The sequence below is a fragment of the Caulobacter sp. GW821-FHT12A07 genome (assembly GCF_058807655.1).
Window position 1 is genome coordinate 109972 of the sequence record NZ_JBXAQX010000004.1, and the last position, 112660, is coordinate 222631.

Annotated in this window: 97 protein-coding genes, 2 tRNA genes and 2 pseudogenes (2 of these 101 running past the window's edge); 49 read left to right on the forward strand and 52 right to left on the reverse strand. The window is 68.6% G+C overall.

The window, feature by feature from the left end; translation table 11 throughout:
* A protein-coding gene (gene ygiD, locus AC1RRS_RS09995; protein ID WP_492855033.1) for a 4,5-DOPA-extradiol-dioxygenase crosses the window boundary here: on the forward strand, window positions 1-442 show its 3' portion. It extends 329 nt beyond the left edge of the window; the window shows 442 of its 771 coding nt (coding positions 330-771); its start codon lies beyond the left edge, outside the window; its stop codon occupies window positions 440-442.
* A 178-nt stretch (window positions 443-620) separates the two neighbouring features.
* Here the strand turns inward: ygiD and AC1RRS_RS10000 are convergent, their stop codons facing one another.
* On the reverse strand, window positions 621-1322 hold the full coding sequence (locus AC1RRS_RS10000; RefSeq protein ID WP_492855034.1) for a DJ-1/PfpI family protein: 702 nt from the start codon (window positions 1320-1322) through the stop codon (window positions 621-623).
* Between the two features lie 98 nt (window positions 1323-1420).
* Here AC1RRS_RS10000 and AC1RRS_RS10005 point away from each other — a divergent pair, with 98 nt between their 5' ends.
* Window positions 1421-2362: a GlxA family transcriptional regulator gene (locus AC1RRS_RS10005; RefSeq protein WP_492855035.1), complete on the forward strand. Its 942-nt coding sequence runs from the start codon at window positions 1421-1423 to the stop codon at window positions 2360-2362.
* A gap of 118 nt (window positions 2363-2480) precedes the next feature.
* Here the strand turns inward: AC1RRS_RS10005 and AC1RRS_RS10010 are convergent, their stop codons facing one another.
* On the reverse strand, window positions 2481-3032 hold the full coding sequence (locus AC1RRS_RS10010; RefSeq protein WP_492855036.1) for a DUF1003 domain-containing protein: 552 nt from the start codon (window positions 3030-3032) through the stop codon (window positions 2481-2483).
* A 145-nt stretch (window positions 3033-3177) separates the two neighbouring features.
* Between AC1RRS_RS10010 and AC1RRS_RS10015 the strand changes: the two genes are divergently transcribed.
* A complete protein-coding gene (locus AC1RRS_RS10015) occupies window positions 3178-3360 on the forward strand; it encodes a YegP family protein (protein ID WP_110120140.1) in 183 nt (60 codons plus the stop codon).
* An 85-nt stretch (window positions 3361-3445) separates the two neighbouring features.
* The gene (locus AC1RRS_RS10020) at window positions 3446-4243 is read left to right on the forward strand and encodes an SDR family oxidoreductase (protein WP_492855037.1); all 798 of its coding nucleotides are present in this window, start codon (window positions 3446-3448) and stop codon (window positions 4241-4243) included.
* Here the strand turns inward: AC1RRS_RS10020 and AC1RRS_RS10025 are convergent.
* A complete protein-coding gene (locus tag AC1RRS_RS10025) occupies window positions 4206-5198 on the reverse strand; it encodes a cell wall hydrolase (RefSeq protein ID WP_492855038.1) in 993 nt (330 codons plus the stop codon). The genes AC1RRS_RS10020 and AC1RRS_RS10025 overlap by 38 nt on opposite strands.
* Before the next feature lie 477 nt (window positions 5199-5675).
* Between AC1RRS_RS10025 and AC1RRS_RS10030 the strand changes: the two genes are divergently transcribed.
* A complete protein-coding gene (locus AC1RRS_RS10030) occupies window positions 5676-5888 on the forward strand; it encodes a hypothetical protein (protein WP_487287665.1) in 213 nt (70 codons plus the stop codon).
* 169 nt (window positions 5889-6057) lie between these two features.
* Here AC1RRS_RS10030 and AC1RRS_RS10035 read toward each other — a convergent pair whose 3' ends face one another.
* Complete coding sequence (locus tag AC1RRS_RS10035) at window positions 6058-6438, reverse strand: YybH family protein (RefSeq protein ID WP_492855039.1); 381 nt, start codon at window positions 6436-6438, stop codon at window positions 6058-6060.
* Window positions 6439-6510: 72 nt separating this feature from the next.
* Here AC1RRS_RS10035 and AC1RRS_RS10040 point away from each other — a divergent pair, with 72 nt between their 5' ends.
* Complete coding sequence (locus AC1RRS_RS10040) at window positions 6511-7062, forward strand: GNAT family N-acetyltransferase (protein ID WP_492855041.1); 552 nt, start codon at window positions 6511-6513, stop codon at window positions 7060-7062.
* A gap of 16 nt (window positions 7063-7078) precedes the next feature.
* On the opposite strand, the gene AC1RRS_RS10045 is transcribed toward AC1RRS_RS10040, so the two are convergent.
* From AC1RRS_RS10045 to AC1RRS_RS10085, 9 genes are all read right to left on the reverse strand, one after another.
* Window positions 7079-7354, reverse strand: coding sequence for a type II toxin-antitoxin system RelE/ParE family toxin (locus AC1RRS_RS10045; protein ID WP_492855042.1), 276 nt, complete (start codon window positions 7352-7354; stop codon window positions 7079-7081).
* Window positions 7351-7605 (reverse strand): hypothetical protein, encoded by a 255-nt coding sequence (locus AC1RRS_RS10050; protein ID WP_492855043.1) that lies wholly within the window; start codon window positions 7603-7605, stop codon window positions 7351-7353. The genes AC1RRS_RS10045 and AC1RRS_RS10050 overlap by 4 nt, the downstream gene beginning before the upstream one ends.
* A gap of 33 nt (window positions 7606-7638) precedes the next feature.
* Window positions 7639-9702 carry a cell cycle histidine kinase CckA gene (gene cckA / locus AC1RRS_RS10055; RefSeq protein ID WP_492855044.1) on the reverse strand — a complete coding sequence of 688 codons (2064 nt, stop codon included), beginning with the start codon at window positions 9700-9702 and terminating at the stop codon, window positions 7639-7641.
* 172 nt (window positions 9703-9874) lie between these two features.
* Window positions 9875-10957 (reverse strand): flagellar biosynthesis protein FlhB, encoded by a 1083-nt coding sequence (flhB, locus tag AC1RRS_RS10060; RefSeq protein ID WP_110120871.1) that lies wholly within the window; start codon window positions 10955-10957, stop codon window positions 9875-9877.
* A 9-nt stretch (window positions 10958-10966) separates the two neighbouring features.
* Entirely contained in the window at window positions 10967-11722 is a 756-nt protein-coding gene (fliR, locus tag AC1RRS_RS10065; protein WP_110120872.1) for a flagellar biosynthetic protein FliR, read from the reverse strand.
* A gap of 13 nt (window positions 11723-11735) precedes the next feature.
* Window positions 11736-11999 (reverse strand): flagellar biosynthesis protein FliQ, encoded by a 264-nt coding sequence (gene fliQ / locus AC1RRS_RS10070; RefSeq protein ID WP_110120873.1) that lies wholly within the window; start codon window positions 11997-11999, stop codon window positions 11736-11738.
* Between the two features lie 632 nt (window positions 12000-12631).
* Window positions 12632-14305, reverse strand: coding sequence for an alkaline phosphatase family protein (locus AC1RRS_RS10075; RefSeq protein ID WP_492855045.1), 1674 nt, complete (start codon window positions 14303-14305; stop codon window positions 12632-12634).
* A gap of 58 nt (window positions 14306-14363) precedes the next feature.
* Window positions 14364-15908 (reverse strand): glycine betaine ABC transporter substrate-binding protein, encoded by a 1545-nt coding sequence (locus tag AC1RRS_RS10080; protein ID WP_492855046.1) that lies wholly within the window; start codon window positions 15906-15908, stop codon window positions 14364-14366.
* Window positions 15901-16665, reverse strand: a complete 765-nt coding sequence (locus tag AC1RRS_RS10085) for an ATP-binding cassette domain-containing protein (RefSeq protein WP_492855047.1) — start codon at window positions 16663-16665, stop codon at window positions 15901-15903. The genes AC1RRS_RS10080 and AC1RRS_RS10085 overlap by 8 nt, the downstream gene beginning before the upstream one ends.
* 110 nt (window positions 16666-16775) lie before the next feature.
* On the opposite strand from AC1RRS_RS10085, the gene AC1RRS_RS10090 reads away from it, so the two are divergent.
* Window positions 16776-16964 carry a hypothetical protein gene (locus AC1RRS_RS10090; protein ID WP_492855048.1) on the forward strand — a complete coding sequence of 63 codons (189 nt, stop codon included), beginning with the start codon at window positions 16776-16778 and terminating at the stop codon, window positions 16962-16964.
* 273 nt (window positions 16965-17237) lie between these two features.
* Here AC1RRS_RS10090 and fliE read toward each other — a convergent pair whose 3' ends face one another.
* Genes fliE through flgB form a run of 3 tightly spaced genes read right to left on the reverse strand, consistent with a single transcriptional unit; the run spans window position 17238 to window position 18429 of the window.
* On the reverse strand, window positions 17238-17543 hold the full coding sequence (gene fliE / locus AC1RRS_RS10095; RefSeq protein ID WP_110120875.1) for a flagellar hook-basal body complex protein FliE: 306 nt from the start codon (window positions 17541-17543) through the stop codon (window positions 17238-17240).
* Between the two features lie 11 nt (window positions 17544-17554).
* On the reverse strand, window positions 17555-17974 hold the full coding sequence (flgC, locus tag AC1RRS_RS10100; protein ID WP_110120876.1) for a flagellar basal body rod protein FlgC: 420 nt from the start codon (window positions 17972-17974) through the stop codon (window positions 17555-17557).
* An 11-nt stretch (window positions 17975-17985) separates the two neighbouring features.
* Complete coding sequence (gene flgB / locus AC1RRS_RS10105; protein WP_492855305.1) at window positions 17986-18429, reverse strand: flagellar basal body rod protein FlgB; 444 nt, start codon at window positions 18427-18429, stop codon at window positions 17986-17988.
* 111 nt (window positions 18430-18540) lie between these two features.
* On the opposite strand from flgB, the gene AC1RRS_RS10110 reads away from it, so the two are divergent.
* From AC1RRS_RS10110 to AC1RRS_RS10125, 4 genes are read left to right on the forward strand one after another with little or no spacing between them, the layout of a single operon-like run.
* Window positions 18541-18876: a flagellar biosynthetic protein FliO gene (locus AC1RRS_RS10110; protein ID WP_487287679.1), complete on the forward strand. Its 336-nt coding sequence runs from the start codon at window positions 18541-18543 to the stop codon at window positions 18874-18876.
* Window positions 18876-19673 carry a flagellar type III secretion system pore protein FliP gene (gene fliP, locus AC1RRS_RS10115; RefSeq protein WP_492855049.1) on the forward strand — a complete coding sequence of 266 codons (798 nt, stop codon included), beginning with the start codon at window positions 18876-18878 and terminating at the stop codon, window positions 19671-19673. Before AC1RRS_RS10110 ends, fliP begins: the two co-directional genes overlap by 1 nt.
* A gap of 42 nt (window positions 19674-19715) precedes the next feature.
* Window positions 19716-20627, forward strand: coding sequence for a ribokinase (locus AC1RRS_RS10120; RefSeq protein WP_487287681.1), 912 nt, complete (start codon window positions 19716-19718; stop codon window positions 20625-20627).
* Window positions 20628-20656: 29 nt separating this feature from the next.
* A complete protein-coding gene (locus AC1RRS_RS10125) occupies window positions 20657-20878 on the forward strand; it encodes a hypothetical protein (RefSeq protein WP_492855050.1) in 222 nt (73 codons plus the stop codon).
* A 17-nt stretch (window positions 20879-20895) separates the two neighbouring features.
* Here AC1RRS_RS10125 and AC1RRS_RS10130 read toward each other — a convergent pair whose 3' ends face one another.
* Window positions 20896-21672 carry an alpha/beta fold hydrolase gene (locus AC1RRS_RS10130; protein ID WP_492855051.1) on the reverse strand — a complete coding sequence of 259 codons (777 nt, stop codon included), beginning with the start codon at window positions 21670-21672 and terminating at the stop codon, window positions 20896-20898.
* A 130-nt stretch (window positions 21673-21802) separates the two neighbouring features.
* Here AC1RRS_RS10130 and AC1RRS_RS10135 point away from each other — a divergent pair, with 130 nt between their 5' ends.
* Window positions 21803-21997 (forward strand): hypothetical protein, encoded by a 195-nt coding sequence (locus tag AC1RRS_RS10135; protein ID WP_492855052.1) that lies wholly within the window; start codon window positions 21803-21805, stop codon window positions 21995-21997.
* On the opposite strand, the gene mopJ is transcribed toward AC1RRS_RS10135, so the two are convergent.
* From mopJ to AC1RRS_RS10160, 5 genes are all read right to left on the reverse strand, one after another.
* Entirely contained in the window at window positions 21994-22491 is a 498-nt protein-coding gene (mopJ, locus tag AC1RRS_RS10140; RefSeq protein ID WP_487287933.1) for a motility/cell cycle regulatory protein MopJ, read from the reverse strand. The two genes, AC1RRS_RS10135 and mopJ, sit on opposite strands and share 4 nt — an antisense overlap.
* 225 nt (window positions 22492-22716) lie before the next feature.
* Window positions 22717-23136, reverse strand: a complete 420-nt coding sequence (locus AC1RRS_RS10145) for a Ros/MucR family transcriptional regulator (RefSeq protein WP_110120882.1) — start codon at window positions 23134-23136, stop codon at window positions 22717-22719.
* Window positions 23137-24297: 1161 nt separating this feature from the next.
* Window positions 24298-25509 carry a DUF2336 domain-containing protein gene (locus AC1RRS_RS10150; protein WP_492855053.1) on the reverse strand — a complete coding sequence of 404 codons (1212 nt, stop codon included), beginning with the start codon at window positions 25507-25509 and terminating at the stop codon, window positions 24298-24300.
* Window positions 25510-25638: 129 nt separating this feature from the next.
* Complete coding sequence (locus AC1RRS_RS10155) at window positions 25639-26523, reverse strand: crotonase/enoyl-CoA hydratase family protein (protein ID WP_492855054.1); 885 nt, start codon at window positions 26521-26523, stop codon at window positions 25639-25641.
* A gap of 196 nt (window positions 26524-26719) precedes the next feature.
* Entirely contained in the window at window positions 26720-28054 is a 1335-nt protein-coding gene (locus tag AC1RRS_RS10160) for a cytochrome P450 (RefSeq protein WP_492855055.1), read from the reverse strand.
* Window positions 28055-28256: 202 nt separating this feature from the next.
* On the opposite strand from AC1RRS_RS10160, the gene AC1RRS_RS10165 reads away from it, so the two are divergent.
* Genes AC1RRS_RS10165 through AC1RRS_RS10175 form a run of 3 tightly spaced genes read left to right on the forward strand, consistent with a single transcriptional unit; the run spans window position 28257 to window position 31362 of the window.
* Window positions 28257-29795, forward strand: a complete 1539-nt coding sequence (locus tag AC1RRS_RS10165) for an acyl-CoA synthetase (protein ID WP_492855056.1) — start codon at window positions 28257-28259, stop codon at window positions 29793-29795.
* Window positions 29796-29842: 47 nt separating this feature from the next.
* Window positions 29843-30862 (forward strand): nucleotidyltransferase family protein, encoded by a 1020-nt coding sequence (locus AC1RRS_RS10170; protein ID WP_492855058.1) that lies wholly within the window; start codon window positions 29843-29845, stop codon window positions 30860-30862.
* 50 nt (window positions 30863-30912) lie between these two features.
* On the forward strand, window positions 30913-31362 hold the full coding sequence (locus AC1RRS_RS10175) for a MaoC family dehydratase (RefSeq protein ID WP_492855059.1): 450 nt from the start codon (window positions 30913-30915) through the stop codon (window positions 31360-31362).
* Here the strand turns inward: AC1RRS_RS10175 and AC1RRS_RS10180 are convergent.
* A pseudogene (locus AC1RRS_RS10180) lies at window positions 31359-31600 on the reverse strand (CsbD family protein). The gene AC1RRS_RS10175 and the pseudogene AC1RRS_RS10180 sit on opposite strands and share 4 nt — an antisense overlap.
* Window positions 31601-31679: 79 nt before the next feature.
* Window positions 31680-32661, reverse strand: a pseudogene (locus AC1RRS_RS10185) (trypsin-like serine peptidase).
* An 18-nt stretch (window positions 32662-32679) separates the two neighbouring features.
* Between AC1RRS_RS10185 and AC1RRS_RS10190 the strand changes: the two are divergent.
* From AC1RRS_RS10190 to AC1RRS_RS10205, 4 genes are all read left to right on the forward strand, one after another.
* On the forward strand, window positions 32680-34863 hold the full coding sequence (locus AC1RRS_RS10190) for a S9 family peptidase (RefSeq protein ID WP_492855060.1): 2184 nt from the start codon (window positions 32680-32682) through the stop codon (window positions 34861-34863).
* A gap of 5 nt (window positions 34864-34868) precedes the next feature.
* Window positions 34869-35423: a GNAT family N-acetyltransferase gene (locus AC1RRS_RS10195; RefSeq protein WP_492855061.1), complete on the forward strand. Its 555-nt coding sequence runs from the start codon at window positions 34869-34871 to the stop codon at window positions 35421-35423.
* Between the two features lie 49 nt (window positions 35424-35472).
* Window positions 35473-35841, forward strand: a complete 369-nt coding sequence (locus tag AC1RRS_RS10200) for a hypothetical protein (protein WP_492855062.1) — start codon at window positions 35473-35475, stop codon at window positions 35839-35841.
* Window positions 35842-35919: 78 nt separating this feature from the next.
* Window positions 35920-37314, forward strand: coding sequence for a hypothetical protein (locus tag AC1RRS_RS10205; protein ID WP_492855063.1), 1395 nt, complete (start codon window positions 35920-35922; stop codon window positions 37312-37314).
* 70 nt (window positions 37315-37384) lie between these two features.
* On the opposite strand, the gene AC1RRS_RS10210 is transcribed toward AC1RRS_RS10205, so the two are convergent.
* Together AC1RRS_RS10210 and AC1RRS_RS10215 are read right to left on the reverse strand one after the other, a co-directional pair.
* Window positions 37385-37822, reverse strand: a complete 438-nt coding sequence (locus tag AC1RRS_RS10210) for a Ros/MucR family transcriptional regulator (RefSeq protein ID WP_110120897.1) — start codon at window positions 37820-37822, stop codon at window positions 37385-37387.
* A gap of 393 nt (window positions 37823-38215) precedes the next feature.
* Window positions 38216-38289: transfer RNA gene (locus AC1RRS_RS10215), tRNA-Gln, on the reverse strand.
* 186 nt (window positions 38290-38475) lie between these two features.
* Between AC1RRS_RS10215 and AC1RRS_RS10220 the strand changes: the two genes are divergently transcribed.
* Together AC1RRS_RS10220 and sppA are read left to right on the forward strand one after the other, a co-directional pair.
* Window positions 38476-38552, forward strand: a tRNA-Pro gene (locus tag AC1RRS_RS10220).
* Between the two features lie 166 nt (window positions 38553-38718).
* Window positions 38719-40500: a signal peptide peptidase SppA gene (gene sppA, locus AC1RRS_RS10225; protein ID WP_492855064.1), complete on the forward strand. Its 1782-nt coding sequence runs from the start codon at window positions 38719-38721 to the stop codon at window positions 40498-40500.
* A 1090-nt stretch (window positions 40501-41590) separates the two neighbouring features.
* On the opposite strand, the gene AC1RRS_RS10230 is transcribed toward sppA, so the two are convergent.
* Window positions 41591-44413: a TonB-dependent receptor plug domain-containing protein gene (locus tag AC1RRS_RS10230; RefSeq protein ID WP_492855066.1), complete on the reverse strand. Its 2823-nt coding sequence runs from the start codon at window positions 44411-44413 to the stop codon at window positions 41591-41593.
* A 469-nt stretch (window positions 44414-44882) separates the two neighbouring features.
* Between AC1RRS_RS10230 and AC1RRS_RS10235 the strand changes: the two genes are divergently transcribed.
* Window positions 44883-45410, forward strand: a complete 528-nt coding sequence (locus AC1RRS_RS10235; protein ID WP_492855067.1) for a hypothetical protein — start codon at window positions 44883-44885, stop codon at window positions 45408-45410.
* A gap of 98 nt (window positions 45411-45508) precedes the next feature.
* On the forward strand, window positions 45509-45919 hold the full coding sequence (locus AC1RRS_RS10240; protein WP_492855068.1) for a TIGR01244 family sulfur transferase: 411 nt from the start codon (window positions 45509-45511) through the stop codon (window positions 45917-45919).
* A gap of 8 nt (window positions 45920-45927) precedes the next feature.
* Here the strand turns inward: AC1RRS_RS10240 and AC1RRS_RS10245 are convergent, their stop codons facing one another.
* Window positions 45928-46080, reverse strand: coding sequence for a hypothetical protein (locus AC1RRS_RS10245; protein WP_110121857.1), 153 nt, complete (start codon window positions 46078-46080; stop codon window positions 45928-45930).
* 66 nt (window positions 46081-46146) lie between these two features.
* Here AC1RRS_RS10245 and AC1RRS_RS10250 point away from each other — a divergent pair, with 66 nt between their 5' ends.
* Entirely contained in the window at window positions 46147-47046 is a 900-nt protein-coding gene (locus tag AC1RRS_RS10250) for an MBL fold metallo-hydrolase (RefSeq protein WP_492855069.1), read from the forward strand.
* Between the two features lie 185 nt (window positions 47047-47231).
* Here the strand turns inward: AC1RRS_RS10250 and AC1RRS_RS10255 are convergent, their stop codons facing one another.
* On the reverse strand, window positions 47232-49283 hold the full coding sequence (locus tag AC1RRS_RS10255) for a TonB-dependent siderophore receptor (protein WP_492855070.1): 2052 nt from the start codon (window positions 49281-49283) through the stop codon (window positions 47232-47234).
* A 51-nt stretch (window positions 49284-49334) separates the two neighbouring features.
* Here AC1RRS_RS10255 and AC1RRS_RS10260 point away from each other — a divergent pair, with 51 nt between their 5' ends.
* The 3 genes from AC1RRS_RS10260 (at window position 49335) to AC1RRS_RS10270 (ending at window position 52414) form a co-directional block, all read left to right on the forward strand.
* Window positions 49335-50507, forward strand: coding sequence for an acetyltransferase domain-containing protein (locus tag AC1RRS_RS10260; protein WP_492855071.1), 1173 nt, complete (start codon window positions 49335-49337; stop codon window positions 50505-50507).
* 231 nt (window positions 50508-50738) lie between these two features.
* Window positions 50739-51935 carry a GAF domain-containing sensor histidine kinase gene (locus AC1RRS_RS10265; protein WP_492855072.1) on the forward strand — a complete coding sequence of 399 codons (1197 nt, stop codon included), beginning with the start codon at window positions 50739-50741 and terminating at the stop codon, window positions 51933-51935.
* A 14-nt stretch (window positions 51936-51949) separates the two neighbouring features.
* Window positions 51950-52414: a GNAT family N-acetyltransferase gene (locus AC1RRS_RS10270; RefSeq protein ID WP_492855073.1), complete on the forward strand. Its 465-nt coding sequence runs from the start codon at window positions 51950-51952 to the stop codon at window positions 52412-52414.
* 36 nt (window positions 52415-52450) lie between these two features.
* On the opposite strand, the gene AC1RRS_RS10275 is transcribed toward AC1RRS_RS10270, so the two are convergent.
* Together AC1RRS_RS10275 and AC1RRS_RS10280 are read right to left on the reverse strand one after the other, a co-directional pair.
* Entirely contained in the window at window positions 52451-53941 is a 1491-nt protein-coding gene (locus tag AC1RRS_RS10275) for an FAD-dependent oxidoreductase (protein WP_492855074.1), read from the reverse strand.
* Between the two features lie 183 nt (window positions 53942-54124).
* The gene (locus tag AC1RRS_RS10280) at window positions 54125-56998 is read right to left on the reverse strand and encodes a long-chain-fatty-acid--CoA ligase (protein ID WP_492855075.1); all 2874 of its coding nucleotides are present in this window, start codon (window positions 56996-56998) and stop codon (window positions 54125-54127) included.
* A 281-nt stretch (window positions 56999-57279) separates the two neighbouring features.
* Between AC1RRS_RS10280 and AC1RRS_RS10285 the strand changes: the two genes are divergently transcribed.
* The gene (locus AC1RRS_RS10285; RefSeq protein WP_492855076.1) at window positions 57280-59043 is read left to right on the forward strand and encodes a response regulator; all 1764 of its coding nucleotides are present in this window, start codon (window positions 57280-57282) and stop codon (window positions 59041-59043) included.
* Window positions 59044-59200: 157 nt separating this feature from the next.
* On the opposite strand, the gene AC1RRS_RS10290 is transcribed toward AC1RRS_RS10285, so the two are convergent.
* Entirely contained in the window at window positions 59201-60700 is a 1500-nt protein-coding gene (locus AC1RRS_RS10290; RefSeq protein ID WP_492855306.1) for a bifunctional aminoglycoside phosphotransferase/ATP-binding protein, read from the reverse strand.
* A gap of 147 nt (window positions 60701-60847) precedes the next feature.
* On the opposite strand from AC1RRS_RS10290, the gene AC1RRS_RS10295 reads away from it, so the two are divergent.
* Both AC1RRS_RS10295 and AC1RRS_RS10300 read left to right on the forward strand, forming a co-directional pair.
* A complete protein-coding gene (locus AC1RRS_RS10295; protein ID WP_492855077.1) occupies window positions 60848-61468 on the forward strand; it encodes a TetR/AcrR family transcriptional regulator in 621 nt (206 codons plus the stop codon).
* Between the two features lie 90 nt (window positions 61469-61558).
* Entirely contained in the window at window positions 61559-62671 is a 1113-nt protein-coding gene (locus tag AC1RRS_RS10300) for a lysozyme inhibitor LprI family protein (protein WP_492855078.1), read from the forward strand.
* A gap of 8 nt (window positions 62672-62679) precedes the next feature.
* On the opposite strand, the gene pdxH is transcribed toward AC1RRS_RS10300, so the two are convergent.
* Complete coding sequence (gene pdxH / locus AC1RRS_RS10305; protein WP_492855079.1) at window positions 62680-63348, reverse strand: pyridoxamine 5'-phosphate oxidase; 669 nt, start codon at window positions 63346-63348, stop codon at window positions 62680-62682.
* Between the two features lie 115 nt (window positions 63349-63463).
* Here pdxH and AC1RRS_RS10310 point away from each other — a divergent pair, with 115 nt between their 5' ends.
* Window positions 63464-63760 carry a hypothetical protein gene (locus AC1RRS_RS10310; protein WP_492855080.1) on the forward strand — a complete coding sequence of 99 codons (297 nt, stop codon included), beginning with the start codon at window positions 63464-63466 and terminating at the stop codon, window positions 63758-63760.
* Window positions 63761-63813: 53 nt separating this feature from the next.
* Window positions 63814-64521 carry a DnaJ domain-containing protein gene (locus AC1RRS_RS10315; protein ID WP_492855081.1) on the forward strand — a complete coding sequence of 236 codons (708 nt, stop codon included), beginning with the start codon at window positions 63814-63816 and terminating at the stop codon, window positions 64519-64521.
* A gap of 3 nt (window positions 64522-64524) precedes the next feature.
* Here the strand turns inward: AC1RRS_RS10315 and AC1RRS_RS10320 are convergent, their stop codons facing one another.
* The gene (locus AC1RRS_RS10320) at window positions 64525-65439 is read right to left on the reverse strand and encodes a DUF2268 domain-containing putative Zn-dependent protease (RefSeq protein ID WP_492855083.1); all 915 of its coding nucleotides are present in this window, start codon (window positions 65437-65439) and stop codon (window positions 64525-64527) included.
* A gap of 147 nt (window positions 65440-65586) precedes the next feature.
* Between AC1RRS_RS10320 and AC1RRS_RS10325 the strand changes: the two genes are divergently transcribed.
* The 4 genes from AC1RRS_RS10325 to AC1RRS_RS10340 all read left to right on the forward strand — a co-directional run bounded on the left by AC1RRS_RS10325 (window position 65587) and on the right by AC1RRS_RS10340 (window position 70256).
* Entirely contained in the window at window positions 65587-66003 is a 417-nt protein-coding gene (locus AC1RRS_RS10325; protein WP_492855084.1) for an organic hydroperoxide resistance protein, read from the forward strand.
* A complete protein-coding gene (locus tag AC1RRS_RS10330; protein WP_492855085.1) occupies window positions 66000-66464 on the forward strand; it encodes a MarR family winged helix-turn-helix transcriptional regulator in 465 nt (154 codons plus the stop codon). The genes AC1RRS_RS10325 and AC1RRS_RS10330 overlap by 4 nt, the downstream gene beginning before the upstream one ends.
* A gap of 190 nt (window positions 66465-66654) precedes the next feature.
* Window positions 66655-68295 carry an NAD(P)/FAD-dependent oxidoreductase gene (locus AC1RRS_RS10335; protein ID WP_492855086.1) on the forward strand — a complete coding sequence of 547 codons (1641 nt, stop codon included), beginning with the start codon at window positions 66655-66657 and terminating at the stop codon, window positions 68293-68295.
* A gap of 407 nt (window positions 68296-68702) precedes the next feature.
* Window positions 68703-70256 carry an ATP-binding protein gene (locus tag AC1RRS_RS10340; protein ID WP_492855087.1) on the forward strand — a complete coding sequence of 518 codons (1554 nt, stop codon included), beginning with the start codon at window positions 68703-68705 and terminating at the stop codon, window positions 70254-70256.
* Here AC1RRS_RS10340 and AC1RRS_RS10345 read toward each other — a convergent pair.
* From AC1RRS_RS10345 to AC1RRS_RS10375, 7 genes are all read right to left on the reverse strand, one after another.
* A complete protein-coding gene (locus AC1RRS_RS10345) occupies window positions 70253-70615 on the reverse strand; it encodes a hypothetical protein (protein WP_492855088.1) in 363 nt (120 codons plus the stop codon). The genes AC1RRS_RS10340 and AC1RRS_RS10345 overlap by 4 nt on opposite strands.
* Window positions 70616-70630: 15 nt before the next feature.
* The gene (locus AC1RRS_RS10350) at window positions 70631-70849 is read right to left on the reverse strand and encodes a hypothetical protein (RefSeq protein ID WP_492855089.1); all 219 of its coding nucleotides are present in this window, start codon (window positions 70847-70849) and stop codon (window positions 70631-70633) included.
* Window positions 70850-70984: 135 nt separating this feature from the next.
* Window positions 70985-72565: an alkyl hydroperoxide reductase subunit F gene (ahpF, locus tag AC1RRS_RS10355; RefSeq protein WP_492855090.1), complete on the reverse strand. Its 1581-nt coding sequence runs from the start codon at window positions 72563-72565 to the stop codon at window positions 70985-70987.
* Window positions 72566-72707: 142 nt separating this feature from the next.
* On the reverse strand, window positions 72708-73271 hold the full coding sequence (gene ahpC, locus AC1RRS_RS10360) for an alkyl hydroperoxide reductase subunit C (RefSeq protein WP_110117960.1): 564 nt from the start codon (window positions 73269-73271) through the stop codon (window positions 72708-72710).
* Between the two features lie 101 nt (window positions 73272-73372).
* Complete coding sequence (locus AC1RRS_RS10365) at window positions 73373-73552, reverse strand: hypothetical protein (RefSeq protein ID WP_487287718.1); 180 nt, start codon at window positions 73550-73552, stop codon at window positions 73373-73375.
* Between the two features lie 256 nt (window positions 73553-73808).
* Window positions 73809-75752, reverse strand: a complete 1944-nt coding sequence (locus tag AC1RRS_RS10370; protein WP_492855092.1) for a sialate O-acetylesterase — start codon at window positions 75750-75752, stop codon at window positions 73809-73811.
* Between the two features lie 269 nt (window positions 75753-76021).
* The gene (locus AC1RRS_RS10375; RefSeq protein ID WP_492855093.1) at window positions 76022-78475 is read right to left on the reverse strand and encodes a glycoside hydrolase family 3 protein; all 2454 of its coding nucleotides are present in this window, start codon (window positions 78473-78475) and stop codon (window positions 76022-76024) included.
* Window positions 78476-78612: 137 nt separating this feature from the next.
* On the opposite strand from AC1RRS_RS10375, the gene AC1RRS_RS10380 reads away from it, so the two are divergent.
* From AC1RRS_RS10380 to AC1RRS_RS10390, 3 genes are all read left to right on the forward strand, one after another.
* Window positions 78613-80580: a glycoside hydrolase family 97 protein gene (locus AC1RRS_RS10380; protein ID WP_492855094.1), complete on the forward strand. Its 1968-nt coding sequence runs from the start codon at window positions 78613-78615 to the stop codon at window positions 80578-80580.
* 148 nt (window positions 80581-80728) lie between these two features.
* A complete protein-coding gene (locus AC1RRS_RS10385) occupies window positions 80729-82342 on the forward strand; it encodes an alpha-L-fucosidase (RefSeq protein WP_492855095.1) in 1614 nt (537 codons plus the stop codon).
* 89 nt (window positions 82343-82431) lie between these two features.
* A complete protein-coding gene (locus AC1RRS_RS10390) occupies window positions 82432-83187 on the forward strand; it encodes an SDR family NAD(P)-dependent oxidoreductase (RefSeq protein ID WP_492855096.1) in 756 nt (251 codons plus the stop codon).
* Between the two features lie 228 nt (window positions 83188-83415).
* Here AC1RRS_RS10390 and AC1RRS_RS10395 read toward each other — a convergent pair whose 3' ends face one another.
* The 5 genes from AC1RRS_RS10395 to AC1RRS_RS10415 all read right to left on the reverse strand — a co-directional run bounded on the left by AC1RRS_RS10395 (window position 83416) and on the right by AC1RRS_RS10415 (window position 89852).
* Window positions 83416-85668 carry a TonB-dependent receptor gene (locus AC1RRS_RS10395; RefSeq protein ID WP_492855307.1) on the reverse strand — a complete coding sequence of 751 codons (2253 nt, stop codon included), beginning with the start codon at window positions 85666-85668 and terminating at the stop codon, window positions 83416-83418.
* 187 nt (window positions 85669-85855) lie between these two features.
* The gene (locus AC1RRS_RS10400) at window positions 85856-86890 is read right to left on the reverse strand and encodes a DUF3667 domain-containing protein (RefSeq protein WP_492855097.1); all 1035 of its coding nucleotides are present in this window, start codon (window positions 86888-86890) and stop codon (window positions 85856-85858) included.
* A 161-nt stretch (window positions 86891-87051) separates the two neighbouring features.
* Entirely contained in the window at window positions 87052-87588 is a 537-nt protein-coding gene (locus AC1RRS_RS10405; RefSeq protein WP_492855098.1) for a UTRA domain-containing protein, read from the reverse strand.
* 93 nt (window positions 87589-87681) lie between these two features.
* Entirely contained in the window at window positions 87682-88392 is a 711-nt protein-coding gene (gene hutC, locus AC1RRS_RS10410) for a histidine utilization transcriptional repressor HutC (protein WP_492855099.1), read from the reverse strand.
* The gene (locus tag AC1RRS_RS10415; RefSeq protein WP_492855100.1) at window positions 88389-89852 is read right to left on the reverse strand and encodes a formimidoylglutamate deiminase; all 1464 of its coding nucleotides are present in this window, start codon (window positions 89850-89852) and stop codon (window positions 88389-88391) included. The genes hutC and AC1RRS_RS10415 overlap by 4 nt, the downstream gene beginning before the upstream one ends.
* A gap of 96 nt (window positions 89853-89948) precedes the next feature.
* Here AC1RRS_RS10415 and hutI point away from each other — a divergent pair, with 96 nt between their 5' ends.
* From hutI to AC1RRS_RS10445, 6 genes are all read left to right on the forward strand, one after another.
* The gene (hutI, locus tag AC1RRS_RS10420) at window positions 89949-91157 is read left to right on the forward strand and encodes an imidazolonepropionase (RefSeq protein WP_492855101.1); all 1209 of its coding nucleotides are present in this window, start codon (window positions 89949-89951) and stop codon (window positions 91155-91157) included.
* Window positions 91139-92686 (forward strand): histidine ammonia-lyase, encoded by a 1548-nt coding sequence (hutH, locus tag AC1RRS_RS10425; RefSeq protein ID WP_492855308.1) that lies wholly within the window; start codon window positions 91139-91141, stop codon window positions 92684-92686. The genes hutI and hutH overlap by 19 nt, the downstream gene beginning before the upstream one ends.
* Window positions 92686-93516 (forward strand): N-formylglutamate deformylase, encoded by an 831-nt coding sequence (gene hutG / locus AC1RRS_RS10430; RefSeq protein ID WP_492855102.1) that lies wholly within the window; start codon window positions 92686-92688, stop codon window positions 93514-93516. The genes hutH and hutG overlap by 1 nt, the downstream gene beginning before the upstream one ends.
* A 154-nt stretch (window positions 93517-93670) precedes the next feature.
* Complete coding sequence (gene hutU / locus AC1RRS_RS10435) at window positions 93671-95335, forward strand: urocanate hydratase (RefSeq protein ID WP_492855103.1); 1665 nt, start codon at window positions 93671-93673, stop codon at window positions 95333-95335.
* Entirely contained in the window at window positions 95335-95877 is a 543-nt protein-coding gene (locus AC1RRS_RS10440; protein WP_492855104.1) for a HutD/Ves family protein, read from the forward strand. Before hutU ends, AC1RRS_RS10440 begins: the two co-directional genes overlap by 1 nt.
* 204 nt (window positions 95878-96081) lie before the next feature.
* Window positions 96082-96744, forward strand: a complete 663-nt coding sequence (locus AC1RRS_RS10445; RefSeq protein WP_492855105.1) for a M23 family metallopeptidase — start codon at window positions 96082-96084, stop codon at window positions 96742-96744.
* 132 nt (window positions 96745-96876) lie between these two features.
* Here AC1RRS_RS10445 and AC1RRS_RS10450 read toward each other — a convergent pair whose 3' ends face one another.
* A complete protein-coding gene (locus AC1RRS_RS10450; protein WP_492855106.1) occupies window positions 96877-97863 on the reverse strand; it encodes an isoaspartyl peptidase/L-asparaginase family protein in 987 nt (328 codons plus the stop codon).
* 92 nt (window positions 97864-97955) lie between these two features.
* Here AC1RRS_RS10450 and AC1RRS_RS10455 point away from each other — a divergent pair, with 92 nt between their 5' ends.
* Window positions 97956-98657 (forward strand): hypothetical protein, encoded by a 702-nt coding sequence (locus tag AC1RRS_RS10455; RefSeq protein ID WP_492855107.1) that lies wholly within the window; start codon window positions 97956-97958, stop codon window positions 98655-98657.
* Window positions 98658-98725: 68 nt separating this feature from the next.
* Here the strand turns inward: AC1RRS_RS10455 and AC1RRS_RS10460 are convergent, their stop codons facing one another.
* The 5 genes from AC1RRS_RS10460 to AC1RRS_RS10480 all read right to left on the reverse strand — a co-directional run bounded on the left by AC1RRS_RS10460 (window position 98726) and on the right by AC1RRS_RS10480 (window position 109901).
* Window positions 98726-101572, reverse strand: a complete 2847-nt coding sequence (locus AC1RRS_RS10460) for a TIM-barrel domain-containing protein (RefSeq protein WP_492855108.1) — start codon at window positions 101570-101572, stop codon at window positions 98726-98728.
* Window positions 101573-101722: 150 nt separating this feature from the next.
* Window positions 101723-103360, reverse strand: a complete 1638-nt coding sequence (locus AC1RRS_RS10465; protein ID WP_492855109.1) for a DUF5597 domain-containing protein — start codon at window positions 103358-103360, stop codon at window positions 101723-101725.
* 491 nt (window positions 103361-103851) lie between these two features.
* Window positions 103852-105369, reverse strand: a complete 1518-nt coding sequence (locus AC1RRS_RS10470; RefSeq protein ID WP_492855110.1) for a tryptophan halogenase family protein — start codon at window positions 105367-105369, stop codon at window positions 103852-103854.
* Between the two features lie 31 nt (window positions 105370-105400).
* On the reverse strand, window positions 105401-106915 hold the full coding sequence (locus AC1RRS_RS10475; RefSeq protein ID WP_492855112.1) for a tryptophan halogenase family protein: 1515 nt from the start codon (window positions 106913-106915) through the stop codon (window positions 105401-105403).
* A 121-nt stretch (window positions 106916-107036) separates the two neighbouring features.
* Window positions 107037-109901, reverse strand: a complete 2865-nt coding sequence (locus tag AC1RRS_RS10480; protein ID WP_492855113.1) for a TonB-dependent receptor — start codon at window positions 109899-109901, stop codon at window positions 107037-107039.
* 401 nt (window positions 109902-110302) lie between these two features.
* Here AC1RRS_RS10480 and AC1RRS_RS10485 point away from each other — a divergent pair, with 401 nt between their 5' ends.
* The 3 genes in view from AC1RRS_RS10485 to AC1RRS_RS10495 are tightly spaced (at most 49 nt apart) and all read left to right on the forward strand, a layout consistent with a single transcriptional unit that may run on beyond the window.
* Window positions 110303-111244 carry a 2-dehydro-3-deoxygalactonokinase gene (locus AC1RRS_RS10485; protein ID WP_492855114.1) on the forward strand — a complete coding sequence of 314 codons (942 nt, stop codon included), beginning with the start codon at window positions 110303-110305 and terminating at the stop codon, window positions 111242-111244.
* Entirely contained in the window at window positions 111231-111851 is a 621-nt protein-coding gene (locus AC1RRS_RS10490) for a 2-dehydro-3-deoxy-6-phosphogalactonate aldolase (protein WP_492855115.1), read from the forward strand. Before AC1RRS_RS10485 ends, AC1RRS_RS10490 begins: the two co-directional genes overlap by 14 nt.
* Window positions 111852-111900: 49 nt before the next feature.
* A protein-coding gene (locus tag AC1RRS_RS10495; RefSeq protein ID WP_492855116.1) for a sodium/sugar symporter crosses the window boundary here: on the forward strand, window positions 111901-112660 show its 5' end (the start). 806 nt of this gene lie beyond the right edge of the window; 760 of the gene's 1566 nt are visible here — the first part of the coding sequence; the start codon lies at window positions 111901-111903; its stop codon lies beyond the right edge, outside the window.

A 112660-nucleotide genomic window follows, 5' to 3' on the forward strand; every position in this document is an offset into this window, starting at 1 on the left:
CGGCGCCTGGAGCGTGCTGCGGCCGATGTATCCCGACGCCGACGTGCCGGTGGTGCAGGTCAGCCTGGATCGCGGCCAGAGCGCCGCCTGGCACTACGAAGCCGGCCGCCGCCTGGCCGCCCTACGCGACGAGGGCGTGCTGATCATCGGCAGCGGCGACATCGTCCACAATCTGCGGGCCGTGAACTTCCGCACCGGCGAGACGCCCGACTGGGCGCCGCGCTTCAACGAGACCGCCAAGGCCCTGATCGCCTCGGGCGACCACCAGCCGCTGATCGACTGGGAAGGCCTGGGCGAAGACGCTGCCCTGTCGATCAACAGCGCCGAGCACTACCTGCCCCTGCTCTACGTACTGGGCGCGCAGCAGAAGGACGAGCCGGTGTCGTTCTTCGCCGACGACGTCTTCGCGGCGATCTCGATGACGGGCGTGCAGGTGGGTTAGCGCCTCTCCACCCCTACTTTCTTCCAGTCATTCCCGCCCTTGTGGCGGGAACCTCTCTGTCAGCCGCAGGTGAGAGCGAGGCGGCGTGCTGAGCACGCCGCTTGCACCGCCCGTGCGGACGGAAGCAGGGTTTCCCGCCACAAGGGCGGGAATGACGGGAGTTCAGGGGACGGCTTGCTCAAGCCGGAACCATCTCCCCCTTCAGCTTCGCCGCCGCGGCCACGGCCGCCGCCACCCGCTCGTCCATGCCGTTGTCGTAGATGCGCCGCACCCGGGCCAGCACCTCCGGCGGGGCGAGTTCCGGCCGGCCCGATTGGAACGGCGGATCCGGCGCGTACTCCACCGCCAGCTGGATGGCCTGGGCCACGCCCGGGCCGGCGATCTCGGCGACCAGGGTCAGGGCGAAGTCGACGCCGGCCGTCACTCCGCCGCCAGTGACGAAGCGGCCGTCGCGGGCCACGCGGCTCTCGTCGGGGATCGCGCCGAACAGGGCCAGCTGGTCGCGCCAGGCCCAGTGGCAGGCCGCCCGCTTGCCCTCCAGCAGCCCCGCCGCCGCCAGCACCAGTGAGCCGGTGCAGACGCTGGTGACGTAGCGCGCGCTCCAGGCCAGCCGCTTGACCTGATCCAGGAACGCCGCGTCGCCCATCGCCTGGGTGACGCCGAAGCCGCCGGGAATGCAGAGGATGTCGCACGCCTCGATCTGGTCGAGCCGCGTCAGATGAGCGAAGATCAGGCCGTCGGCCTCGACCTCGCCGCCCTCCAGGCTGGCGACGGTGATCTTGGCGCCCGGCAGGCGCGCCAGGATCTGGTGCGGACCGGTGAAGTCGAGATGGGTCACGCCCGGAAACAGGGCGAAGACGATGCGGATCTGGTCGGTCATGGAGAGCCCTCCTCATTTGACGACCAAGGGTCTCCCAGGTAGCGTTCGGCGGAAATGACGGAGATCCCTCGATTTCCGCCATCATTCGGGGGAATACGATGCCTCGCGCCGTCGGCATGCTGGTCTATCCCGGCTTCCAGCTTCTGGACGCCGCCGGCCCGATCTCGGCCTTCGAGATCGCCGCCCGCTTCGACCCCGGCGCCTACGGCCTGTTCCTGGTCTCCCGCGACGGCGGCTGGACGGCCAGCAGTTCCGGCACGGCCTTCGACACCCTGCCCTTCGACAAGGCCCCGGCCTTCGACACCCTGCTGGTCTCCGGCGGCGACGGGGTGAAGGCCCCAGCGACCTGCGAGACCACCCTGGCCTATGTGCGGCAGACCGCCCGCACCGCCCGGCGCACGGCCAGCGTCTGTTCGGGAACCTACGTCCTGGCCGCCGCCGGCCTGCTGGAAGGCAAGCGCGCCACCACCCACTGGAGCCGCACCAAGGATTTCCAGCGCCGCTTTCCCGGCGTGCGGCTGGAGGCCGACCGCATCTGGGTGCAGGACGGCCCGATCTGGAGCTCGGCCGGCATCACCGCCGGCATCGACCTGGCCCTGGCCATGATCGGCGCGGATCTGGGCGAAGCGATCGCCAAGCGCACGGCCCAGCAGCTCGTCGTCTATCACCGCCGTCCGGGCGGCCAGTCGCAGTTCTCGGCCCTGCTGGAGATGAAGGGCGGCCGCTTCGATCCACTGCTGGCCTGGGCCCGCGAAAACCTCGCCCGCCCCCTCACCGTCGAGGAACTGGCCGAGCGCGCCGCCATGAGCCCGCGCAACTTCGCCCGCCTGTTCACCGCCGAGACCGGCGCCACGCCCGCCAAGGCCATCGAGCGCCTGCGCGTCGAGGCCGCCCGCGCCCTGCTCGACAGCGCGCCCCTGCAGGTCGAGGACATCGCGCTGGAATCCGGCTTCGGCGACTCCGAACGCATGCGCCGCGCCTTCATCCGCGTCTACGGCCAGCCGCCCCAGGCGCTGCGGCGCGCGGCGAAGGCGGGGTGATCTCCCCCGCTCCGCAAAATCCCCGCGAAAGCGGGGACCCAGGTGTTTTATCGTCGAGCACGGCGGGTTGCAGAAAAAGCCTGGGTCCCCGCTTTCGCGGGGATTTTACGGGAGAGGGTTAGCCCCGCAGCGCCCTGACCTCGGCCCGCAGCTCGTCCAGACACAGCGCATTGGCCCGCGCCATCTCCGACAGCTCGGCCACCCGCAGGGCGTCGAGCTTGTCGTGCAGGCGCATGATCTCCAGTTCGGCGCGCAGGTTGACGACATAGTCGTGCTCGGCGGCCTCGCGGTCCTTCGTGGCCTGGCGGTTCTGGCTCATCATGATGATCGGGGCCTGGATCGCCGCCAGGGTCGACAGCACCAGATTCAGGAAGATGAAGGGATAGGGATCGAAGGCCTTGTGGAACGGCATCAGGGCCAGGTTCAGGATCACCCAGGCCGCCAGGATCGCCGAGAAGCTGCCGATGAAGCCCCAGGAGCCGCCGATCGCCGCCACCTTGTCGGCCAGCCGCTCCCAATAGGTGCCCTCCTTCTCGCGCAGGCTCGGCGCGACGGCGGTCGGGGCCTCGGCGGCGATCAGGTCGATGACGCTGCGCTGGACTTCGGTGAGATCGCCATAGGACACGCCCAGCAGGGTGCGCGACAGGTGGTCCAGTTTTTCCGCGCTCATCGAGATCCCGTCCGCTTGATGCAAGCGGCATCATCCGGCGCCCCGAGCGTCACGGCAACGCGGTTGACACCAACGCATCCGGAGCGCGAGGCTCCCATCCGTCGGCTGGCCGACCAACGGCCCGCCATCATCGTGGGAGTTCCAGATGGCCCATAAGTTCGTGATCAAGAAGAACAAGGCCGGCGAGTTCGTCGCCTACTTCGTCTACAACAGCGAGAACATCTTCTGGACCGAGGGTTATTCCTCGAAGGCCGGCGCCAAGAACGCCATCGAGTCGATCAAGAAGAACGGTCCGCCGGCCGAGACCGACGACCAGAGCGACGACTGATCCCCCTAAAACTCCAAGTCATCTTGACCCCTCCCCGTCGGTCGCTGTCTGATCGGCGATAATCAACAACGACGGGGAGACGGCCATGGCGGCGCACAAGGCGATCTTCATCACCGGGGCGGCCAGCGGCATCGGCCTGGCCAGCGCCCGGCGCTTCGCCCGCGAAGGCTGGTTGGTCGGCCTGTCCGACATCGACGAGGCGGGCCTGACCCGCGCCCAGGCCGAGATCGGCGTCGACGACGCCTCGGTCCACCCACTCGACGTGCGCGACCGCGAGGCCTGGACCCCGGCGCTCCAGGCCTTCACTTCTCGCTCGGGCGGACGGCTGGACGTGCTGTTCAACAACGCCGGCGTCGCCCGCTTCGGGGCCTTCGCCGAGATCGATCCCGAAGGCGACGACCTGATGCTGGCGGTCAACATCCGCGGCGTGATCAACGGCGCGCGGGCCGGCCTGCCCTTCCTGAAGGCGACGCCTGGCGGCGGGCGGCTGCTCAACATGGCGTCGTGCGCGGGGATCTACGGCGCGCCGGGCCTGGCGGTCTATTCGGCCACCAAGTTCGCGGTGCGGGGCCTGTCGGAAGCGCTGGACGCCGAGTTCGCGCCCCATGGCGTGGGCGTGGCCTGCGTCATGCCCTGGTTCGTCGAGACGCCGATCCTGCACAACTCCCAGCCGGGCAAGAACATCGACATGGGCGAGGAGCTGCGCAAGAGCGGCATGCCCGTCTACGGCGTCGACGAGGCGGCGCAGACGGTGTGGCAGGCGGCCCACGGCCGCGAGCTCTATTATCTGGTGGGAAAGCGGGCCAGGCAGATGCGGTTCATGGCCCGCCTGGCCCCCGGGTTCCTCAGGAACCGGCTCCGGTCGCAACCGCAACCGGCCTGACGTCGGACTTGTCGGCGCCGGTCTTGGTCGGGTGCATGGCCGGGGCCGAGGCAGGCTCGGGTCCGACCTTCTCCGGACCGCCCATGCCGCCCTCGACCGTCTTGGCGACGGAGAGCGCGCTGGCGACGTAGATCACCGGCTTGCCGTCGGCCGTGGGGGCCTGGGGCAGAGAGGTCAGGACGGGCGCGTCGGGCAGGTCGTCCACCGTCGAGGGACGCGGCTGGCCGGTGAAGGCCCCCGGCGCGCCGGCGCGGCCGCCGAAACGATAGAACACGTGCATGCCGACCTGGGCGACGCGCATCAGGCGCGGACCCCAGTTGGGCGCGACGCCCGTGGTGTGGAAGTGGGTGGCCGAGCCGACCTCGGACATCACCGTGCCGGCCAGGGCGCGCGAGGCGACCTTCTTGGCCCGGTTCCAGGCGCCGCGCTCGTGCGGGCTGCGCATGGAGCCGTCGCAGGCGAAGCTGAACTGGCAGCCGGTGCGGGCGTAGGCGCCCTGGAACACGACGCCGCAGATCGACTTGGGGAACGAAGGGTGGCGTACGCGGTTTAAGACGACTTGAGCCACCGCGGCCTGGCCGCTGGGCGTCTCGCCCCGGGCTTCGTAATAGACCGCCTGGGCCAGGCACTCGAGTTCGCGCGAGCTTTCGAGGGCGCTGGTCAAGTGGAATGGTGCGGCGGCCGGGCTGAACGCGCCGCCGAGGCTGGCGCGCAGCAGAAGCGGTTGGTCGTCGGACTTTTCGCCGCCGCTCTGAAGGCGGGCGGCGAGCAGCGAAGCTTGGCGATCGCGCTGGGCGTCGCCGGCGACGGTGTAGGGGTCATGGCGGCGGGCGATGGCGAGCGCCCCGGCGTCCATGCGAGACGCGGCCTGATGCAGCGCCGCTTCGGAATAACTTCCGGCGGCGCCGTCGGCCAGGCGCGTAACGCGAGCGTGCTGAGAGGCGGTCTGGGCCATGCCCCCCGCCAGATAGACGCCGCCCAAGGCCAGACCCGTGACGGATCCAACCAAAACGGCGCCGATCAGCCCGCGCGCGTCAGCGCACGTCTGCGACTTGATAAACAAAACTTGCGTCCTGCGCGACGAGGGCGCTCCGGCCCCCCGACAAAAACACTTCCAAGACACCCGGAAAAAGCACTATCGGGCCGGTCTGGAAGCGAGGTTCGACCGTTCGCAATAAGGTCGAGATCCTGCTTATGCCTCGCCTTATGACCGAACTATGACCGAGTCGCAAGCGCATGCTGCACTGCGGCATTGATTTTGCCCGGCTTTTTGGCTTCGCGCGCTATTAACACTTTGATTCACAGGAAAAACCTCGACGCGCGAGAAAACGCCGCAGCAGCAGGATTTTCGACGCGTTCGTTCCGCTCTGTCGGAACCCCGACCAAGCCTCACCGTTAACCCGTGCGGTAAATTCGCCGTTCGGAAAGCCCCATGACCCGTCTCACGCCGCACGTCCCGCGCCTGGCCGCGATCCTCGCTCTGGCCGCCCTCGCCTCGGCCTGCGGCCACAACATGGAACAGCGCGCGGCCACCGGCGCCATCGCCGGCGCGGTCGTCGCCGGGCCCGTGGGCGCTGTCGTCGGGGCGGGCGCCGGCGCCGTGGTGGACGCGGCCTCGAAACCCGCGCCGAAGAAGCGGCGCTGACATCCTTCTCCCCTTGCGGGAGAAGGTGGCGGCCGAAGGCCGACGGATGAGGGGTCTCTCAAACACAAGACCCCTCGCCCAGCCTACCCGCGGTACGCGGCTTCGAGGTCTGAGAGACCCCTCACCCGACCTCCTTCGGAGGCCACCCTCTCCCGCAAGGGGAGAGGGATCAGGAGAGCGTCACGAACAGCTCGTTCTCGATGACCCACTGCCCGGCGATCTTGCGCCAGGTGGCCAGATACGTCCCGCTCTGGGTCGCGCCCTCGCCCTTCCAGGTTCCCACCCAGCGCCCACGCTCGGCCGCCCGCGCGCCGTCGGCGTCGAGCTCGATCAGCTCGCTGGTGCGCACATAGGAGACGAAGTCGCGGTCGGCGAACTGGCCGGCGAAGGCCTCGATGATCTGGTCCCGCCCCATCAGCAGCGAGCCGTCGCCGGCGATCAGCTTGGCGTCGGGCAGGAAGAACGGGACCAGCCGGCCCGCGTCCTTGCCCGCGATCAGGCGGTTGGTGAGCTTGCGGCGGGCGGCGACGGCGTCCTGCGGCGAGGTCATGAACTTGCGGGTCCCCTAGTGCTGCAGGGCGATATAGGCTGCGCCGTCGCTCCTCCGCAAACCCGGACCCCGATGCCGCCCCTCGACGATATCGCCCCCCGCGCCTCCGCCCCGCCCGTCCTGGTCACCGCGCGGCTGACCCTGAGCCCGCCGCAGCTGTCCGACTTCGACGACAGCGTCGCCATGTGGGCCGATCCGGAGGTCTATCGCTATGTCGGCGGCCGGGCCTCGACGCGCGAGGAAAGCTGGGCCCGCCTGCTGCGCGCCCGAGGCCTGTGGGCCCTGCTCGGCTACGGCTATTGGGCGGTGCGCGAGACCGCCACCGGCCGCTATGTCGGCGAGGTCGGCTTCGCCGACTTCCACCGCGACATCACCCCCGCCTTCGAAGGCGTGCCGGAGATGGGTTGGGTGCTGGCCAGCCGCATGCACGGCCAGGGCTTCGGAACCGAGGCCGTGAACGCCGGCCTCGCCTGGGGCGAAACCCGCTGGGGCGCGGGTCCCGTCGTCTGCATCATCCACCCCGACAACGCCGCCTCCCTGGCCCTGGCGGCCAAGACCGGCTTCATCGAGCAGACCCGCACCACTTACAAGGAAAGCCCGACGGTGCTGCTGCGGCGGGGGTGATCAGCCTTCGCGGTCTTCAAGCGTGTGGAAGATACGGAGCACGTATGACCCGCTCGGGTTCGACGCGATACTGGATCACGTAGCCATCCCGGCCGAAGTCCACGCTGAGTTCACGCAGCTCGTGGACGACCGGACGCCCTCGCGACGCAAAGGTCTCCAGAGATCGAATGGCCGCCTTGATCGCGGCCGCAGCCCGCTCGGCGACTTGAGGATTCTTGGCGGCCAGAAAATCGGCCAACCGTTCCAGGTCGCGTCGAACGGCAAGGGCCAGGACGACGCGGCGGCGGTTCAAGCGTTGCGCGCCCGCCGTTCGAGCACCAAGGCGTCAAGCTCCGCGAACGCCTCGTCGATCGTCATCGCCTCGCCGGTCCGATCGAAATCGTAGGCCCGCGCCCGCGCTATGACCCAGCCGGACCCGCCATGGCCCTCCTGCTCCAGGAGCGCCCGTACATAGGCCTCGCGCGATACGCCGGCGTCGGCCGCGGCGGCGGACAGTCGCTCAGCGAGATCGGCGTCGACATCGAAGGAAAAGCCATCGGCCATGGCTCACCCTACCTCAAGCCTGGGCCGTTGTCCTCACGCCGCCTGCAGCTGCTGCTTCACCCGCTCCGCCAGGGTCTTGATGTCGATCGGCTTGGGCAGGAAGGTCACGCCCGTCTCGCCTTCCAGCAGGTCGCTGAACTCGGCCTCGGCATAGCCGGAGATGAACATCACCGGCGCGTTGCCCAGATAGCCGCGGGCCTTCTTGAGCAAGGTGGGGCCGTCGATGCCGGGCATGATCACGTCGCTGATCAAGAGGTCGATCTTGCCGGCGTTCTCCTCGGCGATGACCAGGGCCTCCTCGCCGTCGCTGGCCTCCAGCACCTCGTAACCACGGGCGCGGAGCAGGCGGGCGGCGACGCCGCGCACGGCGTCCTCGTCCTCGACGAACAGGATGCGGCCCGCGCCCGACAGGTCGCGGGCGGCCCGCGGCTTGGGCGGCTCGGCGGCCACGACGGCGGCCGCGGCGGCCTGGGCCGGGGTCGGCTCGTGCACGGGCAGGAAGATGCGGAAGGCCGCGCCCTCGCCCGGACGGCTGTGGACGTGGATCCAGCCGTCGCTCTGCTTGACGATGCCGTAGACGGTGGCCAGGCCCAGGCCGGTGCCCTCGCCCACCGGCTTGGTGGTGAAGAACGGGTCGAAGATCTTGCCCATCACCTCGGGCGGGATGCCCGGACCATCGTCGCTGACCTCGATGAACGCCTGGTCACCCTCGGCGCCGGGGAAACCGAGGCTACGCGCCTCGTCCTCGTTGAGGCGCGCGGTGCGGATGCGCACGACGCCGCCGCCCTTGGCCGCCCGCACGGCGTCGCGGGCGTTGACGGCCAGGTTCATGACCGCCGTCTCGAGCTGGCTCTTGTCGGCCCGCACCTGCGGCAGGTCGCGGCCGTAGTCGGTGATCAGCTTGACGTCTTCGCGCAGCAGGCGGCGCAGCAGGACCTCGAACTCCGAGATCAGCTCGCCCAGCTCCAGCACCTCGCGCTGGACGGTCTGCTTGCGCGAGAAGGCCAGCAGCTTGCGCACCAGGTCGGCGGCGCGCACGCCGGTCTGGCGGATCTCGTTGAGGCCTTCGTAGGACGGGTCGCCCACAGGGTGGCGGTGCAGCAGCTCGTCCAAGCGCAGCTGGATGGCGGTCAGCAGGTTGTTGAAGTCGTGGGCGACGCCGCCGGCCAGCTGGCCGATGGCCTGCATCTTCTGGGCCTGGGCCAGCTGCAGCTCGATCTGCTTCTGCTCCGACACGTCGATCAGATAGGCCACCAGCCGCCCTTCGGCGCGGTAGAGATAGAGGTGGGCGATGCGCGAGGGATCGCGGGCCAGGCGCACCTCGAAGGGCCCAGCCTTGCCCTCGGCCAGGCGGGTTTCGGCCTCGGTGCGCGACGGCGGGTCGATCAGCTCGCCCAGGGTCATGCCCGCACGCACCGCGCCGGTCATGGCCGAGAGGGCCGGGTTGGCCTCCAGCACCTGAGAGTTGAACGGATCCAGCCCCTCCAGCAGGGCCGCGCCGAACGGCGAGGCGCCGGAGAAGGCGTCCAGGGCGCGCGGCGGCGGCGCGGCCTGAGGAATGGGAGCGGCGACGGGCGGCAGCGGGGCGGCGACAGGCTCGGCCGCGACGGGCAGGCGCACAAGCAGGCGGCCGCCGGCCACGCGGGCGGCGACGGCCGGGCGCTCCTGGCCGGCCAGCACCACCAGGGCCTCGGCGGTCTCGCCCTTTCGGGCCCGGGTCAGGGCCGAGAACAGGGCGGCGTCCTTGGGCAGGCGGCGGGCCTCGCCCATGGTGTCGCGCCAAGCCTGGTTGGCCACCAGGATGCGGCCGTCGGCGACGGTCAGGGCCGCCGGCTCGCCTAGCGCCTCGATGAAGCTGTCGGCCACGTCCAGGCCGTTGTCGTGCGCGGCCGAGGCGCGGATCGCCACCAGCCCCAGGATCGCCACGCCGGCGACGCCGGCCAGCAGCAGCAGGCCGGCCAGGGTGGCGGGTCCGGCGCTCAGGGCCGGGGCCGTGGCGAAGCCGGCGGCCAGGACGAAGAAGATCGCCGCGCCCCAGATCAGGGGGTCGGCGCGGCGGCGGGCCGCCGTCATGTCTTTCGCGGGCGTCTCGGCCATGCCGACCGAAATCCTTCTGCAACTTGGCGGGGACGAGGCCCCGACGATTCGTCCGGTAAGGATACTCCTTACGCGGCGCAAGAGCGCGTTCAGAAAGCAGGTCTCTGATTCTACGGCGGAAATGTGATGTCCCGATGATCCCGGACAAGCGCCCGGAGGGTCAGGCGGGCCGTCAGTCGGCCCAGGCGCGCCGCTTGGCCTTCTTGTTGCTCATCACGAAGCCGATGACCTTGGCGACGGCCTCGAAGTGCTCGGCCGGGATCTGCTGGTCGATCTCGACGGCGGCGTAGAGGGCGCGAGCCAGGGGCGGATCCTCCAGCACGTGCACGCCGGACTCCTCGGCCAGGGCGCGGATCTTCAGGGCCAGCTCGTCGACGCCCTTGGCCACGCAAATCGGGGCCGGGGTCTCGCCCTGCTCGTACTTCAGCGCCACGGCGTAGTGGGTCGGGTTCATGACGACGACGGTCGCCTTGGGCACGGCCTGCATCATCCGCTGCCGCGAGCGCTGCATCTGGATCTGCCGGCGCTTGGCCTTGATGTGCGGGTCGCCGTCCGACTGCTTGTGCTCTTCCTTCACCTCGTGAAGGGTCATGCGCATGCGCTTGTTGAAGCGCATGCGCTGCCAGAACCAGTCGAAGCCGGCGGTGACCAGCAGGAAGATCAGCACCGACCAGAACAGCTTCTTGCAGAGGTCGATGGCCAGCGGGAGCATGGCCGCCGGGTCCATGCCGACCAGGCCGATCACCTCCTTGGCGTCGGGCTTGAGCACGAACCAGGCGATGATGCCGGTGACGATGAACTTCACGGCCGACTTGGCGAACTGCATCAGGCCGTCCGGCCCGAAGATGCGGCCCAGGCCCTTCAGCGGGTTCAGCTTGGCGAAGTCCGGCTTCATCTTCTCAGCCGAGAACAGGAAGCCCGACTGGGCGATGTTGGCCGCGGCCCCCATGAAGCCCGAGACCAGCATCACCAGGATCAGCGGCGGCAGGGCCGCCATCACCACCTTCTTGGCGATCAGATTGGCCCCGCCCTCGACGTCCATCTGGCCGGCGTGGGCGATGAACGGCACCAGGGCCGAAACCAGGTCGCGCGCCAGCCAGCCGCCGGCGATGACCACGACGCCGAACGCGCCGGCCAGCGAGGCCAGCTGCGAGAAGTCGGGACTTTTGGGAACGTCGCCTTTCTTCCGGGCGTCCGAAAGTTTCTTCTGTGTTGGTTCTTCTGTCTTCGAGGCGTCGTCTGTGTCGTCGGCCACGGCGCCCTCCTAACTGAAGACGTTGAGCAGATCGCGGTAGCGATCGCTCCACACCATGGCGATGCCGCCCAACGAAAGGGCGAGCAACGAGAGACCCAGGATCACGCTGAGCGGCGAGGTGACGAAGAAGATCTGGAACTGCGGCATGACCCGCCCGACCAGGCCGGTCGCCAGGTTGAAGACGATCGAGAACACGATCACCGGGGCGGCCAGCTGCACGCCCAGGGTGAAGCTCTGGGCCACGGTGCGCACGGCCAGGGCGGCGGCGTCGTTGACCGGCACGCTCTTGGTGAACGGGAAGAGGTCGTAGGACCGCGCCATCGCGGCGATGAACAGGTGATGCAGGTCGGTGGCCATGATCAGGGTCAGGCTCAGCATCGACAGGAAGGTGGCCACGGCCGTGCTCGACTGCACGCCCATCGGGTTGGTGGTCTGGGCGAACGACAGCGTGGTCTGCATCGAGATGATCTCGCCCGCCGTGGTCATGGCGCTCATGAACATCTTCAGCACCGCGCCGATCATCAGGCCGATCAGGATCTCGTGGATCAGCTGGCCGGCGAGGCCGCCCACCGTGGTCGGCAGCGGGCCGACGCCCTTGGCGACCGTCGGGGTGATGACCAGGGCGATCAGAAGGGCCAGGGCCAGACGGATGCGCGGCGACACGGCCGTCTCGCCGATGCCCGGCATCAGCATGAGCATGGCCCCGATCCGGGCGAAGACCAGACCGGCGACATAGACCTGAGCGGTCGTCGCGAAGCTGTCCACGCCCCGCCCTTCCCTACATCGCCGCGATGCGGGCGGCGATCTGGCGCATGAAGCCCGACATCAGGGCTCCCATCAGCGGCAGGCACAGCAGCAGCGCGATGAAGATGGCGACGATCTTGGGCGCGTAGACCAGGGTCTGTTCCTGGATCTGGGTCAGGGCCTGGAAAAGACCGATGGCCACCCCGACCACCAGGCCGACGATCAGCACCGGCGCGCAAAGCTGCAAAGTCAGCCAGATCGCGTCGCGACCCACGTCGAGGACTTCGGCTCCGGTCATGAACGGGCTTTCTGCGGGCGCTCTGGACGGTTTTGGTACGGCCCGCACCATGGGGTCGACATGGTTAACAGGGAGTTAGGGACTGTTAACACGACGCCTCGTCCGATCGTAAGCCGGGCGCGGCGCATGGTCGCTGCGAGGTTGCCCCAGAGCGCGCCAGGGTTAGGCGTAGGCGGGTGATCCGCCCGGGCGCGCGCTCAAGTGCTGAAATCCAGGGCCTGCGACATCCCGCCACACGGGTTTACTTAACGGCGCCGCCCGATAGTTGCTGGCGAAACTATCCGATCGCGTACAGAATGCATCCATCAGTTGGGGAACTGTCATGCATTCTGAGATCAAGCTGCGCTGGTGGCAGCGCCACCCGTTCGTCGGCCTGGCCATAGGCTGGGCCATCATCGCCTTCATCGGCGCCGACGTGCTGGGCTTCGCCCTGCTTCGCTGAGGCTCTTGAAACGCCCTTCTCCCCTTGCGGGAGAAGGTGGCGGCCGAAGGCCGTCGGATGAGGGGTCTCTCAGACATGAGACGCCCCACCCGGCTTAGCCGCTGCACGCGGCTTCGATTTCTGAGAGACCCCTCACCCGACCTCCCTCCGGGAGGCCACCCTCTCCCGCAAAGGGAGAGGGCTCGGTTACTTAGCAATCGTGACCCGCGCCCAGCGGACGGCAGCGGCCGTCGATCGGGGTCGGAACCGGCACGCCGGTCACCGCCGCGATGGTCGGGGCGATGTCGACCGTCTCGATCGGCAGGATGCGTTCGCGAGCCTGCGCGCTCTTCCACCAGAACAGGATCGGCACGCGACGGTCATAGTCCCAGGGCGTGCCGTGGGTGGCGACATAGGTCGCCGCCGCCGTGGCCGGCACCAGGTTCGGCTTGAAGGCCACCAGGATGTCGCCCGAACGGCCCGGCCAGGCGCTGCGGCGCAGGCGCTCCTTGACGTTGATCGTGTCCGGCGGCGTGCCCTTGGCGACCGGCGGGGTGGTCAGCAGGTCGTTGATCTCATAGGCCTCGGCCACCTCGGGGCGGCCGCGCACCAGGGCCAGGGCCGCCGAGGCGACGCGAGCGCGTTCCGTGGCCGGCAGCACCTTCTTGTCGGCGCCGACGATCACCAGGGTGTCGATGCCGCCCGGCGCGATCACCGGGTCGTAGTCCAGCGCCAGATCGGTGCGCAGTTGGGCGTTCAGCCCCTTCAGCCAGGCCGAGGTGGCGATGCGGCTGACGTCGTAGCCCTCGTCGTGCAGGCGCTCGGGGAAGTCCGAACCGCCGTGGTCGGCGCTCAGCACCACCAGCACCTCGCCCTTGGCCTTCTCGATGCGCTTGAGGAAGGTGTCCAGGCGCGCGTCCAGGCGGCTGAGGTGATCGCACATCTCCGGACCGCGCGTGCCGTAGCGGTGGCCGATGAAGTCGGTGGCCGACAGGCTGACGGTCAGCACGTCGACCTGCGGGCCGTCGCCCAGGCCGAACTCGTCGCGCAGGGCGGCGGCGGCCTCCAGGGTCACGGCGTCGGTATAGGGGCTGGCGGCCAAGTCGCGCAGGGTCTCGGCCTCGTTGGTCGGCAGCGGCCGGGGCAGCTTGGCGTCCCAGGTGCGGTCGCCCGTGGTCCAGGTCTTTTCGAGCGCGGCGCAGGCCTTGTTCTCGTAGGTCCAGACGAAGGGCTTCTTCTTCTGCTCGGCGGCCAGGCGCGCGTTCAGCGCGGCAACGGGCGCAAGCTTGGTCGCCGCGTCCTCGCCGGGACGCACGAAGGTGTTGAAGCCGTAGCCGGCCTGGTACCAAAACGCGCCGTCGGCCTTGTGGCCGGCCATGGTGATCGCGCCGCGATCCTTGCCCGAGACGCCGTAGACGCGGCTCTTGGGCGACACGGCCTTCAGCCAGTCGCCATAGGTGCCGACCATCAGGTTCTTGTCGCTGACCGGATCCTGGTCGGACGGGGCGGCCAGGGTCACCGAGGTGTCGAGCAGGCAGTACGACTTCTTCCCGGTCTCGGGGTCGTACCAGTTGTTGCCGACGATGCCGGTGCGGTTGGGATAGGCGCCGGTGAGCAGGCTCGAGTGGCCCGGGCAGGTCTCGGTCATGCCGTGCGACTGGTAGCCGTTGGGATAGACCACGCCCTCGCGGCCCAGCTTGCCCAGCCCGCCCTTCCACTGGCCGCGCCACTGCTCGAACAGGTTGGCGCTGAACTGGTCGATGGAGATCACCACCACCAGCTTGGGATTGGGCTTCACCTGGTCCGCGGCCTGTGCCGGCTGGATGGCGAATAGGGCGACGCCGGCCAGCGCCGAAAGCGCCGCCGTGGAGGTAAGCTTGCTCATGGCGCGCAACCTGCCCCATTCACAAAAGCGTCGCAAACGAAGCTTGGGCGGACGACGTTCAGGGAATGTCGTCGCTCAATTCGCGCGCGACATCGGCCGGCGAGCGCTTGTCGCTGTCGCGATCGACGGCGTAGTTGGCCTGCCGCATGGCCTGCACCGACAGGCTGCCCGACAGCTGCGCCGCCAGCGCCTTCAGGCGCGGATCATCCGCCCGCTTCGGCGACACCAGCAGCACCGCGTCATAGGGCGGCAGCGCGCCCTTCGGGTCCTCCAGCACCACCAGGTCGTCGGCGGCGATGCGCCCGTCGCTGGAGAAGGCCGAGATCACGTCGGCCTCGCCCGAGCCCAGGGCGCGGTACATGAAGGTCGGCTGGAACTGCCGCCGGGCCTTGAAGCGCAGGCCATAGGCCGTCTCGACCGCCTTCCACTCCGGTCGCGAGAAGAACTCAAGGTCGCCGCCCATCACCAGGCCCGGCGCCTTGCCCGCAAGATCGGCCAGGCTCTTAACGCCCAGGGTCTCGGCCTGCTGGCGCTTCATGGCGAAGGCGTAGGCGTTCTCGAAGCCCAGGGGCGCGGCCAGCACCACGCCGTCGCGGCGCTTCAGCTCGGTCCGCAGGGCGTCCAGCACCGCCTGCCGGCCGGGATTGTCGGTGCGGTGCAGGACGTTGGCCCACAGGGTGCCGGTATAGTCGACATAGGCGTCGATCTCGCCGGCGGCCAGGGCGCGATAGGCCACGGCCGAGCCCAGGTTGATCCGCCGCTCGACCCGCGCGCCCTGCCCTTCCAGCCGGCTGGCGATCAGCTCGGCCAGCACATATTGCTCGGAGAAGTTCTTGGCCCCGACCACATAGGCCTGCGGGCGCGGCGTCAGGGCCGGCGCGGCGATCGGCGCCAGGGCCGCCAGCAGGCCAAGCCCAAGGGCCGCCAGCGCCCCGCCCCACAGCATGGGCCGGCGCTGCTCGATCCCGCGCCCGACCAGGCCCAGCAGCTGGTCGACGACCAGGGCCAGCGCCGCCGAGGCCGCGCAGCCGACCAGCACCATGTCCCAGGCCTCGGTCTGCAGCCCTGAGAAGATGTAGTCGCCCAGCGAGGTCTGGCCGACGGGCGTGGCCAGGGTCGCCCCGCCGATGGTCCACACCGCCGCCGTCCGCACGCCGGCCAGGATCACCGGCGCAGCCAGCGGCAGCTCGACCCGCAGCAGGCTCTGGCGCGGCGTCATGCCCACGCCCCTGGCAGCCTCGGTCACCGCCGGATCGACGCCCGACAACCCCGCCGCCGTGTTCCGCAGGATCGGCAGCATGGCGTAGAGCGCCAAAGCCAGCCACGCCGGCAGGAAGCCCAGGGCGGGGAACCCAAAGCCCAATGTGGCCTTGGTCAGGTTCGAAAGCAGAAGCAGCAGCGGATAGAACAGCGCCAGCAGGGCCAGGCTCGGCACGGTCTGCACCAGGCTCGCCGCGCCCAGCGTGATCCAGCGCAGCCCCGGCCGCTTGGCCGCGGCGAAGCCCAGCGGCAGGGCGACGGTGAGGCCCAGCAGCAGGGCGGCCGCCGACAGCGCCGCGTGCCAGGCCAGGCGTTGCGGCAGAAGCGCGAGCAGCTCAGCCATCCAGCAGCGCCCTCACCCGCTCGGCCTGGCGGCGCGGGGCGGCCATCAGGACCTCGACGCGCGGATCGGCGTGGCCGGCCATCAGGTCGCGCGGCGCGGCGTCGGCGATGATCCGCCCGTGCTCCAGCACCACCACCCGGTCGGCCAGCAGCAGGGCCTCGGCCACGTCGTGGGTAACCATCACCGTGGTCAGCCCCAGCGCCTCGTGCAGCCGCCGCACGTCGTCGCCCAGGGCGGTGCGGGTGATCGGATCCAGCGCCCCGAACGGCTCGTCCATCAGCAGGATCGAGGGCCGCCCGGCCAGCGCCCGGGCCACGCCCACCCGCTGCCTCTGCCCGCCCGACAGCGCCGACGGCCTGCGCCCGGCCACGGCGCGCGGCAGGTCCACCAGGTCGAGCAGCGCGTCCACCCGCGCGGCGATCTCGGCCTTCGGCCAGCCCAGCAGGTCAGGGACCACGCCGATGTTCTCGGCGACGCTCATGTGCGGAAAGAGCCCGATCTCCTGGAAGACGTAGCCGATCCGCCGCCGCAGGGCCGATCCGTCCAAGGCCCCGACCGCCTGGCCGTCCACCCGCACGACGCCCGTCGTCGGCGTCGCCAGGGCGTTGATGGTCTTGAGCAGGGTGGTCTTGCCCGCCCCCGATCCGCCGACCAGGGCCACGAACTGACCCCTGGCGATCGACAGGTCCACGGCCTCCAGCGCCACGGCGTCGCCGTGCGTCTTGCCGACTTTCTCGAGAACGATGGCGGGGCTCATGCCCCCTCACCTTCCGCGCTAGCGGCCGCTGCGACAAGCCGTCCCGCTTGCACCAAGCCAAATCAGACGCGTTAATACGGGTTAACGGGGGGCTGATCAGGAGCAGAACAATGGCCACGGCCCTATCCATGCCCGGTTTCAAGGCCCGCAAGCGCCGCAAGCTCGTCCAGCGCCGCCTGCGCGTCGCCGTCGCCCTGATGCTGCTGGCCAACCTCGCCGTCTGGGCCGGCGTCGTCGCCGCCCTGCGCGGCATCGACGTGGCGGGATTGCTGCCAGCGGTCCAATTCCCTCTCTCTTAGAGAGAGGGAGGGGCCCGCGCCGCAAGGCGTGGGAGGGTGAGAGGTTTCACCGCTCACCGGAAAATCTCAGATCCTGAAGACGACGGCGCTCGCCGCGCCGAAATTCGAAAGCCGTTCGGCCAAAGTCGCGCCAGATCGCGCGAGAAGCAGGCTCGGCCTGCGCCAGGCTTCCGCGCCCTGACGGCGCCTCATCCGGAAAGAGTGTAACCTCTCACCCTCCCACCGCTGCGCGGCGGGCCCCTCCCTCTCTCTCAGAGAGAGGGAAAAACGTCCCTAAATCGACATCCGCATGATCTCTTGATAGGCCGAGATCACTTGGTCGCGGATCGAGATCACGGTCTCCAGGCTGGCTTCGGCCGACGAGATGGCGGTGACGACGTCGATCATCTCGGCCTTGCCGGCGGCCTGCTGGGCGATCTTGTGCTCGGCCTGGCGCGACGACTGCACCGTGTCGGTCATGGCCGACTTCAGCATGTCGCCGAAGTCCATCTTCTTGGGTTCGCTGGAGCTCTTGCCCAGCGACAGCGGCGTCGAGCCGGTGGCGGCGTAGGCCTTGGAAGCGGCGAGCGCGGTGATCATCCCCTAGCTCCCTACTTCTTCAGGATGTCGAGCGTGCGCGACTGCATGCTGCGCGCGGTCTCGATCACGTTGAGATTGGCCTCGTAGGCGCGCTGCGCCTCCTTCATGTCCAGCGCCTCGACCAGGGTGTCGACGTTGGGCAGCTTGACGTAGCCCTTGGCGTCGGCGGCCGGGTTGCCGGGATCGTACTCGGTCTTGAAGGCGCTCTCGTCGCCGTCGACGCGGATCATGTTGACGCCTTCGGCGCCCTCGACCTTGGTCGGGCGGAACACCGGCACCTGGCGGCGGTAGGGGTCGCCGCCGGCCGTGCGGGCCGTCGAATTGGCGTTGGCGATGTTCTCGGCGATGATGCGCATGCGGCCCTGCTGGGCCTTCAGTGCGCTGGCCGCCACGGCCATCGCCGCCGTCGACTGGGATCGAATTTCAGCCATCTAGCGCGTCCTCAACCGTTGGGCTTGCGCGAGGCGGTGCGGAGCATCGCCAGCGAGCGCTGATAGAAGGAAACCGCAGCGTCATAGTTCATGCGCGCATCGGTCATCTTGAGCATCTGGTCCTCGAGGCTCACTGAATTGCCGTCGAGGGTGGTCTCGCTGTCGGCGCCCGTCGGCGAGCGCCAGGCGCTGGCCGTCGTGGCCGGCGCCATGTGGCCGCTGCTGGTCGCCAGCATCTTCACCGGGCCGACCGGCGCCGCGCCGCCGCCGCGATAGGACGAGCCTGTCGCCTGGGCGTCGAGCGAGGCCTGGAAGGTGTAGGCCTTCAGGTCCCGCGGCTGGTAGCCGGGGGTGTCGGCGTTGGCCACGTTCTGGGCGACGACCTTCTGCCGCTCGTTCAGATAGCCGAGCCGGCTCTTGAGCATCGCGAAGAGGGGAATGTCGTCGGGACCCATGCGGATCATGGTGAAGAAACAGGGTTAATTCGGCATTAATACCCGTAGGGCACACCAGGGATGCGGCGCCTCGCCGCGCCCTTTCTCTTCTTGGAATCCTGTCCGCGCGCCATGGACGTCTTTCTGCTCATCCGCGCCGTCGCCGCGCTGGCCGTCACGCTGGGCCTCATCGGCCTGGCCGCCGTGGCCCTGCGCCGATTCGGCCCCGACACCCTGAACCGCCTGGTTTCCAAGCGCCGCGAGCGCCGCCTGCAGGTGGTCGAGACCCTGGTGCTCGATCCCGCCCGGCGCCTCGTGCTGTGCCGCATGGACGGCGAGGAGCGCCTGGTGCTGCTGGGCGACGGCCGCCTGCTGGACTGGACGCCCGCCGGCGCCCCCGCGCCCTCTCCCGCCCTTTCTTCTACGCCTTCCGCCGAGACCCCCGCCCAGCCGGAGCCCGTGGCCTGATGAGCCTGCTCAAGTCCCTCACCGGCGCCCACCCGCAGGACCTGCGCCGCGCCGCGGCCATCGCCGTGCTGGCCGCCTTCGCCACCACGCTGGGCCCGTCCTTCGCCATGGCCCAGTCGGCGGTCAACGTGAACCTGGGCACGGGCGCTGGCCTCACCGAGCGCGTCGTCCAGCTGGTCGGCCTGCTGACCGTGCTGTCGCTGGCCCCGTCGATCGTCATCATGACGACCTCGTTCGTCCGCATCGTCGTGGTGCTGGGCCTGCTGCGCACGGCGATCGGCGTGCAGCAGAGCCCGCCCAACCCGGTGATCATCAGCCTGGCCTTGTTCCTCACCGCCATCGTCATGGGCCCGACCTTCGAGCAGTCCTACGACGCCGGCGTCAAACCCCTGCTCGACAAGCAGATGGAGCTGCCGCAGGCCTTCGAGGCCGCCGGCGGGCCGGTGAAGACCTTCATGCTGCGCCAGGTCGACGAGGACGATCTGGCCCTGTTCATCCGGCTCTCCAAGATCGAGAAGCCCAAGGTCGCCCAGGACACCCCGCTGAAGGTGGTCACCCCGGCCTTCATGATCTCGGAACTGAAGCGCGCCTTCGAGATCGGCTTCCTGCTGTTCATCCCGTTCCTGGTCATCGACCTGGTGGTCGCCAGCGTGCTGATGAGCATGGGCATGATGATGCTGCCGCCCGCCACGGTCAGCCTGCCGTTCAAGCTGATCTTCTTCGTGCTAGTGGATGGCTGGCGACTCGTCTGCGGCAGCCTGGTGGAAAGCTTCCAGCGCGGCGCCGGCGGCGGCTGACGCGCGATATTCTTTGACGACAAGAACAGAAGACCAAGACCGATGGGCGTTTTCGTACTGGGCTCGATCAATCTGGACGCCGTGGCGCGGGTCGACGACCTGCCGCGGCCGGGCGAGACGGTGGCCGGCCTGTCGCTGGAGCTGTTCCTCGGCGGCAAGGGCGCCAACCAGGCCGTCGCCGCCGCTCGCATGGGCGCCCCCACCCGCCTGATGGGCGCGGTCGGCAAGGACGACAGCGGCTCCAGCCTGAAGGCCAAGCTCGCCGGCTACGGCGTGCAGGTGGCCGACGTCGTCGAGCTGTCGGGCGCCCCCACCGGCCAGGCCCACGTCTGGGTGTCCAACAGCGGCGAGAACATGATCGTCGTCACCGGCGGCGCCAACATGATGATCACGCCCCAGCAGGTGGCCGCCACCCCGCTGGAGGGCCAGCGCGTGCTCCTGGCCCAGCTGGAGACCCCGGCCGCCGCCATCGAGGCCCTGTTCAAGGCCGGCGCGGCCAAGGGCGGCCTGCGGGTGCTGAACGCCGCCCCCGCCCTGCCCCAGGGCGCGGCCCTGTTCCCGCTGACCGACATTCTCATCCTGAACCAGACCGAGCTGGCCACCTACGCCCGCCTCGACCATGAACCGGCCAAGCTGGAAGAGGTCTCCAAGGCCGCCCGCAAGCTGATGAGCCGCCCGGACCAGACGATCATCGTCACCCTGGGCTCGGCCGGCGTCGCCGCCGTGCGTCGCGACGAGGCCTTCCTGGTCGAGGGCCGCAAGGTCAAGGCGGTCGACACCGTCGGGGCCGGCGACTGCTTCTGCGGCGCCCTGGCCGCGGGCCTGTCGGCCAATCTCGACCTGCGCGAGGCCGTCGAACAGGCCAACGCCGCCGCCGCCCTCTCGGTGCAGAAGCCGGGCGCCGCCCCGTCCATGCCGGGCAAGCGCGAAGTCGAGCAGTTCCTGGAGGGCTGAGGCCCTTCGGGCTGGAAGGAACCGGGCCGATGGAGGATCTGACGCCGAAAATAGGCTTCTGGATCGGGAGCATATTCTTCGGCACGGGCCTTGGCATGCTGATCTTCGCCGCCGGCGATCGGGGTCAGACGTCGGAGCAGTGGGCGATGGAGGCCGGCGTCGATCTTGGCGTTTGGCTGACCCTGGGAGGGATTTTCCTCATCGGCGGCATGGTCCTGATCGCCATTTGCCGCTGGCCAGAGCGAAAATAGCGCGCCCCCCTACACCCTCACTCCGCGAAGAACTCCACGATCGCCCGGGCGAAGGCCGGGTTGGCCACCGCCGTGCGGTGATCGCCGCCGACCAGCAGCGACCGCGCGCCGGGGATGGCCGCCGCCAGCCGTTCGGGACGCACCGCCAGCGGATCGTCGTCGCCGGCGATCACCAAGGTCGGGGCCGTGATCGCGTCCAGCGCGATCGGCTTGGCATGGACGACACTGGCCTGGGCCGCCAAGGCCTTCCGATCAGCCCCGATGGCGTCGGCGAACAGGCGGAAGGGCACGGCGGCCGGATGGCGGATGGTCGAGGGATCCTCGGTCAGCAGCGCCTCGACGATGGCGTCGCTGGGCACGTGGCGGGTGTCGACCCCGCCGGTGGCGACCACGCCCTCGCCCACCCCGCCGGTCACCAGCCGGCGCACGCGTGGCTCCTGGCTGGCGCAGATCAGGGACACGATCGCCCCCATCGAATAGCCGGCCAGGTCGATGGCCGCCGCGCCCAGGTGGTCGATCAGCTCGGAGACGTCGCGGGCCATCCGCGCCTCGCCGTAGAAGACGGGGTCATGCGGCTTGTCCGACGCGCCATGGCCGCGCGCGTCGATCGCCACCACCTTGCGCCCCGCCGCGACCAGGGCGTCGACGACGCCCGGCCCCTTCCAGTTGATCAGGCCGCTGGCCGAGAAGCCGTGGTGCAGCACCACCGGCGGCCGCGCCCCGCCCTCGTTCTCGTCCTCGCCCCAGACCTGATAGGCGATCGACAGGCCGTCCGAGGTCTTGAAGCTGGGCATGTGATCCACCGCAATTCAAACAATCGTTTCGATTGCTAGCGCGACAGAGCGGCGGGCGCAACTTGAGGTCAAGCTTGCCAAGCTCGTCCGCGAACCTTCAGATGCGCCGAGCCCTGAGCTGGAGCCGATCGTGGACGAAGAAGCCGCCAACGAAGCCGCGACCGCGAAGATGAAGAGCCACAGCCTGGCGCCGGTCATGTGCTACTGGGGCGAACCGCCGCTGTCGGCCTACATCGCGCCCGCGCTGATCCTGGGCCTGATGCTGTCGATGATCTGGGTGGTGTTCAACGAGCGCCACAAGCGCCGCGCCGGGAAACGCTTCTAGGCCGCGCGGATGCCGCTGAACGAGCCTTCGGCCTGGGCGCCGACAATGGCGTCGTAGCCCAGGATCATGTCGACGTCCTTGCCGTTGCTGGCCAGCGGCAGGCGCAGCCACAGGATCGAGACGTGCGGCGCGCCGCGCCAGGCCAGGCTGTGCACGCCCACGCCAGGACGACGCTCGTCGACCACCTTGTCCAGTTCCTTGCGCCAGTAGTCGGCGGCGGCGGTGTTGTAGACCTCGTCCAGCTTGCGGCCGGTGATCTCGCGGCCATAGACGCCGTAGAGGCCGGTGCCGGCCAGGCGCAGGCGATAGTCGCGCGGCTCACGCACCACGTCGGTCAGGCTGACGGTCGGAAGCAGGCGCTTGATGCCGGAAGGTTGAAGATCGACACGCGCAGGCAGGTTCGCCCCACGGCGCAGGGACGCCCAGTATGCGAACATTTCCTGATGAGCGCGCGCCGCCGTGGCGGATGCGCTCAATTGCGCGGACATCTTCAGAGTCCTTAACAAGTCTTTGGAATCACGGTGATTCACCGCGCATTCACTATGTCTTAAGCACCGAATCGGCGGAAGCGAAAAATCGCGTTCGCCAACAAAGATTCTGCTGGCGAGTCAATCTGCAAGCACAACGCCCCGGCCGCTGGGGCAGCGACCGGGCGTCGGATTTTTCGCGTAGCTTAACCACAACCAATTGATTGATTTAGGGTAAATGAACGCTCAGACTCACCCCTTGCGGGCGCCGCGGGTCCCCCGCCCGGTCTGACCCAGGCCCATCTGCCGGGCCAGCTCCGAACGCGCCTTGGCGTAGTTGGGCGCAACCATCGGATAGTCCGACGGCAGGCCCCACTTCTCACGGTAGTCCTCGGGGCTCAGATCGTACTGCGTGCGCAGGTGCCGCTTCAGCGACTTGAAGCGCCGGCCGTCCTCCAGGCAGACGATGTAGTCGGGCGTCACCGAGCGCCGCACCGGCACAGCCGGCTCCTTCGGCTCTGGCGCGGCCGCCTCCGGCGCGCCGACCGCCGACAGGGCCGCGTGCACGCTGCGGATCAGGGCCGGCATCTCGGCCGTCGGCACCGCGTTGCCGCCCACGAAGGCGGCGACGATGCTCGCGGTCAGTTCGACCAAGGGGATGTCTTCTTCCATGGCGCTCTCCCGTTCTCTCTGTTTTCTTTTATTCGACGCGCGCCGCCTCACGCGCGAAGTCCACATATGGATAAGCTTGCCAGTAAAACTGGGCAATAGCTGAATCCATGGAATATTGACTGACGGATAGCCGACATAAGCCGAACGACAACTCAAGGTCGTGAGTTGAAATTTGCATTTTCCGTACTATTGACTGAACACGTTCAGCCAACTTGACCAAGCGGACTAGTATTGCGTCGCTTTCTCAAGGAGGGGCGCCGTAAAATCCTCGCGAAAGCGGGACAACTGATCCCTCTCCCCTTGCGGGAGAGGGTGGCCTGCGAAGCAGGTCGGGTGAGGGGTCTCTCAGAAATCAGACGCCTTCACTCCTCCCCCGTGCAACGGGGGAGGTGGCGCGCTGCGGATACGCAGCGTGACGGAGGGGGCGACCGCGCGCTCAGCGCCCAGTCTCGCCCCCTCCACCGGCTTCGCCGGTCCCCCTCCCCCGTTGCACGGGGGAGGAGTTGGCCGCTGACGGGGATAGAGCGCTACCAATTCCCGTCGAGCTCAGACCAAACCCCAACCAATCCAACCCCTTACAACTTTCTCACCGCCCTGGATCAGACGCGCTCAAACCACCCGCATAATCACTGGGTCTCGCCGCACCGAAGGGGCGCAAGGCCAGCGACCATGCGGCGGCGGGATGCGATCGAGCGGGACTGGGGCGGATTGGGAAGATCCGTCGCGTCCGGGGACCTGGCGCTGGCCAGGCCCGCCCGCCGTCGGCTTGGGCGAGGACTACAGAGTCCCCTCTCCTCGTCGCCGCTTGAAAGGGAAACCTCGAAGGCGGTCCTGGTAAGGCGTTAAGAGCGCCGCCGCCCGGGAAGCCGGCAGCCCAACGACCGCGCGGAGCGCACGGCTTCGTCGAAACGGTAACAACACAAAGCACCTCCGGGCGTCGCCCGGGCGCTCCGCTCCTCTTCATCAGCTCAGCGGTTCACCGCGTGAGCGCGAAGCCGCGCGTCCGGGAACCTCCCCCTTTGGGGGAGGCGGCCGAAGGCCGGTGGGGGGACGTTTTCAGCTTTCGAGGCGTCGGCCGATCCCGCACCAACTCCCCCCTCCGATCGCTACGCGATCGCCTCCCCCAGAGGGGGAGGTTCCGCAAGGGGAGAAGGCAATCTCCTACCGCCCGAAGTCCCGCGACAGGGCCAGCATCGCCGCCCGCTGCGGCACCGAATATTCGTCGATGGCGTCGGTGTCGCCGTCGCGGATGGCCTTCAGCAGGGCCGGGGTCAGGGCCGAGGAGAGCGACCAGTTCCAGTAGCGCAGCACCGTCTGGGCCCGGTCGACGGCGATGGCGTCGAACACGCCCAGCACCCGCTCCAGCCCCGGTGACGGACCGCCATTGGCGTCGGCCTCCGGCCGGCGCAGGCCGCGCCAGAGGGCCCGCACCGCCGCGCGCGGCAGGCCGGTGGCCTTGCACAGGATGGCGATCGGCTCGCCGCCCGGATCGGTGAAGATCTTGGCGCCGGTCATCGGCTTGAGACCGGCCAGGTACGAGATCTCCTCGGCCGTCTCGCGGGTCAGGCCGGTCTGGGCCGCGGCGACGGCGTCCTCCAGGCTGTCGAACGGGCTCTTGGCGATGGCCGCCCGATTGCGTTGCCGGCGCTCGATGAACTGCAGCGCCTTTCTCGACAGCGGGTCCTGCCAGCCCTCCTCCGAGGCCACGGCGAAGACGTCGCCGACGGCGTCCTGCAGGATTTCGCGCGAGACGGCGAAGCGCTGGAGGATCGTGCGCCGCGCCTCGGCGTCGGCCCACCAGAACATCACATAGGCGTGGCTGGGCCGCAGTTCGGCGCGCTTGAGCAGCAGGGCGATCAGGCCCGGATTGTCGCGCGTCATGGCCACGACGTTCTCGACGCCCTGGTGGCTGAAGCGGGCCAGGTCGTTGCGCAGCAGGGCCTCGACCACCGGGATCTCGCCCATGTCGACCAGGGCGTCGGCCACCACCTCGCCCACGCCGCGGCGAATGGCGATCAGCCGGCGGTGCTCCTGGCTGGCGTGATAAAGGCAGTCGATCAGGTCGGCGTCCGACAGGTTGGGCGAGTTCTCCAGCAGCGCCCGGGCCACCATCACCTCGTCGCGCAGCAGCAGGCGCACCAGGGAGCCCGGCATGTCGCTCAGCGTCGCCAGGCGCCGGGCGACCTTCTCGCGCTCCTCGACCACCGCCTCGCGCAGCATCTCGACCAGCAGGTCGGCGCACATGGCGCGCTCGAAATTGTTGATCCGGCTGGCCGGCAGGCAGACCACGTCGGCCAGCCGCTTGAGCAGCGCGGCGCGCGACTTGGGCGGAACGGCGATCGGCTTGGCGAAGGGCGAAATCGGGTCGGTCATGATCTTCCTGGCGGCGAAGCCCCCATCGCCGGATTCGAAACTAGACGGGAAACGTCCTTATTTCGAATTAGCGCCAAGGATTCTCCCGCCAGGAGAATGTGCGGCGTACGGCCCTGCTCCGCCAGGGCCTCAGCGAAATTGTCGCGGCTCCCATTCGGGCCAGATGTCGGGCAGGTCGGTCGAGACGCGGTTGGGATAGGCCGGCGGGCGCTTTTCCAGGAACGAGGTCACCCCCTCCTTGGCGTCGCCCGAGGCGCCGCGCGACTGGATGGCCCGGCTGTCGGCCTTGTGGGCCTCCATCGGGTGGTCGGCCCCGGCCATGCGCCACAGCAGCTGGCGGGTCAGGGCCACCGAGACCGGCGCGGTATTGTCGGCGATCTCGCGGGCCAGCGCCCTGGCCGCCGGCAGCAGGTCCTCGGGCGCGTGCAGCGACCGCACGAAGCCGCGCTCCTTGGCCTCCGAGGCTGGGAACACCCGGCCGGTGTAGCACCACTCCAGCGCCGTCTGCAGGCCGACCAGCCGCGGCAGGAACCACGACGAACAGGCCTCCGGCGTGATGCCCCGCCGCGCGAACACGAAGCCGAACTTGGCGTCTTCGCTGGCCAGGCGGATGTCCATGGCCAGCTGCATGGTCGCCCCCACGCCCACGGCCGCGCCGTTCACGGCGGCGATCACCGGCTTGAGGCTGTCATAGATCCGCAGGGTCACCCGGCCGCCGCCGTCGCGATAGACGTCGCCGACCTTGCCCTCCTCCCGCTCCAGGGCCTGGGGCGAGGTGCGGTCGAAGGTGGCCCCGCCGCTCGACAGGTCGGCCCCGGCGCAGAAGGCCCGGCCCGCGCCGGTGACGATCACCACCTTCACCGCGTCGTCGGCGTCGGTGATGTCGAAGACCTCGATCAGCTCCTTCATCATCCGGGCGGTGAAGGCGTTCAGCTTCTCCGGCCGGTTCAGGGTGATCGTCGCGATCCCGTCCTCGACGGCGTAAAGCAGGGTCTCGAAGGTGGGCTGCGACATATGCGGGGCTCCCTGGATGATTTTAAACAACCGTATGACCGCTTGCCGCATATGCACAACCCCTCCCCCTCGATGGGGGAGGAGCAGGGGTGGGGGTGGCTACGGCGGTCGAAGCCGCGCACGGCCGCCAGCTCAGCAGGTCACCCCCATCCCCGGCCCTTCCCCCATCAAGGGGGAAGGGAGACGTTCGCCGATCTCAAGCCCGCCGCACGCCCAGCTTGCTGATCGCATGCACGAAATTGTTCGCCGCGATCTCCATGCTCCCCGTCCACTCCAGGTCGGGGAACCGCGCCAGGATCTGGCGATAGGCCTCCTCCAGCTGGATCTGGGCCACGCGCTTGCCCAGGCAGGTGTGGGGGCCGTAGCCGAAGGCCACGTGCTTGCCGGCGTTGGCGCGGGTCACGTCCACACGGTCGGGATCGGCGAACACCTCCGGATCGCGATTGGCCGAGCCGTAGTACATCACCACCTTCTCGCCCTCGCGGATCTGCTGGCCGGCCACCTCGACGTCGCGCGTCGCCGTGCGGCGCATGTAGATCACCGGGCTGACCATGCGGATGAACTCGTCCACCGCGCCCGGCAGCAGGGCGGGATCGTCGATCAGCCGCTGCTTCTGCTCGGGAAACTCGGTCAGCAGCTTCATCGCGCCCGACAGCGTGTTGCGCGTCGTATCGTTGCCGGCGAACACGATCAGCAGCCAGGAGCCGTCAAGATACTCATCGGCCAGCAGGTCGCCATCGACCTGGGCGCGGGCGATGGCGGTCATCAAATCCTGCTTCGGGTCCTCCCGGCGCTTGAGCAGCATTGTGCGGCCGTAGTCGAACATCTCCTCGATGTTCTCGTTGAAGTCGGCCACGAACTGCATCAGCTCCAGCGTCGGCGTGATCGGGGCCATGGCCTGCTGCACGGCCAGGTCCTGAGCGCGCTCCAGATAGTGCATCCAGCGCAGGAACTTGCCCCGGTCCTCGGCCGGCACGCCCAGGATCTCGCACAGGGTGAACAGCGGCAGGATCGACGAGAAGCGCTCGACCATGTCGACCTCCGTGCCGCCGGCCAGCAGCGGCTCCATTTCGTCGAGCAGTCGCGTGACCTCGCCCCTCACCTTCTCGGTCAGGCCGCGCAGGTAGCCGGCGGTGAAATAGGGCATGTGCTCGCGGCGCAGCTGCAGGTGATGCGGCGCGTCGAGATTGATCATGGTGTCCATGGTCGCCCGGAACAGCAGGGCGTGGCGCTTGTCGGGCGGTCCCATCGACATCAGGATTCCGCCCTTTTGCGACGAGAAGGTCTCCGGGTCGCCGTTCACCCGCATGACGTCCTCATGGCGGGTGACGGCCCAAAAGCCAGGCCCGCCGAACGGCTCGGCGTGCCACATGACCGGCGCCTCCTTCCGCATCCGCGCGAAGTCGGCGAAGGGCTGGCCCTTGGTGAAGCGGAAGATGTCGGCGAGGTCGACGCCCTCGAGGGTCGGATAGGTCGGCGCGGCGGCCGGTCCCGGCCGTCCGTCCACCGCCGTCTGGCTGATCAGTTCCATGCGCGCCTCCCGTTGAACATCGTTCTTTTGCGGCACGATCACCCAGTATGGCGTCGCCGCCAACAGCGCCCCTACGGCAACTTGCGCGACAGTTCGCGCTTGAAGCATGCTCCAGATGAACGCCGATCACGCGGGAACACGCGGACGGTTTCAGGGAGAGAAACGGCCGTGCTCGCCTTGGCGGGACGGCCCTGGAGGGTCCATGCATCCGAGCGTCCATGCCCTAACCCAGCCCGACAAGCCCGCCTTCGTGATGGCCGGCTCGGGCGAGACGGTGACCTATCGAGAACTCGACGACCGCTCGAACCAGGGGGCGCAGCTCTTCCGGGCGATGGGGCTGGGGGTCGGCGACGTCGTGGCCATCCTGCTCGACAACCATCCGCGCTACCTGGAAATCGCCTGGGCGGCCCAGCGGGCGGGGCTATATTTCACCTGCGTCTCGACCAAGCTGACCGCGCCCGAGGTCGAGTACATCGTCGAGGACTGCGGGGCCAAGGCGCTGATCGCCGGCCCGGCGCTGGACGCGGTCGCCCAAGCCCTCGCCCCGCTGATCCCGGGTGTCGCCCTGCTGCGGGTCGACGGCGCGCTCGCCCCCTATGGCGACTTCGACGCGGCCCGCGCGGCCATGCCGACAACACCGGTCGCCGACGAGACCTCGGGCTCGGACATGCTCTATTCGTCGGGCACCACGGGACGGCCCAAGGGCGTGAAACCGGCCCTGAACGGCGCGCCGATCGACGCGCCGACGGCGCTGCAGATGATGGCCCAGCACCTCTTCAAGCTGGACGGCGACAGCGTCTATCTCTCGCCCGCCCCGCTCTACCACGCCGCCCCGCTGCGCTGGTGCATGAGCGTGCACAAGCTGGGCGGCACGGTCGTGGTCATGGAGAAGTTCGATCCCGAGACGGCCCTGGCCCTGATCGAACAGCACAAGGCCACCTGCGGCCAGTTCGTGCCGACCCACTTCGTGCGGATGCTGAAACTGCCGGAAGCCGTGCGGACGAAATACGACGTCTCCAGCATGAAGTCGGCGATCCACGCCGCCGCCCCCTGCCCGATCCCGGTCAAGGAGCAGATGATCGGCTGGTGGGGTCCGGTGATCTACGAGTACTACGCGGGCACCGAGGGCAACGGCTTCTGCTGGATCGACAGCGGCAATTGGCTGGAACGGCGCGGTTCGGTGGGCCAGGCGGCGCTGGGCGAGCTGCGCATCTGCGACGAGGCTGGCGATCCCCTGCCCGCCCGCGCCGAGGGCGTCGTCTACTTCGCCAACGGCCCGGCCGTAACCTACCACAACGCCCCGGAAAAGACGGCCGAGAGCTACAACAAGCACGGCTGGACGACGCTGGGCGACGTCGGTTGGGCCGACGAGGACGGCTATCTCTATCTGACCGACCGCAAGAGCTTCATGATCATCTCCGGCGGGGTGAACATCTATCCGCAGGAGATCGAGAACCTCCTGATCACCCACCCTCGCGTAGCCGACGCCGCCGTGGTCGGCGCGCCCGACGAGGAGATGGGCGAGAAGGTCGTGGCGGTGATCCAGCCCCTCGACTGGGACGACGCCGGCCCGGACCTGGCCGCCGAACTCCTGGCCTTCGCCCGCGACAACCTCAGCCACGTGAAGGCCCCGCGCCAGGTCGACTTCGTGCGCGAACTGCCCCGGCATCCGACGGGGAAGCTCTACAAGCGGCTGGTGCGGGACGCCTACTGGGGCAAGGGCGAGGGGCGGATCGTGTGATGTGGAAAGTTATACGCAAATTTTCAAATTGCGTATAACTTAGCTCCATGATCGAGCGCCTGCCTCTTTCGGCCCACACCAGCTACGCGGAGCTGATGGAGCGCCTGCGCCTGGGCCGGGTCGGAGAATATCCCGCCGGCTCGTCGTTCGTATCCAAGACCGTGAAGGGCAGGATCTACTGGTACGTCCAGATGCCGACCGGCGGCGCCCAAAGCCGGCGGCAGGTCTATGTCGGCCCCGACAGCGACGAACTGCGCGAGCGCATCGCCCGACACGGCGAGCATCGCGCCGACCAGGACGATCGCCGCCGCCTCGTCGCGGCGATCGTCGCTTCGGGCGCTCCCCGTCCCGACCGCATCAGTGCGGAGATCATCCAGGCCCTGGCGGTGGCCGGCGCGTTCCGCCTGCGCGCCCTGCTGATCGGCACGGTCGCCTTTCAGACCTACGCCGCGCATATCGGCGTTCGACTGCCTGTCACCAGCCTGGCGACCATGGATCTCGACATCGCCCAGGACTTCGGCATCGCGTCGAACCTCGACGACACGCTCGATCGCCCCCTGCTCGACATCCTGAGAGACCTGGACCCTCGCTTCGCGCCGGTGAGCTACGCTTTCGACGCCAGTCGCACCACAAGCTACTCACTGGGCGAACGCTATCGACTGGATGTCCTGACAACCAATCGAGGCGCGCCACGCGACGAGCCATCCTACCTGCCGACCTTGGGCAGTGACGCCGTTCCGCTGCCTTTCATGGACTTTCTGCTGCGCGATCCCGTCGAGACCGCCGTGCTCCATGGCGGCGGCGTGCTCGTCAACGCGCCTTCGCCGGCGCGCTATGCGGTCCACAAGCTGATCGTCAGCCGCGATCGCAAGGTCAATCCCGAAAAGGGGCTGAAGGACCGCCTGCAGTCGACCCAGCTCATCCGCGCCCTGGCCGAAGACGATCCCTACGCCTTGCGCGACGCCTATGCCGAGGCGCGCGGGCGGGGCGAAACTTGGCGAAAGCTGCTGGACGAGTCGGTCGGCCTGCTGCCCGACGACGCGCGGGCGACGCTCGAAGGCTTGTGACCCGCGCCGCCCCGTGATCTCTTCCAAACAAACGTTTGGGAGAACGCCGCATGAAAGAGATCGCCTTCGCCGACATCGCCAGCCTGGTCGGCCAGGAGGTCGGGGTGTCCGACTGGGTCGAGATCAGCCAGGAGCGGGTCAACCAGTTCGCCGAAGCCACCGGCGACTACCAGTGGATCCACATCGACGTCGAGCGGGCCACCCGCGAAATCGGCGGGCCGATCGCCCACGGCTATCTCACCCTGTCGCTGATCCCGATGCTGGGCGCGGGCATACTGCACGTCAGCGGCGTCACGCGCGGCATCAACTACGGCTGCGACAAGGTACGGTTCACCGGCATGGTGCGCGTGGGCAAGCGGGTGCGCATGCGCCAGAAGCTGCTGGCCGTGGAGCCCAAGGCCGGCGGCCTGCAATTGAAGAACGAATGCACCATCGAGATCGAGGGCGAGGAGCGCCCAGCCTGCGTGGCAGAGACCATCTCGATCATCTACGGCGCCTAAGAGAAAGGCCCCGGGATCGCTCCTGGGGCCTTCGTCTGTTTGGCTCGAACCAAGCCTAGCGCTTGATCGCGTCGCCGATCTTGTCCTGGGCCTGGCCGACCTTGTTCTGGACGTCGCCCTTGAGCTTCTGGGCCGCGCCTTCGGCTTCCAGGCGTTCGTTGCCCGTGGCCTTGCCGACCGCTTCCTTCACCGCGCCCACGCCCTTGTCGACTGCGCCTTCAACACGATTGGTGCTCATGGTCTGCTCCTGCTGGAATTGAACTCCCCATCCGAACGGGGGCCTTGGAGCAAAGGTTCCTAGCGTGACCAGAGCGGCTTCAGCGGTTGTAGCCGGTCACCGACACGGCCTGAACGGCGACCCCGCCTTGGGTCGCTCCTGGGGCCGCCCCTTGAGGCGGCGTCGCCGGCGGAACCTGGACGACGGCCTGGGTCGGAGGCTTGGCCGGCGCGGCCTGGATCACCGGCGGGCCGGCGGCCTTGTCGAGCAGGGCCACGGTCTCGCGAATGTATTTGGCGTGGGTGACGATGCCGATCTCCAGGCGCTCGCCCGACAGCTCGACCTGCTGCGTCAGCATGCCGGCCACGAACTGCACTTCCTGGCTTTCGGTCGAGCCCGGCCGGCGGCGCGCGCCCTCGGCCATGAACACCGGCCCGCCCGAATTGCCGGGGAACACCGAGAAGTCCATCAGGAAGGTCGGAAACACACTGGCCGGGGCCAGCGGATACGACGCCACCCGGCCAGAGCGCAGGATCGGGAAGCCCGCGGTATTGGCAGACAGGCCGCGCGGGAAGCCCAGCGCCATCATCTCGTCGCCGGGGCCCAGGCTATACTTGTTGAAGGTGTCGTCCTGGGCCAGCCAGGCCAGCGGGATCGCGGCCTTGGCGAATTCCGGCGGGGCCTCGACCTCGATGGCGGCGACGTCGCGGCTGGGATGCTTGATCCACAGCGGATGGTCGCCGTCGCGGATCTTCAGGGTGCGGGGGTCATAGCGCCAGACGCCGTCGCTGCCCTGCACGCGATAGCCGATCTTGGCCGAGACCGACGGCATCTTGTCGAACACGTGGGCGGCGGTGACCAGGATGGTGCGCGGACGCCCCTCCGGCGTCGGGTCCTCGATGAGGAAACCGGTGCCGACCGTGCGCGAGCCGTCAGCGAGCGGCTGCTCGAGCTGCACCGTCGCCTGGATCAGATCGACCGACAGGTCCCACGCCATGAACGCCTCGTCTCCGATTCAACCTTTGACGCCGTAAGAGTTTGACCAGAGGCGCCCGCCGCAACAAGTTGGCGTTCTGACGCATCCGAGGGGGAATCTGTCCATGAACCGGCGCGAAATGATGACGAGCGCTGCCGCCGTCGCCGCCGCCTCCTCCGCTGTCCTGATCCCCGGGAGTTCCATGTCCGCCACCGCCAAGCCCGTTCCGCCCGTCGCCAAGAAGATCCCCAAGCGCATCGAGCAGCTGGGGCGCGTGCGGGTCGACGACTACGCCTGGATGAAGGACGACAACTGGCAGAAGGTTTTGCGCGACCCGAGCCTGATCAAGGCCGAGGTCAAGGAGCACCTCACCGCCGAGAACGCCTACGTCAAGGCGATGCTGGCCCCCACCGAGGACCTGCAGAAGGCGATGTTCGAGGAGATGAAGGGCCGCATCAAGGAGGACGACTCCTCGGTCCCCGCCCCCGACGGCCCGTTTGACTACTATTCGCGCTTCGCCATCGGCGGCCAGCACCCGATCTACGCACGCCGGCCGCGCGGCAAGACCGACGGCGAGGAGGTGCTGCTCGACAGCGACGCCCTGGCCAAGGGCAAGGCCTACAGCCAGGTGGCGGCCGCCGAGCACAGCCCCGACCACAAGCTGTTCGCCTATGCCGAGGACGCTCAAGGCTCGGAAGTCTTCAAGATCTACGTCAAGGACCTGGCCACGGGGCAGATCCTGGCCGAACCGGTCGAGAGCAGCACCGGCGACTTCACCTTCTCGCCCGACAGCCAGTGGCTGTTCTGGACCCACCGCGACGACAACGGCCGCTCCGACAAGATCTATCGCCGCCCCGCGCGCGGCGGGCTGAAGGACGACGTGCTCGTTTATGACGAGCCCGACGACGGCTTCTTCGTCAGCGTCAGCGTCACTGGGTCGGACGCCTTCATCGTCATCAGCGCCGGCGACCACGAGACCTCCGAGACCCTGCTGATCCCGGCCGGCGACGTCGCCGCCAAGCCGAAAGCGGTGGAGCCCCGCACGCCCGGCCTGCGCTATTCGGTCGAGCACTGGGACGGCAAGTTCGTCATCCTGACCAACGCTGACGACGCCATCGACTTCAAGCTGGTCGAGGCCCCGGTCGACAATCCGGGCCGCGCGCACTGGAAGGACTTCGTGCCGCACAAGCCGGGGACCTTCATCACCGGCCATGCCGCCTACAAGGAACACCTGGTCCGCGTCGAACGGGTCAACGCCAACACCCGCATCGTCATCACCGACCGCGCGACCAAGGCCGAGAAGCCGATCGTCGTCGACGAGCAGGCCTATGTGCTGAGCGTCGAGGGCGGCTACGAGTTCGACACCCCGACCCTGCGCTACGTCTACCAGTCGCCGACCACGCCCCGGCAGTGGTTCGACTACGACATGCGCACCGGCGACAAGGTGCTGCGCAAGACCCAGGAAATCCCCTCGGGTCACGATCCGTCGAAGTACGTGACCAAGCGCCTCTATGCGAAGGCGCCCGACGGCGCCGAGGTGCCGGTGACCGTGCTGATGAAGAAGGACGTCAAGCTCGACGGCAAGGCGCCGCTGCTGCTCTACGGCTATGGCAGCTACGGCATGTCGATGGATCCGTCGTTCTCGATCCGCAACTTCAGCCTGGTCGACCGCGGCTGGATCTGGGCCATCGCCCACGTGCGCGGCGGCTCGGAAAAAGGCTACGGCTGGTTCTTGGACGGCAAGAAGTTCAAGAAGAAGAACACCTTCACCGACTTCATCGCCAGCGCCGAGCACCTGCACGGGGCCGGCTACGGCGCGGCGGGCCGCACGGTGGCCTATGGCGGCTCGGCCGGCGGCATGCTGATGGGCGCGATCACCAACCTGCGGCCCGATCTGTGGGCCGGGATCATCGGGGCGGTGCCGTTCGTCGACGTGCTCAACACCATGAGCGACACCTCCCTGCCGCTGACCCCGCCGGAATGGCCCGAATGGGGCAATCCGCTGGAGGACAAGGAGGCCTACGACTACATCGCCAGCTATTCGCCGTACGACAACGTCACCGCCAAGCCCTATCCGGCCGTGCTGGCCACCGGCGGCCTGTCGGACCCGCGCGTCACCTACTGGGAGCCCGAGAAGTGGGCGGCCAAGCTGCGCGAGCACACGACCAGCGGCGATCCGATCCTGCTGAAGATCAACATGGAAGCCGGCCACGGCGGCGCCTCGGGCCGCTTCGACTTCCTCAAGGAGATCGCGCTCGACTACGCCTTCGCGGTGTGGGCGATCGACAAGGGCTGGACCAAGGCCTGATCCGAATGTCCGAACTGACGATCCGCCCCTCCACCGACGCCGACGTCTTCGCGATCACGGCCATCTACGGCTGGAACGTGCTCAATGGCCTCGGCACCTTCGAGGAGGTTCCGCCCGACGAGGCCGAGATGGCCCGTCGGCGCGCGGCCTTCCTCGATCGCGGCCTGCCCTACCTGGTCGCCGAGCAGGACGGAAAGGTGCTGGGCTACGCCTATGCCGGCCCTTTCCGGCTGCGGGCGGCCTATCGCTACACCGTCGAGGACAGCATCTATGTCGCCCCCGACGCGGCCGGCAAAGGCGTCGGCAAGGCGCTGCTGAAGGCCCTGATCGAGATCTGCGAGGGCCTGGGCCTGCGCCAGATCTGCGCGGTGATCGGCGACAGCGGCAACGCCGCCTCGATCGGCGTGCACGCCTCGCTCGGTTTCGAGCACAAGGGCGTCTTCCCGGCCATGGGCTACAAGTTCGGCCGCTGGGTGGATCTGGTCTGGATGCAATTGTCGCTGAACGGCGGCGGCGACACGCCTCCGGACGCGCCGGGACTGTCGTTGAGCGGCGTGTGACATGGCGGGATGGTTGCGCCGCGTCGCGACCATCCCTAGTTTCCCGCCCATGCGCGGGCTTCGCCTCCTTCTTCTGGCCCTGATCGCGGTGGCTTTCGCCGCCGGCGGGATCATGCGCGCCGCGCCGGCCCAGGCCTCCGCCATGCCCGCCTGCCACGAGATGGCGATGGACGGCATGGACATGGGCCCCATGGACGGGGACGCCGCCGAGCACGCCCCCGCCGACAAGGACGCCGACCACAAGTCCAAGCCCGGCGCGATGGCGACCAGCTGCTGCGTCGGCTGCCTGCCGGCCGGCCAGCGCGTCGCCGCTGGCGACCTGGCCGCACGAACCGCCAGCGCCGTGGAGTTCTCGGCCCTCACCCCGTCGCTCGACGGCCTGAACGCCGCGCCGGAACCGCGCCCTCCGCGCGCCTGATCGCAAGACCGCGCGCCGACGCAGGCGCGCCTTTTCTCAAAACGTCTTACGATCACAGTTCCCAAGAAAGGCAGTCCCATGACCGCCCTCTCCTTCCGCGCGCGGCTGCTGGCCGGCGCGTGCACGATCGCGAGCCTGACGCTCGCCACCGCCGCCTTCGCCCAGGATCATACCGGCCACGCCATGCCCGCCGAGGCGGCTCCGGCCGAAGCCGAACCGCCGGCCGATCCACATGCGGGCCACCACATGGCCATGCCCGAGGCCGACCAGCCCATGGACGGCGACGACCACGCGGGCATGGACATGGCCTCGCCCATGATGGTCAGCCCGCTGGGCGCCTATTCCATGACCCGCGACGCCGGCGGCACCGCCTGGCAGCCCGACGCCACGCCGAACTTCGGGATCATGAAGCACAGCGGCGAGTGGATGCTGATGGGCCACGCCCTGCTGAACGGCGTCTATGTCGACCAGGGCGGGCCGCGCGGCGGCTCCAAGGCCTTCGCGGCCGGCATGTTCATGGGCATGGCCCAGCGGCAGGTCGGCCCGGGCATGCTGGGCTTCAAGGCCATGGTCAGCCCCGACCCGTTCATGGGCAAGAGCGGCTATCCGCTGCTGATGGCCGTGGGCGAAACGGCCGACGGCGAGCATGCGCTGGTCGACCGCCAGCATCCGCATGACCTCTTCATGGAGCTGTCGGCCAGCTACAGCCTCAGCGTCGGCGACAAGTCGGACGTCTATCTCTATGCCGGCCTGCCCGGCTCGCCCGCCTACGGTCCGCCGGCCTTCATGCACCGGGCCTCATCGATGGACAGCCCGGAAGCCCCGATCAGCCACCACTGGTTCGACTCGACGCACATCACGTTCGGCGTCGTCACGGCCGGGTTCTCGCACGAAGACTGGAAGATCGAGACCAGCGCCTTCCGCGGCCGCGAGCCCGACCAGAAGCGCTACGATATCGAGACAGGCCAGCTGGACAGCGTCTCGGCCCGCCTGTCGTACAATCCGACGCCGAACTGGGCGTTGCAGACCAGCTGGGCGAAGATCAACAGCCCCGAGGCGCTGGATCCCGACAAGGACGAGGCCCGCGCCTCGGCCAGCGCGCTCTACGCCCGGCCTCTGGGCAAGAACGGCTCGATCAGCGCCACCCTGGCCTGGTCGCGCAAGGACCGCATCCCGGGCGACGCCCTGCAGGCCTGGCTGGCCGAAGGCTCGGTGAAGCCGAACGGCCGCTGGACGATCTTCGCCCGCGCCGAACAGGTGGAGCAGGACGAACTGGCCGACCATCACGGCTCGCACTCGGGCGAGGCCTATACGGTGCGCCGCGTGTCGCTGGGGGCGATCCGCGACTTCCAGATCGCAGAGAGCGTGAAGTTCGGGATCGGCGGGCTGGTCAGCGCCTACGATGCGCCGCAAGCGCTGGGCTATGACGACCCGATGGGCGGCATGGCCTTCGTCCGGTTGCGGATCGGGTAGGTAGAAAGAAGAAAGCCCCGCTGTCTCCAGCGGGGCTTTCGTGTTCTCGGGTCTTTGGAAGACCGAAGGATCAGGCCTTGCGGGCGCGAGCCTTGCCGGGGGCCTTGGCCTTGCGGCCGCCTTGACCCAGGCCGAGGGCCTTGGCCATGGCCGAGCGGGCTTCGCTGTAGGCCGGGGCGGTCGTCGGGTAGTCGGCCGGCAGGCCCCACTTCGACTTGTATTCGGCCACGGTCATGCCGTGGGTGGTCAGGTGACGCTTCAGAGTCTTGTACGGCTTGCCGTCTTCGAAGCTGATCAGGGCGTCCGGCGTGATGCTCTTACGGATCTGGGCCGGAGTAGCCTTGGTAACGGTTTCGGCCACCGGGGCTTCCGGCGAGCCAATTCCGGCCAACGCGTCGTGCGTCGCCCGGATCAACGCAGGCAGGTCAGAGACCGAAGTCGTGTTGTTGGCCACATAGTTGGCCACGATTTCGGCGGTCAGCTCGATCAGGGTCGCTTTGTCTTCCACGGCGTCACTCCACAATGACTTTAAATTTGGAAATACACCCGCCCTACGGAATTACAAGTACACAAATACGCGGCAGCGCTGCCAACGCTCCACAAAAACAGGCTTTATTTCGTGGAAACAATGAGGAGCACCGTTCTGCGGAACCATATCCGGCTTCGCATGCGCACACGTTCAAGTGCAGTTTACGCAGGGCAACCATCTCGCGGGCGCGAAAACCGGCCGGAATCACGTCGCAGTGCACATAAATCGGCGCGGAATTGATGTTCGGAGATTCGGCGCGGCCCGCACGCGAGGCGTCCGTGCACTGACCGACAGGCGCACAGATCACGTCAAACGGCTTGGCGCTTCGCCAGGAGGCGTTTTCTACCAAGATAGGGAAGAAAGAGGGAGAATTGGCTGGGGAACTAGGACTCGAACCTAGAATGACGGTACCAAAAACCGCAGTGTTACCATTACACCATTCCCCAGCAGGAACGGCTGCCGACCCAGGGGGCCGCGGCGAGGCGGTGGAGATAGCTCAGGATTCGGACGGTGGCAACGCCCTCCAAATTCTTTTTTTGGGTCCATTTTCGCGCTTGCGACTCTCCGCACCGCCTCCTATAAGCCGCCTCCCAAGTCGAGCGCGGCCACGCGGCCAGCCCGGCAGGGAAAGTCGGAGTGTGGCTCAGTCTGGTAGAGCACTGCGTTCGGGACGCAGGGGTCGCAGGTTCAAATCCTGCCACTCCGACCATCTTCTCTCCCGAGAAAATCCCCCCATTTGAATGAAGTCGTCGCAAGACGACGCAGGTTGCGCGCTGTTCATTTGACCGCGTCGCGACAGTCGTTAGCTTGTGCTCGCGCGCGATGGTCGCCGTCGCGCTCTGGATTTCGCCCCTGGATTTCTCGACGGGAACCCGATGAAGCAATTTCTCATGACCGTGGCCGGCGTCTTCGTCGGACTGGTGCTCTTTCTCGTCGGCGTCCCCTTTATCCTGATCGTCCTGGCGGCCGGCGCCGCCCGCCCCGCTCCCGTCCCGTCCCAGTCGGTGGTGCAGCTGGACCTGCGCGGCGGCCTGTCCGACCAGGACTCGCAGAACCCGTTCGCGGCCTTCGGCGGCGGCGGCGGCCGGTCGGTGATGAACGTCATCGAAGTGCTGCGCCGTGCCGAGACCGACGACAAGGTCAAGGGCGTGCTGGTGCGCCTGCCCGAGGGCGGCATCGCCCCGGCCTCGGCCGACGAACTGGCCCAGGCCTTCAAGCACTTCCGCAGCGTCGGCAAGAAGCCGATCTTCGCCCACAGCCAGGGCCTCTATCCCTCGGGCATGTCGACCTCGACCTATCGCCTGGGCGCGGCGGCCAGCGAGTTCTGGATGCAGCCCGACAGCTCGCTGCAGGCCGTGGGCCTGTCCAGCGAGACGATGTTCTACAAGCGCCTGTTCGACAAATACGGCGTCAAGGCCGACTTCCAGCAGCGCTATGAATACAAGAACGCGGTCAATCCCTACCTGCACGACGACTTCACGCCGGCGCACCGGGAAGCCACCCTGTCGTGGATGGGCTCGGTCTATTCCAGCGCCCTCACCGCCGCCGCCCAGGACCGCAAGCTGGACCCGGCGCGCCTGATCAAGGCGATCCAGGCCGGCCCCTACAGCGCCCAGCAGGCGCAAGGGTTGGGCCTGATCGACAAGGTCGGCCAGGTCAAGGAAGCCCAGGACGCGATGCTGACCCGCGCCGGCAAGGGCGGCAAGCTGATCGAGTTCGACGACTACGCCTCGCGCTCCAAGAAGGACGCGACCAAGACCGGCCCGGCCATCGCCGTGATCGGCGCCGAGGGCCCGATCGTCACCGGCTCGACCGCCCAGTCCTCGCCGTTCGGCGGCGACAGCACGATCTATTCGGACGAGGCCTCCAAGGCGATCTACGACGCCATCGACGACAAGGACGTCAAGGCGATCGTCTTCCGCGTCTCCTCGCCCGGCGGCTCGGACACGGCTTCGGAGCAGATCCTGGCGGCCGTCAGGGCCGCCAAGGCGGCCGGAAAGCCCGTGGTGGTCAGCATGGGCACCTACGCGGCCTCGGGCGGCTACTGGATCAGCAGCCAGGCCTCGTCGATCGTCGCCCAGCCCTCGACCCTGACGGGCTCGATCGGGGTGTTCGGCGGCAAGTTCGCCCTGGGCGAGGCCCTGTCGCGCTTCGGCGTCGACACCCGCCAGGTGACGGTGGGCGGCGACTACGCCGGCGCCTTCGGCACCAGCGAGGGCTTCACGGCCGACCAGAAGGCCCGCTTCTCGGCCTGGATGGACCATATCTACGACGGCTTCATCGCCCGCGTCGCCGAGGGCCGCAAGCTGCCCCAGGAGCGCGTGCGCGAGATCGCCAAGGGCCGCGTCTGGACCGGCGCCCAAGCCAAGGAACTGGGCCTGGTGGACGAGCTGGGCGGCTTCTACGACGCCGTCGAGAAGGCCAAGAGCCTGGCCGGCCTGAAGGGCGAGGTGCGCCTCAAGAAGGTGGGCGGTCCCAAGTCGCCGTTCGACGCCCTGGAACGCGCCCTGGGCGTCAGCTCGGCCTCGATGCGAACGGTGGCCGCCGCGGCCTGGATCCTGGGCGACCCGCGCTCCCAGGCGATCCTGGACGAGATGGCCAAGACCCGCCTGCGAGCCGAGGGCGCCAGCGTGCTGGCCGATACGCCGGTGCATTGATCCCTTCCGGGTTTTTCTGAACTGACGAAGGCCGCTCCGAAAGGGGCGGCCTTTTTCTTTGAAGCGGCCGCCTGACGGCGGCCCCCTCCGGCCCTCCGGGCCACCTCCCCCAGAGGGGGAGGATCTATCGCTCCAGATGCTCCCCCTCTGGGGGAGCTGTCGCGGAGCGACTGAGGGGGTTTTGGGCACGGCTTCTCGGCCTCCCGTGGCGATCCACGAAAGTTGGTGGGGAGGCGCGGAGCGGCCGGGCGGAGCCCGGAGACCGTGATGTTGTTTAGCGTTTCGGCTTCGTCTGACCGCTCCGCCGCACCGTAGGCTCGAAGGACCGGGGGCGCGGGTGCTTTTTCAACCCTGGACCCGGTTGTCCCTCGGACGGGCAGGACCAATAGCCCCGCGGTGATCCGGCGGCGCCTCGGCTGATCCTGTTAGGCCGGTTTGAAACGATCCCGACCCTGTCGACCCGCAAGTCTCGTCACCGAACGGCTGGCGGCCCAATCACGCCTTCTGAGCGATCCTGCAAACCCGCCCTTCCCATGACGCTCCAAGCGGCCCCGCTCGATGCGATCCGCAGCCGCTAACTCGGGCCGGTACCAAGAGCCCTCCCCATGGCTGGGATGGGGATGATTATGGGGGTGGTTTTGGCGCGTCTGATAAGTTGGCGTGATAAAGTTGTAAGTCACTGATCTGGCTGGATTCTTTTGCGAGTTCGCCGGGGATAGAGCTGCATCTATCCCCGTCAGCCCTACTTCTCCCTTCCCCCTTGATGGGGGAAGGGCCGGGGTTGGGGGTGGTTGCGGCGGTCTGGCTTGAAAAGACCGTGCAGGCGGAACCGCAGCGTCACCCCCATCCCAACCCTTCACCCATCCGCCGACGGGAAGGGCTTTGGGGCGGCTTTCAGTTCTGAGAGACCCCTCACCCGACCTGCTACGCAGGCCATCCTCTCCCGCAAGGGGAGAGGGGCGCTAGGCCCTGTCGCCCCCTCCCCCGTTGCACGGGGGCGGACAAACAAAAACGGCGGGTCCCGGGGGACCCGCCGTTGATGTCGTCGGTCCCGGCGGTCCGAGGACCGCCGGGGTGAACGCCGGGCTGCTTAGAAGCGCAGCTTGGCGCCCACGAAGTACGAACGACCCAGGATGTCGTAGGTGTTCGGGTCGGTGTTGCCGTCCGGAGCGTTGTCGAACACCGGCGGCTTCTTGTCGCCGAGGTTGCGGACGCCGCCGAAGATCTCGACGTTGTCGTTGACGTTCCAGCGGGCGCTGACGTCGTGGTACCAGTAGGCGTCGACCGTCGTGTAGCCGCCATCCTCGAACTCGGGGATGTTGCCCTGGTTGTCCATCTCACCGATGTAGGTGCCGGTGTAGGCCAGGCGGACCGGGCCGATATCGTAACCAACGCGCAGGCTGGCCTTCCATTCCGGCAGCGAGGCCGAGATGTTGTAGGCGCCGATGGTGCCCTTGTAGTCGATGCCGTCCAGTTCGTAGCTGTCGAGGTAGGTGGTGGTCAGGTCGAACTGGAGCTTGTCGCCCCAGACGCCGCCGGCCCACGGCACGTTCCAGCCGTACGAGACGGCCACGTCGACGCCCTTGGTCTGCAGAGCCGACACGTTGCCGAGCGGCGCGCGGGCCTTCAGGTTGCCAGCCGCGTCGCGGTAGATCAGCGGCAGGTTGATGCCCGAGTCGAAGCAGGCCGACGAGGTCAGGCTGGCCGAGGCGAAGCAGGCCGCCACGATGCCCGAGACACCGCCACGGATCGTGCCGATGTAGTCGTCGATCTTGATGTCGTAGTAGTCGACGGTCAGGCTCAGGCCCGAAACGAAGCTCGGCTGCCACACCACGCCAGCGGTGATGGTTTCCGACTTTTCTTCGGCCAGGCTCGGGTTGCCGTAGAAGAACGACTCCGTCTGGGTGTTCTGGGCGACGAAGTTGCCGGCGACCGGATCATAGCCCAGCTGAGCGGTACAGAAGGCGCGGACCGAAGCGGTCAGGGTGCGCGCGGCGCCCGTGCCCGGGTTCACGGTGGTGCAGGGGTCGAGCACGGCCGGGAAGCCTTGGTCGCCCGACTGGTACAGTTCGAACACCGACGGGGCGCGGCTGGCCTTCTGGAACATGGCCCGCAGCTTGACGTCGTGGATCGGCTTGTACTCGACGCCGACCTTGTAGCTGTAGACGCTGCCGACCGACGAGTAGTCGGAGTAACGGCCGCCCAGTTCCAGGCCCAGGTAGTTGGCGCCGGTCACGTCGGCGACCAGCGGAACCACGGCTTCGACGTAGAGTTCGCCGACGCTCGAGCCGCCGCCGACGGCCTTTTCGGCGTTGAAGCCGAAGATGTCGCCCGAGTTCTTGGCGGCGTCCGGGGTGAACGACAGGGTGTCTTCACGCCATTCGGCGCCGACGGCGACCGAGAAGTCGCCGGCCGGCAGCTTGAACAGCGGGCCGGTGGCGTAGACCGAACCGACGTTGCGTTCGAACACGGTCAGGTCGGAGAAGTTCAGGCGGATGAAGTTGGCCGCGGCCGACGAGATGTTGCCGGCGCCGAACAGGTTCAGCGGGGCGCAGGTCGGGAACAGGGCCAGCGAGGCGGTCGAGCAGCTGGTGGTGCTGGCGCCGGCGCCCGAAGCGATCGCCGCGGCGACCTTCGAACGCGAGACGTCGTTCTGCACGCCAACGCGGAACTCGGTGCGGCCGAAGCTGTAGAAGGCTTCACCGGTCCAGCCCGAACCCAGGTCGGCCTTCAGGCCGAGGTTGATCTGGTAGAGATCCGAGTCGCGGGTTTCGACGCGCGGACCGACTTCGGCCATACGGCGATCGACGAAGATCGGCGCGGTCGGGTTCGGACGGGTCGCGAGGATCGTCGAGAAGGCCGGGTTCACGAAGGCGTTGTTGTACGGCACCTGGATGCCGGTGGCCGGGGTCGGCGCCAGCTGGGCCGAGTTGCGGCTGTCGGCGTAGAAGAGTTCAGCCGAGGCGGTCAGCCATTCGGTGATCTCGTAGTTGCCCAGGGCGGTGATGTTGAAGCGCTCGCCCGGCGAGAGCAGGTTGTTGACCGGCGAGAAGTTGTAGCGGTCGCCAGCCAGGGTGTTCACGAACGGACGCGGGGTGCCGTCGGTGTTGAAGGCGTAGCGACGGTTCAGCGTGCTGGTGGTCGAGCCGCCGAAGGGGTTGGTGCCGATCGCGTTGGCCGCGCCGGTCACGCCCGTGCCCGAACCGCCGGCGTTGGACACCAGGGCCCACGGACGGTCGGCGTTCGGCAGGATCTTGTCGCGGCTGTAGTAGTTGGCGTAGGCGGTGACGTTACCCTTGCCGTCCGGCGTGTTGGCGCCGATCAGGAAGTAGGTGTTGGTGGTCTTGCCGTCGCCGATTTCGCTGATGCCGTACTGGCTGCCGACTTCGACGCCTTCGAAGTCCTTCTTCAGCTGGAAGTTCACGACGCCCGACAGAGCGTCCGAACCGTACACGGCCGAGGCGCCGCCGGTGACGATTTCGACCTTGTCGATCAGCGCCGTCGGGATGTTGTTGAGGTCGACGGTGTTCGAACGCGTCGACGGGTTCATGCGGTGACCGTTGACCAGCACCAGGGTACGCGACGCCCCCACGCCACGCAGGTCGACGGTGGCCGTGCCGTCCGACGGGTTGTTCGAAGCGGCGGTCAGGCCCGGCATCACCTGCGGCAGGCGGTTCAGCACGTCTTCGGTGGTGGTCGAACCGGCGGCCTGGATGGCTTCCGACGTCACGGTCGAGATCGGGCTGTTGGCCACGTAGTCCTGGCGGGCGATGCGCGAACCGGTGACGACGACGGCTTCGATTTCGGTCGAGTCGCTTTCGGGCGCGGTTTGCGCTGACGCCACACCGGCGCTGGCGGCGGCGATCGCGAGGCCGCTGATGATGGTCGTCGTCAGCAGGCGCTTACGCGTCATCTGAATCTTCAATGGAATCCCTCCGAGAACGGGCTGGGCCTGGCGATATCGCCGGTCCGTCGCCCATGTCTTGCAATCCCAGGCTGCCCTCAGCCCGGTTGGAGGGGACGTTAGGAGCGCCCGCTCGGAGCGGTCAATTCCGATTACCGTTATGTAACGTGAAGCATCCTTTCTGTCGCAAATTGAACACACCATTGTCGCCTTAGCGGCAGATCGCCGCGCTTTCGCGCCGTATGGCGTGCTCAAGCTTGCGAGACATGGCCCCAACGAGACGTTTGGGCGGTAAATCTCTCCGCTTTGAAATACCGGTAATATCGAAATATGTTGTCGTGACACACGAAAACGCGGGGCGATGTTTCCTCGGCGGAAGCCGGATCGGCCACCTTTCGGACACATTTCCACCGCGTGTCTTCCGCGCCACGCTCGGCCGCGCCGGCCCGCGGCTCCCAACCCACGTCGGATCTTCCTCATGCGACTCATCCGCTTGCCGCTCGCGCTTCTCATCCTCGCCTCGGCGCCCGCCGCGCTCGCCGCGCCCGCGCCCGCTCAACCTGGAGCTTTGGGCGCGGTGACGGCCTGCCGGGCGATCCCCGAAGCCGCCGCGCGCCTGGCCTGCTACGACAAGGCGGCGGCCGAGCTCGCGGCCGCCGACGCCTCCGGCGAGATCGTGGTGCTGGACCGGCAGAAGGTGGAGAGCGTCAAGCGCGAGGCCTTCGGCTTCAACCTGCCCAAGCTCGACCTGTTCGGCGGCAAGGGCGACCAGGCGCCGACCAGCCTCGACCGCATTGAGGGCGTGGCCAAGCAGGCCTGGCAGAACGGGGCCGGCGGCTGGACGATCGTGCTCGAGGACGGCGCCAAGTGGGACCAGGTCGGCCGCGATCCGGTGCGCCGCGCGCCCAAGGCCGGCTCGAAGATCTCGATCCGCCGGGCCTCGATGGGCAGCTTCTTCCTGAACGTCGACGGCCAGACGGCCATCCGGGCGCGACGGATCGACTAGAGAACAGGCCAACCAGGCTACGAGAAGGACTTGCCCAAGGCGCGCGCGCCGCGCATCTGAAGGGTTCGAGACGTTCCTTCCAGAGGCTTCAAGCGCCCATGACCGACTTCCGCCGCGTCACCGACAGCCTGTCGGTCAGCCCCCAGATCACCGTCGAGGACGTGGCCCGGGCCAAGGCCGAGGGCTTCGCCCTGATCGTCAACAACCGTCCGGACGGCGAGGATCCCAGCCAGCCGACGGGCGCGGAGATCGAGGAAGCGGCCAAGGCCGCGGGTCTGGCCTATGTGCACGTGCCGGTGCGCGGCGGGCCGACCCAGGAGCAGGTGGACGCGGTGCGCGAGGCCGTCGAGGCGGCCGGCGGGCCGGTCCTGGCCTTCTGCCGCTCGGGCACCCGCTCGATCGTCACCTGGTCGATCGGCCAGGCCCTGTCGGGCGCGGCCGATCGGGAAACCTTGGTGCGGCAGGGCTATGAGGCCGGCTACGACCTCTCCGGCGTGCTGCCGCACTAGTCAGGGCCTCAGTAGCCGCCCAGCGTGGTGACGCGGGCGGCCATGGGGCTGGGTTCTGGCTCGCACGAGGCCAGCACGAACTGCGCCGCAATGAGACACAGCACGGCGAAGCACGCGCGCTGGAGCCGTTTTGAGACAAAAATCGCCGCGTCGGCCGCCATGATCCGTACTCCACAGGGTTTACGGTTCGTTAAGCGCAAAACCGGCGCCGCTCAGGATGGGTCGCGATGATCCCCTTCGTCCGAGAGATCGAGTTCGAGTACGGCCGCTGCGACCAGGTCTCGCCGTTGATCCGGCGGGTGATCGCCGACAATCCGGGGCCGTTCACCTACACCGGCACGGGGACCTACATCGTCGGCCGGGGAACCGTGGCGGTGATCGACCCGGGTCCGGACCTACCCGCGCACCTGGACGCCCTGCTGGCGGCGATCGAGGGCGAGACGGTGAGCCATATCCTGGTGACCCACCACCACGCCGACCACTCTCCCCTCGCCGGCCCCCTGGCGGCGCGGACGGGCGCGCGGATCTGGGGCCGGCCGGCGCCGGCCGTGCTGGTGGCCGAAGAGACGGGCGTGAAGCTCGACGCCGAGGACGACGGCCACTTCCGACCCGACATCGAGATCGCCGACGGCGACGCCTTCGAAGGCCCCGGCTGGACGCTGGAGGCGATCACCACGCCCGGCCACACCTCCAACCACGTCTGCTTTTCGCTGAAGGAAGAGAACGCCCTCTTCAGCGGCGACCACGTCATGGGCTGGTCGACCACGGTGATCACCCCGCCCGACGGCGACATGGGCGACTATTTCGCCAGCCTGGCCAAGATCCAGGCGCGGGGCTTCCAGACCCTGTGGCCGACCCACGGCTCGCCGGTGCGCGAGGTCGCGCCGTTCCTGCAGGCCTATGTCGACCACCGCCGGGCGCGGGAAGCGCAGGTGCTCGGCGTACTGGCGAACGGCCCGGCGCGGATCCGGGAGATGGTGCCGGTGCTCTACGCCGCCGTGGATCCGAGGCTGCATCCGGCGGCGGCCCTGTCGATGCTGGCGCACCTGATCCAGTTGGTGCGCGAGGGGCGAGTCGTGTGCGACGGCGCGCCGGGGCTGGAGAGTGAGTATCGGCTGGCGGGGTAGCGCCGTCGCTCCCCATCGTCGTCATCCCGGCCGGAGCGCGAAGCGCGCAGAGCCGGGACCCAGGGGCCGCCGCAGAGCGTCGGCAACCTCCAGAAGCGCGAACCTTTGCGCCGCGCCCAGTCCCCCTGGGTCCCGGATAAGCGCTACGCGCTTTCCGGGATGACGAGCTTTTGGGGAGCGCGGATTTACAGCCGCGCCCTCATCGTCGCCCGTAACGTCCGTGGCGCGCCGGGGAAGATCCAGACGGGGCTGTAGGAGCTCTGGGCGTAGTGCTCGTCCAGCAGGTTGTCGACCTCCAGGCGGGCGTCGAGCCTGGGGGTGATGGCGTACTCCACCGCCACCTTGGCCTTCCAGTAGGACGGCAGGATCAGGCCAGAGCCGTCCAGCGCCCCGGCCCGGTCGCCGACGTAGGATGCGCCGACCGTCAGCGACCACTTGTCGAACCGGCCGACGGCGAAGGCGCCGCCCGAATGCTCGGGCACGTTCAGCACCGCGTCGGTGGCGAAGGCCACATCGTCGGCGACCGCGTCGGTCCAGCTGTAGTTGACGACCACGCGCCAGGCCGAGGTGACCTCGAAAGAGCCGTCCAGCTCGACGCCCCGGCTGGTCAGCTTGCCGACCGGAGCCAGGAAGCTGGCGTCGATGGGGTCGTTGGCCAGGATGTTGCGCTTTTCGATGTCGAACACCGAGACCGCCACATCGACGCCAGGCCAGGCGCCGGCGAGGCCCAGCTCCCAGCCCTTGCCCTTCTCGGGCGCGAAGCCCTCGCCGGTGCGGCCCGTGCCGGAGTTGAGCAGGAACGAGCGACCGTAGCTGGCGTGGGCGGTCAGGGCGTCGGTCAGGCGGTAGCGGGCGCCGAAGCGGTAGTCGACCGGCGAGCCCTCGCCCCGGCCGACCGCGCCGGTGCGGTTGTTGCGGATGGTCTGGCGATAGCGATCGACCCGCGCGCCGGCGAAGATCCCCAGGCGGTCGGAGACCTGCCACAGGTCCTGGGCGTAGAGGGTCGCCACGCGCCGGGTCTCGCGGTTGTCGGTGAACGGCAGCAGCGACAGGGCCGTCCCGCCATAGACCGGCGCGTCGATCGAGATCGCGTAGGGCGCGGCGGCGCTGGGATTCCGGCGCAGCAGGCCCTCGTGGTAGTCGAGGGTGTAGCCCTTCACGCCGATGTTCAGGTGATGGGCGCCCACGCGGCCGTCGAGTTCGACGCGGCCCGACAGGTCCTCGACGCTGTAGTCGCGCTGGCGGCGCTGGCGCCACAGCTCGCGGCCGACCAGCCGCGACTGGTCGCTGGAGAAGCCCTTCATGTCGCCGGTGCGGTAGGCCGCGCCCGCCGTCAGCCGCCAGTCGGGCGAGAGTTCATATTCGCCGGTGACCTGATGACGCTCGTTGCGGAAGCGGGTCGTCCCGTCGCCCGGCTCGCCGAAGAAACGCGAGCGCGGGATGGCCAGGGCGTCGCCGTTCACGGCCGGCACGCCGCGATCGAAGGGCGCGTCGAAGACGGTGAACTCGCCCACATAGGTCAGGCGCAGCGCCTCGGTGGGCCGCCAGGTCAGGGAGGGAGCGATGGCGCGGCGGTGCAGGTCGACATGGTCGCGCCAGCCGTCGCTGTGCTCGTCGGCGACGACCAGACGGGCGGCGATCGTGTCTGAGAGCGGGCCAGTCAGGTCGAGCTCGGCCCGGCGCAGACCGTAGGAGCCGACGGTGGCCGCCACGCTGCCGCCCATCGTGAACTGCGGGGTCTTGGAGACGATGTTGACGCGGCCGGCCGGGTCGATGTCGCCGAACAGGGCGCCGGCCGGGCCTTTGAGGATCTCGATCCGCTCGGCCGTCGCCGGATCGCGGGGCGGCGCGAGGCCCCGGTTGGCCAGGAAGCCGTCGACATAATATTCGGCCCCGCCGTCGGGCGTGCCGAGGAAGCCGCGGATGGCGAAGTTGTCGAGGAAGCCGCCGCGATTGTTCTGCTGGCTGACGCCGCTGGTCAGCTCCAGGGCGTCGGCCAGCCGGCCCGCGCCGACCGCGTCGAGCAGGTCGCGCTCGACCGAGCGGCTGGAGGGCGAGGTGGCCTGGGTGATCTCGCCCGCGCCCAGGGTGGCGTCACGGGCCGCGCCGCGCCGGCCCAGGATGACGATCTCGCCCACGGCGTGGGGTTCGGCCTCGACGGCCTCGGTCGACGGCGAGGGCTCGGCAGCCGATAGGGCCAGCAGGCACGCGCTGACGCAACTCCACGACAGGGGCAAGATGCAACTCCATTTGTAATGTTATTACATATCAGCTATGCCGCAGACACGATGCTGTCAACCGCCCCTTCCCCCGCCCTTTCCTCCAATCGGATCGTCGCCATCGACGCCCTGCGAGGGCTGGTCATGCTGCTGATGATGGTCGACCACGTGCGGGAGTTCTTCTTCATCCACGCCCAGGTTTCCGACCCGATGGACGTGGACGCGACGCAGCCCTCGCTGTTCTTCACGCGGCTTTCCGCCCACCTGTGCGCGCCGGTGTTCGTGGCCCTGACGGGCCTGGCCGCCTGGCTCTACGGTCGCAAACAGGGCGGCGAGAATCCGCGCGCCATCGCCAGGGCGGCCAGCGGCTTCCTGTTCAAGCGCGGCCTGTTCCTGGTGTTCCTGGAACTGACCTTCGTCAGCTTCGCCTGGACCTTCGACCTGACGCCGAAGACCTATTACCTGCAGGTGATCTGGGCGATCGGCCTGTCGATGATCGCCCTGGCGGCGCTGGTGCATCTACCGCGCGCGGCGATCGCCGTCGCCGGCCTGGTCATCGTGCTGGGCCACAACCTGCTCGACCCGATCAGCATCGCGCCGGGCCAGCCCGGCCACGCGCTGTGGGCCATCCTGCACGATCGCGGCTTCATCGACCTGCCGTGGGGCGCACGGGCGCGGACCTCGTACCCGCTGCTGCCGTGGATCGGCGTGGCGGCCTTGGGCTATGCGATCGGCCCGTGGTTCGCAGCGACCTGGCGCGACCGCCGCAACCGCCTGCTGCTGACGGGTGTCGGCGCCCTCACCTTGCTTCTGCTGCTGCGCAATCTGAACGGCTATGGCGAGACGCCGTGGGTTCACGGCCCCGACGCGGTGCGCACGGCGATGAGCTGGCTGAACTTCACCAAGTATCCGCCCTCGGCCGACTTCCTGCTGCTGACCCTGGGGGTCGGGGCGCTGCTGCTGGCGGGGCTGGAGAAGGTCCCGGCCCGGCTGCTCAGCCCCCTGGCGGTGCTGGGGAGCGCGCCGCTGTTCTTCTACCTGATCCACCTCTACGGCCTGCACCTGCTGCAGCTTGCGGCGGTCGCGACCCTGGGGCCGAACCAGGGCGAGGTCTGGAGCCTGCCGGGCGTCTGGGCGATCTGGCTGACGGCGGGGGTCGTGGCGATCCCGTGCTGGTGGGCCTGCCGCTGGTTCGGACCGGTGAAGCGCGCCAGCCGGCAGCCGTGGATGAAGTATCTGTAGGGATTTCTCCCTTCCCCCTTGATGGGGGAAGGGTCGGGGATGGGGGTGATACGGCGCTGGCCGAATGAGCGCAGCGTTCCGTCCCCCACCAACGCAGTCACCCCCACCCCTGCCCCTCCCCCATCAAGGGGGAGGGGTTCTGCTTGTCCGCCCCCTCGACAGACCCTCGCCTCCTAGGCGAAATAACCTCGCGGCGTTCCTCCCGCGCCGAGGCGGTCAGCGTAAGAGTTCATGTTCACCAGCGACGAGAACGCCCGGCTGGCGGCGCTGCACGAATACGGCCTGGTCGACACCCCGCCGGAGGCCGCGTTCGACCGCATCACCGCCCTGGCGGCCGAGCTGTTCGACATGCCGATCGCCGCTATCACCCTGATCGACGCCGACCGGCAGTGGATCAAGTCGATCGTCGGGCTGGAGCCGGGCGGCACGCCGCGCGAGGACGCCTTCTGCCACTACACGATCCAGTCGGACGAGGTGACCGAGGTGCTCGATCCGGAGCACGACGAGCGCTTCCACGACAATCCCTTCGTCACCGACGACCCGAACATCCGCTTCTACGCCGGCGCGCCGCTGCGCCTGCCCAGCGGCCATCGCCTGGGGGCCCTGTGCCTGATCGACCGCAAGGCGCGCCCGCCGCTGTCGGCCGAGGAAAAACGCCGGCTGGAGGCCCTGGCCCAGATCGTCGTCACCGAGATGGACCTGCGGCTGCTGGCCGCGCGCAGCGAACTCCTGACCCGCCAGGCCCAGGCGGCGACCGAGGCCAAGAGCGAGTTCCTGGCCAACATGACTCACGAGCTGCGCACGCCGCTGACCAGCGTGATCGGCTTCAACGGCCTGCTGGCCGCCTCGCCCAACCTGCCCGACAAGGAGCGGATGCTGGCGACCAAGGCCAAGGGCGCGGGCGAGAAGCTGCTGACCATCGTCAACGACGTGCTGGACCTGGCCCGCCTGGAAGCGGGGGCGAGCGACCTCGCCGACGCGCCGATCGACATCGAGACGGTCGCGCGCTCGGCCGTCGAGCTGTTCGCCGAGCGGGCCCAGGACAAGGGCGTGACCCTGACACTGGAGATCGGGCCGGACCTGCCGACGGTGCGCGGCGACGCCGCCCGTCTGCGCCAGATCCTGGTCAACCTGCTGGGCAACGCCCTGAAGTTCACGGAAAGCGGCGAGGTCTCGCTGCGGGTGGCGACGCGCGACGGCGCCCTGGACCTCGCGGTCGGCGACACCGGCGTCGGCATCCCCGCCGACCAGTTGGACCGCATCTTCGAGCGCTTCGAGCAGGTGGCCGGCACGGCCGAGCAGTTCGGCGGCACGGGCCTGGGCCTGGCCATCTCGCGCCGCCTGGCCCGCCAGATGGGCGGCGAGATCACGGTGGAGAGCCGGCCGGGCGAGGGCTCGACGTTCACGGTGACCCTGCCGGGGGCCTGAAGGATCACGACGACATGCACATCCGCGACGCCGACCTGACCGACGAGCGCACGCAGAACCTGCTGCGGCTGCATCTGGCCGGCATGCACGCCAGCTCGCCGCCAGGGCACGTCTTCGCGCTCGACCTGTCGGGCCTGCAGGCGCCGGGCGTGGCGGTGTGGAGCGCCTGGGAGGGCGAGGCGATCCTGGGGATCGGCGCCTTGAAGCGGCTGGACGCGGCGACCGGCGAGGTGAAGTCGATGCGCACCCACCCCGACCATCTGCGCAAGGGCGTGGGCGCGGCCCTGCTCGAACGCGTGATCGACGAGGCGCGCGCCCTGGGCCTGGGCCGCCTGAGCCTGGAGACTGGCAGTGGCCCCGCGTTCGACGCGGCCCTGACCCTTTATCGCCGGCGCGGCTTCGTCGACGGCGGGGCCTTCGGCGACTACGTGGCCAGCGACTTCAACCAGTTCCTGCATCTGGAGCTGCCGCGAGGCTGAAGCCCCCTCCCCCGGGCGGCGACGCAAAGGCCCCGTTCAGGCGTCTTCAAGCTCGGCGGTCCGCAGCGGACTGGCGCGTCCCAGCCGCTCGCCCAGGTGTTCGGCCAGCCGGATCGACAGGGCCACGATGCTGAGGGTCGGGTTGGAGATGCCGCCCTGCGGGAACACCGACGAGCCGGCGACATAGAGGTTGTCGAGCCCGTGGACCCGAAGGTCGGCGTCGACCGCGCCCTTGGCCGGGTCGGCCGACATCCGCGTCGTGCCGATATGGTGGCCGTTGACGATCAGCTGGCTCTTCAGGTCGTCCCACGACGGATAGTAGAACTGGCCGCCGAGCGCGCCGATCGCCTGCTGGAACAGCAGCGTCGAGGTCTCGTAGGTGTGCTGGTCGCCGGGGCCCACCTCCCAGCGGATCCTGGTCTGCGGCTGGCCGAACACCGGATCGACCGTGTCGGCCAGGGTGATCCGGCTCTCGTCGTTGGGCCGCATCTCGAAATAGTACGAGGAGGTGTAGGTGCGGAACCAGCAGCTGCCGATGCCGTACTGGCGCTGGACGTCGGCGCTGGGCGAGAACCGGCCCTGGACGGTGACGCCGTTGTCGTCGGTCCAGGTTCCGGTCGGGGTCTGGCCCTTGATCAGGCGCATCGCGGCCGGGCTGATGAAGTTTCCGCTGACGCTCAGGGCCGAGCCGCCGCTGAGCGGATGGCACTGGAAGTAGCGGCCGACCTGGTCGTTGCCGGCTTCCGACAGCAGGAGCTGGCGGGCGTTCTCGACCGCGCCGCAGGCCAGCACGTAGACGTCGGCCGTGATCGTGAACTCGGTCGCCTTGGCCGGCGGAAAGCTGGTGTCCAGCGAGGCGACCCGCAGGCCCTGCACGACGCCGCCGGCGTGCTGGATCTCCAGCAGGGTGGCGTTGACGATGATCTCGGCGATGGCCTCGGCGGCCGTGGCCCCGTCGAAGGTGCGGGTGGCGAAGTTCGTGTAGGCCCCGCCCATGAACTGGTACATCTCGGTGTCGAAGCCGGCGATGTCGGGGACCTCGGCGCTCAGCACTCCCGCCCAGTAGTCGGCGCTGAAGTCGTCGCCGTTGAGCACGCAGAGTTTCGCCGCCTGGGCGTAGTAGGGGATGAGGTCTTCATAGGTGATCGGCCAGCCCGGAAAGCCCGGCCGGGCCTCGAAGGTGATCGGATCCAGCGGCCGGGTCTGGCCGCCCCAGTGGGTGGAGGTGCCGCCATAGACGCGCTCGCGCTCCCAGCCCCGGGCCGACTGCCCCGCATAGGGCTGGATGAGGAAGTCCGGCTCGTTGGTCGTGAACAGCCCCTCGGCCTGGCCGGCGTAGAGCAGGTTCTTCTCGGCCCAGCTTTCCTGGTAGTAGCGCGGGTTGCGGCCGCCCTCGATCAGCACGACCTTGTAGCCGGCCTTCTGCAGCAGCAGGGCCGCCGTGATCCCCGCCGGCCCCGAGCCGACGATGCATACCTGGGTGGCGATGACGCCGCCGTCGCCGATGTCCCTGCCGTCCAAGATCATGGGAGCCTCCCGATCGCTCCCAGGCAGAATGCGCCAAATTGCGCCCATTGGTTGTACAAATAGTCACAAGCCCTCCCCCTTGATGGGGGAGGGTTGGGTGGGGGTGACCTACGGCGTTTGCAGCTGAACCGCCGCGTCACCCCCATCCCCGGCCCTTCCCCATCGAGGGGGAAGGGAGAGCGGTCAGCCCTTGATCGCCTTCAGCACGCCGGTCACGCGGCCGCAGTTGCGGCCGAGGTCGCCGCCGGCGTCGCGGGCGAGGGAGCGGACGTCGACGCGGGCCCCGGCGCTGTCGGGGCGGACGCGGACGACGAGGTCGTCCTTCATGCCGTACCAGAAGCTGGCGCCGGCGGCCTCGATGCGGCCGTCGTTGGGATCGTCGGTGACCAGCTTGAGGCCCTTGGCCTGGACGGCGGCCTTGGCGGCCTCGTAGGCGTCGGCCGGCGTGCGGTCGAGCACCAGGGTCTTGGCGGCCGGACAGGTCTCGGCGTTGACCTCGGCGACGCGACGGCCGGCGAACAGTTCGGAGCCGACCGGCAGGCTGGGATCGTCGAGCACCGGGGCGGCGGCCTCCCCGCGCGCGGCCAGCACCGCCTCGGAGAAGCCCAGCGGGGCCTTCCAGTCGGTGGCGACGTCGCCGACGGGGGCGGCGCGGCCGCCGACGCCGGTGGCCAGGAACAGCACGCCGAGGGTGGCGATGGTGATGGCCAGGGCCAGCAGGGCCCGCTTCCAGTGGCGCTGGACGCCGCCGATCATCGCCACGACGACGCCTAGCGCCCCCGTGCCGAGGCTCAGCCAGGCGACCAGCGGCGCCAGATCGCGGGTCATCAGGTCGTAGGCGATCGCCTTGTCCAGCAGGCCAAAGCGCGCGCCCAGCGCCCCGACCACGATCAGCGCGGCCGGGACCAGGGCGATGACCACCGCCCCGATCAGGATCGGCGCGGCCCAGCCGCCCTTCCCGGCCGCCGGCGCCTTGGCGGTCTTCGCGGCCTTGGCCTTGCGGCCCTTGGACGACGGCTGGATCGGCATGGCCAGCGGCGCTTCTTCGGCCACGAACACCGGCGGGGCGTCGAAGGCCGTCTCGGGCGTCGGCTCCAGCGGCTTGGCCTCGGACTCGACCAGCGGCTCGTGCGGGAACACGTCTTCCGGCGCGGGCGGCTCGGCGGGTTCGGCCACAGGGGCGACGTGCGCGACCGGGATCGGCTCGGGATCGGGCAGCGAGGCGGCCAGGGCCTCGGCGCTGATCGGCTCGGCTTCGGCCTGGGCGGCCAGCACCTCGGGTTCGTGGACGGGCTCGACGGCTTCAGCGACGTCTTCCGGCGTTTCGACCGGATCGGGCGCGTAGAGCACCGGCGCGCCGGCCCCGTCGGCGGCGGCCAGGGTGGCGGTTCCGGCCGCGGCGGCGGCGATGGTCGGCAGGACGTAGTCCTTCATCCGCTGACGGATGACCTTCTTGTCGATCTTGCCGGTGGCGCCCAGCGGGATCTCGTCGACGAAGACGACGTCGTCGGGCATCCACCACTTGGCGATCTTGCCCTGCAGGAAGTCGAGGAACTCCTCCTTGGTGGCGGTCTCGCCCTCCTTCAGCTTGACCAGCAGGATCGGCCGCTCGTCCCACTTGGGGTGCGGCACGCCGATCACGGCGGCCAGGGCCGCCTTGGGATGGCCGACGGCGATGTTCTCGATCTCGATCGTGCTGATCCACTCACCGCCGGACTTCACGACGTCCTTGGCGCGGTCGGTGATCTGCATGAAGCCCATATCGTCGATGGTCGCCACGTCGCCGGTGTCGAAGAAGCCGTCGGCGTCGAGGATCTTGCCGCCGGCGCCCCGGAAGTATTCGGCGGCGATGATCGGGCCGCGGATCTTCAGGTGCCCGAAGGCCTTGCCGTCGTGCGGCAGGGCGTTCCCGTCGTCGTCGGTCAGCTTCAGCTCGACGCCCATCGGCGGGCGGCCCTGCTTGAGGCGATAGGGCATCTGCTGGTCGTAGGGCAGCTTTTCCAGCGCGTCGGTCATGGTCGACAGCGTGCCGACCGGCGAGGTCTCGGTCATGCCCCAGGCGTGGACCACCTCGACGCCGTACTTCTCGTGGAAGGCGCGGATGATGGTCTCGGGACAGGCCGCCCCGCCGATCACCACCTTCTTCAGGGTCGAGATCGTGCCGCCCGTGCTTTCCAGGTGCTGCAGCAGCATCTGCCAGACGGTGGGCACGGCGGCCGAGAAGGTGACGCCCTCGGTCTCGAGCAGCTCGTGGATCGCCGCCCCGTCCATCCGCGCGCCCGGCATGACGATCTTGGCGCCGGTGGCCGGGGCCGAGAAGGCCACGCCCCAGGCGTTGGCGTGGAACATCGGCACCACCGGCAGGATCACGTCGCGCTGCGACAGGCCCATGACGTCGGGCTGCATGGTGATGAAGGTGTGCAGGAAGTTCGAGCGGTGCGAGTACATCACCCCCTTGGGGTCGCCCGTCGTGCCCGAGGTGTAGCAGAGGCCGGCGGCCGTGCCCTCGTCGAACCCGCCCCAGACGCAGTCGGCCGACTGCTCGGCGACCAGGTCCTCGTAGCAGAGCAGACCCTTGAAGTGCGGAGCTTCGCCGGCCAGGCGGAAGTCGGCCGGCATGTGGTCGCGGTCGGTGAACACCACCACGTGCTCGACATTGGGCAGGCGGGGAATGATCCCGGCGATGATCGGCAGGAAGGTCAGGTCGGTGAAGATCACCTTGTCGCCGCCGTGGTCGGCGATCCAGGCGATCTGCTCGGGGAAGAGGCGCGGGTTGAGCGTGTGGCACACCGCGCCGATGCCCATGATCCCGTACCAGGTCTCGATATGGCGGGCGGTGTTCCAGGCCAGGGTGCCGACCCGGTCGCCAGGCGTGATGCCCAGCGACAGCAGCAGGTTCGACACCCGCTTGGCGCGGTTCTGGATCTCAGCGTAGGTCGTGCGGACGATGGGCCCTTCGACCGACCGGGTGACCACCTCGCGGCCGCCGTGCCACTGGGCGGCGTGGTCGATGATCTTGTCGAGCGTCAGAGCGCCATGCTGCATCAAACCTTGCATCGAAACCGCTCTCCCGCGTCCTTATCATTGTTTAGAAGACGCTAGCGGGCGCCGCCGCCCCACGCAACGCATGGCGCGCCCTGAGCGAAACCTTGGGCGAGCCTCCGGTTCTCCCAAGCGGCGAGCGGACTTTGCGCCCGTCTGCACGCAAGTGTAGAGTTATACCTTCACCACACGGCCGCGCTGATCGGCCGCACCGCCCGTTCACTCCCAGAACGCCGTTTTGCGGCTAGCTTCAGCGGGACTGTTTTTGACCCGCGTAAGAAACGGGAGCGCAAGCCTTGAGATGGCTCGACGCGCTAGGCGCAGACGAACGGCTGGATGAAGTCGCGGCGGACACCCACCGCCTGATGACCGTGCGCGTCGTCTCGGCGGCCGTGGTCGCCCTGGTGGTCGGCGCGGCCCTGGGGCCGGTCATGGCGGTGACCTGGTTCGCCTGCCTCACCGCCTGCGAGGCGCTGGCCTGGACGGTGACCCGCCGCTTCAAGCCCGACATGCCGACCACCGACCGGCTGCGCGCGGCCTTCGTGCTGGCCTCGATCCCGATCAACGTGGTGTGGACCTGGCTGGCGGTCTCGCTGTGGCTGTTCCCCGACGCCGACCTGCGCATCGCCGCCCTCGGGGTGTGCGTGGGCGGCATCATCTTCACCCAGAACTTCCGCCACCAGCCGCTGAGCCTGCTGGTGATCACCGCCGCCCCGCCGCTGGCCAGCCTAGTGATCTTCCCGTTCTTCCTGCATGCCCCGCATGGAGTGGGCCATCCGACCAACAAGTGGGCGCTGGTCATGGTGGTGGCCACCACCATCAACGCCATGCTGCTGAACCGCGCGGCCGCTCGCCGGATGGACGCCCTGACCCGCGGCCTGCGACAGGAGAAAGAGCGCGCCCTGGCCGCCTCGCAGGTCAAGTCGGTGTTCGTGGCGACCATGAGCCACGAGATGCGCACGCCGATGAACGGCCTGCTGGGCCTGGCCCACGCCCTGAAGGGCACCGATCTGGACGAGCGCCAGCGCGACTATGTCGACCTGATGCTGCAATCGGGCGACAGCCTGATGCAGCTGCTGACCGACGTGCTCGACATCGCTCGCCTCGACGCCGGCGAGACCGAACTGACGCCCTGCGACTTCGACCTGCACGACCTGGTCCACGCCGTGGCCGACGCCTGGACCGACATGGCCATGGCTCGCGGCCTGACGGTGGACGTACGCATCGATCCCTCGACGCCGCAGCGCCTGCACGCCGACGCGGCGCGGATCCGCCAGGTGCTGGGCGGGCTGATGTCCAACGCCCTGAAGTTCACGCGGTTGGGCGGGGTGACGATCGAGATTTCGAGCCAGGGCGACGCGCCGGACGGTCTGGAGACCGTGGCCGTGCGGATCACCGACACCGGGCCGGGGATCGACCCGGCCTATGCGGAAAGGATCTTCGAGAGCTTCACCCAGGCTGACGAAACCATCTCGCGCGCCCATGGCGGCATGGGGCTGGGCCTGACCATCGCCCGAGCCCTGGCCCGGCGGATGGGCGGCGACCTGAGCCTGGAGCCCGCCCAGCGCGGGGCGCGGTTCCTGTTCATGATCCGCGCGCCCCAGCCGGCGCCCCCGCCACTGCCCGCCGCCGTCCCCGAAACGGCCAACGAGGACGACGAGGTGGTCCCCCGCGTGCTGATGGCCGAGGACAATCCGATGAACCAGATGGTCGTGCGGCTGATGCTGGAGGCCGCCGGCGTCGACCTGACGGTGGTCGAGGACGGCCGCCAGGCCCTGGACGCCCTGCGCGCCTCGCACTTCGACTGCGTGCTGATGGACATCAACATGCCGGTGATGGACGGGGTCACCGCCCTGTCGGAAATCCGCTCCGGCGCCGCCGGCCCCGCCGACACCCCGGTGATCGCCCTGACCGCCTCGGCCATGACCGGCGACCGCGAACGGTTCCTGAAGCTGGGCTTCGACGAGCACCTGGGCAAGCCGGTCAAGCCGATGGACCTGATCGCGGCCATCGTCGCGACCCTGGACCGGACGCCTCCTCCGCAGGCGGCGGTGGGGTAGCCAGGATCCTTCTCCCGGCCACAAGGAACCTCCCCCTATGGGGGAGGCGATCGCGCAGCGATCGGTGGGGGGAGTAATTTCGAAGTCGGCCGGCGGTCTGGAAGCTGAAAACGTCCCCCCACCGGCCTTCGGCCGCCTCCCCCAGAGGGGGAGGTTTTTAACCCATCTGCTCCGCCAGCGCCCGGGCCTCGTCCTCGAACGCGCTGACCGTGTCCACCCGACGCCAGTCGATCTCCCCCGTATCGCGCACCAGCTGGCTTTCCAGCACGGCGACGTCGGCGTCGGAGGCGTCGTTGACGCGGGCGGCGACGCGGGCGCGGAGGACTTCGGCCGGGGCTTCCAGCCAGACGCCCTGGAAGGCGACGTCGAGCTTCTTGGCCAGGGCCTCGGCGCGGGCGCGCTGTTCGGGCTTGATGAAGACGGCGTCGACCACCACCGAGCGGCCGGCCCGCAGCACCAGTTCGGCGTCGCGGAACAGCTCGTCATAGACCTTGTCGCTGACCTCGGCGGTATAGGCCTCCTTGGGCAGGCGCTGCAGGGTGGGCGCGTTCCACAGGCGCTTGCGGATCTCGTCGGTGCGCAGCACCACCGCCCCGGGGGCCGCGCCCAGGCCCGGCGCGCAGACGCGGGCGAAGGTCGACTTGCCCGAACCCGACAGGCCGCCGGTGGCCACCAGGCTGACCGGCTTGGGCGCCAGGTGCTCGATGGCCGTGGCCAGGTAGGCGCGCGCGGCCTCGTCGTCGCCGGTATAGGCCCAGACGTGGGTGCGCACGGCGGCGCGGACGCTGAGCATCAGCGGCAGGGCGGCCAGCCCCGTCCACAGGCCCTCGCCGAAGGTGCGGGCGGCCTCGTCGAGATAGGCGTTCAGCACCCGGCCGGCGGCGTCGCGGCGACGGCGGAAGTCCAGGTCCATCAGCAGGAAGGCCAGATCGTACTGCACGTCGATGTCCGACAGGGCGTCGTTGAACTCGATGCAGTCGAAGAGGATCGGCTTGCCGTCCTCGATCAGGATGTTCCCCAGGTGCAGGTCGCCGTGGCAGTGGCGGGCGAAGCCCTCGGCCGCGCGGGCGTCGAGCTGCGGACCCAGGCGCTTGAGAGCCAGGTCCGTCTCCTCGACCAGCCGCTCAACGGCCTGGGCGCCCAGGCGAGGCGCCAGGCCCCGCAGCAGGTTGGCGTTGGAGGCTATGGTGTAGCCGAGGGCCGAGACGCCGCCGCCCTGCGGGCGCAGCGCGGCGCCGGCGTGGAACTGGGCGATGGTGCGGCCCAGCGATTCCTCCAGGGCGTCGTCGATGGCCCAGGGCTGGGAGGCCAGCACGGCCTCGCCGTCGAAGCGGCGCATCTCGAGCGCGTACTCGACGACCTCGCCCTGGCCGTCGATCTCGATCCCGCCGTCGGCTGACCGGGTCAGCTGGCGCACGGCGCGATAGATGTCGGGGGCGGCGGCGCGGTTGAAGGAAAGCTCGCGCTGCAACGACCAGCGGCGCAGCTCCAGGGTCGAATAGTCGAGGAAGCCGAAATCGACCGGCCGCTTCACCTTGAAGGCGGACTCGCCCACCAGGAACACCCGAGCGCACGAGGTCTCGATCGTCTGGTCGGCCTTCGCGCCGAGCCAGGCCGCGATTTCCGTTTCGCGCGCCGCTTCCGCGTCCTTGATCACGCCGTCCAACCTCGTCTTCGCCCGCCCCGATCGGCGGCGCCGGGGCGTCCCATAGCGCAAAGTTCGCTGCAAGTCCTCGCGGACGCTTGCTACATCTACTTAGACGATAGTAGCGTTTGACAACCACAGTCTGATGTTGAGGCCACCATGCTCATCGGCTCCGGCCTGAAGCGCTCCGAGCACAAGAAGGCCGAGATCCTGGCGGCGGCGCGCGAGATCTTCCTCAAGGAAGGCTACGCCGACGCGGGCATGGAATCGGTAGCCCGCGCCGCGGGCGTCTCGACCGCCACGCTCTATGCCTACTTCCCAAGCAAGGCCGAGCTGTTCCGCACCGTCGTCGTCGACAGCGTACGGAGCATGGCCGAGCCGGTGCGTGAAAGCACCAATGCGGTCGGCGACGCCCGAGCGCGGCTCACCGCCCTCTCCCGCGCCTACGCCACCTTCTTCGCCACGCCGGAGACGCGGGCGATGTTCCGGATGGTGACCGCCGAGCGAAGGCGGTTCGAGGGGGTGGCCGACCACTTTCTGGGCGCGGCCCGCGAGTCGCTGGGCGGGGCGGCCATCCAGGTGGTCAAGGAGCTGACCGCGTCCGGCGACCTCAAGGTCGACAAGCCCTCCTGGGCGGCCGGCCAGCTGATGGGCATGCTCGACCACGCCACCCTGGTGCTGGGCCTGTCGGCCGGCGACGACGTGCAGCCCGACCGGCCGGTGAACCAGATCGCCGAGGACGCGGTCGAGACCTTCCTGGCGCGATACGCGACCAAGTAGGGTCCCCATGACGAACGCCCGTCGCCGCCTTAGGCTGGCGGCGACGGCGGCGCGTTGCGCGCGCCGTCCTGGGGGCTGCAGGGGGAAGTCATGCCGACAAGGATCGCGATCGCCGGGGCCGTGGCCCTGGCCGCGCTGGCGCTGTGCGGGTTCGCCGCCCAGGACGGCTATTTCGGCGAGCCGGACGGCCGCAATTACGGCGATCCGCAGTTCGCCAGGAGTCAGGCCCTGTGCCGGGCCGTGCGCGACCGCGCCCCGCCGCCACAGGACGTTCCCGACGCGGTGACCGCCCGGGCGCTGAAGGGCTGCTCGTCCGAGGCGCTTTACTACGGGATCGGCATGGCGGCCGATCCGGCCAAGGCCCGCCAGTGCGCCATCCTGGAAATGAAGACCGGCGAAGAGCCGTACGAGCCGTTCGCCGGCGCCGGCATGCTGATGACCATCTACGCCAACGGCCGGGGCGCGAAGAAGGATCTCGACCTGGCGGTGCACATGGCCTGCGCCACCTGGGGCGCGCCGGTCGACAGCGACACCCTGGTGCAGGCGCTGGACGTCCGTCGCAGGGGCGGACCAGCGGACGAGCCCTTCGATTACTGCCGCGACGTGGTTCCCGGCTCGTCCAACGTCTCCGCGCCGGTTTGCCTGGCGCACGGGGCGCGGCAGGCGCAGCCGGTGCGCGCCGCGAAGCTGGCGGTGCTGACGCGGGGCTTCTCGCCGGCGGCCCGCCAGGCCTACGCGGCGTTGAACGCGGCCGAGGCGCGGTTCGTCGAGGTGCGGCAGGCCAACGAGGCCCCGCCCGGCGCCATGAACCGGGGCGTTCCGCTGCGGATCTCGGAAGACATCCACGACGTCCATGTCGAGCAACTGGAGCAGCTGTCAGGCGCGGCCCGCGTCACGGGCGTGGGCGAGCATCGCGACTACGACAGCAGTCTCAACCGCGTGTACGCCGTGGCCATGGGCGAGCTGCCGCCCCGGGGGCCGGGACAGTTCGGCGAGATCACCCGCGAGGGCGTGCGCGAGACCGAGCGGGCCTGGATCGCCTATCGCGACGCCTGGCTGGCCTTCGCGCCGGTCGCCTGGCCCAAGGCCTCGACCGAAGCGCTGGCGGCGCGGTTGACGCGCGATCGGGTCGGCCAGCTGGCCTGCATCCTGGCCGACCACGACATCGACCCGAACTACGCCGAGCGCTGCTCGGGCTACTGAGGCTCAGGTCAGGGGAACAGCCGCCTGGTCGTCCAGGCGCCGTCGACGCGGTCGTAGACCAGCCGCTCGTGCAGGCGGAACGGGCGGTCGCGCCAGAACTCGATGACCTGCGGCACGATCCGGAAGCCCGACCAGTGCGGCGGGCGCGGCACCTTGCCGATCAGGCCGTGCTTGAGGCCCATCTCGGCCACGCGGCGCTCCAGCGCCAGGCGGTCGGGCAGCGGCCGCGACTGGTCGCTGGCCCAGGCGCCCAGTTGGCTGTGCCGAGCGCGGCTGGCGAAATAGGCGTCGGCCTCGGCCTCGCTGACCGGCTCGACCACGCCGCGCACCCGCACCTGGCGGCGCAGCGACTTCCAGTGGAACAGCAGGGCGGCCTTGGGATTGGCCGCCAGCTCGACGCCCTTGGCGCTTTCCAGGTTGGTGTAGAAGACGAAGCCGCGGCTATCGACCTCCTTCAGCAGCACCATGCGCGAGTCGGGCATGCCGTCGGCGTCGACCGTCGAGACGGTCATGGCGTTGGGATCGTTGGGCTCGGACTTGCCGGCCTCGGCCAGCCACTCGCCGAACAGGTGGATCGGATCGCCCTCCGGCAGCAGCGGCGGCGGGGTCGCGGTGGTCACCTGGGAGACGTAGTCGTCCTCGCTGGGCGAGGCGGGGATCAGCGGCGCGTCGGTCATGCTCTGGATATAGGCCCGCGGGCGTCCGGGGGCCATGCTTGACCTGGGCCTGCTCGCCCCTCAGTTTCGCCGCATGACGCTAGCAACCCGCGCCCGCCTCGCCTGAATCCCGTTCATGCTCTGGATCGCGATCAGCGCCTTCTGGCTCGTCGACAGGCTGCGGACCCGACCGCCGGAGGGTCTGCTCGACTGGTTGAGCTGCATCCTGATCTATGGCGGCGCCTTCGTCGCCGGCGTGTACGCGGCGATGCAGGATGTAAAGCGCTGGGCGCTGAGGGCGCGGACCGAGGGCCCCTCCACCCACGTGCCCATCACCTGGCACAAACGCAGCGGTTCCTGGCTGGTCATCGGCATGGTCACCGTGATGGTCGTGATGTTCGGAAGCCTGGCGCTGATCGCCGCACGGAGCTGACCGAAAGTCTTAACTTAACCCGGCGTTGACCAAGTCCGCGCGAGGGTCGCGGCATGACCGCCGCCTCGGCCCCTTCCCTGTCCCTTTCCGCCGCCCGCGCCATTCTGGGCGTCGCGCCCGGCGCCGACGAGCGCGAGCTGCGCGCGGCCTATCGCGAGGCCGCCAAGCGCGCCCACCCGGACCGTCCGGGCGGCGACGCGGTCCTGTTCCGCGACGTGCTGGCGGCCTATCGCATGCTGCAGGGCGTGGATGCGCCCGCGCCCATGGGCTTTCCGCCCGCCACCGTCGAGACCCCGGCCATGCCGAGCCAGGCCTGCCTGGACATCGACGCGGCCTTCGCCTTTTCCGGCGGCGCGCTGGAGGCCCGGATCGGCGATCGCCGCCTGCGCCTGACCCTGCCCGCGGGCCTTCGCCAGCGCGACACCGTGCGCGTCGGCGACACCCTGCTGACCGTGCGCATCAAGGCCGATCCCGCCGCCCTGGTGCGCAGCCACGACCTGTGGCTGACCGTGCAGCTGGACGCCCAGGTCCTGGCCGAAGGCGGCCGCGTGGAGCTGGACACCGTCATCGGCCCGCGCACCGTGTGGATCTCGACCAAGGCCGCCGAGCGGGGCCTCGTGCGCCTGAACGGCCAGGGCCTGCCCGCCCGCGGCGCCCATCCGGCCGGCGACCTCTTCCTGCGCCTGGAGCGCACCGGAACCGTGCACGAAAGCGCCGCCCGCTCGCAGCTGAAGCGCTTCGCCGCCGCCTGGGCGGCCTAAGCCTCACTCCAGCGTCATGCCCGGCGTCCAGCCGCTGGCGGCCAGGAAAGCGTGGACGTCCGAGACCGTGAGGATCTCGCGCAGGGCCGCCTGCTTGTCCGGGGCCTTGTCGTAATAGGCCTTGGCGATGCGGTAGCCGACCCAGTAGCCGAGGTCGGCGGGCTTCTCGAGCGTGGAATTGTAGAACCAGGCCGACAGGTCGGTCTTGTCGAGATCGGCGGCGAAGGTCGTCTCGATCTCGCGCTCGCGACCCTTGGTCAGCGGCCCGAAATAGACATAGGCCGGGCGGCCCAGCAGCAGCTGGGTGACGAACTCGGCCCCCCCTTCGACAAGCGCGCTTTCCAGCACGGTGGGCTGCTGCTTCTCGGTCAGCAGCGGGTTCTGCTGGGCGTGGGCGTATTCGTGGATCAGCACGCCGACGAAGCGGCTTTCGACGTCGGGATCGATGAAATCGACGGTGCACAGCGCCTCCAGCCCCACCTGCACGCCTGTGACCGGACTGCCGATGGCGATCGGCTTGCCGCGGCCGACGGCGAGCGTCACCGACGGGACGCGCGCTTGCGGATAAAGGACCGCGAACCTGGCCAGGGCCGTATCGACCCGGCCCTTCACCCGCGGCAGGGTCGCGGCGCAGTCGCGGGCGCGGCTGTAGAGCTCGGGCCGGGCGGCGATGGTCTCGGCCAGGCGGGTCGCGGTCGTGCGGCGGGCGTCGAAGAAGGTGCGCAGGCCCGGCGAGCCGGCGTCGATGTAGCGGCTCTGCAGCTGCTCGGCGCTGGGCCGGCCGCCGGTCTGGTCATAGAGGCGGTAGAAGAGATCGACGTCGGCGGTGTCGAGCGTCGCCTTCTGTGGCTGCGCCCAGGCGGGGCTGGCCAGCGTCAGCGCGGCCACCAGGCCCGCCTTCAGAAACCAGAATCCCATGCGCCCCTCCCCCGTCTTTCGAGAGGGCGAGGCTGACCCGCGCCGACGGCCAAAATCAAGCGCGCGAAAAATCGACGTCGTCGCTCTTGTTTTTATATCGTGCACGATTAAATCGTACTCACCAATTCAATCGCAGGAGCGAACCCGATGAGCACTCTCTACCAAACCCGCGCCACGGCCAACGGCGGCCGCGAAGGCGGCGTCCGCAGCGCCGACGGCCTGCTGGACGTGCGCCTGGCCATGCCCAAGGCCTTGGGCGGCAAGGAAGACGGCACCAATCCCGAGCAGCTGTTCGCGGCCGGCTACGCCGCCTGCTTCCAGAGCGCCATGGCCTTCGTGGCCCGCCAGCAGAAGATCCCGCTGACCGGCTCGACCGTCACCGGCGTCGTGGGCCTGGCCGCCCAGGAGGTCGGCTTCAAGCTCGAGGTCGCCCTGGAAGTCGAGACCCAAGGCCTTTCGCAGGAAGCCGCCGAAGCCCTGGTTGCCACGGCGCACCAGGTCTGCCCCTATTCCAACGCCACCCGCGGCAACATCGACGTCGCCCTCAGCGTAAAGGCCGCATGAGTTCGGAAGCCGAAATAACCAAGCATGAGACGCTTCAGAATGGGGCGGTCGAGGTCTTGCGCCTCGACCGCCAGCTCTGCTTCGCGCTGTACAGCGCCGCCAACCGGGTGACGCGGCTCTACCGGCCGCTGCTCGACGCGCTGGGCATCACCTATCCGCAGTACCTGGCCCTGCTGGTGCTGTGGGAGAAGAGCCCGCGCACGGTGGGCGAGGTGGGCGAGGCGCTGGACCTGGAGTCCAGCACCCTCACCCCCCTGCTCAAGCGCCTGGAGACCGCCGGCCTGATCGCCCGCGGCCGCGACCCGCAGGACGAGCGGCGGGTGATCGTGTCGCTGACCGAAGCGGGCGACGCCATGCGCGACAAGGCGCTGGAAGTGGCCGAGCAGTTCTTCTGCAAGCTGGACACCCCACTGCCGGAGCTGGTGGAGCTGCGCGAGCGGCTGAAGCGGCTGGCGGTGTGAACTCCCTTCCCCCTTGATGGGGGAAGGGTCGGGGATGGGGGTGACCTGCTGAGCTGGCGGCCGTGCGCGGCTTCAACCGCCGCAGCCACCCCCACCCCTGCCCCTCCCCCATCAAGGGGGAGGGAAGCGCCCTATCCTGACGGGTAGGGAATGATGGAAATGCGGTCCCCAACCCGCTAAACCCGCGCTTATGCTGCGTCTTTCCGAACTGAAGCTGCCCCTGGACCATCCGCCGGAGGCCATGGCTCCGGCCATTTGCGCGCGCCTGGGGATCGAGCCGGCCGACCTGCTGGACGTCAGGCTCTGGCGGCGGGCCCATGACGCTCGCAAGAAGTCGGCGATCCTGATGATCTACACGGTCGACGTCGCCCTGCGCGACGAGGCCGCCGTGCTGGAGCGCTTCGCCGCCGACCATCAGGTGCGGCCGACTCCCGACACCGACTACCGCTTCCCCGTCCGCGCGCCGGAAGGCTTCGACGGTCCGCGTCCGGTGGTGATCGGGGCCGGTCCCTGCGGCCTGTTCGCTGGCCTGATCCTGGCCCGGATGGGTTTCAAGCCGATCATCCTCGACCGCGGCAAGGTGGTGCGCGAGCGCACCAAGGACACCTGGGCCCTGTGGCGCAAGAGCGAGCTGAACCCGGAGTCCAACGTCCAGTTCGGCGAAGGGGGCGCTGGCACCTTCTCGGACGGCAAGCTCTACAGCCAGATCAAGGATCCGCGCTTCCTGGGCCGCAAGGTGCTGGAGGAGTTCGTCGCCGCCGGCGCGCCCGAGGAGATCCTGACCGAGGCCCACCCGCACATCGGCACCTTCCGCCTGGTGCACATGGTCGAGAACATCCGCGCCCTGATCGAGAGCCTGGGCGGCGAATACCGCTGGCAGCACCGGGTCGAGGATTTCGAGATCGAGACCGGGCAGGACGGCGCGCGCAAACTCAAGGGCCTGCGCCTGTCGACCGGCGAGTATCTGGAGACCGAGCACGTGGTGCTGGCCGTGGGCCACAGCGCCCGCGACACCTTCGAGGTCCTGCACGAGCGCGGCGTCCACATCGAGGCCAAGCCGTTCTCGATCGGCGTGCGCATCGAGCACCCGCAGTCGTGGATGGACAAGGCGCGGTTCGGGGCCTGCGCCGGCCATCCAGACCTGGGCGCGGCCGACTACAGCCTGTCGCATCACTGTTCGAACGGCCGCACGGTCTACAGCTTCTGCATGTGCCCGGGCGGCACGGTGGTGGCGGCGACCTCGGAGCCGAACCGGGTCGTGACCAACGGCATGAGCCAGTATTCGCGCAACGAGCGCAACGCCAACTCCGGCTTCGTGGTGGCCATCGATCCCGAGCGCGACTATCCGGGCCACCCGCTGGCCGGCATCGAATTCCAGCGCAAGTGGGAGTCCCTGGCCTTCACCGCCGGCGGCGGCGACTACAAGGCCCCGGCCCAGAAGGTCGGCGACTTCATGGCCGGCCGGGCTTCGGAAGCGCTGGGCGAGGTCTCTCCGTCCTACAAGCCGGGGATCAAGATGACGGATCTGGCGCAATGCCTGCCGCCGTTCGTGCTGGAGGCCATGCGCGAGGCCCTGCCCGTCTTCGGCCGCCAGATCGCCGGCTACGACCACCCGGACGTGCTGATGACCGGCGTCGAGACCCGCACCTCCTCGCCGATCCGCATCACCCGCGGCAAGGACGGCCAGAGCCTCAACACCGCCGGCCTGTTCCCGGCCGGCGAAGGCGCGGGCTACGCCGGGGGGATCCTGTCGGCGGGCGTGGACGGCATCAAGATCGCCGAGGCGGTGGCCGCGGCCTATGTGGCGCGGGGGTGGGCGGCGGAGGCTTAGAGGAACCCTCTCTCTTTGAGAGAGGGAGGGGCCCGCCGCGAAGCGGTGGGAGGGTGAGAGGTTTCACCGCCGGCCGGCAAATCCCAAAGCGTTCCGACGGGCTTCTAGACGCCGCCCTCCCTTATCCGCACCAGTAAACCGCGAGGTCGAACGACCGCGCCTCGTTCGGTGAGTTTGTTACCTCTCACCCTCCCCCGCCTTTGGCGTGGGCCCCTCCCTCTCTCAAAGAGAGAGGGATTCAGTCGCGCCTCCCAACCAGATACCAATGGTCGTCAATAATTCTCGCAAAAGAAGAATTATTGACGACACTCTCTTTTCGCGAAAAAACCCACCGAAATCATCGATATCGGAATTTAACCTTGTTGCGCTAGGCTGAACTCTAGTCGGCGTTATCGGGGATTTCGATCGTGACCCAGGCCTCAGGCCGCGAAGCCTTGCTCGTGGACGCCAGTTCGTTCTTCGAGGTCTCGCTCGACCTGCTGGTCATACGCGACCTGCAGGGCACGGTGCTGAAGGCCAGCCGGTCCTGGCAGACCAAGCTGGGGCACAGCCCCGAGGACATGGAAGGCCGGCCCCTGCTGCGGCTGGTCCATCCGGAAGACATGCCCGGCACCCAGGACAGCGTCGTCGAGGTCGAGACCCGGCGCGACGGCGATCCCGTCCTCGGCTTCATCAACCGCTATCGCCATGCCGACGGCCACTACCGCACGCTGGAATGGCGGGCCCAGCGGGCCGGCGACCGCATCTACGGCGTGGCGCGCGACGTCACCGACCGGGTCGCGGCCGAGCGCCACCTGCTTGAGGCCAAGATGGCGGCCGAGGCCGCCAACCGGGCCAAGTCCGACTTCCTGGCCAATATCAGCCACGAGATCCGCACGCCGCTGAACGGCGTCATCGGCATCATCGACGCCCTGTCGCGCACGACGCTCAGCCCCGAGCAGGCCGAGATGGTCGGGCTGGTGCGCGACTCCGGCGCGACGCTGGAGCGGCTGGTGTCCGACTTTCTCGACGTCTCCAAGATCGAGGCCGGCCAGCTGCAGCTGGAGAACCGCTCGTTCAACCTCGACCAGGCGCTGCGTCCCGGCGTCGAGGTGCTGCGCCGGCGGGCGCAGGAGAAGGGCCTGACCTTCACCATCGAGCGCCCGGCCCTCACCGGCGGCCGGCACCTGGGCGACGGCATGCGCCTGAGCCAGGTGCTCAACAACCTGCTGTCGAACGCCATCAAGTTCACCGACGAGGGCGGGGTGACCCTGCGCGTCGGCTCCGAGGAAATCGCCGGCGAGACCCGCCTGACCTTCGAGATCGAGGACACTGGCATCGGCTTCGAGGCCGACCAGGCCGGGGACCTGTTCAACCGCTTCAGCCAGGCCGACCAGTCGATCAGCCGCCGGTTCGGCGGCACGGGCCTGGGGCTGTCGATCTGCCGCTCGCTGGTCGAGATGATGGGCGGCGAGATCTCCGCCACGTCGCGGCCGGGCGTCGGCAGCCGCTTCGTCGTCACGCTCAGCCTGCCCCGTCTGCAGGAGGCCGTCGAAGCCGACGCCGACGTCGATCCCGTCCCGCTTGAGCCGATCGCCCTGCCCGACCAGCCGCTGCGCGTGCTGCTGGTCGAGGACCACCCCACCAACCAGCGTGTCGCCCAGCTGATCCTGGCCACACAAGGAGCCGAAGTGGTGACCGTCGAGGACGGGCTGGAGGCGATCGCCGCTTTCGGGGACGGCGCGTTCGACGTGGTGCTGATGGACATGCAGATGCCGCGCATGGACGGCCTGACCGCCACCCGGGCCATCCGCGCCCTGGAGGCCGAGCGCGGCGCGACGCGCACGCCGATCGTCATGCTCAGCGCCAACGCCCTGATGAAGCACCGCCACGAAGCCCTGGACGCCGGCGCCGACCTGCATGTCTCCAAGCCGATCACCGCCGCCAACCTGCTGGCGGGGATCCAGGCCGCGGTGGCCTAGCGCAGGAGCGAGGCCGGGGCGTCGACGGGGACCACGGCCGCGCGGCCGGTCCTGGCGTCGACCAGCACGTCGTGGGAGCCGCGCACGCCCTGGTCGGTTCGGGTCTCAAGGCGCCAGACGCGGCCTTCACGCCGGGGCGCGGCGGCGGTGTAGGGCATGTAGGACAGACGCAGCGTATCGAAGGCGATACCCTTGGCGGCGTCCGCGTCGGCGTCGCGCAGACGGACCTCCCAGGCCAGCATCTCGGGATGCAGCGCGGCCCAGGTGATGGGCGCGCAGCCGTACCAGTCGCAGCTGCTGGCCTCGGCGATCATCGGCGCGGGGATCGTCAGGGCCAGGAAGGCGGCCGCATAGGCCATGCGGCGACGCCAGATTCAGAACGCGGCGCCGGCAAGGCCCGCCACCCCGGTCACGACCGTCAGGATCGACAGCACGGCCCAGGTGTTGAAGACGTCGCTGCGGGTGGCGATGTACCAGAGGTAGTCGACGCCGCCCTGGATGCGGAACAGCGCCCCAACGGCCACAAGGGCGGCCACGGGAGCAAACAGCACCCAGCCGACGATCCTGGCCCACGTCCCGCGCTTGATCTTCACCGGCCGCCCTCCCCCTGACGCCACGCCCGGAAAGACTAGAGCAAGCGCGCAGGTTGACCAGCCCCGCCCTACACAAGCGAAAAGGCCCGGACGATCGCTCGTCCGGGCCGTCGTCGTTTCAGTCCGTGAGGCCGATCAGGCCGCTTCGGCCTGCTCAGCGGGAAGGCGGATCAGGTAGTCGAAGGCCGACAGCGAGGCTTTGGCGCCCTCGCCCATGGCGATGATGATCTGCTTGTACGGCGTGGTGGTGGCGTCGCCGGCCGCGAAGACGCCCGGCATCGAGGTCTCGCCGCGGTAGTCGACCTCGATCTCGCCGCGATTGCTCAGGGCGACGTTCGAGTCCTTCAGCCACTCGGTGTTGGGCACCAGGCCGATCTGCACGAACACGCCTTCCAGATCGACGCGGTGGGCCGTGTCGTGGTTGCGGTCCTTGTAGGACAGGCCGCTGACCTTGGCGCCGTCGCCGTGGATCTCGGTGGTCATGGCCGAGGTGACGATGGTGACGTTGGGCAGGCTGGCGAGCTTGCGTTGCAGAACGGCGTCGGCGCGCAGCTGGCTGTCGTACTCGATCAGGGTGACGTGGGCGACGATGCCGGCCAGGTCGATGGCCGCCTCGACGCCGCTGTTGCCGCCGCCGATCACCGCCACGCGCTTGCCCTTGAACAGCGGGCCGTCGCAGTGCGGGCAATAGGCAACGCCCTTGTTCTTGTACTCGGCTTCGCCGGGCACGTTGACGTTCCGCCAGCGGGCGCCGGTGGACAGGATCACGGTGCGCGACTTCAGGCTGGCGCCGTTCTCGAGCTTGACCTCGATCAGGCCGCCCGGGGTCTTCGGCGCCACCAGGCCGACGGCCTTCTGCAGGTTCATCACGTCGACGTCGTACTGCTTGACGTGCTGTTCCAGCGCCGTGGCCAGCTTGGGGCCTTCGGTGTGCTGCACCGAGATGAAGTTCTCGATGGCCATGGTGTCGAGCACCTGGCCGCCGAAGCGCTCGGCCGCCACACCCGTACGGATACCCTTACGGGCGGCGTAGACGGCCGCGGCCGCGCCAGCGGGACCACCGCCGATGACCAGAACCTCGAAGGCGTCCTTGGTCTTGATCTTCTCGGCGGCGCGGGCTTCGGCGCCGGTGTCGAGCTTGGCCAGGATCTGCTCGACCTCCATGCGGCCCTGGCCGAACGGCTGGCCGTTCAGCAGGATGGTCGGCACGGCCATGACCTGGCGCTGCTCGACTTCCGCCTGGAACAAGGCGCCGTCGATGGCGACGTGGCGGATGCGGGGGTTCAGGGCGCTCATGGTGTTCAGCGCCTGCACCACGTCGGGGCAGTTCTGGCAGGACTGCGAGAAATAGGTCTCGAAGCTGTAGTCGCCGTCCAGGCCCTTGATGCGCTCGATCACCTCGGCGTCGAGGCGCGGCGGGTGGCCGCCGACGTGCAGCAGGGCCAGCACCAGCGAGGTGAACTCGTGGCCCAGCGGCAGGCCGGCGAAGCGGACATCAGCGTCGCCAGCCGCGCGGGTGATGGCGAAGGACGGCTTGCGGGCGTCGTCGCCGGCCAGGTTCAGGCTGACCTTGTCGGAGGTCGAGGCCACGTCTTCCAGCAGGGAGAGCATGTCCTTCGAACCCTTGTCGTCGCCGAGGGAGGCGACCAGTTCGATCGGCTGGCGCAGGTTCTGCAGGTAGGTGGTCAACTGGGTCTTCAGACCGGCGTCCAGCATGGCGCGCTCCCAAAAGGCTAGGGGGAGGAAAAGGCAGGCGTTCGATTTTCGGGGGAGGATCGAACGCGGCGAACGATCGAGAAGTTGCGCCGCCGCCCCAGAGGGGAGAGGAGCGGCGGCGCGGGTAGGCGGTACTTAAGTCTTAGATCTTGCCGACGAGGTCGAGCGAGGGAGCCAGGGTCTTTTCACCCTCTTCCCACTTGGCCGGGCAGACTTCGCCCGGGTGCGAGGCCACGTACTGGGCGGCCTTGATCTTGCGCAGCAGCTCGATGGCGTTGCGGCCGATGCCTTCGGCGGTCGTCTCGGTGAACTGGATCACGCCTTCCGGGTCGATCAGGAAGGTGCCGCGGTCGGCCAGGCCGACGCCCGGACGCATCACTTCGAAGTTGTTGGTGATGGTGCCCGAGGGGTCGCCGACCATGTGATACTTGATCTTGCCGATGGCCGGCGAGCTGTCGTGCCAGGCCTTGTGCGAGAAGTGGGTGTCGGTCGACACGGCGTAGATCTCGACGCCCAGACGGGTGAAGACCTCGTAGTTGTCGGCCAGGTCTTCCAGTTCGGTCGGGCAGACGAAGGTGAAGTCGGCCGGGTAGAAGAAGACCACCGACCACTTGCCCTTCAGGTCGGCGTCGCTGACCGTGACGAACTTGCCGTCCTTATAGGATTGGGCGGTGAAGGGTTTGATCTCGGTGTTGATCAGCGACATGAGACGCTCCGTTGGAAAGGATGCGTCGTAGGTATCGCGCCGCAGCAAATAGGTCCAATCGATAAAATCAGTTCGCGAGATAGATAGGGCCTATGAGGCTCTCAGGACGCCTTCCGCTCAAGCTTAGCCACAGGCAAAGCTTGCGGGCCATAGGGTTCGGCTAGCGGCAGGCAGCGCACCAGGACCTCGGCGACGAGGCCCGGCTCGGAGGTGATCGGTGGCGGCTCGCCGAACACCGTGCGCCAAAGTTCGGCCAGTTCTTCGCAGGTGCGGTCGGTCACGCGAAATCCTCGTTTCCGAGGAGGGAAAGCGTTATGCGGCAAGGGGTTGCTGGTTAACGAGCGTGGCTGGAGTGGAAATTCCCTCTCTCTTTGAGAGAGGGAGGGGCCCACGCCACAGGCGTGGGAGGGTGAGAGGTTATAATCTCTCAGGATGGGGCGCGAACGCTCGGCTGCCCTGGCCAAGCGCACAGGGCTTCCCGGCCAGCGGTGAAACCTCTCACCCTCCCACCGCTTCGCGGCGGGCCCCTCCCTCTCTCTAAGAGAGAGGGATTTTGAGTTCGAACGGCGTCGCGGGCAAGCGGTTAGCGCCGTAGAGGTTCAGCACCGGGCTGTCGGCCCAGGCGAAGCGGACCTTCACGGCGGCGTAGCCGGCCGGAACCGTGATGCGGACCTTGGCGCCGTCCACGGCCGCGTCGACGAAGCGGCACGACTCGGGCGCGTCGCAGAGTTCGAAGCCGGCCGGTCGCGCCGAGCCGTAAACCACCGCCGGCTGGTCCAGGGTGACGACGACGTCGGCGCCGTCGCGGGCGGCCGAGACCGGCGCGGGGCCGGAGGCGTTCAGGGACGCCTCGCCATAGGCCAGCTTCCTGGCCAGGCCCGCCAGGCGCAGGCCGACCTGCAGCTTGTCGGCCGGGTGGATGTCGTAGGGCGAGCCGATGTCGACGGCCGAGGCCAGGCCGGTGTTCGGATCGGCGGCGACCGTGCGGCGCTGGACGTCGCGCAGCTCGGCCCAGCGCGAGACGCCGGGCTTGTCGGTCTGCGGGCCGAAGCTGGCCAGCTGCACCATCAGGAACGGCGCGTCGGGCGCGGCGAATTCGCGGCGCCAGTCGGCGATCAGGGCCGGCATCAGGCGGGCGTATTCCGGAGCTTCGGTGACGTTGGCCTCGCCCTGGTACCAGGCGAAGCCCTTGACGCCGTAGGGCGCCAGCGGGGCGATCATGCCGTTGTGCAGGGTCGAGAGGCCCGAGGCCCCCAGCCACGGCGCATGCGGCGGCAGGCCGGTGTCGGAAAGGTTGGTCGAGACCTTGTAGCGCCAGGACGCGCCCAGCGGGACGAACGAGCCGCCGGCAAGCTTCAGGCCCTTGTCCTTGGCCGGACCCCAGGCCCCGCCCCCGCCGCCGGCGTCGATCGCCCGCACGGCGATGACGTTGGCGCCCGCCTTCAGCACGCCGGCCGGAACGGCGTAGGCGCGCTTGGCGTCCCAGCCCTCCTGCGAGCCGACGGCGCGGCCGTTGACGAAGGTGGTGTCGATGTCGTCGACCGGACCCAGCACCAGGGTGGCGCCCTGAACCGCCTGGGCCTTGGTCAGGGTGATGGTGGCGCGCAGCCAGATCGTGCCGTCGAAGGTTTCCAGGCCCGGATTGGTCTCCCAAAACTGCTGCGCCGGCATGGTCTTCCAGGCGCGGTCGTCGAAGCCGGGCTTGGCCCAGTTCGCGGCATGCGGTTCGACCCGGGCGGCCCAGCGGTCGAGCATCGCGCCCCAGCGGGCCATGCCCTTGGCGGGATCCTGGGCGTAGTCGGCCAGCACCGACAGGCCCTCGTCATAGTTGCCCAGCGCCTTGAGGCCCGGGCCGCTGATCCAATCCTGGATCACCGAGCCGCCCCAGGTGGCGTCGATCAGGCCGACCGGCGCGCCGGTGGTCTTCTTGATCTCGCGACCCATGAACCAGCAGGCCGCCGAGAAGTTGTTGGCGCTGTCGTAGCTCGACGTCTTCCAGACGGCGTAGGCGGGCAGCGTGTCGGTCGGATGCGGCAGGCTGGTGCGGCCGGTCTGCAGCAGGCGGATCTGCGGATCGGCGGAATTCTGCGCCTCGGCCTCGCCCTGCAAGGCGCGGCGCAGCGGATATTCCATGTTCGACTGGCCCGAGCACAGCCAGACGTCGCCGACCAGCAGGTCGGACACGGTCTGGGTCTCGGACCCGGCCTTGACGGTCAGGGTCAGCGGCGCGGCGCTGGCCGCGCGGGCCGGAAGCTGGGCGGCCCAGCGGCCCTGGGCGTCGGCGACGGCCGTCACGGCCTGGCCGGAAAGATCGATGGAGACGGCGGCGTTCGGGGCGGCGACGCCCCAGACCTGGATCGGCCGGTCGCGCTGGAGCACGGCGTGGTCGGTGAACACCGAGGCCAGCAGCGGCGCGGCGGCGGCGGGCGATACGACGGCCAGGGCGGCGGCCCCGGCGAGCAGGTGACGGGTCAGGCGCACGCGAGGTCTCCGCTTAGTCGCTACTCAGATCGTCATCCCGGCCGGAGCGCGAAGCGCGGAGAGCCAGGATGACATCCTTCTGGTCAGGTTGGCTCGACATTCAGCAGTTCCCCCTCCCCCAATCCGTCAAATCCCCGCGAAGGCGGGGACCCAAGCTGGCTTTCAGGACGTGGCGCGGCCGTGGATCATCTCCGAGCTCGGCTTGGATCCCCGCCTTCGCGGGGATGCTCGGAGAAAAATGGCCGAGGGTTCCGAATGTCGATCCCCAATCAGTCCGCCTTGGCCGGGCAGGTCGTGCCGGTCGGGTCGGTGGTCAGCTTCACGCCGCTGATCGAGACGGTCAGCGAGCCGGCCGTGGCCAGCGAGAACGGGGCCTCGACCTTGGTGACGTCCGTGCCGGCCGACTGGAAGCACTTCAGCGGCACCTTCAGGCTGGTCCACTCGCCGGCCTTGGTGCCCGCGAGCACCGAGGTGACGTCGAGCTTGCCGGCGCCGATGCCCAGGGTGGTCTTGGCCGAAGGCGCGGCGTCGACGCGGTAGGCGATCTGAAGGGCGATCTCGGCGTTGGTCTGGAAGGTCAGGTCGAAGGCCTTGTCGGCCGCGATCTCGGCCGCGGCGGGCACGCCGCCGGCGAAGGTCAGCTGGCGGCCAGCCTCCTGCACGTTGCCGGCGTCGATCGGCTTGATGTGCACCGAGGTGGTCGGCAGCAGGCGGAACTCGAACGGCGCCGGCGTCTTGCCGCCGACGAAGTAGTTGCTGTCGTTGGCCGCGATGGCGGTGACGCCCGAGACTTCCGACAGCTTGGCCACCTTGCCCGGCTTGGCGTAGCTGAGGCCGTAGCCGTAGGCGAACAGCGGCGAATAGGTCTTGTCGCCCTTGTTCAGCGAGGTCTGGGCGGCGGTCTTGGGCCAGCTGAACGACAGCTTGCCGTTGAAGTCGCGGCGGGCCTTGCCGGCCTTGTCGCCGACCAGCACGTCGGCGATCCCGCCGCCTTCCGAGCCCGGCAGCCAGGCGGCCACGAAAGCGTCCGAGGCGTTGATCTCCGGGTTCACCCACAGCGGGCGGCCCGACAGGAACACGGCCACCACCGGCACGCCGGCGGCCTTCAGCTTCTTCAGGAGCGCCAGATCGGTCTTGTCGCCCGGCTGGTATTCCAGGGTCTTCAGGTCGCCCACGCCCTCGGCGTAAGGCGTCTCGCCGAACACCACGACGGCGACGTCGGGCTTGTCGGTGAACGAGCCGTCGACGCTGAGGGTGGCGCTGCCGCCCGAGGCCTCGACCGCTTCCTTGAAGCCCGAATAGATCGACTGGGCGTTGGGGAAGTCGCTATTCTTGTTGTCGGTGCCCTGCCACGACAGGGTCCAGCCGCCCGACTGCTGGCCGATGTCGTCGGCGCCCGAGCCGGCCACCAGCACCTTCGCGCTGGCCTTGATCGGCAGGACGCCGTTGTTCTTCAGCAGCACCAGCGACTTGGCCACGGCCTCCCGGGCGACCGCGCGGTGATCGGCGTTGCCGACCACGCCCTCGCGGCCTTCCCACGGACGGGCCGTCTGGAAGAGACCCAGCTTGGCCTTTACGCGCAGGATGCGGCGCACGGCGTCGTCGATGCGCGCCATCGGGATCTCGCCCGACTTGGCCTGGGCCAGCAGGTTGTCATAAAGGCCCTTCCAGCTGTCGGGGGCCATGTACATGTCCAGGCCCGCATTGGCGGCCTGGGCGCAGTTGGTCGGGGTGCAGCCGTCGACCTGGCCGTGGCCGTTCCAGTCGCCGACGATGAAGCCGTCGAAGCCCATCTTGCCCTTCAGCACGTCGGTCAGCAGCGACTTGTTGCCGTGCATCTTCTGGCCGTTCCAGCTGTTGAACGAGGCCATGATGGTCATGGTCCCGGCGTTGATGGCCGGGACGTAGCCCTGGGCGTGCAGGCGGATCAGCTCCTGCTCGGAGACCTCCGTATTGCCCTGGTCCTTGCCGTTGGTGGTGCCGCCATCGCCCAGGAAGTGCTTGGCGCTGGCCGCCACGTGGCCCTTCTGCAGGGCCTGGCCCTCGCTGACCGCGCCCTGCAGGCCCAGGATCATCTCACGGGCGTAGAGGCTGACGATCTGCGGATCTTCCGAATAGCCCTCGAAGGCGCGGCCCCAGCGGTCGTCGCGCGGCACGGTCAGGGTCGGGCCGAAGGCCCAGTCGAAGCCTGACACCGCTGTCTCCTGGCCGGTGGCGGCGCCGATCTTGCGGATCAGTTCAGGGTCATGGGCGGCGCCCAGGCCGATGTTGTGCGGGAAGAGCGTGGCGCCGACGACGTTGTTGTTGCCGTGCACGGCGTCGATGCCGAACATCAGCGGGATGTTGGTCCCGCCGCGCTGGGCGGCGGCGTCGCGGAAAGCCTTGACGGTGTCGACCCAGGGGCCGACCGGCGAGCGGTCGGGCGCGCCCAGGGGCGGCGAGCTGCCGCCGGCCAGGATCGAACCCAGCGGATAGGTCTTGAGGTCGTCGGCCTTGATCGAGGCGGTGTCGGCCTGGATCATCTGGCCGATCTTCTCCTCGAGCGTCATCTTGGCCAGCAGGCCGTCGACGAAGGCCTCGGTGGCCGGATCGACAAGGCCCTGGCTCTTGGCCGCGGGCCACAGGGCCGGATGGGCGGTGCTCTTGGGACCGTCGGCGGCGAACGCCGGAGCCGACAGAAGGGTGGTCGCCATCAGGGCGATGGTCAGGGTCCTGGTCTTCATTTTCCCCCGCTCTTCCTTGCGCTTCGACGGTCTCAAAGCCGCCTGAATGTTACCGGTATCGAAAGCTCGACGTCGATCCATACACGGTCTAATTAATACGACAAACACTGAGACAACGAATTTTGGGGAGATGATGCATGGGGGCCATTCGCAACGCGCTGCTGGCGGGAGCCGCATTGACAGCGCTGTATGGGGCGGAAGCCTCCGCCGAAACCCGCACCCTCTCCTCCCCTGACGGCGCCATCTCGGTGCAAGTCTCCGACGAGTCGGGACAGGCGCGCTACGCCGTCGCTTACAAGGGCAAGCCCCTGATCGCGCCCTCGGGCCTGGGCCTGGAGCTGTCCAAGGGCGGCCGCTTTTCCTACGGCGTGAAGATCGTCGGCGCGGAAACCGGCTCGGGCGAAGACGTCTACGACCTGCCGGCCGGCAAGGTCAGCCACGTGGCCCAGAAGCGCAACGACCTGACCGTCGACTTCCAGGAAGAAAACGGCCGCCGCTTACGGGTCGTGTTCCGCGCCTACGACCAGGGCGTGGCCTTCCGCTATGTGCTGCCCCAGCAGGAGGCGACAGCGGCGACCAACGTCAACGACGAGGTGGCGGGGTTCTCGTTCCCCAGGGACTACGGCTGCCACGGCCTCAACCTCGGCAAGTTCGGCACCAGCCACGAGGGCGAGTTCGACGCCGTCCAGGCCTCGAAGTTCCGCGAGCACAATCTCTATGACGCCCCGGTGGTCTGCCAGGGCGACAACGCCGCCTTCGCCATCGCCGAGGCCGACCTGAAGGACTGGGCGGGCATGTACCTGACCGGCCGGGGCGACGGGCGCCTGGGCCTGTCGGTCAAGCTGTCGCCGCGGCTGGACGGTTCGGGAACGGCGGTGAAGACCCGCCTGGGCGCCGACGTCGCCTCGCCCTGGCGGGTGATCATGATCGCGCCCAAGGCCGGCCAACTGGTCGAGAACACCCTGCTGACCACGCTGAGCGCGCCGTCGGTCGTGGCCGACACCAGCTGGATCAAGCCGGGCAAGGCCGCCTGGGACTGGTGGAACGGCCCCTCGCTGAAGGCCGTGCCCAACGCCGGCATGAACCCTGAGACGATCAAGGCCTATATCGACTTCGCCGCCAGGAACGGCCTGGAATACATGCTGATCGACGAGGGCTGGAACATCGGGGCCGGCGGCGCCTCGGTGGTGCGGCCGGGCGCGGACGTCACTCGCGCCAAGCCCGAACTCGACCTGCCGGGCCTGGTTTCCTACGGCCAGGAGAAGAAGGTCGGCATCTGGCTGTGGCTGAACTGGAAGGCGCTGGACGCCCAGATGGACGAGGCCCTGCCCCTCTATGAGAAATGGGGGATCAAGGGGATCAAGGTCGACTTCATGGACCGCGACGACCAGGCGATGGTCGACTTCTACCACCGCCTGCTCAAGCGCGCGGCCGAGCATCACCTGATGGTCGATCTGCACGGCGCCTATCACCCGACGGGCCTGATCCGCACCTATCCGCACTACCTGACCCAGGAAGGCGTGCTGGGAGCCGAGTACAACAAGTGGAGCGCGCGGATCACCGCGACCCACAACGTCAATCTCGCCTACACCCGTATGCTGCTGGGGCCGATGGACTACACCCCCGGCGGCTTCCGCAACGTGACGCCCGACAAGTTCGAGCCGCGCGACAGGCTGCCCTTCGTGCAGACGACGCGCGGCCAGGCCCTGGCGATGTTCGTGGTGTTCGACAGTCCGTTCACCATCGTCGCCGACAGCCCCGACACCTATGCCGAAAGCCCCGAGGGGTTGGACTTCGTCAGCGCCGTGCCGACCACCTGGGACGAGATCCGCTACGTGACCGGCGAAATCGGCCAGTCGATCGTCATCGCCCGCCGCAAGGGCGACGAATGGTGGATCGGCGCGTTGAACAACGAGACCGCCCGAACGGTGAAGGTTCCGCTCGACTTCCTGGGCAAGGGGGCTTGGAAAGCCGACGTCCGTCAGGACGGGGCGACCCCAAACTCTATCGAAGGTTCGAATCCCTCTCTCACCGCCACCTCGACCCTGACCCTGAAACTCGCCGCCAGCGGCGGCGCGGCCGCGCGCCTGACGCCGGTTCGCTAGACCCTGGATACGGAAACCTCGCCCTTCGACAGGCTCAGGGTGAGGTTTCCTACTGCCCCGTTCCCGAACGCCTGCAATCACCCTCATCCTGAGCTTGTCGAAGGACGAGGGTGACCCACCGACCGATCCGAGAGACACGAGACCGACCATGCCCTTCACCCGCCGCGCGCTTCTGGGCGCGACCGCCGGCCTCGCCGCTTCTCCCGCACTTGCCGCGCCTCGCGGTCCGTTCAAGGCCAGCTGGGAGTCGCTGGCGGCCGGCTACAGGACGCCCGACTGGTTCCGCGACGCCAAGCTCGGCATCTGGTCGCACTGGGGTCCGCAATGCGTGCCCGAGTACGGCGACTGGTACGGCCGGCAGATGTACCAGCAGGGCAACCCCTTCTACGAACACCATGTGAAGACCTACGGGCACCCGACCAAGTTCGGGTTCATGGAGTTCATCCCGCGCTGGAAGGCCGAGCTCTGGGATCCCGAAGCGCTGATGAAGACCTATGTCGCCGCTGGGGCGAAGTTCTTCATGTCGATGGCCAACCACCACGACAATCTCGACATGTTCGACAGCCGCCACCACGCCTGGAACACCACGCGGGTGGGTCCGGGGCGCGACATCGTCGGGACCTGGGAGAAGGTCGCCCGCAACCACGGCCTGAAGTTCGCCGTCTCCAACCACGCCGCCCACGCCTGGCACTGGTGGCAGACGGCCTATGGCTATGACGCCGAGGGCCCGCTGAAGGGCCAGCGCTACGACGCCTTCCGCCTGACCAAGGCCGACGGCAAGGGCAAGTGGTGGCAGGGCCTGGACCCGCAGCAGCTCTATACCGGCCGCAACATGGTGATCCCCGACGGCGTGGGGTCCATCGCCGAGGCCAACGCCTGGCACGACAAGCACGACGGCGAGTGGCTGGAGACCCCGCCACCCAACAACCCCGCCTTCGTGCGCAACTGGCTGCTGCGCCAGAACGACCTCGTCGACCGCTACAAGCCCGACATGGTCTATTTCGACAACTACGCCCTGCCGCTGGGCCAGGCGGGGCTGGAGGCGACGGCGCACTTCTACAACAACGCCATGCGCCAGTTCGGCAAGACCGACGTGGTGGTGACCGGCAAGAAGCTCACCGCGTTCCAGCGCAAGGCCATCGTCGAGGACGTCGAGCGCGGCTTCTCCGACCGGCTGCGCGACGAACCCTGGCAGACCGACACCTGCATCGGCAACTGGCACTACGACCGCGGGCTCTATGAGCGCAACGGCTACAAGACCGCCAAGGACGTGGTGCAGCGCCTGACCGACGTGGTCAGCAAGAACGGCACGCTGATGCTGTCGATCCCCCAGCGCGGCGACGGCTCGATCGACGACAAGGAAGCCGCGGTGCTGGCCGACATGGCCAGCTGGATCGCCGTCAACGGCGAGGCGATCTATTCGACCCGGCCGTGGAAGATCTACGGCGAGGGTCCGACGCGTCTCGTGGAAGGCATGCAGAACGAGGGCGACGCCAAGCCGTTCGAGGCTCGCGACATCCGCTTCACCACCAAAGCCGGCGCGCTCTACGCCCTGCCGCTGGTCGAGCCGGGCCGTGAGATGGTCATCGAGAGCCTGGCCGTCGGCGCGCCCCATGCTTCTGGCGAGGTGCGGCGGGTGTCGCTGCTCGGTGGCGATCCCCTGCCCTTCACCCGCGACGACAAGGGCCTGAAGATCACCCTGCCCGAACGCCGCCCGGCCTTCACCCCGGTGGTGAAGATCGAAGGACCGGGGCTCGTGTAAAACACCTCTCCCTCTCCTCATAGGAGAGATGTTTTCAGGACAGTTCAAACACCCGTATGCTCCCTTCCGAAACCGAGGGAGCATACGCCATGACCGACCTTTCCGGCCGCACCGTGCTGATCACCGGCGCCTCGTCGGGCATCGGCGCGAACCTGGCCCTGGCGGCCGCCCGGGCCGGCGCGCGGGTGGCGGTCGCGGCGCGGCGGGCCGACCGGCTGGCCGCCCTGGTCGGCGAGATCGAGGCGGCCGGCGGCTCGGCCCTGGCGGTCTCGATGGACGTCGAGGACGAAGCCTCGGTGATCGCCGCCTACGACGCGGTGGAAGCCGCCTGGGGCCCGCCCAACTCGGTGATCGCCAACGCCGGGATCAACGTTCGCGCCTCGGCGCTGGATATCGCCATCGAGGACTTCGACAAGATCATCGGGGTCAACACCCGGGGCGTGTTCCTGACCGCCCGCGAGGGCGCGCGGCGGATGATCAGGGCCGGCGTCGAGGCGCGCGGCCGGGTGCTGCTGGTGGCCTCGATCGGCGCGCACAAGGTGCTGCCGGGCATCACCGCCTACTGCGCCTCCAAGGCCGCCACGGCCCACATGGGCAAGAGCCTGGCCCGCGAGTGGGCGAGCAAGGGTATCAACGTCAATGTGCTGTGCCCCGGCTACATCCGCACCGAGCTGAACGACGACTGGTTCAATACCGAGGGCGGGCAAAAGCTCGTGTCGGGCTTTCCGCGCAAACGCCTGATGGAGACCTCCGACCTGGAGGCGACGGCGCTCTACCTGGTGTCGGACGCGGCGCGGGCGGTGACGGGGTCGGTGATCACGGTGGACGACGGGCAGTCGCTTTGAGTTCCTTCTCCCCTTGCGGGAGAAGGTGGCCCGCGCAGCGGGTCGGATGAGGGGTCGATGATCGGCGCCGCCGCGACGAGCGGATCAGCTGGGTGAGGCGGTCGGTGTTTGAGAGACCCCTCATCCGTCGGCTATCGCCGACAACTTCTCCCGCAAGGGGAGAAGGAAGACGAAAAACGCCCCCCGAACCGAAGCTCGGAGGGCGCTCTTTCAGGTCAGAAGCTCAGATCAACGCAGCTTGGCGCTGACCGAGATACCGACGATGCGGGGCTCGTTGAAGACCGAGGCCATGTAGTTCTCGATCACGCCCTTGAGGTTCTTCTCGTTGGTGATGTTGCGGCCGAACAGGGCCACTTCATACGCGCCGCCCGGAGCCGAGTAGCCCAGCTTCACGCCGCCCTCGAAGTTGCCGTCGGAGTAGAACTCCTTGGTCTTGTAGAGGACGTAGTTGGTGTAGCCCTGCTGGTTCCAGTCGGTGGCCGCGAACAGCAGGCCGCCGTTGCCCAGCGGGATGTCGTAACGCGCGGTGAAGTCGATGTTGTACTCCGGCGCGTTCGGCAGCGGCTGGCCGTCGATCTGGGCGTAGACATTGCCGTTCGACGTCGTGATCGTCGGGTTCTGCACGGTGCAGACCACCACGCTGTTGAGCATGCAGACCTGGGCGTAGACGCGCTTGTCCTTGATCTCGCTGTGCAGCAGCGAGAGGCCGGCGGTCAGGGTCAGGTTGGCGATCGGCTTCCACTGGGCTTCGGCTTCCATGCCGTAGGCCTCGGCCTTGTCGGCGTTGAACAGCACGCCGTTGCCGTTGCTGTCGTTGCCGTTCAGCTGGATGTCCTCGACCTTGTAGGTGAAGGCCGTGGCGTTCAGGCGCAGGGTGTTGTCCAGCAGCTGGCTCTTGAAGCCGGCTTCCCACGACAGGATCGTTTCCGAGTTAGCCGTGGTGAAGTCGCTGTTGAACACCGCCGAGCGGCCCTGGATGGTCGGGCCGCGGAAGCCGCGGGCGACGCGGGCGTAGACGCTGACGTCGTCGGTCACCTTGTAGAGCGCCGACAGGTCCCAGCTGGGCTGGGTGTCGGACATCTTCACATAGCGGCGGCCGGTGTAGGTCACCGCGCCGGCGGCCGTGTCGGCGGTCTTCAGCAGGGTGGTCTTCTTGGTGTCCTCGGTCTCGCGCAGGCCGGCGGTGAGGGTCAGCTTGTCGGAAAGGTCATAGCTGACCTGGCCGAACAGCGCCCACGAGGTGTTGGCGTTCTTCAGCGACACCCAGTTGTTGGGGTTGGTGCGGACGAAGTAGGCGCGCTGGTAGAAGTTGGTGATGTCGCGGCTGTCGAAGAAGAAGCCGCCGACCTGCCACTTGAAGGCGCCGTCCGTGTCGCTGGCCAGGCGGATTTCCTGGGTGATCTGGTCGAGGTCCTTCACCGCGCCCTGCGACTGGCCATAGCCGTTGGCCACGCCGCCGACCGGGAAGTTGGCCGCCGCGCCGCCGTCGGTGTCGCCGCGGCTGTAGCCGTCGGTGCCCTCATAGGCGCTGATCGAGGTCAGCTTCACGCCGCCGAAGTCGTAGTCGATCTTCAGCGAGGTCCCGACCGTGTCGTAGGCCTGCGGGTTGTTGACCGCCTCGTCGAAGGCGACCTTGTCGCGCTCGGCGTACTGGGTGCTGTTGGAGCCCTTCTTCAGGCCGGCGCGGTGGAAGAGGGTCGAGGTGCCCTCGTAGCTGCGGGCGTGGGCCGAGGCCAGGACCGACAGGTTCTCGGTCGGGGTGGCCAGGATCTGCAGGCGGATGTCGCGCTCGTCGAAGCCGCCCATGGCGTCGCTCTGCGGCGTCTTGGTGCCGTCGGCGCTGGTCCCGGTGAAGGTGTTGTCCACCCAGTCGTCGCGGTGCTGGTAGAGGGCCGAGACGCGGAAGGCCAGCTTGTCGGCCACGATCGGGCCGCCGATGCCGCCGTCAAAGGTGGTGGTGCCGTAGCTGCCGTACGAGGCCTGGGCCTGGCCCTGCAGGGTCTGGGTCGGCTTGGCGGTGTCGAACTTGATGATCCCGGCGGTGGTGTTGCGGCCAAACAGCGAGCCCTGCGGGCCGCGCAGCACTTCCACCTGCTGGACGTCGAACACCGGGTTCGACTTCAGGACGACGTGCTCGAGCACGACCTCGTCCTGGATGATCGACACCGGCTGCGAGGCGCCGAGGTAGAAGTCGATATTGCCCAGGCCCCGGATGTAGAAGCGCGGGAAGATGCGGCCCGTGGTGGTCTCGGCGTAGAGGCCGGGCACGCGGCCGGCCAGGGCCAGGATGTCGTCGCCGCCGGCCTGCAGGGCGCGCAGGTCCTGACCGCCGACCACGGCGACCGACAGCGGCGTGTCCTGCAGGTTCACCGAGCGGCGCTCGGCGGTGACGATGATCTCTTCCAGGCTGGTCGAGTCGGCGGTTTCTTGGGCGTTGGCGACGGCGGCGCTGGCGAGCGCGCCCATCGCACAGGTCAGCATCAGCGCCGACCGGGCGATCATGGACTTGGACACGAAGTAATCCCCTTTTTACGTAGAAGTGCCTGCGGTTGTTGATTATTTCCGCAGAACACCGTCCGCGTAACAGGCGCATGCGAAACTGTCATGACAGCCGCCGGCGCCGGTTGGGGATAATGTCAGCTTACGAACAATAAAGCGGCATGCGCCGTCAGATCTGCGACAGCCCCAGCCACAGCAGGCCCAGCAGCAGGGTCAGGAAGGCCAGCAGCGTCGTCCCCCAGACGACCACGGTCTTGAGCAGAGCGCCGAAGACGCCCGAGCCGTAGACCCCGCGCAGAGTCGCGAACAGGTTCACCGGCGCCCACAGCATGGCCAGGAACACCCCGGTGTCGCGCACCGGCGCGGGCAGGATCAGCACCAGGGCCCACAGCAGGAAGATGAACGACAGGAAGTTCATCGAGACGACCAGATGGTCGTACATGACGAACCTGCGCCGGTAGACGTAGCAGGCGCCCAGGGCCAGGGCCATGATCGGCAGCAGGAACACGGCCAGCCGGTGCCCCCAGGCGAAGACCACCGCCATGAAGTAGCCGGGCGTGGCGATGACCTTGCCGATCTGGGTGTTCAGCCATTCGGCGCGGGCGTTGTCCTTGACCGGCCCGTTCTTCTCGGGGGTCACGAACCGCATCTGTGACCCCTCCTTGCCGAGGGTGACGACGTTGTCCGGCTTCGCAGGGCCATCGCCCTTCGGCGCCGCGTGGCCCGGCGAGGCCTTGGCCGCCTTGGCGTCCTCGCCATGAGCGCCCGCGGCGGCCTCGCCATGCGGGGCTCCGTGCTGGGCGTCATGCATGGTCTTGTGGATCACCGTCTCGGCCGAGAGGATGAACAGCAGCAGCGAGACCAGGAACAGGCGGAACGGCGGCACGTACCGCGCCCGCTTGCCGTCGAGATATTCGCGGCTCAACCGGCCCGGCCGCACGAACAGCCACGGCACGGTGCGCCACAGCCGGCCGTCGAGGTGGAACATGCCCTCGATGGCTTCCCAGGTGACGTGCAGGATCGACCTGTGATGGTTCGACGCCTCCTGGCCGCAGGCGTGGCAGAAGTGGCCGACCAGCTCGGTCTCGCAGTTCTCGCACCTGGTTCCCGGCGGCGGCGCGGCGTGGGACGAGCGCCCGTCCGACCTGAACCGCGCCATCCAGCCGCCCAGAGCCCCGCCGGTGATCGCCTCGAGTTCCTTCACGCAAGCCCCCCAACGCCACGATCACGCCCCGGGCGCGATTTCGCCAACTGCTCGCATAACGATGTATGACGACTCGACCGAACGCGCACCTGGGAACGCCGAAGCGCGAAGATCCCGGCCGTTCCGCCCAGGCGGAGGGCGCCGGCCGGACGTTCCGGGCTTTAGTCCAGCCAGTCCCAGTAGGCCTTGCCCTCGAGCGTGCGCAGCTTCATGCCCACGGCCCACTGCTCGACGTTGAAGAAGGTCTGATGCTCGTTGTCCATGGCGTCGTGCCGATAGGACAAGGCGGGCGCGCCGACGGTCCCCGCCAGAAGCTCGGCGACCTCCGGCGAACAAGGCTGGGGACGCGTGTCGGTGAAGGCGAACTTGGTGTTGCGGGCGGCGACGGCCTCCATGGCGTTCCAGGCCAGCAGCGGGTTGGCGAAGGTCCGCTCGGACGATCCCAGGGCCGAGAAGATCAGGCTGTCCTGGATGACCCGCTTCTCGACCAGGACCGGCTTTCCCTCCAGCACGTGCAGGGCGCGCAGATGCAGCACGCGCCGTTCCTGGTTGTTGGTGCGGTCCTGATTGAAGTCGTACATCCGATGGATGACGTCGAGGATCCGCACTTCGCGAGGCGGCGGATCGTTCATCTGATCCCAGAGATCGAGGCCCGGCAGGCGGGTCTGGGCAGGCGGTGCGAAGGACGGCTCGGTCACGGTATTCCCCCAAGCCGGGGACGGCCGGCCCCGACTCGCCCGAAGGTATAGACCGCTACGCGCAAGCGCCATGCGCGAGACGGCGACGCCCCGTCAGCGCGCCGGCCCGAACCTCGCCACCAGGTCATAGGCCTCGCCAGGGAACAGCTGGCGCACGCGCGTGACGGGCTCGCCGGCCCGCCAGGTGCGGCGCTCGACGGCCAGCAGGGCCGTGCCGACATCCAGGGCCAGCAGTTCGGCGACGGCGGCTTCCGCGCCGACGGCGCTGATCCGGCTTTCCGCTTCCGTCCACGGCACGTGGTGCAGCAGCCAGGCGCCGGGCGGCTCGGCGGCGAAGTCGGCGGCGGCGGCCTCGGGCACGGCGGCCAGGCTGATCAGGCGGTCTTCCAGGGCGAAGGGCCGGCCGCCGGCCACGTGCAGGCCGCGCAGCACGATCAGGTCGCCCTCCCCCGCCAGCTCGGCCTCGTCGCCGTCATCGGGATCGGCGGGGCGACGCTCGGCGGCCAGCAGCACGAAGGCGTAGGTCTCGCCCCGGGCGGTGATCTCGGCCTGGATGTCGGGGATGTCGAGGACCGTGGAATGCACCTTGGGCCGGGCCACGAACGATCCGGCGCGGCGGCGGCGAACGACCAGGCCGGCGTCGGCCAGGGCCGACATCGCCTTGTTCACCGTCATCCGCGAGCAGCCGTACTGGGCCATAAGCTCGCTCTCGAACGGCACGCGATGGCCCGGCGCCCAGGCGCCCGAGCGGATCAGCCCCTCGATCTCGTCGCGGATGCGCTGGTGGAGAGGAACAGCCGTCAAGACAGCAGGCCCTTCAGCACCCGACGATAGCGCTCGGCGATGGCGTCGCGATGCCGGTGGCGGCCGCCCGAGACGACGGGCCGACCCGCGCGCCAGACGCTGTCGATCGCCCCAAAGCGGCCCGCGAAGACCAGGCTGTCGACCAGGGCGTCGCCGCTTCGGCCCACGATGGCCGGATGCTCGCGGTCCAGCGTGACGAAGTCGGCCGGCGCGCCGCGACGCAGGCCCGGCCGGCCTCCGCCCACGGCCTGGCTGCCGCCGGCCACGGCCGCGCGCCACAGCTCGCCGCCGGTCGAGCGCTTGGGCCCGCCGGCCAGCACGTTGCGGGCCCGGCGGGTCAGGCGCTGGGAATATTCCAGCACACGCAGCTCCTCGGCCGCGTCGATCAGCACATTGCTGTCCGAGCCGATGCCGAAGGCGCCGCCAGCGGCCTGGTAGTCGTGGGCCGGAAAGACGCCGTCGCCCAGATTGGCCTCGGTGATGGGGCAAAGGCCGGCCACCGCGCCGCTCTTGGCCAGGCGTTCGGTCTCCATGGCGTTCATGTGGGTAGCGTGGACCAGGCACCACGACTTGCCGACTTCGGCGTGGTTCATCAGCCAGCGCACGGGCCGCTGGCCGGTGGCGGCCAGGCAGTCGTCCACTTCCTTGGTCTGCTCGGCGATATGGATGTGGATCGGGCCGCCGGCCGCCAACGGCGTGATGGCGGTCAGCTCTTCGGCGGTGACGGCGCGCAGGCTGTGCGGCGCGATCCCGACCACCGCCTCGGGCAGGCCGGCGACGGCGGCGCGGCTGGCCTCCAGCAGGCGGGCGTAGCCGTCGACATCGGTGACGAAGCGCTTCTGGCCCTCGCCCGGCGCGGCGCCACCGAAACCGGCGTGAGCGTAGAACACCGGCAGCAGGGTCAGGCCGATGCCGGTCTCTTCGGCGGCGGCGGCGATCCGCGCGCCCATCTCGGCGGGGTTGTCGAAGGCGCCGCCGTCGCGGTCGTGGTGCAGGTAGTGGAACTCGCCGACGCGGGTGAAGCCGCTCTCCAGCATCTCGACCTGGCCCATGGCGGCGATGGCCTGCAGGGCGTCGGGATCCAGCCGCTCGACGAAGCGGTACATCAGCTCGCGCCAGGTCCAGAAGCTGTCGCTCCCCTCGCCGCGCGCTTCGGTCAGGCCCGCCATGGCTCGCTGAAAGGCATGGCTGTGCAGGTTGGGCATGCCCGGCAGGGCCGCGCCGAGGCGGGGCTCGCTTCCGGCGACGACGTCGGTGTCGATGCGGGCGATGCGGCCTTCGGAGAGGGTCAGGCGCACGCCCTTGGCCCAGCCGTCGGCCAGCAGGGCGCTCTCACACCAGACGACGACGTCCTTGGGCGCTTCAGGAGGAGCCGCCTGCGGAGCGAGCTCGCTCGCGGTCTCGAAGCCGATCTCCTCGGACGCCGGTTCGGGGGCTTCAAGATTCTCGGCGTCGCTCACTGGACAATCCTCGTCGCTCGCGAATATGTCTATACATATTGAACCGGGCCGCAAGGGTCGCGGGAAACGACTCAAAGCGGCTCGGAGGCGTTGGCGATGCGGTGCGATCGGGTTTGGATCAAGGCCCGCCTTGCGACCCTCGCCGAAGCCGCGCCCGGCCTGGGCGTCGTCGAGGACGGCGTCATCGCCGCCCGGGACGGCCGGATCGTCTATGCCGGCCCCGCCAGCGACGCCCCGGCCTTCGAGGCGGCCGAGACCATCGACTGCGAAGGCCGCTGGATCACGCCCGGCCTGATCGACCCCCACACCCACCTGATCTTCGGCGGCGACCGCGCCCACGAATTCGAGCTGCGACTGGCCGGCGCCTCCTACGAAGAGATCGCCCGGGCCGGCGGCGGCATCGTCTCGACCATGAAGGCCACCCGCGAGGCGACCGAAGACCAGCTGGTCGCCGCCGCCCTGCCCCGCCTGGACGCCCTGATCGCCGAGGGCCTGACGACGATCGAGGTCAAGTCCGGCTACGGCCTGTCGCTCGAACACGAGCTGAAGAGCCTACGCGCCGCCCGCGCCCTGGCCAAGGCACGGCCCGTGTCGGTCAAGACCACCTTCCTGGGCGCCCACGCCCTGCCGCCGGAGTTCAAGGGCGACGCGGACGGCTACATCGACCTCGTCTGCCGCGAGATGATCCCCGCCGTCGCCGCCGAGGGGTTGGCCGACGCGGTGGACGGCTTCTGCGAGGGCATCGGCTTTTCGCCGGCCCAAATCCGCCGCGTGTTCGAGACCGCCCGCGCCCACGGCCTGCCCGTGAAGCTGCACGCCGAGCAGTTGTCGAACCTGCACGGCGCGGCGCTGGCCGCCGCGTTCGGGGCGCTGTCGGCCGATCATCTGGAGCATCTGGACGAAGCGGGCACCGCGGCCATGGCCAAGGCCGGCACGACGGCGGTGCTGCTGCCCGGCGCCTATTACTTTGTGCGCGAGACCAAGCTTCCGCCGATCGACGCCCTGCGCGCGGCCGGCGTGCCTTTGGCGCTCGCGACCGACTGCAACCCCGGCACCTCGCCGCTGACCAGCCTGCTGCTGACCATGAACATGGCCGCCACCCTGTTCCGCCTGACCGTGGACGAGTGCCTGGCCGGCGTCACCCGGCAGGCCGCCCGGGCCCTGGGCGTGCTGGCCGACCGTGGAACCCTGGAAGCCGGCAAGGCCTGCGACCTCGCCATCTGGGACGTCGAGCGTCCCGCCGAACTTGTCTACCGCATGGGCTTCAACCCGCTCCATGCGCGCGTCTGGAGCGCCGTTTCGTGAATACTGAAGTCCTGCATCCCGGCGAGGTCAGCCTCGCCCAGTGGAAGTCCGTCTATCGCGGCGCGTCGGCCCGCCTGGCGGACCATGCCTGGCCGGTGATCGAGGCCAGCGCGGCGGCGGTGACCCGCATCCTGGCCAAGGGCGAGCCGGTCTACGGCATCAATACGGGCTTTGGAAAACTGGCCAGCGTGCGCATCGGCGACGAGGACCTGGCGACCCTGCAGCGCAACATCGTGCTGTCCCACGCCGCCGGCACGGGCGAGCCCTCGCCGGTGGCGGTGATCCGCCTGATGATGGCCCTCAAGCTGGCGAGCCTGGCGCAAGGCGCTTCGGGCGTGCGGGTCGAAACTGTCAAGCTGCTGGAGGCCATGCTGGAACTTGGCCTGACGCCGGTGGTGCCCAGCCAGGGCTCGGTCGGTGCCTCGGGGGACCTGGCGCCGCTGTCGCATATGGCCGCGACCATGATCGGGGTCGGCGAGATCGACGTCGGCGGCGTGCGCAAGCCCGCCCTCGAAGCCCTCACCCGCGCCGGCCTCGCGCCCGTCGAGCTGGGTCCCAAGGAGGGCCTCGCTTTGCTGAACGGCACTCAGTTCTCGAACGCCAACGCCCTGGCCGGCCTGTTCGAGGCCGAGGTGCTGTTCCAGTCGGCCCTGGTCACCGGCGCCCTGTCGACCGAGGCCGCCAAGGGCTCGGACACCCCGTTCGACCCCCGCATCCACGCCCTGCGCCGCCACGCCGGCCAGATCGAGACCGCCGCCGCCCTGCGCAGCCTGATGGCGTCGTCCGACATCCGCGCCTCGCACCTGAAGGAGGACGAGCGGGTGCAGGACCCCTACTGCCTGCGCTGCCAGCCGCAGGTGATGGGCGCGGCGCTCGACGTGCTGCGCCAGGCCGCCACGACCCTCTCCACCGAGGCCAACGGCGTCTCCGACAACCCGCTGATCTTCCCCGAGGCCGACGAAGCCCTGTCCGGCGGCAACTTCCACGCCGAGCCCGTGGCCTTCGCCGCCGACATGATCGCCCTGGCGGTCTGCGAGATCGGCTCGATCGCCGAGCGCCGCATCGCCATGCTGGTGGACCCGGCCCTGTCGGGCCTGCCGGCCTTCCTGACGCCAAAGCCGGGCCTGAATTCCGGCTTCATGATCCCGCAGGTCACGGCCGCCGCCCTGGTCTCGGAGAACAAGCAGAAAGCCTATCCGGCCAGCGTCGACTCCATCCCGACCTCGGCCAACCAGGAGGACCACGTGTCGATGGCCGCCCATGGGGCGCGCCGCCTGCTGTCGATGGTCGAGAACGCAACGGCCGTGATCGGCATTGAACTTCTGGCCGCCGCGCAGGGCTGCGACTTCCACGCGCCGCTGACCTCCAGCGCCGCCCTCGAGGCGGTGCGGAAGTCTGTCCGCGAGAAGGTGCCGCACCTGTCGGACGACCGCCACTTCCATCCCGACATGGAAGCGGCCAACATCCTGGTGCGGACCGGCGCGGTCATCGTCGCGGCGGCCGGCGTTCCCTTGCCCGGAGCGACCTGATGAGCAGCGACTGGCTGGAAGTCTGGCGGGGCGACGCGCCCCTGATCGTCAGCATCCCCCACTCGGGATCCTTCATCCCCGAGGACATCGAAAAACGCCTGACCTCGCCCTGGCTGGCCCGCAAGGACGCCGACTGGTGGATCGAGCGGCTCTACAACTTCGCCGACGACCTGGGCGCCACGACGGTGCGGACGGCGGTGTCGCGCACGGTGATCGACGTCAATCGCGACCCGTCGGGCGCCTCGCTCTACCCCGGCATGGCGACCACCGCCCTCTGCCCGACCGACACCTTCGACGGCGAGCGGCTCTATGCCGAGGGCCAGGAGCCGGACGAGGCCGAGATCGCCGCCCGCCGCGAGCGCTGGTTCATTCCCTATCACGCGGCGCTGCGGGCCGAGATCGACCGGCTGCTAGCCCTGCATGGCAAGGTCGTTTTGTACGACGCCCACTCGATCCGCTCGCGGGCGCCGCGGCTGTTCCCCGGCGAGCTGCCGGTGTTCAACATCGGCACCAACAGCGGCGCCAGCTGCGATCCGGCGCTGGCGGCGGCTGTCGAGGCGGCCTGCGAGACCTCGGGCCTGCCGATGGTCACCAACGGCCGCTTCAAGGGCGGCTGGATCACTCGCCACTACGGCAAGCCCGAGCGCGGCATCCACGCCGTGCAGATGGAGCTGGCCTGCCGCGGCTACATGGACGATCCCTCGCCCCGCATCACCCCGCAGTCCTGGCCCTCGCCCTACCGCCCGCCGAAGGCCGCGCCGATGCGCAGCGCGTTGACCGACGTGCTGAAGGCCTGCGTGGCGTTCGCCAGCCAAGCTCCTCCCCCGTGAAACGGGGGAGGGGGCGCGACGCCATCGGCGTCGTGACGGAGGGGGCGACCGCGCGCGCCGAGCCCAGTCTCGCCCCCTCCACCACTTCGTGGTCCCCCTCCCCCGCAAGCTGGGGAGGAGCGTTCAAATCCGTCCAGACAGAGACCCGTCGTCCATGACCCGCCTCGACAACACCCGCGTCATCCGCCCCGCCATCGGAACCGAGCTCACCGCCAAGTCCTGGCTCACCGAAGCCCCGCTGCGGATGCTGATGAACAACCTGCATCCCGACGTCGCCGAGCGGCCCGAGGAGCTGGTGGTCTATGGCGGCATCGGCCGCGCCGCGCGCGACTGGGAGAGCTACGACAAGATCGTCGAGACCCTGCGCCGGCTTGAGGACGACCAGACCCTGCTGGTTCAATCCGGCAAGCCGGTCGGCGTGTTCCGCACCCACGCGGATGCTCCAAGAGTGCTGATCGCCAACTCCAACCTCGTGCCGCGCTGGGCGACCTGGGAGCACTTCAACGAGCTCGATAGGAAGGGCCTGGCCATGTACGGCCAGATGACCGCCGGCTCGTGGATCTATATCGGCGCCCAGGGCATCGTTCAGGGCACCTACGAGACCTTCGTCGAGATGGGCCGCCAGCACTACTCCGGCGACCTGTCGGGCAAGTGGCTGCTGACGGCGGGCCTGGGCGGCATGGGCGGCGCGCAACCGCTGGCCTCGGTGTTCGCCGGGGCCTCGTGCCTGGCCATCGAATGCCAGCCCTCGCGGATCGAGATGCGACTGCGCACCGGCTATCTCGACAAGTCGACCGACAGCCTCGACGAGGCCCTGGCCTGGATCGAGGAGTCGTGCGTCGCCAAGACCCCGATCTCGGTCGGCCTGCTGGGCAACGCCGCCGAACTGCTGCCGGAGATGTTCAAACGCGGGATCCGTCCCGACCTGCTGACCGACCAGACCAGCGCCCACGACCCGATCAACGGCTACCTGCCGGCCGGCTGGACCCTGGACCAATGGGCCGACGCCAAGGCGCGCGACCCGGCCAGCGTCAACAAGGCCGCCCGCGCCTCGATGGCCGTGCACGTCCAGGCCATGCTCGACTTCCAGGCCGCCGGCGTGCCGACCGTCGACTACGGCAACAACATCCGCCAGATGGCGCTGGAGGAAGGCGTGGCCAACGCCTTCGACTTCCCCGGCTTCGTGCCGGCCTATATCCGCCCGCTGTTCTGCCGGGGGATCGGACCGTTCCGTTGGGCGGCGCTGTCGGGCGATCCCGAAGACATCGCCAGGACCGACGCCAAGGTGAAGGAACTGATCCCCGACAATCCACACCTGCACAACTGGCTCGACATGGCCGGCCAGCGGATCAAGTTCCAAGGCCTGCCCGCCCGCATCTGCTGGGTCGGCCTGGGCGATCGCCACCGCCTGGGCCTGGCCTTCAACGAGATGGTCGCCAAGGGCGAACTGAAGGCCCCCGTCGTCATCGGCCGCGATCACCTCGACAGCGGCTCGGTCGCCTCGCCCAACCGCGAGACCGAGGCCATGAAGGACGGGTCGGACGCCGTGTCGGACTGGCCGCTGCTGAACGCCCTGCTCAACACCGCCTCGGGCGCCACCTGGGTGTCGCTGCACCATGGCGGCGGGGTCGGCATGGGCTTCTCGCAGCATTCAGGAATGGTCATCGTCTGCGACGGCACCGAGGCGGCGGCCAAGCGCATCGAGCGGGTGCTGTGGAACGACCCGGCGACCGGCGTCATGCGCCATGCCGATGCGGGCTACGAGATCGCCCAGGACTGTGCGCGGGAGCACGGGCTGGACCTGCCGGGCATCCTCTAGTGCGTCTCCTCCGCGCCGACGACCGCACGCCCGCCCCGTGGAAGAACGGCGGCGGGACGACCTGGGAGATCGCCGCCCAGCCGCCGGGCGTGGGAATGGACGCCTTCGACTGGCGGCTGAGCATCGCGCGGGTCGCCGCCCCGGGGCCGTTCTCGGTGTTTCCCGGCGTCGATCGGGTGCTGACGGTGATCGCCGGCGCGGGCCTGCGGCTGACGGTGGATGGCCTGGGCGAGGTCGTGCTTGACGAGACGTCCGCGCCGCTGGCCTTTCCCGGCGACGCCCCCGCCGCGGCGACGCTGGACGGCGGGCCGGTCCGCGATCTCAACCTGATGGTCCGGCGCGGCGCCTGGTTTGGACGCGTCCGGCGGATCGCGGGGGCCGAGCAAATCGTCGCAACGGCGGACGTCACGGTCCTGGCGGCCCTCTCCCCTGCTCGCGTGAACGACGCGCGCTTGGCGGTGGAGGACGCCGTAATCGCCGAACCCCGCGAAACCCTTGCCGTGGAAGGAAGTCTATTGTTGATCGAGATCGAAAAAGCCTGACCGTTCGACCAGATCTACTCAATCCAAACTGGCGCGAAACAACAGACACGAACAACGTCAGGCAGTTTTCTCAAAAATTAGCTTGAGCATAAATGAGCACATACGCGTCGTCCTGACGCAGGAGTTGCGCCTTTTCATCGTCTTATCTGGATGGTTAACGACGCCCAACGCACAGACGGGCGTAACGATCCATAGGATGGCGAGATGCACTTTTCGGCGATGAAGAACCTCCCTCCCCAGGCGCGCGTGGCCCTGGGTCTGGCCGTGCTCTTCGCGCCGATGGCGGGCCTGGCGATGGAAAGCCCGCACGTGGACCGCAACGCCCGCCCGGCGGTGCAGAAGCTGCTCGACCAGATGGAAGCGGCCCCGCCCAAACCCGTCCGCATGGAGACGGTCTGGAAGGGCGCCGACATCGACGGCGACGGCGCGCCCGACTTCGCCAACCCGACCGGCGCGGCCCCGCGCCAGCACGACGACTTCGGCGACGGCGCCTTCGGGGCTCGCCGCGACGGCGGCTCGCGACGGCACGAGGGGGTGGACTACACCGCCGAGGCCGGACAGCCCGCCAAGGCCCCGATCTCGGGCTATGTCACCAAGATCGGCTACGCCTACGCGGACTCGACCGACCTGCGCTTCGTCGAGATCACCAACCCGGCCCTGGGCTACGTGGCGCGCGCCTTCTACGTCGATCCCGACGTCGCGGTCGGCCAGACCATTCGCCTCGGCCAGACCATCGGCCACGTGGCCAGCCTGCAGAAGCACTATCCGGGCATCACCAACCACGTGCATCTGGAAGTGATGAAGCCCGGCGGCCGGCGGATCAACGCGGCGGCGCTTATCCAGCCGAAGCTGGTGGCGGCGGCTTAAGCCGCTTCGCGGCTCCCCCTCAGTCGCTCCGCGACAGCTCCCCCAGAGGGGGAGCATCTAACGGCGCGCACCAAGATCCTCCCCCTTTGGGGGAGGTGGCCCGGAGGGCCGGAGGGGGTGCGCGAAGCGCCCCTACTTCTCATCCGCGTAGATCGCCGTGCCCTTGCCCTTGGCGCTGGCCCAGCCGCGGTACATGCCCGAACTGTTCATCGGGAAGGCCACCTCGCCCTTGGCGTTCATGGTGATCATGCCGCCGTCGCCGCCGATGTCGCCGATCGACTTGATGGTCGCCGCGCCGGCGGTCTTCAGGTCCTGGCCGGCGAAGGCGATGCGGGCGCAGACCTGGTGGGCGGCGCTGGTGCGGATGAAGTATTCGCCCGAGCCGGTGGCCGAGACCGCGCAGACGCCGTCCTGGGCGTAGGTGCCGGCGCCGATGATCGGGCTGTCGCCGACCCGGCCCCACTTCTTGCCGGTCATGCCGCCGGTCGAGGTCGCCGCCGCCAGGTGGCCCTTGGCGTCGATCGCCACCGCCCCGACCGTGCCGAAGAGGTGGGTCGGGTCCAGCGCGGCCTTCTGCTTGGCGCGCCAGGCCTCCAGCTGCTTCCAGCGCTCCTCGGTGCGGAAGTAGGACGGATCCACCTGTTCCAGCCCCTGCTCGAACGAGAAGGCGTCGGCGCCCTCGCGGGCCAGCATCACGTGGGGCGACTTCTCCATCACCGCCCGGGCCAGGCTGATCGGGTGCTTGGTGCGGGTGACGCCCGCCACCGCGCCGGCCTTGAGGGTCGCGCCGTCCATGATCGAGGCGTCCAGCTCGTTCTTGCCATCGGCGGTGAAGACCGCGCCACGGCCGGCGTTGAACAGCGGATTGTCCTCCAGCACCTTCACGGCGGCCTCGACCGCATCGAGGCTGGAGCCGCCCTTTTCCAGCACTTCCGAGCCGGCCTTCAGCGCCGCGTCGAGCCCGGCGCGGTAGGCCGCGTCCTTCTCAGGGCTGAGGTCCCCGCGATTGATCACGCCGGCTCCGCCATGGATGGCCAGCGACCAGTCGGCCGCGAAGGCGGCGGGCGCGGCGGCCAGCGCGGCGGCCAAGGAAGCAGCGAGCAGGACGGACTTGGACATGGCGACTCTCCGGGGGATCACCGCCCGATAAGAGCACCTTCGCGGCCGGGTTTCACTGGCGCTTAAGGTGAAGCTCGCCCTAGGGTCGCGCCATGATTGGCAGCGTGGTGTATCGGATCGGCCCCTCGGACCGCTCCATCGTGGCGGCGGGTTGGTTGGCCGTTTGGTCGGTGGTCTGTGCCTTCTGGCTGATGATCAAGCCGTGGCCCTATCCCGTCGTCGTGACCCTGGCGGCCCTGACGCCTTGGGCGGCGATCTGGCTGGTCAGGCGCGATCCGGAACTGTCGCTGTTCGAAGCCAAGGGCATGCCGGGAGCGGAGAACCTCTTCATGGCCTGGTGCATGCCGGCCCTGGCCTTGTGCATCCCGAGCTTCCAGCAGCATTTCATGGACTGCGGCGGCCTGCTCGCCGTGGCCGCCGGCCTGGGCGCCGTGCTCTGGATTTCCATGATCATCGCCGACACCCATGGGCGGAACCTGACGACCAAGGCCTTCGCCGCGGTCATCGCCTTCGCCTGGGGCTGGGGTGTCGTCTCCGCCGTCGACCTCGCCGTCACGCGCAACGACTTCATGGTCGTCCAGGGCGTGGTCGAGGACGCCGTCTGGCCAAGCCGAGGCCGTCCCAGCCTCTATGTCGGCGCCACCGTCAACGGCCGGCGCGAAACCTTCGACGAGCTCTCGGTGACGGCGGACATCTACGCCCTGCACCCGATCGGCGCGTCGGTCTGCGTCGAGATCCACAAGGGCCTGCTGGGCTCGCGCCACGCCTATGCGGTGACCTGCCCCCTGGTCTGAGACGGCTCTGAAACGACGAAGGGCCCGGCGTCGCCGCCGGGCCCTCGCTGGCTCACATGACGTGACCCCTACTTCCGGGTCAGCACCACCGGCTGGCCGTCATAGTCGACGGTCAGGTCGGCCGCCGCGTCGAAGTCGGTCGGCTTGGCGCCCTTGCCGATGAAGCGGACCTTGAAGGTGCGCTTCTCGACCAGGCCCTTGAAGCCGCCCGAGCGGGCGCCGATCGTCACCCGGCCGCTGGCGTCGTCATAGGAGATCGGCGTGCGGGCCCAGGCGCCGCGGGCGTAGCCGTTGGACAGGCCGTCGTCTTCATAGAGCTCGTACTTGCCGTCCTTGCCGGTGAAGACCAGCAGGGTGATCGGCGCGTCGGGCTTCTCGCCGACATACTGCTGCACCTCGGTGGTCGGCACGATGGCGCCGGCTTTCACGAACAGCGGCATGCGGGCCAGCGGCGCGTCGGCCTTGACCGTCTGGCCGCCCTTGAAGGCCTTGCCGGTCTCGAAGTCGTACCAGGTTCCGGCGGGCAGATAGACGCCGCGCGAGCGGGCCTTGAACGCCGTCACCGGGGCCACGAGGAAGTCGTCGCCGAACAGGTACTGGTCATTGACCGTCCGGGCCTTGGCGTCGGTCGGATAGTCCATCACCAGGCCGCGCATCATGCTGCCGTCGCGGTGATAGGTGTCGGCCGCCAGGGTGTAGACATAGGGCATCAGCCGGTAGCGAAGCTCGTCGTACCAGGCCAGCGACTTGTAGACGTCGCTGCCTTCGTCGGCGAGTTCGTAGATCTCGCGGAACGGTAGCTCGCCGTGGCTGCGGAACAGCGGGCTGAAGGCGCCGAACTGGAACCAGCGCAGGTTCAGCTCCTGCCACTCGGCCCAGTGGGCCGGGTCCTTGCTCTCATAGCGCTTCTCGACCGAGAAGCCGCCGATGTCGGTGGTCCAGTTGGGGATGCCCGACATCGACAGGTTCACGCCGGCCGAGATCTGGTCGCGGAAGTCGTCCCAGCGCGCCACCACGTCGCCGCTCCACACCGCCGAGGCGTTGCGTTGCAGGCCGCCGAAACCCGAGCGGGTCAGGATGAACGGGCGGACGTCCGGGTTGTCCTTGATCTCGCCCTCATAGACGCCGCGGGTGTGCTCCAGCGCGTAGCTGTTGAAGTATTCCGCGCCCGGGCCGAGCGCCGTCGGGCTCATGCGCAGGGTGCGCTCGGGCACGTCGACATTGGAGTGCAGGTCGGGCTCGGAGGCGTCCATCCACCAGGCGTCGACGCCGTAGACCTTCAGGTTCTTCTTCACCTGGCGCCAATAGATGTCGCGCGCTTCCTGGGTGTAGGGGTCGTAGAACGAGTTCAGATAGCCGGGGCCCACCCAGTCCAGCGCGCCCTGCTCGACATTGCGGTGGTACATGTGACCGGCCGCGTCGAGCTCCTTGTAGTTGTCCGTGGTCGGATAGAACTTCGGCCAGATCGAGATCATGAAGTGGGCGTTCAGCCCATGGATGTCGTCGATCATCTTCTGCGGATCAGGGAAGCGCGTCTCGTCGAACTTGTGGGTGCCCCACTCGGGGTCTTTCCAGTAGCGCCAGTCCATGACGATGTTGTCGAGCGGCAGGCCGCGCTTGCGGTACTCCTTCACCACGCCGACGATCTGGTCCTGGGTCTCGTAGCGCTGGCGCGACTGCCAGAAGCCGTAGGCCCAGCGCGGCATCATCACCGCCGACCCCGTCAGGTCGCGATAGCCGGCCACCACCTGATCGAGGTCGTCGCCGCCGACATAGTAGTAGTCGATGGCCTTGCCGACTTCCGAGGTGAACTGCAGCGAGTGACGGTCGGCGCTCGGCATCGGGTCGTTGTGCAGCAGGCCGATATAGCCGTCGTCCGGCGTCCACTCGACGCGGATCTTGTGCTTCTTGCCCGGCGTCAGCTTGGCGTCGAAGTTGTGGTACCAGGGGTTCCAGTTCTGGCGCCAGCGGTCGATGACCAGATGGCCGTCCAGCCAGACCTTGGCGTAGCTGCTCGAATAGAGCTTGAAATTGTGCTCGCCGGCCTTGTCGGTCTGGATCGCGCCTTCCCACACCACGGTCTGGCCGGGCTGGAGCTTCTTCTCGGCCGTCTGCAGCTCAGCCGGCCAGTTGGGCAGGTCCTTGAGGAAGCGGTAGTCGATGTCCTTCTCGACCCGCGTCACCTTCAGCTGGCCGTTCTGGTAGTACTTGGCCGTGAAGCCGCCGGCCTTGCCGTCGGCGTCGAAGATCTTCAGGTCGCGCGAGGCGACGTCATAGGGGATCGGGTTGCCGAAGCGGGTGATCGAGTTGTTGTCCCACAGCAGGCCGTAGCCGCGCGAGGACAGCAGCATCGGCACCGCGATCGAGCGGTTGTACTGCAGCAGTTCGACGTCCTGGCCATTGTAGTCCATCTGGCCGTTCTGGTGCTGGCCCAGGCCATAGAAGGCCTCGTCCGTACCCGGATTGAACTGCTGACGAACGACGTAGAAGTCCTGCCCCTCGACCTTGGTCGGGGTAAAGGCGCCGCGGTCGCGCTCGCCCAGGATCTTGCGCCCCTTGGCGTCGAGGAAGTCGACCGTGCCGTCGCTCAGCGAGACCTGGGCGGTGGCCTTGGCCGTCTTCAGCGTCAGCACCCCGCCCTTGGCGTCGACCGTGAAGCCGGTCGCGACCGGCTTGGCCGTGACCATCAGGCTGGGCGGGGCGTCGAAGGTCTCGGTCGGCGAGGCGGTGACGTGGATGATCCGCTCGCCCATCACCTGCAGCCGGACCTTCTTGGCCGGGCCCGAGGCGGGGGTGACGACCACCCCGTCGGCGGTCTTCTCGAAGGCCCCGTCGAGGGCGAAGGCGCTGGTCGAGGCCAGCAGGGAGAGGGCCAGGCCAGCGGCCAGGCCGCCGCCCCGATAGATGCTGCGCATGTCTTCGTTCTTCCCTGTTCTCGTTCTTTTGTTGGGGCGAAACCCTCGTCCTTCGACAGGCTCAGGATGAGGGTTTGGGTAGGCTCGGGCCGGCAATGATCCTCATCCTGAGCTTGTCGAAGGACGAGGATCACGCACAGACCAAGGACTTCAGTAGGTCGCCAGCTTCACCTTCAGGATCTGGGGCAAGGTGGTCAGGTTCAGGCCGTAGTCGACCTGGTCGCCGTTCCAGACGCGGTCGAACACCCACTGGCCCGCCTCATCGAAGTGGCCTTCCTCGACCCGCGAGACCATGAACTGCTCGCCCTTGGCCGAGCCGAAGGTCAGGCGGGCGCGGTAGCCGGTGATCAGGAACTCGTCGGGGCCGAGTTGGGCGATCAGGGCGCCGGCGTCGGGGATCTCGCGGTCGGGCTGCTTCTCGGCCTTGGCCATCCACGGGGCCTCGATCGAGCCGAACTGCCATTCGCCATAGGTGACGCGCACGTTCCAGCGGCCGCCCAGGTCGAGGGTCTCGGGCTTGCCGCCCTCCTGCTCGCCCACGCCCCAGACCTTGCCCTCGAACGAGAGCTTGGCCCATTCGCGGGCCATCGGGGCCAGCAGGCGATAGTGAACGCCGAAGTTCTCCAGCGTCTTGGCGTCGACCGTCTTGGCGCCGAGCGGGTAGTTGGAATAGCCGGTGTAGTCGAGGCCGAACGGCGCGAAGCCGATGCCCTGATGGCCCAGCACATCGTAGATGTAGCGGGCGTAGGCCTTGTCGCTGCCGATCTCGGGCACGAACAGCGGATTGTCGGCGCGGCCGTACTGCTCCAGCGTCTTCCGGACCTTCTCGCTCTCGCGCATGTAGATGTCGGGGGCCAGGGCGTCGATCGACGGGGCGGCGGCCTTCCAGACGTCGAGCACGTTCCAGGTCGGGCCGCCCGACGAATAGGTGAACGGGTCCTGGTCGTGGAAGGGATCGCGCAGGGCGGCGTTGACGTACATTGGCAGCGGCAGTTCGCGCTTTCCTGCCTCGGCGATCTCATCGACATAGCGGCCGATCGACCAGGCGTAGAAGAACTCGTCGGCGTCCTTCCCGAACACCTCTTTCCAGGTCCCGGGCTTCTTGTCCATGGCCTTGACCAGCGCCGCGGGAACCGGGCCGTCGAAGATCTTCTGGGCGGTGGGCGAGAAGTCGCGGATGGCGCTGTAGGCGCCGACCTCGTTCTCGGGCTGGACCATGATCACGGTGTGGTCCGGATCGGCCGCCTTCAGGTGGCGCATCAGCGCGACGAAGGCCTTCTTGTCGGCCTCCAACGTCGCGCGGAAGTGCGGCGACAGAGAGTTCTTCATCTCGCCCTTGCCGTTGATCAGGCGGGGGAAGCGCTTGTTGTCGAGCTTGACCCATTCAGGGGCGTATTGCGGGCCGTTGTTCTTCCAGGTGGCGAACCACAGGATCACCAGCTTGGTGTCGTTCTCCCGGGCCTGCTTCAGCAGCAGGTCGACATAGGAGAAGTCGAACTTGCCCTCGACCGGCTCGATCTGCTCCCAGGCGACCGGGATCTCCAGGGTGTTGGCGTTCAGGGCCTTCACGGCCGGCCACACCTTGGGCAGTTGCGAGGGATAGTTGGCGGCGTTGTTGGCCTGGACGCCCAGCATCAGGAACGGCTTGCCGTCGACCAGCAGGGCGTGCTTGCCGTTCTTGGTCACCAGCTTGGGCAGCGGGGCCTGGGCGAAGGCCGGGGCGGCCAGCGACAGGCTGAGGATCGCGCCTAGGGCGGCGAGCCCGTGCTTACGGGTTCGAAACGTCACGCGAAAACCTCCTGCTGGCCAGCCGGTCGGACCTTAAGCCTGCATCGAGCGTTCGCCGCGGAAGTAAGCGCTGTCAAAGGGAATGGACATGCCCCCTCGCCTCCTCCCGATCCGGCGGTCGCGCGAGAGACTTCAGCCCCGCCAACTCGTTACCGCTACCATTCTTATAAATAGGACAATTAGCCGAGGCGGCCGCGATTGCAACCGGTTTTCACGGCCTTCGCCGAGCGTCACGTCGCTCAGCAACTCTTTGTAACAGTTGGATAAAAGGCAAAAAAAATCCGCGCATCGCCCGCAGGAGGCGATGCGCGGTTGAAAAGACTTCGCGCGAGACCGGGGAGGTGGTTCGCGCGGCGCGCTGGCAGACCTCGCAAGAGATCCGCACGGCCGAACAGTCGCTTTCGCGACCTCGGCGCCACTCGTCATATGTATAATCATACAAATGACGACGCAAGGGAATTGATAGCGTTGTCAGCCCATTTTTTGCGGGATCACGCCTCCGCGCGGCAATGGCTGACGATGAACGCCTCATGGGAAGGCAAGGCTTGCGCGGTCTGGCGCACCGCCGCCTGGATCGCACCCAACTGACCACGCAGGGCCGCGCCGTCGATCAGGCTCGCCAAGGGGTCCAGGCGCTCGGGTCGCGCCCCCTGCCCCTCCAGCACCGCCAGCCAGCTGTGCTCCTTAAAGAGCTCGTTGGGCAGGACGTGGATCCGCCCGTGCCCGCGATAGAGGTCGATCTTGCGCCGCAGGCTGTCGGGCAGGCTCATGGCCTGGCAGTAGCGCCACAGCTCGGTGTCGTCGCGCTCGCCGACGGCGTAGTGCAGGATGACGAAGTCGCGCGCCTCCTCGAACTCCTGCGCCGACAGCCGGTTGTATTCGTCGACCGTGGCCAGGTCGAAGTCGCGGTCGGGGAAGTAGCTGAACAGCCGCGTGATCGCCGTCTGGATCAGGTGGATGCTGGTCGACTCCAGCGGCTCGATGAAGCCGGACGCCAGACCCAGGGCCAGGACGTTGCGGTTCCAGGCCTTGCGCCGGCGGCCCGGTGTGAACCGCAGCGGACGCGGATCGGCCAGGGCCTCGCCGTCCAGCCCCGCCAGAAGGGCTGAAGCGGCCTCGTCGTCGCTGATGTGGGCGCTGCAATAGACGTGGCCGTTGCCGGTGCGGTGCTGCAGCGGGATGCGCCAGCGCCAGCCGGCCGCCTCGGCCGTGGACCGCGTATAGGGCGTCAGCGGGCCGGCATTGGCGCTGGGAACCGCCAGGGCGCGGTCGCACGGCAGCCAATGGCTCCAGTCCTCGTAGCCGGTCTTCAGGGCCTGCTCGATCAGCAGTCCCCGGAACCCCGAGCAGTCGATGAAGAAGTCGCCTTCGATGCGGCGGCCGTCCTCCAGCGTCACGGCCTCGACGAAGCCGTCCTCGTCGCGCAGGGCGACATCGACGATCTTGCCCTCCGTCCGCCGCGCGCCCCGCGCCTCGGCGAAGCGGCGCAGGAACTTCGCATAGAGCGAGGCGTCGAAATGGAAGGCGTAGCCGAAGGTCGAAAACACCGGCGGCGCCTGGCCGGCCGGCGGGCGCACGAAGCGGTTCAGGGCCGCGGCGCTGGCGGCCAGATTGTAGGCGTCAAGATCGTCCGCCACGCCCTCGGCCCTGGCCCGCAGCCAGGTCTGGTGGAACGGCGACAGCCCCATCGGCGCGCCATAGGCCCCGAACGGGTGGAAATAGCGCCCGCCCTTGCGGCCCCAGTCGCGAAACTCGATGCCGAGCTTGAACGCCCCCTGGGTGGCGCGGACGAAGGCGTTCTCGTCGATACCGAGCAGGGCGTGGAAGAGATGCAGCGGCGGGATCGTCGCCTCCCCCACCCCGACCGTGCCGATCTCGTCGGACTCGACCACCTCGATCGCCCCGAACCGGCCGCCGACCAGCTGCGACAGGGCCGCGGCGGCCATCCAGCCAGCCGTGCCCCCGCCGACGACCACGATCTTGCGAAGGCTGCGATCGGTGTCCTGCATGTTTCCCTCCCCCAAGGGTCTTGTCGTTATCTCAGCCGATCGGATCGGCCGCGCAATGCTGGGCGATGAACGCCGCCTGGGTCGGGATCGACTGGGCGGCATGGCGGATCACCGCCCGCCGGTGATCCATCAGCCGGCGCAGCTCGGCCTCGGGAATGCGGTCGGCGAGCGGATCATAGGTCTCGGGCACCACGCCCAGGCCGTTGTAGATCGAGATCCAGCTGGGCCGCGCGAAGCCGTCGCCCTCGTGGATCGCCACATGGCCGCGCGCCTTGTAGAGCGCGATCTTGGCCTTCAGGCTGTCGGGCAGCTCGACCTCGCGGACCTGCCGCCACATCGGCTCGTCCCGCTGGTTGATGCAGTAGTGCAGGATGATGAAGTCGCGGATGCGCTCGTATTCCTGGGCCGAGACGCGGTTGAACTCGTCGGCCAGCAACGGATCGCAGCGACGGTCGGGGAAGAATTCCAAGAGCCGCGCGATCCCGTTCTGGATCAGGCTGATCGAGGTGGATTCCAGCGGCTCCAGGAAACCGCCCGACAGGCCCACGGCCACGACGTTGCGATCCCAGAACTTCTTGCGACGGCCGGCCAGGAAACGCAGCGGACGCGGATCGTCCAGGGCGTCGCCATCAAGGTTCGACATCAGGGTGTCGGCGGCCCGCTGGTCGTCGACGAAGGCGCTGGAATAGACATAGCCGTTGCCGATGCGGTGCTGCAGCGGGATCCGCCATTGCCAGCCAGCCTCGCGGGCGGTCGAGCGGGTGTAGGGCGTCAGGCCGTCGCCGCCCAGCTTGCACGGCACGGCCAGGGCGCGGTCGCACGGCAGCCAGCGCGACCAGTCCTCGAACCCGGCCTTCAGGGTCCCTTCGATCAGCAGGGCGCGGAAGCCCGAGCAGTCGACGAAGAGGTCGCCCTCCACCCGCCGGCCGTCGTCCAGCACCACGGCCTCGACGAAGCCGTCGGCGCCGCGCAGGGCGACGTCGACGATCCTGCCCTCGGTGCGCACGACGCCCCGCGCCTCGGCGTAGCGGCGCAGGAAGGCCGCGTAGAGCCCCGCGTCGAAATGGTAGGCGTAGGAATAGTCGTGCAGCGGCGAGCGCGGATCGGGGCTGGGCGGGATGAAGCGGTTCAGCGCCGCCGCCGCCGTCGGCAGCGACCAGTCCTCCAGGCTGCTGTCGTCGCCCAGGGCCCGCAGGCGCCGCCACAGCTGGTGGGCCTGCACCTGCTCGTGGTCGGCCCCGAAGTCGCCGAAGCCGTGGAAATAGCGGTGGCCGACCCGGCCCCAGTCGCGGAAGTCGATGCCCAGCTTGAAGCTGGCCTGGGTCTGGCGGATGAACTCGACCTCGTCGAGGCCCAGCTTTTCGTTGAAGTTGCGGATGGTCGGGATGGTGGCCTCGCCGACGCCGACCGTGCCGATGGCCTCGGACTCCACGACCTCGACCTGCACCGTCGGGCTGACCAGCAGCCGGCTGAACGCCGCGGCCGTCATCCAGCCGGCGGTGCCCCCGCCCACCACGACGACCTTGCGAATAGGCTGATCCAACACGCGCCCTCCCACACAGGCGTCCTCTTGCGCGACGCCCCTCAACAAAAAAGCCCTCCGACGGCCCCGACCATAGCTGGTCCGGATCGTCGAAGGGCCCTTTTTCAGGTCAAGTCAGACCGCCTTAGAAGGCGGCGCGGACCGCGAAGGCCACGCGACGGTCGGTCTCCACCCAGTTGTAGGGAGCGACGCGTTCCGGATAGCCGACCTCGAGGACAGTGCGTTCCTTGAGGATGTTCGTGGCCTGGACGCCGACCTTGTACTGCTTGTTGATGCTGTAGAAGACCGAACCGTCCAGCTGGCCGTAGTCACGCGACCAGACCGGAGCGTTGACGTTGGCCGCCGAGCTGGTCAGCAGGTAGCGCTGACGCCAGTTGTAGGCCAGGCGAGCCGAGATGCCGTACTTTTCGTACATCACCGCCACGTTATAGCTGCGGCCCGACATGCCTTCGATCGGCAGCTTGGAGTTGGCCGCGCCCACCTGGGTGCTGTCGAACACGCTGGCCGGAGCGTTGGCGCCGCCCTCGTTGTCGATGAAGGTGTAGTTGGCCTGCACGCCGATGCCCGACAGGGCGCCCGGCAGGAAGTCGTAGAACTGCTGGTAGCCGATCTCGAAGCCCTGGACCGAACCGTCCGAACCGTTGGCGTAACGGGTGACGGCGAAGTCGATCGACTGGCCGTTCTGGACATAGGTCTCGGTGCTGGTGGCGGTGTAGATGTAGTCTTTGATGTTCTTGCGGAACAGCGCCAGCGTCAGGCTGCCGGTCGGCGCGAAGTACCATTCGGCGCTGAGGTCGAACTGGTTGGCCTTGGTCGGACGCAGGTTCGGATTGCCGCCGGTGCCGGTCGCCCACAGGGTGGTCGCCGTGGTTCCGCTGGTGGCGAAGTTGAAGCCCAGGGTCGTGTAGGGCTGCAGCTGCACCATCGTCGGACGCACGACGGCCTTGGACGCGGCGAAGCGGATCTGCAGTTGCGGCGTCACGTGCCAGCGCAGGTTCAGGCTGGGCAGGACGTCGGTGTAGTCGTTGTTGGCGCCCGCGGTGGTCAGGGTGCCGCTGCCGAAGGCCACGGCGGCGTTGCAGTGCGCGAGATCGGCGGCGATGACGCCGGTGGCGCAGCTGGTGGTCGGGGCGCTCGAAACCGCGGCGCCGGCGCCGGCGGTGGCTTCGGTCTTCACGATCCGGACGCCGATGTTGCCGTCGAGCGGCATGTTCGTGCCGAACGGGGTGTCGGAGCCGAAGCGCAGCAGGCCGTAGCCGGCGTAGGTCTTCTCGTTCTGATTATTGTTGTTGGCGTCGGCGTAGGTGGTGACCGGCGACCAGCCCCAGCCGGCCGTCTCGGTCGACTTCAGCAGGTTGTAGGCGTTCTGGGCGCCGTTGGTGACCACGCTGGCGGTCGGGAACCAGGCCACGCCCGGAACCTGCACGTCGCCGCCGAAGAAGTTCTTGAAGGTGTAGAGCTCGGACAGGTTCGAGGTGGCGCTGTCGGTCAGGTAGACCGGCGTGCCGCCGCCCCAGTACTGGGCGCTCAGCAGGCTCCAGTTCCAGCTCGACTCGCGGGATTCGAATTCCTTGTCGGTGGCGCGGACGCCGAACCGGAAGGTCTTCAGCCAGCCGTCTTCCGGGAACTCGTAGGTCACGTCGAGGCGGGCGGCCTTTTCGGAGGCTTCGCTCTCGTCGATGTGGTCCATGGCCGCGGCCCAGTAGTACTGGGATTTGACGTAGGTGTTGTTGGCGCCGACCGTCGTGACCGTGGGCACGCTGGTGTTGAGGTTCCAGTTGACGTCCGGCAGGTCGCCGTCGACGCCGGCGTTGTCCTGCAGCTGGGTGAAGACGGTCAGGCTCGAGGTCTTCGAGGTCGACTTCACGTATTGCAGGTCGCCCGAGATCGTCCAGGCGTCGTTGACGAACCACTTGCCGTTCAGGGCGATGTCGGCCGTCTTCTTGTGGCCTTCGCCGGCGCGGGTGTCGGCGGTGTACTGGGCGTCATAGACGGTGCCGCCGGTGAACACGCCGTCCGAGTTGTAGGTGTAGCCGTTGGCGTTGCTCTGGCTCATCGTGTTTTCCACGAGAGCGGCGCGCTCCAGGTCCTTCGGATTGGCCTTCGAGCCCATGGCCTGCAGGGTGAACTCGAACTTGTCGTTCGGACGCCATTGGGCGGCGAAGGCCAGGGATTGGCGCTTCTGCTCCCAGTCGACCGAACGCCAGCCCATGGCCTTGGGCACGTAGACGGTCTTGCCGTTGACGGTCATCGGGTCGTAGCGGTCGACCGAGATGCTGTTGGTGCGGTTGCCGACTTCCGAATAGCTGTAGGCCAGCAGGGCGCCGAATTCGCCGATGTTGGTGTCCCAACGATCGCTGGCGATCACGTTGCCCGAGTAATAGCCCTTCTTCTGCAGCTCGCCGTAGTTGTAGTCGCCCGAGAAGGCGAACAGGCGGCCCTTCTGGTCGAACGGCACGCGGGTGCGCAGGTTGACCGTGCCGCCGATGCCGCCTTCGATCATGTCGGCCGACGGGTTCTTGTAGACGTCGACGCCGGCCAGCAGGTCGGCCGACACGTCTTCGAAGCTCAGGCCGCGGCCGTTCTTGGCCGAGAAGATGTCACGGCCGTTGGTTTCCGAACGCACCCACGACAGGCCGCGAATGGCCACGCCGCCGCCTTCCGCGGCCATCCGGGCCGGGTCGCGCGCTTCGTTGGTGCGTTGCAGGGTGATGCCCGAGATGCGCTGCAGGGCTTCGGAGACCGAGCGGTCCGGCAGGGCGCCGATGTCGACGGCGGTGATCGAGTCGACGATCACTTCGGCGTTCTGCTTGATCTTCTGGGCCGACTGGATCTGGGCCCGCTGACCGGTGACCACGATCTCTTCGACCTGGGTGTCTTCGGTGGTCGTACCGGCGGTCTGCGCCAGCGCTGTCAACGGAGCCACGGCGCACAGCGCCAGGACCGAAGCGCCGAACATGAAACGATGTGAGTTATTGAGGCGTCGCATGCCCGTTTCCTTCCCCAGTAGGTGAATCCGCCCCGGCGTTCTCATCGGCGCCGGTGACGTGCGAGACAACCTGCCCCGCACAATCTGATTGGTAGCTATAGTCATATAATTGTGGTCATCAAGCCAAAATTGATAGCGCTATCATTTCCGCTATAGGCGCCGCTTTTGGGCCACAGGCGCAAACGCTACAAACCTAAACCCTTAGGCGAAACAATGGTCTGACCACACTCGAAGGAGGCTGGACCACCCTGCCGTTTGCACCGATCATTATTATATTATAAATGCCTTGCGACCCGGCGTGAAAGACTCCCGCCAGGCGCGCGTTTAGGGACGAACATGACGCAGGCTGACGACTCCGGACGGCTTCACCAGGGAAGCGCTCGAAACGGGGGAGCCTGCTGATGGTCGCGTCCGATCCGTCCATCACCATCTTCGGCGACTGGGGCACCTCGCGCCTGCGGCTCTATCTGCGCCAGGGCAAGAGCGTGCTGGACCGCCGCGACGGCCCCGGCATCGGCTCGCTGAGCGCCTCGCCGGAACAGACCTTCCTCGACCTCGTCGGCGACTGGCGTGAAGCCGGCCCGGAGACGATCCTGCTGTGCGGCATGGTCGGCTCGCGCAACGGCTGGGTCGAGGCGCCCTACGCCCCCTGCCCCGCCGACGCCGCGGCGATCACCGAGCGTCTGGTCAAGGTAGCGGCCCAGGGCCTGACCGTCTCGATCGTGCCGGGCCTGTCCTGCACCAACCCGCTGGGCGGTCCCGACGTGATGCGCGGCGAGGAAACCCAGATCCTCGGCGCCCTGGCGCTGAACCCTGAACTGAAGACCGGCCGCCACCTGCTGGCCATGCCCGGCACCCACACCAAGTGGGTCGTGGTCGAGGACGGGGCGATCACCTCGTTCCTGACCGCGCCGGTCGGCGAGGTCTTCGCCATACTGCGCGAGCACTCGATCCTGGCCAAGGCCGCCGCCGGCGACGCGCCCGCGACGCCGGAAGGCTTCGACCTGGGCCTCTCGCGGATCACCGACAAGGGCGCGGCCCTGCTGCCCCACCTGCTGTTCGAGACCCGCAGCCGCCAGCTGATCGACGGCCTGCCCAAGGCTGACGCCATGGGCTTCCTGTCGGGCCTGCTGATCGGCGCCGACGCCGCCGGCGCGGCCGGCTGGTTCGGCCAGCTCGGCAAGGTCGCCCTGATCGGCGCCCCGGCGCTGAACGTCCTCTACGCCAAGGCCATCGCCGCCGCCGGCGGCGACAGCTTCGAGATCGACGGCGACGCCGCCGTTCTCGCCGGCCTATCCTCCCTGTCCACCTCATTGACGCGTGATGCCCATGTCCTTGCCTGACGCCCCGCCCATCGTCGCCATCCTGCGCGGTGTGAAGCCCGACGAAATCGTCGAGATCGCCGGCGCGCTCGTCGACGCCGGCATCGGCTACATCGAGATCCCGCTGAACTCGCCCGAGCCGCTGGTCAGCATCGGCAAGCTGTGCGAGGCCTTCGGCGACAAGGCCCTGTGCGGCGCGGGCACCGTCCTGACCCCGCAGGCGGTCGACGACGTGGCCGCGGTCGGCGGCAAGCTGATCGTCACCCCCAACATCGACCCCGAGGTCATCGCCCGCGCCGTCGAGCTGGGCCTGACCGTCATGCCCGGCTTCTCGACCCCGACCGAGGCCTTCACGGCCGTGAAGGCGGGCGCGAAGGCGCTGAAGCTCTATCCGGCCGGCTCGTTCGGCCCGGGTCACCTGAAGGCCGTGCGCGACGTGCTGCCCAAGGACATCGCGGTCTATGCGGTCGGCGGCGTAGGCGCGGCCAACCTCAAGCCCTGGCTCGACATCGGCGTGGCCGGCATCGGCGTCGGCGGCGAACTCTACCGTCCGGGCTATACGGCGGCCGAAGTCGGCGAGCGCGCCCGCGCCCTGGTCGCGGCCTGGACTGCGCAGACCGGCGGCTGAGCCGTCTAACGATCATAACGAAGAGCAGCCCTAAAGGGGGGAAGCCCACGTGAAGAACCTAGCAACCATCGATCTCGTCATCCTGGCGATATACGCCGTGGCCATCTTCGGCCTGGCGCAGTGGGTTTCCCGCGACAAGGGCGGGCACAAGAAGAACTCGACCGACTACTTCCTCGCGTCGAAGGCTCTGCCCTGGTGGGCGATCGGCGCCTCGCTGATCGCCGCCAACATCTCGGCCGAACAGATCATCGGCATGAGCGGCTCGGGCTACGCCATCGGCCTGGCCATCGCCTCCTACGAGTGGATGGCGGCCCTGACCCTGCTGATCGTCGGCAAGTTCTTCCTGCCGATCTTCCTGAAGAACGGCATCGTGACGATGCCGCAGTTCCTGGAGCAGCGGTACGGCCCCAGCGTGCGGACCCTGATGGCGCTGTTCTGGCTGGGCCTCTACGTCTTCGTGAACCTGACCTCGATCCTGTGGCTGGGCTCCATCGCCGTGCACACCGTCACGGGCATGGACCAGATGTGGGCCCTGGTCGCCATCGGCGTCTTCGCCCTGGCCTACCAGCTGTGGGGCGGCCTCAAGGCCGTGGCCCTGACCGACATCGTCCAGGTGGCCCTGCTGGTGCTTGGTGGCCTGATCATTGTCTTCCTGTCGCTCAGCAAGATCGGCGGCGACGGCGGCGTGGTCGCGGGCTTCACCCACCTGACCAGCCAGTTCCCCGAACACTTCGACATGATCCTCGACAAGGCCAGCCCGCACTACAAGGAGCTGCCGGGCCTGTCCGTGCTGTTCGGCGGCCTGTGGG

What these genes read in the sequence shown, in the direction of transcription:
- AC1RRS_RS10000 (WP_492855034.1), bottom strand. Translation starts at nt 1,322, where the DNA reads ATGACCGACCAGATCCGCATCGTCTTCGCCCTGTTTCCGGGCGTGACC.
- AC1RRS_RS10005 (WP_492855035.1), top strand. Translation starts at nt 1,421, where the DNA reads ATGCCTCGCGCCGTCGGCATGCTGGTCTATCCCGGCTTCCAGCTTCTG.
- AC1RRS_RS10010 (WP_492855036.1), bottom strand. Translation starts at nt 3,032, where the DNA reads ATGAGCGCGGAAAAACTGGACCACCTGTCGCGCACCCTGCTGGGCGTG.
- AC1RRS_RS10015 (WP_110120140.1), top strand. Translation starts at nt 3,178, where the DNA reads ATGGCCCATAAGTTCGTGATCAAGAAGAACAAGGCCGGCGAGTTCGTC.
- AC1RRS_RS10020 (WP_492855037.1), top strand. Translation starts at nt 3,446, where the DNA reads ATGGCGGCGCACAAGGCGATCTTCATCACCGGGGCGGCCAGCGGCATC.
- AC1RRS_RS10025 (WP_492855038.1), bottom strand. Translation starts at nt 5,198, where the DNA reads ATGGCCCAGACCGCCTCTCAGCACGCTCGCGTTACGCGCCTGGCCGAC.
- AC1RRS_RS10030 (WP_487287665.1), top strand. Translation starts at nt 5,676, where the DNA reads ATGACCCGTCTCACGCCGCACGTCCCGCGCCTGGCCGCGATCCTCGCT.
- AC1RRS_RS10035 (WP_492855039.1), bottom strand. Translation starts at nt 6,438, where the DNA reads ATGACCTCGCCGCAGGACGCCGTCGCCGCCCGCCGCAAGCTCACCAAC.
- AC1RRS_RS10040 (WP_492855041.1), top strand. Translation starts at nt 6,511, where the DNA reads ATGCCGCCCCTCGACGATATCGCCCCCCGCGCCTCCGCCCCGCCCGTC.
- AC1RRS_RS10050 (WP_492855043.1), bottom strand. Translation starts at nt 7,605, where the DNA reads ATGGCCGATGGCTTTTCCTTCGATGTCGACGCCGATCTCGCTGAGCGA.
- cckA (WP_492855044.1), bottom strand. Translation starts at nt 9,702, where the DNA reads ATGGCCGAGACGCCCGCGAAAGACATGACGGCGGCCCGCCGCCGCGCC.
- fliQ (WP_110120873.1), bottom strand. Translation starts at nt 11,999, where the DNA reads ATGACCGGAGCCGAAGTCCTCGACGTGGGTCGCGACGCGATCTGGCTG.
- AC1RRS_RS10075 (WP_492855045.1), bottom strand. Translation starts at nt 14,305, where the DNA reads ATGAGCAAGCTTACCTCCACGGCGGCGCTTTCGGCGCTGGCCGGCGTC.
- AC1RRS_RS10080 (WP_492855046.1), bottom strand. Translation starts at nt 15,908, where the DNA reads ATGGCTGAGCTGCTCGCGCTTCTGCCGCAACGCCTGGCCTGGCACGCG.
- AC1RRS_RS10085 (WP_492855047.1), bottom strand. Translation starts at nt 16,665, where the DNA reads ATGAGCCCCGCCATCGTTCTCGAGAAAGTCGGCAAGACGCACGGCGAC.
- AC1RRS_RS10090 (WP_492855048.1), top strand. Translation starts at nt 16,776, where the DNA reads ATGGCCACGGCCCTATCCATGCCCGGTTTCAAGGCCCGCAAGCGCCGC.
- fliE (WP_110120875.1), bottom strand. Translation starts at nt 17,543, where the DNA reads ATGATCACCGCGCTCGCCGCTTCCAAGGCCTACGCCGCCACCGGCTCG.
- flgC (WP_110120876.1), bottom strand. Translation starts at nt 17,974, where the DNA reads ATGGCTGAAATTCGATCCCAGTCGACGGCGGCGATGGCCGTGGCGGCC.
- flgB (WP_492855305.1), bottom strand. Translation starts at nt 18,429, where the DNA reads ATGGGTCCCGACGACATTCCCCTCTTCGCGATGCTCAAGAGCCGGCTC.
- AC1RRS_RS10110 (WP_487287679.1), top strand. Translation starts at nt 18,541, where the DNA reads ATGGACGTCTTTCTGCTCATCCGCGCCGTCGCCGCGCTGGCCGTCACG.
- fliP (WP_492855049.1), top strand. Translation starts at nt 18,876, where the DNA reads ATGAGCCTGCTCAAGTCCCTCACCGGCGCCCACCCGCAGGACCTGCGC.
- AC1RRS_RS10120 (WP_487287681.1), top strand. Translation starts at nt 19,716, where the DNA reads ATGGGCGTTTTCGTACTGGGCTCGATCAATCTGGACGCCGTGGCGCGG.
- AC1RRS_RS10125 (WP_492855050.1), top strand. Translation starts at nt 20,657, where the DNA reads ATGGAGGATCTGACGCCGAAAATAGGCTTCTGGATCGGGAGCATATTC.
- AC1RRS_RS10130 (WP_492855051.1), bottom strand. Translation starts at nt 21,672, where the DNA reads ATGCCCAGCTTCAAGACCTCGGACGGCCTGTCGATCGCCTATCAGGTC.
- AC1RRS_RS10145 (WP_110120882.1), bottom strand. Translation starts at nt 23,136, where the DNA reads ATGGAAGAAGACATCCCCTTGGTCGAACTGACCGCGAGCATCGTCGCC.
- AC1RRS_RS10150 (WP_492855053.1), bottom strand. Translation starts at nt 25,509, where the DNA reads ATGACCGACCCGATTTCGCCCTTCGCCAAGCCGATCGCCGTTCCGCCC.
- AC1RRS_RS10155 (WP_492855054.1), bottom strand. Translation starts at nt 26,523, where the DNA reads ATGTCGCAGCCCACCTTCGAGACCCTGCTTTACGCCGTCGAGGACGGG.
- AC1RRS_RS10160 (WP_492855055.1), bottom strand. Translation starts at nt 28,054, where the DNA reads ATGGAACTGATCAGCCAGACGGCGGTGGACGGACGGCCGGGACCGGCC.
- AC1RRS_RS10165 (WP_492855056.1), top strand. Translation starts at nt 28,257, where the DNA reads ATGCATCCGAGCGTCCATGCCCTAACCCAGCCCGACAAGCCCGCCTTC.
- AC1RRS_RS10170 (WP_492855058.1), top strand. Translation starts at nt 29,843, where the DNA reads ATGATCGAGCGCCTGCCTCTTTCGGCCCACACCAGCTACGCGGAGCTG.
- AC1RRS_RS10175 (WP_492855059.1), top strand. Translation starts at nt 30,913, where the DNA reads ATGAAAGAGATCGCCTTCGCCGACATCGCCAGCCTGGTCGGCCAGGAG.
- AC1RRS_RS10190 (WP_492855060.1), top strand. Translation starts at nt 32,680, where the DNA reads ATGAACCGGCGCGAAATGATGACGAGCGCTGCCGCCGTCGCCGCCGCC.
- AC1RRS_RS10195 (WP_492855061.1), top strand. Translation starts at nt 34,869, where the DNA reads ATGTCCGAACTGACGATCCGCCCCTCCACCGACGCCGACGTCTTCGCG.
- AC1RRS_RS10200 (WP_492855062.1), top strand. Translation starts at nt 35,473, where the DNA reads ATGCGCGGGCTTCGCCTCCTTCTTCTGGCCCTGATCGCGGTGGCTTTC.
- AC1RRS_RS10205 (WP_492855063.1), top strand. Translation starts at nt 35,920, where the DNA reads ATGACCGCCCTCTCCTTCCGCGCGCGGCTGCTGGCCGGCGCGTGCACG.
- sppA (WP_492855064.1), top strand. Translation starts at nt 38,719, where the DNA reads ATGAAGCAATTTCTCATGACCGTGGCCGGCGTCTTCGTCGGACTGGTG.
- AC1RRS_RS10230 (WP_492855066.1), bottom strand. Translation starts at nt 44,413, where the DNA reads ATGACGCGTAAGCGCCTGCTGACGACGACCATCATCAGCGGCCTCGCG.
- AC1RRS_RS10235 (WP_492855067.1), top strand. Translation starts at nt 44,883, where the DNA reads ATGCGACTCATCCGCTTGCCGCTCGCGCTTCTCATCCTCGCCTCGGCG.
- AC1RRS_RS10240 (WP_492855068.1), top strand. Translation starts at nt 45,509, where the DNA reads ATGACCGACTTCCGCCGCGTCACCGACAGCCTGTCGGTCAGCCCCCAG.
- AC1RRS_RS10245 (WP_110121857.1), bottom strand. Translation starts at nt 46,080, where the DNA reads ATGGCGGCCGACGCGGCGATTTTTGTCTCAAAACGGCTCCAGCGCGCG.
- AC1RRS_RS10250 (WP_492855069.1), top strand. Translation starts at nt 46,147, where the DNA reads ATGATCCCCTTCGTCCGAGAGATCGAGTTCGAGTACGGCCGCTGCGAC.
- AC1RRS_RS10260 (WP_492855071.1), top strand. Translation starts at nt 49,335, where the DNA reads ATGCTGTCAACCGCCCCTTCCCCCGCCCTTTCCTCCAATCGGATCGTC.
- AC1RRS_RS10265 (WP_492855072.1), top strand. Translation starts at nt 50,739, where the DNA reads ATGTTCACCAGCGACGAGAACGCCCGGCTGGCGGCGCTGCACGAATAC.
- AC1RRS_RS10270 (WP_492855073.1), top strand. Translation starts at nt 51,950, where the DNA reads ATGCACATCCGCGACGCCGACCTGACCGACGAGCGCACGCAGAACCTG.
- AC1RRS_RS10275 (WP_492855074.1), bottom strand. Translation starts at nt 53,941, where the DNA reads ATGATCTTGGACGGCAGGGACATCGGCGACGGCGGCGTCATCGCCACC.
- AC1RRS_RS10280 (WP_492855075.1), bottom strand. Translation starts at nt 56,998, where the DNA reads ATGCAAGGTTTGATGCAGCATGGCGCTCTGACGCTCGACAAGATCATC.
- AC1RRS_RS10295 (WP_492855077.1), top strand. Translation starts at nt 60,848, where the DNA reads ATGCTCATCGGCTCCGGCCTGAAGCGCTCCGAGCACAAGAAGGCCGAG.
- AC1RRS_RS10300 (WP_492855078.1), top strand. Translation starts at nt 61,559, where the DNA reads ATGCCGACAAGGATCGCGATCGCCGGGGCCGTGGCCCTGGCCGCGCTG.
- pdxH (WP_492855079.1), bottom strand. Translation starts at nt 63,348, where the DNA reads ATGACCGACGCGCCGCTGATCCCCGCCTCGCCCAGCGAGGACGACTAC.
- AC1RRS_RS10310 (WP_492855080.1), top strand. Translation starts at nt 63,464, where the DNA reads ATGCTCTGGATCGCGATCAGCGCCTTCTGGCTCGTCGACAGGCTGCGG.
- AC1RRS_RS10315 (WP_492855081.1), top strand. Translation starts at nt 63,814, where the DNA reads ATGACCGCCGCCTCGGCCCCTTCCCTGTCCCTTTCCGCCGCCCGCGCC.
- AC1RRS_RS10320 (WP_492855083.1), bottom strand. Translation starts at nt 65,439, where the DNA reads ATGGGATTCTGGTTTCTGAAGGCGGGCCTGGTGGCCGCGCTGACGCTG.
- AC1RRS_RS10325 (WP_492855084.1), top strand. Translation starts at nt 65,587, where the DNA reads ATGAGCACTCTCTACCAAACCCGCGCCACGGCCAACGGCGGCCGCGAA.
- AC1RRS_RS10330 (WP_492855085.1), top strand. Translation starts at nt 66,000, where the DNA reads ATGAGTTCGGAAGCCGAAATAACCAAGCATGAGACGCTTCAGAATGGG.
- AC1RRS_RS10335 (WP_492855086.1), top strand. Translation starts at nt 66,655, where the DNA reads ATGCTGCGTCTTTCCGAACTGAAGCTGCCCCTGGACCATCCGCCGGAG.
- AC1RRS_RS10345 (WP_492855088.1), bottom strand. Translation starts at nt 70,615, where the DNA reads ATGGCCTATGCGGCCGCCTTCCTGGCCCTGACGATCCCCGCGCCGATG.
- ahpF (WP_492855090.1), bottom strand. Translation starts at nt 72,565, where the DNA reads ATGCTGGACGCCGGTCTGAAGACCCAGTTGACCACCTACCTGCAGAAC.
- ahpC (WP_110117960.1), bottom strand. Translation starts at nt 73,271, where the DNA reads ATGTCGCTGATCAACACCGAGATCAAACCCTTCACCGCCCAATCCTAT.
- AC1RRS_RS10375 (WP_492855093.1), bottom strand. Translation starts at nt 78,475, where the DNA reads ATGAAGACCAGGACCCTGACCATCGCCCTGATGGCGACCACCCTTCTG.
- AC1RRS_RS10380 (WP_492855094.1), top strand. Translation starts at nt 78,613, where the DNA reads ATGGGGGCCATTCGCAACGCGCTGCTGGCGGGAGCCGCATTGACAGCG.
- AC1RRS_RS10385 (WP_492855095.1), top strand. Translation starts at nt 80,729, where the DNA reads ATGCCCTTCACCCGCCGCGCGCTTCTGGGCGCGACCGCCGGCCTCGCC.
- AC1RRS_RS10390 (WP_492855096.1), top strand. Translation starts at nt 82,432, where the DNA reads ATGACCGACCTTTCCGGCCGCACCGTGCTGATCACCGGCGCCTCGTCG.
- AC1RRS_RS10395 (WP_492855307.1), bottom strand. Translation starts at nt 85,668, where the DNA reads ATGCTGACCTGTGCGATGGGCGCGCTCGCCAGCGCCGCCGTCGCCAAC.
- hutI (WP_492855101.1), top strand. Translation starts at nt 89,949, where the DNA reads ATGCGGTGCGATCGGGTTTGGATCAAGGCCCGCCTTGCGACCCTCGCC.
- hutG (WP_492855102.1), top strand. Translation starts at nt 92,686, where the DNA reads ATGAGCAGCGACTGGCTGGAAGTCTGGCGGGGCGACGCGCCCCTGATC.
- hutU (WP_492855103.1), top strand. Translation starts at nt 93,671, where the DNA reads ATGACCCGCCTCGACAACACCCGCGTCATCCGCCCCGCCATCGGAACC.
- AC1RRS_RS10445 (WP_492855105.1), top strand. Translation starts at nt 96,082, where the DNA reads ATGCACTTTTCGGCGATGAAGAACCTCCCTCCCCAGGCGCGCGTGGCC.
- AC1RRS_RS10450 (WP_492855106.1), bottom strand. Translation starts at nt 97,863, where the DNA reads ATGTCCAAGTCCGTCCTGCTCGCTGCTTCCTTGGCCGCCGCGCTGGCC.
- AC1RRS_RS10455 (WP_492855107.1), top strand. Translation starts at nt 97,956, where the DNA reads ATGATTGGCAGCGTGGTGTATCGGATCGGCCCCTCGGACCGCTCCATC.
- AC1RRS_RS10460 (WP_492855108.1), bottom strand. Translation starts at nt 101,572, where the DNA reads ATGCGCAGCATCTATCGGGGCGGCGGCCTGGCCGCTGGCCTGGCCCTC.
- AC1RRS_RS10470 (WP_492855110.1), bottom strand. Translation starts at nt 105,369, where the DNA reads ATGCAGGACACCGATCGCAGCCTTCGCAAGATCGTGGTCGTCGGCGGG.
- AC1RRS_RS10480 (WP_492855113.1), bottom strand. Translation starts at nt 109,901, where the DNA reads ATGCGACGCCTCAATAACTCACATCGTTTCATGTTCGGCGCTTCGGTC.
- AC1RRS_RS10485 (WP_492855114.1), top strand. Translation starts at nt 110,303, where the DNA reads ATGGTCGCGTCCGATCCGTCCATCACCATCTTCGGCGACTGGGGCACC.
- AC1RRS_RS10490 (WP_492855115.1), top strand. Translation starts at nt 111,231, where the DNA reads ATGTCCTTGCCTGACGCCCCGCCCATCGTCGCCATCCTGCGCGGTGTG.